The following is a 115343-nucleotide window of genomic DNA, read 5'->3' as shown; positions in this document are numbered from 1 at the left end:
ATGCCCTGATTAGCCAGCTCTTTGTAGAACGGCACGTTGGAGTCGCCATTGATGGTGGAGACCACCGCCGTTTTCCCGCCGGCGGCAAACTTTTTGATATTCGACACGATGGTCTGGTAATCGCTGTAGCCAAACGGCGTGTAGACCTCTTCGATGTCTTTATCCTGTACGCCCTTGGCATGCAGGAAGGCGCGCAAAATCTTATTGGTGGTGCGGGGATAAACATAATCTGTTCCCAGCAGGAAGAAGCGTTTGGCACTGCCGCCATCTTCGCTCATCAGGTATTCCACTGCAGGAATGGCCTGCTGGTTAGGCGCTGCCCCGGTATAGAAAACGTTGGGGGACATCTCTTCGCCTTCATATTGCACCGGGTAGAAGAGCAGGCCGTTGAGTTCTTCAAAGACGGGCAGCACGGATTTTCGCGATACTGATGTCCAGCAGCCGAAAACGACGGCCGCTTTATCCTGGGTCAGTAGCTGACGCGCTTTTTCTGCAAACAGCGGCCAGTTTGATGCCGGGTCCACCACCACCGGTTCGAGCTTTTTACCCAGCACGCCGCCTTTTGCATTGATTTCATCAATGGTCATCAGGGCCACATCTTTCAGCGGCGTTTCGGAAATCGCCATGGTGCCGGAAAGCGAGTGCATAATGCCCACTTTAATCGTGTCAGCCGCCTGAGCACTCCATGAGAATCCCATACCTGCGACGGTAGCGGAGAGCGCAAAAGCCTTAAGCAATGAACGTCTTTTCATCAATGTTAAACCCCTGGTTAGATGGATACGTTATTCGATGGGTTGGAGCCTGGCCTGCTGTAACATATGGATTGTGATTTTTCTGACCTCTGCCTTACTGGCGGCAATGTGCCCACTCAGCATCTGCTGGGCTTCACCGGTTTGCTGCAATAAAATGGCCTGTAAAATTTGCGCGTGCTCGCGATACGTCGCCGCGATCCGGTCTTCGCGGGTAAAATCGAGACGTCGGATAATGCGGATCTTCTCGGTCAGTTCGGCGTGGATACGCGCGATTTCACTGTTGCCAGCGGCGGCAACCAGCGTCATATGAAAGGCTTCATCGTGCTGGGACACCTTCTTGCCCTCATCCAGACGGGCGGCCTCACACCAGAACTGATAAAGCTCGCGCAGCCGGGCGGCGCACTGCGCCGAGGGCAGCTCACACAGGCGCTTCACGGCTTCGCACTCCAGCACCGTTCGCAGGTCGTACAGCTCCTCGAAATAGGCGAAATCAAAGGTTTTTACCTGCCATCCGCTGCGAAACCAGACGTCGACATAGCCTTCACGCTCCAGCCAGAACAGCGCCTGGCGCACCGGCGTGCGGCTGACCGCCATACGTTCAGCGATTTCACTTTCGCTGAAGCGGTCACCGGGCATCAGGCGAAATTCAAAAATGTCGTTTTTCAGTGTCTGATAAACGCGTTCCGCCAGCGCTTCCGGGCGACCTTTATGACGAGGGGATCGGGTTGTCATCGGCTCTCCTTATTCCAGCCACAGCAGCGAATCGCCGGGATTGACGGCGCGGCCTGCCTGGCAGTCGACGCGTTTCACCCGACCCGCCGTCGGGGCGACAATCGCCAGCTCCATTTTCATCGCTTCAACAATCACCAGCGTTTGACCGGCGCTGACGTCGTCACCGGGCTGTACCAGGACTTTCCAGATGTTGCCGTTCATATCCGCCTGTACGGACAGGGCACTGTCGTCCTCCACGGCGGCATCCGGTGCAGTATCAGAAGGGGACGCGACCTCCTGTTCCTCCTGCGACCACAGCGTGACCTCCTGGTCGAAAGCCGCTGCCTGGCGTTGGCGGAAATCCGCGATATCTTCAGCGTTATCTGTCAGAAACTGCTGGTGGGCGGCAAAATCAAATTCAGTTTCTTCAATACGAAGCGTGGCGCGACCTTCGCGGAAATCGTCACGCATCTGCGTTAACGCCTCTTCCGTCACCGGATAGAAGCGCACCTGATCGAAGAAGCGCAGCAGCCACGGCTCACCGGCGCTGAACTGCGGGTTTTTCAGGAAGGTGTTCCAGATGGGTAAGGTGCGACCGACCAGTTGGTAGCCGCCGGGCGAATCCATGCCGTAAATGCACATATACATACCGCCGATGCCGACGGTGCCTTCTGCCGTAAATGTACGGGCTGGGCTGTATTTGGAACTCAGCAGGCGATGGCGCGGATCGACAGGCACGGCGCAGGGCGCGCCGAGGTACACATCGCCCAGCCCCAGAATCAGGTAACTGGCGTCAAAAAGCGTTTCACGCACCTGTTCGCGGTGGGGTAATCCATTGATACGTTGAATAAAGTCGACGTTGTTTGGCAGCCAGGGCGCACTGGCCCGCACGGTTTCTTTATAGCGCTCAACGGCCCCGAGCGTGGCGCTGTCTTCAAATGCCATCGGCAGCCAGACGATGCGTGACGGGACTTTCAGTTGGCTCACATCCCCAAGGAGGGCTTCACGTTCCAGTAACTCGGCCATCAACTGCGACTGGCTCAAGACCAGGCTGTCATAGCGAATTTGTAGCGAGCGCACGCCGGGAGAGAGCTCTTCAATACCGGCAACGGGCCGGTCACGTAGCGCTTCCATTAACAAATGCACGCGCAGGCGCAACGCCAGATCGAGGACGTTATCGCCATATTCGATCAGGATGTACTTATCGCCAGCCTGGCGATAGACCGCCTGTGGAGAGGTCTCCGTGGCCGCAACGGCGGCAAGCAGCGTGCCGGAACCAAAGCGGTTTTCGGCCAGTGAGGGCACGGGAAAGGCTGGCGCAGGCTGGGGGCGCAGTGTGGCAATTGCCTGCCTCTGGACGTTTTCCAGCGCGGTGGCTTCTTCAACGCTGATGGGGTGAAAACGAATACTGTCGCCGGGTTTGACCTGACCCACTTTCCACAGCTCGGCTTTCGCTATCGTCACCGGGCAGACAAAGCCGCCAAGGCTTGGGCCGTCATGGGTCAGAATCACCGGAAAGTCGCCGGTAAAGTTGATCGCGCCAATGGCGTACTCACAGTCATGCACGTTAGACGGATGCAGGCCGGCCTCACCACCGTTGGCGCGTGCCCAACTGGGTTTTGGCCCGACCAGGCGTACGCCAAGACGGTTGGAGTTGTAGTGAACCTGCCAGTCGCTGGCAAAGAAGTCATCGATGGCCGCCTGAGTAAAGAAGTCAGGTGCGCCGTGCGGCCCGTACAGCACGCCAATGCGCCATTCGTTGGTATAATCCGGTATCAGCGCCGGGCTGAGTGCCTGAGGTGCGCTGACTGGCGCTGGCGTGGTACAGGCCGCCAGCAATGGCTGGGAAACCGGTAGCATATCGGCGACCCGCAGCGTCCGCCCCGCGTGCCCGCCAAACTGCCCGAGCGAGAAGGTGGCGCGGCTGCCAAGGTATTCCGGCACATCAAAACCGTTACGAATGGCCAGATAACAGCGACAGCCGCGCTGAGCGCGTCCCAGCGTGAGCGTTTGTCCTGCCCTGACCGTAACAGGCTGCCAGTTAGCGACGGGTTCACCGTCCAGCGTGGCGGCACAGTCAGCACCGGCTAGGGCAATCGTCGCCGCGCAATGGAAACGCAGCGTCGGGCCTTGTAAGGTAAATTCCAGCCCGGCAGCGGCCTCGTGATTGCCGACGATGCGGTTGGCCAGGCGAAAAGCATAGTCATCCATCGGGCCTGACGGCGGCACACCGATATCCCAGTAGCCAAGGCGGCCTGGTACATCCTGCACGGAGCTAAAGGTGCCGGGCTGCAGGACTTCAACCACAGCTGCCGACGGCGTGAAATTATCCAGAAAACGTGTCCAGACCTTGCCAGTGCGAAACGCGTCGGTGGCGACAATCTGTCGCAGGTAGTCAAGATTGGTGGCGATGCCGTGCAACTGGGTGGCATCCAGTGCGGCTTGCAGTTTGGCCAGCGCGGCGTCACGGGTTTCGGCGTGTACGATCAGTTTGGCAATCATCGGATCGTAGTAGCTTGAAACCTCGCTACCGGTGCCGATCCCGCTATCGACGCGCACATCGTCGGGAAAGCTGACCTGGGTTAACACGCCAGGGCTGGGCTGAAAGTTTTTGAGCGGATCTTCGGCGTATAACCGAACTTCAATCGAGGCACCCTGAGGTGCCTGCTGCAGGCGTGGCCAGTCGATCGCGTCATCGGCCGCGACGCGCAACATGCACTCCACCAGGTCAAGACCGGTGACGCATTCGGTGACCGGATGCTCAACCTGCAGGCGAGTGTTCACTTCCAGGAAATAGAAGGCGTCCTGTTGTGCATCGTAAATGTACTCGACGGTTCCCGCGCTGCGGTAATTGACCACCTCGCCCAGCCGCACCGCTGAGGCCAGCAGCGCATCACGGGTTGCGGCGGGTAAACAGGGCGCGGGCGTTTCTTCTACCACTTTTTGGTTGCGACGTTGCAGTGAGCAGTCGCGCTCACCCAGGGCGACCACGGTACCCTTGCCATCACCGAAGATCTGCACTTCAACGTGACGGGCATGATCGATGCAGCGTTCAAGAAATACGCCTGCATCGCTGAAGAACTGTTCGCCAAGCCGACGGACGCTTTCCCAGGCCTGACGCAGCGCATCGGCGTCGGCACAGCGTGTCAGCCCAATCCCACCGCCACCGGCAGTGCTTTTTAACATCACCGGATAACCGATGTTATCTGCGGCGGCCAGGGCGTCATCCAGTGAGTCGAGCAGCGCCGTACCCGGCGTCATAGGCACTCCGGCGCGCGCTGCCAGCTCACGCGCGCGATGTTTTAGGCCAAACTCACCAATTTGCTGCGCGGTCGGTCCAACAAACACGATACCGGCCTGCTCACAGGCGGCCGCAAACGGCAGACTTTCAGAGAGAAAGCCGTAACCCGGCCAGACAGCCTGCGCCCCGCTTTCCTGCGCGGCGGCCAGAATCTTATCAATGCGCAGATAGCTGTCGCTGGCTTTGTCACCGCCCAGACCGATGGCGATATCGGCATCTTTAACATGTTGCGCGTTGCGGTCGGCATCGGAAAAGACCGCGACGCTTGTGATGCCCAGACGTTTCAGGGTACGGATAGCGCGGCAGGCAATTTCGCCACGGTTGGCAATCAGGACGGTGCTGAACATGATTTATTGACTCTCCAGAGAGGCGAGCCAGTGACGCCAGCCGCCGAATTCGGTGATCTCCAGCGCGTGTGTGAGCGCGGAACCTTCACAAATAAAGCCTTTCACCACGCGACCATCGGCGAGCGTCAGGCTGCCAATGCCTAATGGCGCTGGGATCTCGGCCACGAACTCGCCAAAGCGCGCCAGTGGGATATCCCACAACTCGACGGTGATGGCTGCGCCTTGTTCCGCTCGCATCAGACCGGGTTTTTTGATAGGGCCATCCAACAGGGCAAACAGGCGATACTGCGTAGCGGTCTGCGTCTCTTCTACCCAGACTGCCTGGCGTTGCGTGAGCTGAAAGTTAAGTGGCATGCCGGTCAGGTGCGCGCCCACCACCGCAATGCGAACGTGGTCGCTGGAAAGGGGAAGTGGTGCAGGCGCAGCAGGTTGGGCTCTGCCTGTCGCCCCCAGCGGCAGGGCGATAGCCTGCTGCCAGCGCAGGCCAAACTGCGCCAGGGCGCGGTCATGCCAGGCGGGAGCAATGAGGGTAATACCTGCTGGCAGGTCATCGTTTCTGAAAGGGGCGGGCAGTGACAGCGCCGCGAGATCGGCCAGATTAGTGAAGTTGGTGTACGTCCCAAAATGCGAGTTATAAAGCACCGGCTCTTGCTGCATCTCCTCCAGGGTGTAAATCGTGGGGGAGGTGGGCACAACCAGCGCATCAAACTGCGCCAGAACCTGCTGGATATGGCGGGTCAAATCGGCGCGCAGGTATTCGGCCTGATAGGCGTCGACCGCGCTGTATTTCAGGCCATTGGAGACAATGCCGTGCACCACAGGGTCCATCTTCTCGGGCCGGGCAAGCATCTCACCCACGGCGGCGGTACGCTCGGCCACCCAGGGGCCATGGTAAAGCTGTTCAGCAAGTCGGCTGAAAGGCGTGAAATCAATGGGATGCAGCGTTGCGCCGCTCTCCTGTAGTGCGGCCAGCGCCGCATCCCATGCCGCTTCGGCAGCCGCATCATCAAAAAACGGCGGTGAAGCAGGAATGGCGAAATCAGGATGGGTTTTCATGCCGGCGGGGGCCGTGCGTGGGCTAACGCGGGAGTAAGCGTCCTGCGCATCGTATCCACCTGCCAGGCTGGCCACGGTAAAGGCTTCTTCTACCCTCAGTGCAAACACCGAGATCGTGTCATTCAGGCGGCAGGCAGGGACGACGCCGCGAGCGGACAGCCAGCCTTTGGTGGGTTTCAGGCCGACAATGTTGTTGAATCCTGCCGGTACCCGGCCTGAACCCGCGGTATCGGTACCCAGTGAGAATGCCACCAGGCCCCGTGCCAGCACCGAGGCAGAGCCGGAACTCGAACCGCCACTGACAAAATCCGGGTCAAAGGTATTACATACCGCGCCGTAGGGTGAACGTGTGCCGACCAGGCCGGTAGCAAACTGGTCGAGGTTGGTTTTTCCCATCACCACCGCGCCCGCCGCTTTGAGTCGCGCCACCACAAATGCATCATCAACAGCGGTATAGCTGAAAGCAGGGCAGGCGGCGGTTGTCGGCCAGCCAGCCACGTCAATGTTGTCTTTCACTGCAAAGGGCACACCAAACAGTGGGAGCGAGTCCGGGTCCTGCTGGTAGCGCGCCAGGAGCGGCTCAGTTTGTGCTATTAACTGGGACGGCGTGGCAAGGTAGATCCAGGCATTATCTTTCGGGTCCAGCTCAGAAAGGTGGGCCGCCAGCAGCGTGTGGATCTGCTCAGGGTGCTGCTGAGCGCGTTGCTGCCACTCTTTTAGGGTTAAGCCAAATGTCGAAGCCATGCAATGAATTCCAACAGGTATACAAGATGGGATTCAACAAAGCAAAGCCTGTGCCAGAATTTTAATTATATGAATCAATAAGATAATTCAGCCATCCATAAGTATATGTGATGATAAAATGCACAGTTGTCGCGCAGGCATTGTGACATCGTGGTGCGTTGAACGTCTGCTAAGGTAAATTTTGTGAAGAACATGGCAAGAGTGGCTTCCCCTGGTTAGCATGAATAACGTCTGGCACGTAGCCAGCGCCCAGCAACAGAGGAGATTTACGTGGAGAAGTGGCGTAACTGGATGATAGGGATCTGCCTGGTCAGCACGGCAGGCAGCGCATGGGCTGATTCGCTTGATCAACAACGGCAACGATATCAACAGATTAAGCAGGCGTGGGACAGCAATCAAATGGCGACAGTCGAACAGCTGTTACCGACGCTGCAGGATTATCCGCTTTACCCGTATTTAGAATATCGTCTGCTGGCGCAGGATCTCGATCAGGAAACCAGCCTGGCGGTACAGAATTTCATTCAAAAGTATCCCACGTTACCGCCCGCCCGCTCGCTGAAAACGCGTTTTGTTAACGTACTGGCACATCGTCAGGACTGGCAAGGCGTGCTCAACTTCAGCCCCGATGAACCCACGCCGGTTCAGGCGCGCTGTAACTGGTACTATGCCAAATGGTCAACCGGTCAGCAGCAGGTCGCCTTTGACGGTGCAAAAGCGATTTGGCTGCGTGGTACGGCCCTGCCGAATGACTGTGACAAGTTATTTTCTGTCTGGCAGGCCAGCGGTCAGCTTTCTCCCATCACCATTCTTGAACGTATCCGTCTGGCGATGAAAGCGGGCAATGACAGCCTGGTCAGCTACCTGGCGAAAACGCTGCCCGCCGATTATAAGACGATATCGGATGCGTTGCTGGCGCTGCAAAAAGATCCCCAATCCGTTACAACCTTTGCCAACAGCGTCGGTGCGACCGATTTCACACGGCAGGCCACGATTTTTGCGTTCACCCGCGTCGCGCGTGCCGATATGGAAAATGCCCGTAGCATGATTCCGCAACTGGTGCGGGCGCAAAAAATGGGCCCCGAAGATGAGCAGGCGCTGAAAGAAATTGTGGTCTGGCGCATGATGGGGAGCGATTTGACGTCCGAGCAGGCGCGCTGGCGCGATGCGGTGGTGATGGACAGTGAGTCTACCGCGTTAATAGAGCGGCGGGTGCGCCTGGCGCTCACTGAAAACGATCGTCGTGGTCTGAACACCTGGATTGCTCGTCTGCCGGTTGAGGCAAAAGAGAAAGATGAGTGGCAATACTGGCAGGCCGATCTGCTTTATTCAAAAGATCGAAAAGAAGAAGCGGATGAAATACTGCATAAGCTGATGAAGTCACGCGGTTTTTATCCCATGGTCGCCGCGCAACGTTTGGGCGTGGAATATCCACTCCAGGTGGATGCCGCTCCAAAACCGGACAGTGCAACAATCCAGGGGCCGGAGTTGGCACGTGTGCGTGAGCTGATGTACTGGGGGATGGACAACCTGGCACGCAGCGAATGGGCTAACCTGATTGGCAGCAAAACCCATGTGCAGCAGCAGATGCTGGCGCGTTATGCCAGCGAGCAGGACTGGTGGGATCTGAGTGTACAGGCGACGATTACCGCGAAAATGTGGGACAGCCTGAAAGAACGTTTCCCGCTGGCATGGCAGGAGCTGTATAAGCAGAACACCCAGGGGAAAACCATTCCGCAAAGTTATGCCATGGCCATTTCCCGTCAGGAAAGTGCGTGGAACCCCAAAGCGCGTTCACCGGTGGGGGCCAGTGGGCTGATGCAGATTATGCCCGCGACAGCGACGCACACCGTGAAGATGTTCAACATACCCGGCTATGTCAATCCGTCTCAGCTGCTTGATCCGCAAACCAATATCCAGATCGGGACGCAGTATCTGGAGTATGTTTACCAGCAGTTTGATAAGAACCGGATTTTCTCGTCCGCGGCTTACAACGCCGGGCCGGGCCGGGTACGGACGTGGCAGGGCAGTACCGCAGGGAATCTGAGCGCGGTCGCCTTTATCGAAACCATTCCGTTTTCCGAAACCCGGGGTTACGTGAAGAACGTCCTGGCTTATGATGCCTACTACCGGTATTTCATGGGCCAGCCTGACAAGATCCTGTCAGATGCTGAGTGGAATCGCCGCTACTAGCTGTGTTAAGCTTCCGTACTCTTTAGCGAGTACGGAAGCCTTTCATGAATCAACCCTCTGTGCCATCCAACACTGAACCGGCTGCGGACGCTGACTGGCTGCGTTTTGTTGACCTGATGCATCAGGCTTTTGCGGACCATCACGCGCTGCCGCTGTTGCAACTGATGATGACGCCTGATGAGCGAGAGGCTTTTGGTACACGCTTGCGTATCATTGAATCCTTGCTGAATGGCGATATCAGCCAGCGTGAGTTGAAAAATGAACTGGGCGTGGGAATTGCCACGATAACCCGTGGTTCAAACAGCCTGAAAGAAGCCCCTCCAGAGCTGAAGCGCTGGCTGGAAGCGCAACTTCATCGCCGCTGATTATTGCTGATAGAACGGATGTGTGAGCGGGCAGAGCGCCAGAATCAAGGCCTGGTGGTAGACGCTGGTGCGGCTAAGCAGGCCATTGGTCAAGGTACCGATCGCGCCACCTTTGTGTTTAATGTTTTCGACCCCGGTCAGACGTGCCATTTCTTCGCCCAGTTCGCGACCTTCACGTAATCCGGCCATCACAACCGGCGGCAGGGTAAAACTGGCCGAACGCGACTCGCCACGCTGTTTCTGGTTTTCCACTACCATCCAGGCAAAGGCAGACTCTTCTTCAATACCGGCTTCAATCGCCACCCAGAAGTCGGCTTCCGGGCGAACCTGACGGGCATTCATGACACGCTGACGTGCGCCAGTTCGCGTTTCGTGATTGGTTAATGGCTGTGCGGCAACGCCGCTCTCGACCTCGACCCCTTCAATATGGCAGGATCCCTCGCCGAAAACGTCGTTGAATGCCTGAGCAATTGCACGAATCTTTGCTGGATTAATGGTAGCTGCGACAACATGGTACATAATCAATTGAACCCTCAGGTAATAAAGGCGATTTTGGTCGCAGTATAACGGAAACTAAGCATGCTACAGGTCTATCTTGTTCGTCACGGTGAAACGGTATGGAATGCAGAGCGTCGCATTCAAGGGCACTCCGACAGTCCGCTGACGGAAAAAGGTGAGCAACAAGCCCGTCAGGTCGGTGAACGTATCAAAAATGCAGGTATCACACATATCATTTCCAGCGATTTAGGGCGCACCCGGCGCACCGCTGAAATCATTGCTGATGCCTGTGGATGTGACATTACCTTCGACCCGCGTTTGCGGGAGCTGAATATGGGCGTACTGGAAAAGCGTCTGCTTGACGAACTGAGCGCGGAAGAAGAGCGCTGGCGCGCTTCGCTGGTTAACGGAACCGAGGGTGGCCGTATTCCTCAGGGCGAGTCAATGACGGAGCTGGCGCAACGTATGCAGGCTGCTCTGGATGCCTGTCTTGCGCTGCCAGCAGGTAGCCGTCCATTATTGGTCAGCCACGGTATGGCGCTGGGGGTTCTGGTCAGCACGATTCTGGGGCTGCCGGCTTATGCCGAGCGTCGTCTTCGCCTGCGCAACTGTTCGATCTCACGCGTCGATCATCAGCAGAGCGCGTGGCTGGCGCAGGGTTGGGTCGTGGAGACCGCGGGTGATATCACCCACCTCGACGCGCCTGCGATGGACGAGCTTCAGCGTTAATCGATTATGCCGTCATGATGACGGCATAACCGCAAGCGTTTAACGGCGAATCGGAATCAGATATTCACAGTGAATCTCTGTTGGCGGCTCGCTGCGCTTTTTGCCGCCATGGGTAATAAAGCGTTCAATATCCTGCCCCATACGGCGCGTCAGGCCCAGCGTTGGCATACAGGTTCCGTACAGCAACAGAATAAATTCCTGCAGTTCCACGCGCGGGCCGTTGTAGTTGAACTGAACGTAATCCCCCGCTTCAAGAATCACCTTCTGCCCTGAATACATCGTGGTTGCGCTGTCGGCAGGAACGGCCGTGGTGTACAGAATCTCCTGCTCATCATCCTTTTCATGACTGGCACGGACCTGGTGCAACCCATAAAGCACGGGCGGAACCGTATCCGTTTCCAGCAGAAACTGTTTCCAGAAATGAACACGCATCTCATCACGGTAGCTGGAGATTTGTTCCAGGGTACAGGTATAACTCTGTGTCTGTCCCACCAGCACGGTTTCCGGAAGCGTCACGAACTGCGATTCTGGCTGCTGTTCATTCCCTAACCGAATCGGGGGGCGGATACCAAAGGAGTTCCATTCTGACGAACGGCGATACCATGCAGGTGTTTGATTAAACTGCTTTTTAAAGGCTCGCGTAAAGGTCTGTTGTGAATCAAAACGATACTGCAGAGCAATATCGAGAATCGGGCGGCTGGTCAGGCGAAGTGCTACCGCTGCTTTGGAAAGACGTCGTGCCCGGATGTATGCGCCAATGGCGTGTCCGGTAACGTCTTTAAACATCCGTTGTAGATGCCATTTAGAATAACCCGCTTTAATGGAAACATTATCCAGTGAAAGTGGTTGATCCAAATGGCTCTCCAGCCAGGCAAGCAAATCGCGAATGATACCGGCTTGGTCCATAAAACATCCTCATACTCTGGTGGCGCAGCTAAATGAAGTCGACGAATAATAGCACTTATTGCTTAAAAGACATGTTCGGTTTTGACAGGGATTGTTGTGCTATCTACGCGGGAATTTCTACCCTTTTTACGTTGGTGATTGCATCAATTAACAGTACATTACATGCTCATCTATTACATTTGCAATGGTAACTCAATGACAACACTTCGTCTTGTAATCCTCACCTTCGCAGGTTTACTGTTTTCCGGTCCGCTGCTGGCTGAAGAGATTGGCTCCGTCAACACCGTGTTTAAGATATTTGGACCTGATCATAAAATTGTGGTGGAGGCGTTTGACGATCCTGACGTAAAAAATGTCACTTGCTACATTAGCCGGGCTAAAACAGGCGGCATTAAGGGCGGGCTGGGATTAGCGGAGGATACATCTGACGCGGCCATTTCGTGCCAGCAAATTGGGCCGATTGAACTGAGTGAAAAAATTGCCAAAGGTAAAGCAGAAGGGGACGTGGTGTTCCGCCAGCGGACGTCGCTGATCTTTAAGAAACTGCAGGTTGTGCGTTTCTTTGACAGCAAGCGTAACGCATTAGTCTATCTGGCGTACTCAGACAAAGTGGTGGATGGCTCACCCAAAAATGCGTTGAGCGCCGTACCGATTATGCCGTGGCATTAAGGCCAGGACATAAAAAACGCCCGTGAGGGCGTTTAAAAAAAGACAGATTAATCCTGCAGGTCGCCGCAGAAACGATAGCCTTCACCATGAATGGTGGCGATGATTTCCGGGGTATCTGGCGTGGATTCAAAATGTTTGCGGATACGACGGATCGTCACGTCAACGGTACGATCGTGTGGCTTGAGGTCGCGTCCGGTCATCTTCTTCAGCAAATCAGCACGTGTCTGAATCTTGCCCGGATTTTCGCAGAAGTGCAGCATGGCACGGAACTCACTGCGCGGCAGTTTGTACTGCTCACCGTTGGGATTGATCAGCGATCGGCTGTTGATGTCCAGCTCCCAGCCGTTGAACTTGTAGCTTTCAACCTGGCGGCGCTCTTCATTAGGCAAAGGCAAATTCATGGTGCGCAACAGCAGGTTACGGGCACGAATAGTTAATTCACGTGGGTTGAACGGTTTGGTGATGTAGTCATCTGCACCAATTTCCAGCCCAAGGATCTTATCGACTTCATTATCGCGTCCGGTCAGGAACATCAATGCCACATTAGCTTGCTCACGCAGTTCACGCGCCAGTAACAGGCCATTTTTGCCTGGCAGGTTGATGTCCATGATAACCAGATTGACATCATTGTCGGTCAACACCTGATGCATTTCTGCACCGTCGGTGGCTTCATATACGACATAACCTTCCGCCTCAAAAATACTTTTGAGGGTATTACGCGTGACCAGTTCGTCTTCAACGATGAGAATGTGCGGGGTCTGCATGTTTAGCTACCTAATTTTGCCAACTAAATTGAAAACAGGGCGTACAGCGGTTAGGTGCTCTCCAGTGCGGAGAACGGCAAGCTTTGCTGAACCGTTGTACGAAAGTAAATTTTGATAAGCTTTTATCAAGGTCAACAACAGTGTTAGCTCAGCCAGCCGGGATAAAGATTCCATGCCCTGCGGAATAAATAATTTGAAACATATACTAACTGTATTAACAGCAACCTAACAGCAATAACAACAACTGGTAAGCATAAAAACAACGCTTCGTTGACTTATATCAAATGCAATTGTAGCACGTTAACATTTCTGTGAAAAACATCTCAAAAAATAGCGTGCTGGCTGACATAAAGCATCATCTTTGTGCCGGTGAGACGGGGTTGTCACAAAATATGATGTTAGGAACTTACTATTACAGTGGACTGAAATGAAAGGCTTTTATTTGGACTATTCTGATAATGTGCACTTTATGATAAAAACACACTCTCCGGCCTTTTTTAACGTGTTTTAACATGTATTTCAGGGTTTTAACCTGACTGCCTATATCCCTTAATAATAAGGGGCCATGTTACACTACTGGCGTACACATTAACTGATGGAACAATCATGCTTTTTCCTCTTATCCTCGTTTCACCTGCCCGGGCCGAAAATATCGGTGCGGCTGCCCGCGCCATGAAAACCATGGGATTCAGCGAATTGCGGATTGTTGCCAGCGATGCATGGCAGGACCCGGCAGCACGGCGCGTTGCACATGGTGCGGGAGACATTCTGGATAGGGTAAAAACCTTTGAGACACTGACCGACGCGCTGGCGGATATCGATTTTTCCGTCGCCACCACTGCGCGAAGCCGGGCCCGGTTCCGCTATTATGCGACGCCACAACAGGTTGAGGCCCAGTTGCTTGAGAAACGGCAGTGGGTGAACAGCATGGCGTTGGTGTTTGGCCGCGAAGACAGCGGCCTGACCAACGAAGAGCTTGAACAGGTCGACCTGCTTACCGGTATTCCGATGGCAAATGACTATCCCTCACTGAACCTGGGGCAGGCGGTCATGGTTTACTGCTACCAGCTGTCGGCGCTCAACCAGGTGGCCGCGCCGGTGGCACCGTCTGCCGATGCACAACAGCTCCATGCGCTGCGCCAGCGGTTTGAACAGCTGCTGTTGCAGTTAGAGGTCAGTGACGACAGCAAAATGTCAGACTGGATTAACCAGCGCATTGGCCTGCTGGAGCAGCGCGACAGTGCCATGCTGCATCGTTTACTGCATGACGTGGAAAAAAAGCTGGCAGATAAATCCTCGGGTTAAACCTGACTATCTAGTGACAGATGTTAATGAAGCGCGGTATGCCAAACGATTCGCCAGGTTTTTTTTGTTTAACAGGATGCTAAACATTGTGGTTTATATTTGCGCAAAGGATAAAACCGTTGACTTGATGTGCGCTTTGCTTTACTTCTTGACGCAGACGGACAATCAATGACAGACAGAAAAAAATAAATCTGAATGCGTAATCACAGCCTGAACACCACAATTATTACCACCACCATTACCATTACCATCGGTAAAGGGGCGGGCTGACGCATCCAGGAAAAACAGAAAAGAAGCCCGCACCTCACGAGTGCGGGTTTTTTTTTGACTCAAAATCAGGAGAGTTGACATCATGCGAGTGCTGAAATTCGGTGGGACCTCGGTTGCGAATGCAGAACGTTTTCTGCGCGTGGCCGATATTCTGGAAAGTAATGCGCAACAAGGACAGGTTGCCACCGTGCTTTCTGCGCCTGCTAAGATCACCAACCATCTGGTCGCGATGATTGAAAAAACCATCAGCGGCCAGGATGCGCTGCCGAATATCAGTGATGCTACGCGCATCTTTGCTGAACTGTTGCAGGGCCTGGCCGAGGCCCAACCCGGTTTTGACTATGACGGCCTCAAAAGCCGCGTGGACAGCGAGTTTGCCCAACTCAAGCAGGTGCTGCACGGTATCAGCCTGTTGGGACAGTGCCCGGACAGCGTCAATGCCGCCATTATTTGTCGTGGTGAGAAGCTCTCTATCGCCATTATGGAAAAGCTGCTTGAGGCGCGAGGCTATGGCGTCAGCGTTATCGATCCGGTCGAGAAACTCTTAGCCATTGGCCACTATCTTGAGTCGACTGTCGATATCGCCGAATCAACCCGCCGCATTGAAGCCAGTAAAATTCCCGCAGAAAATATGATCCTGATGGCCGGTTTTACCGCCGGGAATGAGCGGGGTGAGCTGGTCGTGCTGGGACGTAACGGTTCTGACTACTCGGCGGCGGTGCTGGCTGCCTGCCTGCGCGCCGATTGCTGTGAGATCTGGACCGATGTGGACGGGGTTTATACTTGCGATCCGCGCCAGGTGCCGGATGCTCGTCTGCTTAAATCCATGTCTTATCAGGAAGCCATGGAGCTGTCCTATTTCGGGGCTAAAGTCCTGCATCCACGCACTATCGCGCCTATCGCACAGTTTCAAATCCCTTGCCTGATCAAAAACACCGCTAACCCGCAAGCCCCCGGCACGCTGATTAGCGGTCATGGCGAACAGGACGACTTCCCGGTTAAGGGCATCACTAACCTGAATAATATGGCGATGTTTAACGTCTCCGGCCCGGGAATGAAAGGTATGGTCGGCATGGCGGCCCGCGTGTTCGCCACCATGTCGCGCACCGGCATTTCGGTGGTGTTAATCACGCAGTCGTCCTCTGAATACAGCATCAGCTTCTGCGTGCCGCAGAGCGAGCAGGCGCGTGCGCGCCGCGTGCTGGAAGAGGAATTCTACCTTGAGTTGAAAGATGGCCTACTGGATGCGCTGGACGTTATCGAAAACCTGGCGGTTATCTCGGTCGTGGGTGACGGGATGCGCACCCTGCGCGGAATTTCAGCGAAGTTCTTCTCTGCGCTGGCGCGCGCCAACATTAATATTATCGCCATTGCTCAGGGATCGTCTGAACGCTCCATTTCGGTCGTGGTCAATAATGATGACGTCACCACGGGCGTGCGCGTCGTGCACCAGATGTTGTTTGCCACCGACCAGGTGATTGAAGTCTTTGTGGTAGGCGTCGGCGGTGTCGGCGGTGCATTGCTGGATCAGTTGCATCGTCAACAGGCGTGGCTCAAGCAAAAGCATATTGATCTGCGTGTTTGCGGCATCGCCAATTCCCGTGCGCTGTTAACCAACGTCCACGGTATCGATCTCAGCAACTGGAAAGGCGAAATGGCACAGGCCAAAGAGCCGTTTAATCTGGGGCGCTTAATCCGCCTGGTCAAAGAGTACCATCTACTGAATCCGGTGATTGTGGATTGTACATCGAGTCAGGCGGTTGCCGACCAGTACGCGGACTTTCTGGCCGAAGGTTTTCACGTGGTCACGCCAAATAAAAAGGCCAATACTTCGTCGTGGGAATACTATCAGAAGATGCGTGTTGCCGCGGCTGGCTCGCGTCGTAAGTTCCTGTATGACACGAACGTCGGCGCGGGATTACCGGTGATCGAGAACCTGCAGAACCTGCTGAATGCAGGCGATGAGTTGATTAAGTTCTCCGGTATTCTGTCGGGTTCACTGTCTTATATTTTTGGTAAGCTGGACGAAGGTGTATCGTTGTCAGAAGCGACCCGCATGGCACGCGAGATGGGCTTTACTGAGCCCGATCCACGTGACGATCTTTCTGGTACGGACGTAGCGCGTAAGCTACTGATTCTGGCACGTGAATCCGGCCATTCGCTGGAGATGAGCGATGTTGATATCGAACCGCTGCTGCCCGCGCACCTGAACGCGATTGCCGATGTTGAACAGTTTATGCAGCAGTTACCCGACGCCGATGCGGCGATTGCAGCCAGAGTGGAACAGGCGCGTGCTGAAGGGAAAGTGTTACGTCTGGTTGGCGTGATCGAAGAGGGCGGAGCCTGCAAAGTGAAGATCGATGCGGTTGACGGTAACGATCCGCTTTTCAAAGTCAAAAATGGCGAAAACGCGCTGGCTTTTTACAGCCGCTATTATCAGCCGATTCCGTTAGTATTACGCGGATACGGTGCAGGAAATGATGTGACAGCCGCAGGCGTTTTCGCCGATCTGCTGCGCACACTGTCATGGAAGTTGGGAGTGTAATGATGGTAAAAATTTATGCGCCAGCCTCAATCGGTAACGTCAGCGTGGGGTTTGACGTGTTGGGCGCGACGGTATCGCCAGCCGATGGTTCGTTGCTGGGGGATTGCGTGTCCGTTGAGGCCGCTGACAGCTTTAGCCTGATCAATTCGGGCCGGTTTGTCAGTAAACTGCCCAGCGACCCCAAAGAGAATATCGTTTATCAGTGCTGGCAGCGCTTCTGTGAAGCGATTGGCAAAACGGTGCCGGTGACGATGACGCTGGAAAAAAATATGCCGATTGGCTCGGGCCTTGGCTCCAGCGCCTGCTCTGTAGTGGCAGGACTGATGGCAATGAACGAGTTTTGCGGTAAACCCCTGGATGATACCCGGCTTCTGGACCTGATGGGCGAACTGGAAGGGCGCGTCTCCGGTGGCGTCCATTACGATAATGTTGCGCCCTGTTTCCTTGGCGGCATTCAGCTGATTCTGCAAGAAAACGGTATTATCAGTCAGCCAGTACCGGGATTTGACGACTGGCTGTGGGTGATGGCCTATCCGGGCATTAAAGTCTCGACCGCTGAAGCGCGGGCGATTTTACCGGCGCAGTATGCTAAACAGGACTGCATCAAACACGGTCGTCTGCTGGCAGGTTTTGTTCACGCCTGTCATACGCGCCAACCTGCGCTGGCCGCTAAACTGATGCAGGATGTCATTGCTGAGCCTTATCGTACTCAACTGTTACCGGGCTTTGCCCAGGCTCGCCAGGCCGCTCTGGACATTGGGGCGCTGGCCTGCGGGATTTCGGGCTCAGGCCCCACGCTATTCGCCATTTGCAACCAAATGGAAACGGCACAGCAGGTGGCCGACTGGCTGAGCCAGCACTATCTGCAGAACGATGAAGGCTTCGTCCATATCTGCCGTCTTGATACGGCTGGCGCACGTAAACTGGGATAACGCATGAAACTCTACAATCTTAAGGATCACAACGAGCAGGTCAGCTTCGCCCAGGCGGTGAAACAGGGTCTGGGTTCACAGCAAGGGCTGTTTTTCCCGCTCGAACTGCCGGAATTTGAACTGACCGACATCGATGCCATGCTGGAAATGGATTTTGTTACGCGCAGTAGTAAAATCCTGTCGGCCTATATTGGTGATGAAATCCCGGCGCAGCATCTGACCGAACGTCTTAAAACCGCCTTTACCTTCCCGGCCCCGCTGAAAGAAGTGAGCGACGATATCGCCTGTCTTGAGCTGTTTCACGGTCCGACGCTGGCGTTCAAAGACTTTGGCGGTCGTTTTATGGCGCAAATGCTGGCCTACGTCAGCGGTTCAGATGAGCAGATCACCATTCTGACAGCGACCTCCGGGGATACCGGTGCCGCCGTGGCCCACGCGTTTTACGGTATGGAGAACGTGCGTGTCGTTATTCTCTATCCGCAGGGAAAAATTAGCCCGTTACAGGAAAAATTGTTCTGTACCCTTGGCGGCAACATCGAAACCATCGCCATTGAGGGTGATTTTGATGCCTGTCAGTCGCTGGTTAAGCAGGCGTTTGACGATCAGGAACTAAAGAAGGCCATCGGCCTGAACTCCGCCAACTCAATTAATATCAGCCGCCTGCTGGCGCAGATTTGTTACTATTTCGAAGCGGTTGCCCAACTGCCGCAGGAGAAACGTAATCAACTGGTCGTGTCAGTGCCAAGCGGAAACTTTGGTGATTTAACGGCCGGTCTGCTGGCGAAGTCACTGGGCCTGCCGATTAAGCGTTTTATCGCCGCGACCAATGCCAACGACACCGTGCCACGTTTCCTTGGCAACGGCGAATGGCAGCCTAACGCCACCGTCGCTACGCTGTCGAATGCGATGGACGTCAGCCAGCCAAACAACTGGCCGCGTGTGGAAGAGTTGTTCCGCCGCAAAACCTGGCGTTTGGGCGATCTGGCTTACGGCGCGGTAACGGACGATGTGACGCGGGAAGCCATGCGCGAACTGGCTAAACTGGGTTACGTATCTGAGCCACATGCGGCAATTGCCTGGCGTTTGTTACGTGATCAACTGCAGGACGGGGAGTTTGGTTTATTCCTTGGCACGGCGCATCCGGCTAAGTTCCTGGAGAGCGTGGAAAGCATCCTGGATCAGAAACTGGCCTTGCCTGCAGAACTGGCTGAGCGTGCGGATTTGCCCTTGCTGTCGCACAAGATGAACGCGGACTTTGCTCAACTGCGGGCATTTTTGCTTAAGTAGTGTTCAGGTCATCACGCAGAGGGGGCACTCACCCCCTCTGCGTCTTGAAAGACCGATACGTCGGCAGTTTTACTGTTCGGCGCGTTTGAACACCAGTTCGTTCTCACGGCTTTCATCAGCGGCAAACGCATAGCCATCAACGTCAAACCGCGTTAACTGTTCTGGCTTCGTCAGGCGGTGCTGAATGATATAGCGACTCATCAATCCCCGGGCCTTTTTCGCGTAGAAACTGATCACTTTGAACTTGCCGTTTTTCTCGTCCAGAAAGACCGGTTTAATCAGGCGCGCCTGTAGCTTCTTCGGCTTAATCGCTTTGAAGTATTCATCGGAAGCCAGATTAATCAACACGTCATCCCCCTGGCTTGCCAGCGCGTCGTTAAGTTTTTCCGTTAACAGATCGCCCCAGAAACTGTAGAGATCCTGACCTGCCGGGTTAGCCAGTTTGATGCCCATCTCCAGCCGATAAGGCTGCATTAAATCCAGCGGACGCAGCAGGCCATACAGGCCAGACAGCATGCGCAGATGATCCTGAGCAAAGTCGAAGTCTTTTTCACTAAAGGTTTCGGCCTGCAAACCGGTATAGACGTCGCCTTTAAACGCCAGAATGGCCTGACGGGCATTCTCCAGGCTGAAATCGGGCTGCCAGCTGTTAAAACGCTCAGCATTTAAATGCGCCAGCTTGTCGCTAATACTCATCAATGACGCGACCTGCGCAGGCGACAGCTTGCGCGCAATTTTAATCAGCTGTTGTGACTTTTCTAACAGCGCGGGCTGGGTAAAGCGCTGTGTCGCCAGGGGGCTTTCATAATCCAGCGTCTTGGCGGGAGAGATCACCATCAACATCGTCGCGTCCTCAATGAGTCCCTTTTTTTAAGGGGTTAGCCTGTAATTGTCGCCCGCAGTGTAGCAAAAAAGCCGCAAGGATCGGCAAATCACTCCTATTTGTTCGCGCTATCGTAAACGGCATTCCCTGACCTTGCACCACCGTTACCGCGTGATATTATCCCTACAGCCTTTTATCACCCTGACAGTTAACTAAGAGAAAAAACATGACGGACAAACTGACCTCCCTGCGTCAACTGACCACCGTAGTGGCCGACACCGGTGATATCGCAGCGATGAAGCTGTATCAGCCCCAGGACGCGACCACCAACCCTTCTCTGATTCTCAACGCTGCTCAAATCCCTGAATACCGCAAACTGATTGATGAAGCGATCGCCTGGGCGCGCCAGCAGAGCAGCGACAAAGAACAGCAGCTGCAGCTGGTATCCGACAAGCTGGCCGTTAACATTGGTCTGGAAATCCTTAAGCTGGTGCCGGGCCGTGTTTCCACCGAAGTGGATGCTCGCCTTTCTTATGACACCGACGCCAGCATCGCGAAAGCACGCAGCCTGATCAAATTGTATAACGACGCCGGTATCAGCAACGATCGTATCCTGATCAAGCTGGCGTCAACCTGGCAGGGCATTCGCGCGGCAGAACAGCTGGAAAAAGAAGGCATCAACTGTAACCTGACTCTGCTGTTCTCTTTCGCTCAGGCGCGTGCCTGTGCTGAAGCGGGCGTGTATCTGATTTCACCCTTTGTGGGCCGTATCCTCGACTGGTACAAAGCGAACACGGACAAGAAAGAGTACGCGCCACACGAAGATCCAGGCGTGGTTTCCGTGTCTGAAATCTATGACTACTACAAGCAGCATGGTTATGAAACCGTGGTGATGGGCGCAAGCTTCCGTAACGTCGGCGAAATCATTGAACTGGCTGGCTGTGACCGTTTGACCATTTCCCCTGCGCTGCTGAAAGAGCTGGCGGAAAGTGAAGGGACCCTGGAGCGTAAGCTGAGCTATAGCGGCGAAGTCAAAGCGCGTCCGGCCAGGATGACCGAATCTGAGTTCCTGTGGCAGCACAACCAGGACCCAATGGCCGTCAGCAAGCTGGCCGAAGGCATTCGTAATTTTGCCATCGACCAGGGCAAACTCGAGAAGATGCTGGCAGAAATGCTGTAATCTTTTCTACCGTGGCGGCACTGTCGCCACGGTTTTCCCTTTCCGCCACCGTTTGTTATTCTTCTTAGTACGTCCTTTCTCATCCACCGCCCTGCGGTAAATCACAGCGAATATCATCATGAACACATTACGTATCGGATTGATCTCGGTTTCCGATCGCGCCGCGAACGGGATTTATCAGGATCAGGGGATTCCTGCCCTGGAAGCCTGGCTCAACAGCGCGATCGGCACCCCTTTTGAAGTGGAAACGCGCCTGGTCCCTGATGAACAGCCCATGATCGAACAGGCGATTTGTGAACTGGTCGATGAACGCTTTTGCCATCTGGTCTTGACCACCGGCGGGACCGGCCCGGCGCGACGAGATGTCACGCCCGATGCCACGCTCGCCGTGGCCGATCGTGAGATGCCGGGTTTTGGTGAGCAGATGCGGCAAATCAGCCTGCAGTTTGTGCCTACCGCCATTCTGTCGCGTCAGGTGGGGGTGATCCGTAAGCAGTCACTTATTCTTAATCTGCCAGGCCAGCCGAAGTCGATCAAGGAAACCCTGGAAGGGCTTAAAGACGCGCAGGGCAAGGTGAAGGTGCCGGGTATCTTTGCCGCCGTACCTTATTGTTTACAGTTGCTTGAAGGTCCCTATGTTGAAACGAACGCCGATGTGGTAGCAGCTTTTCGCCCCAAAAGCGCGATACGTGAGATAAATAACTAAATATTCTGCTTTTCAGGAATAAGCTACAGGCTCGCTGGTGTGGTGATCAATTGACGGTATAGTAAGCGCAGCTTTACAACTGCTTTCACTTTCTCTGGACGCTTATGACCACACTTGAGACACCGCGCCTGAAACCCCAGGATTATAAAACGCTGGCCCTCGCGGCGCTGGGTGGCGCGCTGGAATTTTACGACTTCATCATCTTCGTTTTTTTTGCCGCCGTGATTGGCGAGATCTTCTTCCCCAGCGACATTCCTGAATGGCTCCGCCAGCTACAGACGTTTGCCATTTTCGCTGCGGGTTATCTGGCACGTCCGCTGGGCGGGATTATCATGGCCCACTTTGGCGACAAAGTCGGGCGCAAAAAAATGTTTAGCCTGAGCATTTTGTTAATGGCGCTGCCAACGCTTGCCATGGGCGCGCTGCCAGGCTGGGACACGATTGGCCTGGCTGCACCTTTGTTGATGTTGCTGATGCGCATGTTGCAGGGCGCGGCCATTGGCGGCGAAGTCCCTGGAGCATGGGTTTTTGTGGCGGAGCATGTGCCTTACAAACGGATTGGCATCGCCTGCGGTACGCTGACCGCCGGACTCACTATCGGCATCCTGTTGGGCTCGGTGGTGGCGACCTTAATGAATACCTCTATGACCCAGCAGGCCATTCATGATGGTGGCTGGCGCATTCCGTTCTTCCTGGGCGGATTGTTTGGCCTCGGCGCAATGTATTTACGCCGCTGGCTGCATGAAACCCCGGTTTTTGTCGAAATGCAGCAGCGTAAAACCCTGGCACAGGAGCTACCGCTGAAAACCGTGGTGATGAAGCATCAAAAATCGGTGGTGATTTCGATTCTGCTGACCTGGATGCTGTCGGCCTGCATCGTGGTGGTGATTTTAATGGCGCCGGTCTGGCTGCAGAAACAGCATGGTATGGCCCCCGCACTCACCTTAAAGGCGAACAGCCTGGCGATTATCATGTTGTGTGTGGGCTGCATCGTTGCCGGGCTGCTGGTGGACCGTTTCGGGGCCAGCCGGACGCTAAGCATCGGAAGCCTGCTGCTGGCGCTGTGTAGCTGGATGTTCTATTCCCTGGCTCCCCAGTATCCCGACTATCTGTTTCCGCTATATGGGCTGGTGGGTTTTAGCGTTGGCGTGGTCGGGATTGTGCCCTTTATCATGGTTCGCGCGTTCCCGGCAGAGGTCCGTTTCACCGGATTATCCTTCTCTTACAACCTTTCTTATGCGGTATTTGGCGGCCTGACGCCGATTTGCGTGACGCTGCTGACCGCTGTCTCCCCTATGGCGCCTGGCTGGTATGTCATGGCGCTTGCGCTGGTGGGATTGCTGACCGGTCTCTGGCTCAGACAAGATATCAGTCATGAGCCGGACCTGTACGACGGGATAAAACAGGCATAAATCACACGCGGAGCCTGGCTTCGCGTGTTGCTTTAACCTGGCGGCGTGCGCGCCAGTCGGCAGAAGGGCACGCTTGCGCCCTGTGCCCTGTAGCGTGGCAAACAACAGCCCATGCCACATCCCATTAACTCTCCGGGGCAGGGTAGCCATTGTTGTTGTCAGCGTTACTCAGCGCAATTCTCCTCGATAATCGGGTGGGCGGCTTAACGCAGAATGAGCGCGGCGAGCCGCATAATCTTCAGCGTAATCATCACCGTCTTTGATCCTGGTCTGACAGGTACTGAAAATTTTTTTTCATTTAACCCTTGATGCGCTTCTAAGCGACCCCATTTACTTGTCATCGAGCGTTGTGAACGTTGTAAAAAAAAGCATGTGAGGATGGGTTGAATGTAAGCAACCCGCCCACATAAAAGGTTCACAACCCAAACTGGCAACGAATTTAAGTGGGAGATGTTTAGATGGGTAAGATTATTGGTATTGACCTGGGTACAACCAACTCTTGTGTTGCGGTCATGGACGGCACGAAAGCGCGCGTGCTTGAAAACGCGGAAGGCGATCGCACCACGCCTTCGATCATCGCTTACACCCAGGACGGGGAAACTCTTGTCGGACAACCGGCTAAACGTCAGGCTGTCACCAACCCGCAGAATACCCTGTTTGCGATCAAGCGCCTGATTGGCCGTCGCTTCCAGGACGAAGAAGTACAGCGTGATATCAAAATCATGCCATACAAAATTGTGGGTGCCGATAACGGCGACGCATGGCTGGAAGTCAAAGGCCAGAAAATGGCACCACCGCAGATTTCTGCGGAAGTCCTGAAAAAGATGAAGAAAACGGCTGAAGATTTTCTGGGTGAGCCCGTTACTGAAGCGGTTATCACTGTTCCAGCCTACTTTAACGATGCGCAGCGTCAGGCGACCAAAGACGCCGGCCGTATCGCAGGTCTGGAAGTAAAACGTATCATCAACGAACCTACCGCCGCGGCGCTGGCCTACGGTCTGGATAAAGGCCAGGGCAACCGCACTATCGCGGTGTATGACCTGGGTGGTGGTACGTTTGATATCTCTATCATCGAAATCGATGAAGTTGATGGCGAAAAAACCTTTGAAGTTCTGGCGACCAACGGTGATACCCACCTGGGTGGTGAAGACTTCGACAGCCGTCTGATTAACTACCTGGTTGCGGAATTCAAGAAAGATCAGGGCATTGACCTGCACAACGATCCGCTGGCGATGCAGCGTCTGAAAGAAGCCGCAGAGAAGGCCAAGATCGAGCTGTCTTCTGCGCAGCAGACTGACGTTAACCTGCCGTACATCACGGCGGATGCAACCGGTCCTAAGCACCTGAACATTAAAGTAACGCGTTCGAAACTGGAATCACTGGTTGAAGATCTGGTTGCACGCTCTATCGAGCCGCTGAAAGTCGCTCTGCAGGATGCCGGTCTGTCCGTTTCTGACATCAACGACGTCATCCTGGTGGGTGGTCAGACGCGTATGCCACTGGTTCAGGCAAAAGTAACGGAATTCTTTGGTAAAGAACCACGTAAAGACGTTAACCCGGACGAAGCGGTTGCCGTGGGTGCTGCGGTACAGGGCGGTGTGTTAGGTGGTGATGTTAAAGACGTTCTGCTGCTGGACGTAACCCCGCTGTCGCTGGGTATCGAAACCATGGGCGGCGTGATGACCTCGCTGATCAGCAAGAACACCACCATCCCGACCAAGCACAGCCAGGTGTTCTCAACGGCAGAAGACAACCAGTCTGCGGTAACGATTCACGTGCTGCAGGGTGAGCGTAAGCGTGCCAATGACAACAAGTCACTGGGCCAGTTTAACCTGGACGGCATCCAGCCTGCGCCACGCGGTATGCCGCAGGTTGAAGTAACCTTTGACATCGATGCGGATGGTATCCTGCACGTATCGGCGAAAGACAAAAACAGCGGTAAAGAGCAGAAGATCACCATTAAAGCCTCTTCAGGTCTGAATGAAGATGAAATTGCGAAAATGGTACGTGATGCGGAAGCTAACGCTGAATCTGACCGTAAGTTCGAAGAGCTGGTGCAGACCCGTAACCAGGGCGACCAGATTGCTCACAGCACACGTAAGCAACTGGACGAAGTGGGCGATAAACTGTCAGCCGACGACAAAGCGCCTATCGAAGCTGCACTGAGTGCGCTGGAAACTGCGCTGAAAGGCGAAGATAAAGCAGAAATCGACGCGAAAATGCAGGCGCTGATGGAAGTCTCCAGCAAACTGATGGAAGCAGCACAGCAGTCTCAGGCGGGTGCAGCGGAAGCCGGCGAAGCGTCAGCGAAAAAAGATGACGACGTTGTCGATGCTGAATTCGAAGAAGTGAAAGACAATAAGAAATAATTGCCCCTGACCGGGCGCGACGGTTGCCCTGACAGCCGTTGAAACCAGCACGGGCGTAGGAGTTTTCTCCACGCCCGTGCGATCATGTTAAGGGCTAAATAAATGGCGAAGAGTGATTACTACGAGATTTTAGGCGTCGCCAAATCTGCAGACGAGCGTGAAATCAAAAAGGCTTACAAACGCCTGGCGATGAAACATCACCCGGACCGCAATCCCGGTGATAAAGAATCGGAAACCAAATTTAAAGAAGCGAAAGAAGCCTACGAAATTCTGACCGACCCGCAGAAGCGTGCGGCCTACGATCAGTACGGTCATGCTGCCTTTGAACAAGGTGGTATGGGCGGTGGCGGATACGGCGGTGGCGGCTTTGGCGGCGGCGGTGCAGATTTCAGCGATATCTTTGGCGACGTTTTCGGTGACATCTTTGGTGGTGGCCGCCGTCAGCGTGCATCCCGTGGTGCAGATTTGCGCTACAACATGGAGCTGACGCTGGAAGAAGCGGTTCGCGGCGTGACCAAAGAGATCCGTATTCCGACGCTGGAAGAGTGCGACGTGTGCCATGGCAGCGGCGCAAAAGCGGGCACCAAACCGCAAACCTGTTCAACCTGTCATGGTGCAGGTCAGGTACAGATGCGTCAGGGCTTCTTCACCGTCCAGCAGGCTTGTCCGACCTGTCACGGTCGCGGCTCGGTGATTAAAGATCCCTGCAATGCCTGTCACGGCCACGGTCGCGTAGAGAAATCGAAAACCCTGTCGGTGAAAATTCCTGCTGGTGTGGATACGGGTGACCGTATTCGTCTGAGCGGTGAAGGCGAAGCCGGTGAGCAGGGCGCGCCAGCGGGCGATCTCTACGTTCAGGTGTCGGTGAAAAAACACCCGATCTTTGAGCGTGAAGAGAATAACCTGTACTGCGAAGTACCGATTAACTTTGCGATGGCTGCCCTGGGCGGTGAGATTGAAGTGCCCACGCTGGATGGTCGGGTGAAGCTGAAAGTGCCAGCAGAAACCCAAACCGGCAAGCTGTTCCGCATGCGTGGACGCGGTGTGAAATCGGTGCGCGGCGGTGCGGTAGGCGATCTGCTGTGTCGTGTGGTGGTGGAAACCCCTGTCAGCCTCAACGACAAGCAAAAAGCGTTACTGCGTGAGCTGGAAGAGAGCTTTGGTGGACCCAGCGGCGAACATAACAGCCCGCGCTCCAAAAGCTTCTTCGACGGCGTGAAGAAATTCTTCGACGACTTAACCCGTTAATTCAGCGGTCTGGCGTGATAAAAAACGGAGAGGAGACTCTCCGTTTTTTTATGCGCTCTGCAAAGCTGACACGGTTTCTCGCGCACTTTATGCTGCCCCTTTCACCGATATCGTCCTCTTTTCGGCCTGCTCTGGCTCACCCTTTGATGTAACAAAACGTCGGACTTAATGTAAAAGCGGATAAATAAGCTTTTTCTCGGGTTCAGTGAATCGTTACACTGCTCGGCATTGTGTTTTCCGCTCAGGAGGAGTGTGTTTTGTCAAAACCTCGTCGTATCAAGCATTTACTGAAAAGTTTTATTGAGAGTGATGCCAGTAACGGCATGGTGCTCATTCTGGCTGCGGTCGTCGCTATGATCCTCGCCAATGGCGCTTCCACCGCTCAGGGCTACCAGGCTTTGTTGGACACACCGGTACAGATTCGCTTCGGCGAACTGGATATCAGTAAAAATCTGCTTCTGTGGATAAACGATGCGCTCATGGCGCTCTTTTTCCTGCTGATTGGTCTGGAAGTGAAGCGCGAATTGATCTCTGGTGAACTCGCCAGCCGCGATCGGGCCATCTTTCCGGTTATCGCCGCAGTCGGTGGCATGGCAGCACCTGCCATTGTGTTTTTGCTGTTTAACCATGGTGATGAGATAGCCCGAAATGGCTGGGCGATTCCTACTGCTACTGATATCGCGTTTGCGCTCGGCGTGCTTGCCCTGCTTGGCAGTCGTGTTCCCCCCGCCCTGAAGGTGTTCCTGATGGCGCTGGCGATTATCGACGACCTGGGTGCCATCGTCATCATCGCGCTGTTTTACACCAGCGACCTGTCTGTGATGTCCCTGAGCGTGGCGGCAGGCGCTATCGTGGTGCTGGCCGTGCTGAACCGCTGTAACGTGCGGAACATCGCGGTATACATGCTGATTGGGATGGTGTTGTGGACCGCAGTTCTGAAGTCTGGCGTGCATGCCACGCTGGCGGGCGTCATTGTGGGCTTCTTCGTGCCGTTGGAAGAGAAAAACGGTCATTCGCCAGCGGAACACCTTGCGCACGGTTTAATGCCGTGGGTGAACTGGTTGATTCTGCCGCTGTTTGCCTTTGCTAACGCTGGCATTTCGCTGACGGGCATCACCTTTGGTGACGTGCTGTCGCCGGAGCCGCTGGGTATCATCCTGGGCCTGTTAATCGGTAAGCCACTGGGGATTACGCTGTTTTGCTGGCTGGCGGTGAAGCTGAGGCTGGCAGCCTTGCCTGGCGGTACGACTATTCGCGATATCATGGCGATTGGCGTGCTGTGCGGCATTGGCTTTACCATGTCGATATTTATCAGTTCGCTAGCCTTTGATGCTGCCCACGAGCAGTTAGTGACGTTCTCTAAGCTGGGTATCCTTAGCGGTTCACTACTCTCCGCCGTGCTGGGCTACACCTTATTGCGCATCAAGCTGCGATAAAAAAGCCATTGCTGCAACACATTCATCCGGTGTTGCAGCAATGCTGGTTCCTGTCTCAACATCTCAACATCTCAACATCTCAACATCTCAACATCTCAACATCTCAACATCTCAATATGGCCTGTGATCCACGATGACATTGCGCATTGACTGGCTGTTATCGCGTTGCTCTGCGGCCGGTCTGAACTCGCAAGCACGCCGTGATTGACCTTCTCTGTTAACCCTGGGCCAGATAACCCGACAGAGGGCTCGTGAGAGAGGCTGTCCGGGGCGCTACGGGCCTGAACCTGGGGCAGCATGGTTCGGCAGGTTGAGAGCAGTGCAGAGGTGGTGGGTTGTCTGGCAGGGCAGGAAGATAAAGTCAGGAAGAGACAGTCGCCTGGCGGCGCTAAACAGCAGGCATAAAAAAACCGGCGTAGCGCCGGTTCTTTCAACAAAGCGATGAACAAATGGCGATTAAGCCAGTTTGTTGATCTGTGCAGTCAGGTTTGCTTTATAACGTGCAGCTTTGTTTTTGTGGATCAGACCTTTAGCAGCCTGACGGTCCACGATTGGTTGCATTTCATTAAATGCGTTCTGCGCAGCAGCTTTGTCGCCTGAAGCGATCGCCGCGTATACTTTCTTAACGAAGGTACGCATCATAGAGCGACGGCTTGCATTATGCTTGCGACGTTTCTCAGATGTTACGGCACGTTTCTTAGCTGATTTGATATTAGCCAAGGTCCAACTCCCAAATATGTTCGATAGAGACAAATCAAAGGCCGAGGACTATGCCTTTTGGACCTTCTGTTGTCAATGGATTTGTGCAAATAAGCGTCGTTACTCGTGATAACCTGTACGACACTCGGTTACGTATTTGATGGCGCAAGATTCTACCAGCTTCCGCTCCCTGAATACAGTATTTCGCAACAAAATTCTCTCAACGGCTCTGCATGTCAGTAAATACGGCCTGTTACGCATGAAAGGCGTGTTCACGGGTTAACCTTGACGGCTTTCGAGGGTATAATCCGCCGATTTCCACAGGTTTGAGTCAGCCATGAAGTTTATCCGCGGTATTCATAATCTTAATGCGCAGCATCACGGCTGCGTTTTGACCATCGGTAATTTCGATGGTGTGCACCGCGGTCATCAGGCGCTGATGGGGCGGTTGCTGGAAGAAGGACGGAAACGTAATTTGCCGGTGATGGTGATGGTGTTTGAACCGCAGCCGCTAGAACTCTTTGCGGGCGAAAGCGCACCCGCCAGGCTCACCCGCTTGCGGGAAAAGCTAAAATACCTGGCAGAAATTGGCGTGGATTACGTGCTCTGTGTGCGTTTTGACCATCGCTTTGCCGCGTTATCGGCGCAGAGTTTTATCAGCGAACTGCTGGTGAACAAACTGGGCGTCAACTATCTGGCTGTCGGGGATGATTTCCGCTTTGGCGCTGGTCGCCAGGGGGATTTCCTGCTATTACAGAAAGCCGGTGCCCAGTATGGTTTTGATGTGGTCAGCACAGAAACGTTTTGTGATGGCGGTAAGCGCATCAGCAGCACAGCGGTGCGTCAGGCACTGGCTGAGGACAACTTAGCGCTGGCGCAGTCGCTATTGGGCCATCCTTTCAGTATCTCAGGGCGCGTCGTGCACGGTGATGCACTGGGACGGACACTGGGGTTCCCTACGGCCAATATCCCGTTACGGCGCTGCGTATCGCCGGTCAAAGGCGTTTATGCGGTTGAAGTCGAGGGCCTGGGGCCAACGCCGCTGCCCGGCGTGGCCAATATTGGTACGCGCCCAACGGTAAAAGGTTTACGCCAACAGCTTGAAGTTCACCTGTTGGACATCAATATGGATCTCTATGGTCGCCACATTGATGTGGTGTTGAAGCAGAAAATACGAAACGAGCAGCGCTTTGCTTCACTGGATGCGTTGAAAGAGCAAATAGCGAAAGATACGGTAACGGCCCGACAATTTTTTGGTCTGTAACCTGAGCGAAAAACGGAATCGAGAATCTGATGAGTGACTATAAATCAACCCTGAATTTGCCGGAAACGGGGTTCCCCATGCGTGGCGATCTGGCCAAGCGCGAACCGGGAATGCTGCAACGTTGGTATGATGACAATCTGTACGGCATCATCCGCGAAGCCAAGAAAGGGAAAAAAACCTTTATCCTGCATGATGGCCCTCCTTATGCGAACGGCAGCATTCATATTGGTCACTCCGTTAACAAGATTCTGAAAGACATTATTGTGAAGTCTAAAGGCATGGCAGGTTACGACTCGCCTTATGTGCCGGGCTGGGACTGTCACGGTTTGCCTATCGAGCATAAAGTTGAGCAGATGATCGGCAAGCCGGGCGAAAAAGTCAGCGCCGCCGAATTCCGCGCCGCCTGCCGTCAGTATGCCGCCGAACAGGTTGAGGGGCAAAAAGCCGACTTTATTCGCCTGGGCGTGCTGGGTGACTGGGATCGTCCTTACCTCACCATGGACTTCACCACCGAAGCCAATATCATTCGTGCGCTGGGTAAAATTATCGGCAATGGCCATCTGCATAAAGGCGCGAAGCCGGTGCACTGGTGCATGGATTGCCGTTCTGCGCTGGCCGAAGCCGAAGTGGAATACTACGACAAAACCTCGCCGTCCATCGACGTGATGTTCAATGCCCTTGATGCCGATGCGGTGCGTGCAGCCTTTGGCGTCACCGCCTCAGAAGGCCCGGTTTCGCTGGTGATCTGGACCACAACGCCATGGACCATGCCGGCTAACCGCGGCATTTCACTGCACCCTGAGTTCGAATACCAGCTACTGCAGATTGATGGCCGCAGCCTGATCCTGGCAAAAGATCTGGTTGAGAGCGTGATGAAACGCGCAGGCATCAGCGACTGGACCGTGCTGGGTGAGTGCCAGGGCGCGGCACTGGAATTGCAACTGTTCCAGCATCCGTTGCTTGAGCAGATTCAGTCCAAAGTCGTCTTAGGCGAACACGTCACGCTGGATGCCGGTACGGGTGCCGTTCACACTGCCCCCGGTCATGGCCCGGATGACTACGTGATTGGTCAGAAATATGGTCTGGAGACGGCGAATCCGGTCGGCCCCGATGGCGCCTACCTGCCAGGGACTTATCCCGGTCTTGACGGCATCAACGTCTTTAAAGCCAACGACATGATCGTTGAACTGCTGAAAGAGAAGGGTGCCCTGCTGCATGTTGAAAAACTGCTGCACAGCTACCCGCACTGCTGGCGTCATAAAACCCCGATTATTTTCCGTGCCACGCCGCAGTGGTTTATCAGCATGGATCAGAAAGACCTGCGTGCTCAGTCACTGCAGGAGATCAAAGGCGTTCAGTGGATTCCGGACTGGGGCCAGGCGCGTATTGAATCCATGGTTGCCAACCGCCCTGACTGGTGTATTTCCCGTCAGCGTACCTGGGGCGTGCCCATGGCGCTGTTCGTGCATAAAGAGACCGAAGCGCTGCATCCTGAAACCCTGGCGCTGATGGAAAAAGTGGCCCAGCGTGTTGAGCAAGAGGGCATTCAGGCCTGGTGGGATCTCGATCCGCGCGATCTGATGGGCAACGATGCCGATCACTACGTTAAAGTGCCGGACACCCTGGACGTCTGGTTTGATTCCGGTTCAACCAGCTATTCGGTTGTCGATGCCCGTCCGGAGTTTGGCGGCAATACACCGGATATGTATCTGGAAGGTTCGGATCAGCATCGTGGCTGGTTTATGTCTTCGCTGATGATTTCCACGGCGATGAAAGGCAAAGCGCCTTATCGTCAGGTGCTGACGCACGGTTTCACCGTCGATGGTCAGGGCCGCAAGATGTCGAAATCCATTGGCAACACCGTTGCACCGCAGGATGTGATGGACAAACTGGGTGCAGACATTTTACGCCTGTGGGTCGCCTCTACCGATTACTCGGGTGAGATGGCGGTATCGGACGAAATCCTGAAACGTTCTGCGGATGCCTACCGTCGCATCCGTAATACGGCGCGCTTCCTGTTAGCCAACCTGAGCGGCTTTAATCCGCTAACCGATCTGGTTAAGCCAGAAGAGATGGTGGTGGTTGATCGCTGGGCAGTCGGACGTGCGCAGGCTGCGCAGGCTGATATCGTTGCCTCCTACGAGAACTACGATTTCCACGAGGTGATTCAGCGCCTGATGCAGTTCTGCTCTGTGGAAATGGGGTCGTTCTACCTCGATATCATCAAAGACCGTCAGTACACCGCGAAAGGCGACAGCCTGGCGCGTCGCAGCTGCCAGTCGGCACTGTGGCACATTGTTGAGGCGCTGGTGCGCTGGATGGCACCGATCATGTCTTTCACGGCCGACGAAATCTGGGGCTATCTGCCAGGCGATCGGGCGAAGTACGTGTTCACAGAAGAGTGGTATACCGGCCTGTTTGGTCTGCCAGAAAACGAAGCGCTGAACGATGCGTACTGGGCAGAACTGCTTAAAGTACGTGGTGAAGTGAACAAGGTGATCGAGCAGGCGCGTAGCGACAAACGTATCGGCGGCGCGCTGGAAGCGTCCGTGACGCTGTATGCCGATGCGGACCTGGCGACGAAACTGCAGGCGTTAGGTAACGAACTGCGTTTTGTGCTGCTGACCTCTGGCGCACAGGTTGCTGATTACGCCCAGGCAGGCGGTGACGCGCAGCAGAGCGAACTGTTAAAAGGTCTGAAAATCGGCCTGAATAAAGCAGAAGGCGAGAAATGCCCTCGCTGCTGGCACTACACTACTGACGTCGGTCAGAATCCCGAGCACGCTGCGGTGTGCGGTCGCTGTTACACCAACGTAGCCGGAAACGGCGAAGAGCGTAAGTTTGCCTGATGAGTAAACCTGTTTTCTCCACCGGATTGCGCTGGCTGTGGCTGGTGCTGTTAGTTATCGTTGTTGATTTCGTCAGCAAGCAGTGGGTAATGAACAACATGATGCTGCATGAAACGCAGCCGCTAATGCCGTTCCTTAACCTGTTCTATGCGCACAACTACGGCGCAGCGTTCAGTTTCCTTGCTGATAAAGGCGGCTGGCAGCGCTGGTTCTTTGCCGGTATTGCGCTGGCAATTGTGATCTCGTTGCTGGTGATGATGTACCGCAACAGCGCCAGTCAGAAGATAGCCAATATCGCCTATGCATTGATCATTGGCGGCGCAGTGGGCAATCTGTTTGATCGTTCGTATCATGGCTTCGTGGTGGATTTTATCGATTTCTATGTCGGTAACTGGCACTTTGCTACATTTAATATCGCTGACTGCGGCATCTGTATCGGTGCCGCGTTAGTGGTGCTGGAGGGCTTTTTCAACCCTTCCAGCAAGCAGGTTAAAAAAGGGTAAAGCATGACTGAGTCTGTACAGGGCGACAGCGCGGTGTTGTTGCATTTCGTCATGAAGCTGGAAGACGGCTCTGTGGCAGAATCCACCCGCGCCAACGGTAAACCTGCGCTGTTTCGGCTCGGCGACGGTAGCCTGTCTGGCCCGCTGGAGCAGGCACTGTTGGGATTAAAAGCGGGTGAAAAACATCATTTCACGCTGGCGCCAGAAGATGCCTTTGGCAGCGTCAGTCCCGATCTTATCCAGTACTTTTCCCGTCGTGACTTTATCGATACGGGCGAGCCGGAGATCGGTGCCATCATGCTGTTTACCGGAATGGGCGGTAGTGAAATGCCAGGTGTGATTCGGGAGATTTCCGGTGATTCAATCACTGTGGATTTCAATCATCCGCTGGCAGGCCACCGCGTTCAGTTTGATATTGAGGTGCTGGATATCGATCCGGCACTGGAGGCGAACAATGCAAATTCTGCTGGCTAATCCACGTGGTTTTTGTGCGGGTGTCGATCGTGCCATCAGCATTGTTGAAAACGCACTCACCCTGTTTGGTGCGCCGGTTTATGTGCGTCATGAAGTGGTACATAACCGCTACGTGGTGGACAGCCTGCGTCAGCGCGGGGCCATTTTTATTGAGCAGATCGCGGAAGTGCCCGATGGCGCTATCCTGATCTTCTCTGCCCACGGCGTGTCTCAGGCGGTGCGCAATGAGGCGAAGGGGCGTGAGCTCACCGTCTTCGATGCCACCTGTCCCTTAGTTACTAAAGTTCATATGGAAGTCGCCCGTGCCAGCCGTCGGGGTGAAGAGTCGGTGTTGATTGGTCACGCAGGCCATCCGGAAGTGGAAGGCACCATGGGGCAGTACAATAACCCCAAGGGCGGGATGTATCTGGTGGAGTCGCCGGACGACGTCTGGAAACTGGACGTTAAAGATGACAACCGCCTGTCCTTTATGACCCAAACCACGTTGTCGGTGGATGATACGTCAGACGTGATTGATGCGCTGCGCGCCCGTTTCCCGAAAATCGTGGGGCCACGCAAAGACGATATTTGCTATGCCACCACCAACCGTCAGGAAGCCGTAAGGGCAATGTCGCAACAGGCCGATGTGGTGCTGGTGGTCGGATCGAAAAACTCGTCCAACTCCAATCGACTGGCCGAGCTGGCACAGCGCATGGGTAAAGCTGCCTATCTGATTGATGATGCGGCGGACATTCAGCCTGAGTGGGTAGTCTCTGTAGGTTGTGTTGGCGTTACGGCCGGTGCGTCAGCGCCCGATATTCTGGTTCAGAACGTGATTGCTCGCCTGCAGGAACTGGGCGGTGGCGAAGCGAGAGTGCTGGAAGGGCGGGAAGAAAACATTGTGTTTGAAGTCCCCAAAGAGTTGCGGGTTGACGTCCGCAATGTGCAATAACCGCACACTCGCAGTTATTAAAAGGCCGACTCTGTTCGGCCTTTTTGCTTTTCAGACCAGGCCTGCTGCAGCTGAAATTGCTTTTACTGATAATCCGCCTTGCCTGGCATAAAAATTCTTATTATCCCTGATAAAGAGTGGCGCAGTTGTTATCTCATCGTTAACCTGATTGCGCTTGCATGCATAGTTTTGTTTTAGGAATGAATAAATATGAAGAATATCCGCATTGCCATCGTGGGCGCACCGGGGCGCATGGGGCGCAATCTCATCCAAGCGGTTGCGCAGATGGAAGGCGTTGAACTGGGCGCTGCATTAGCCCGTCCCGGATCGTCGTTGATCGGCAGCGACGCAGGCGAACTGGCCGGTACCGGCAACGCGGGTGTTATCCTGGGCGATGACTTACGCGCCGTGATCGATGATTTTGACGTCTTGATCGATTTTACCCGCCCCGAAGGAACGCTGGAGTACATGGCCATCTGTCGTGAGCACCGTAAGGCCATGATCATTGGTACCACAGGATTTGACGAAGCAGGCAAGGCAGCGATTCGTGATGCTGCGGCAGAGATTGGCATTGTGTTTGCCGCCAACTTCAGCATTGGCGTTAACCTGGTACTCAAGCTGCTGGAGAAAGCGGCCAAAGTCATGGGCGATTATGCGGATATTGAGATTATCGAAGCCCACCATCGCCACAAAGTCGATGCGCCTTCAGGGACCGCCCTGGCGATGGGCGAGGCGATTGCAGAGGCAATGGACTGGAAACTGGATGAACATGCCGTTTACAGCCGAGAAGGCCATACCGGCGAGCGTCATGCGAACACTATTGGTTTTGCCACCGTGCGAGCAGGCGACATTGTCGGGGAACATACGGCAATGTTTGCCGATGACGGTGAGCGCGTTGAGATAACCCACAAGGCTTCCAGCCGCATGACCTTTGCAAAGGGCGCGATAAAAGCAGCGTTATGGGTGAGTGAGAAGAAAACAGGGCTTTATGACATGCGCGACGTGCTGGATTTATCGAGTTTGTAATGGGTTTACCTGTGTGATGTGGTGATTTCAATCGCTAATGAATTGATTGAAAAGGGCAATTTTTTAATTGCCCTTAATTTTATTTAAAATAAGGACTTTGCCTAATTTTTTCAGCGAGTGGCTTAAAATAAAGGTTATTACGTCCCTGTTTTTGTCATAAACCTGTTAATTTTGACCATTTGGTCAAAATTAATCATGTGCACTATCAGAATAAACGTTGATTGCGATTGGCAAACGATTATTCGGCTGTGTTTACCCCTGTTTTTGCCGCTTATCCTCTGCATTTTCGTTCTGAGCCCGAAAAGATGTTAAAAATGTTGCTTCAGGGTGGACAAGTATCAGGACGATCATTAGAATGCGCGCAATTTGCCAAAAATTGACCACTCAGGCAGTTTTTGCATTGATTCAGATCACTATTATGAATTAATATGCAGATATTGTGACTGTTTATTCCCTGGAGGATGTTTTGATTAAGTCAGCGCTCTTGGTTCTGGAAGACGGAACCCAATTCCACGGTCGGGCCATCGGGGCTACAGGGTCGGCAGTGGGGGAAGTCGTTTTCAATACGTCAATGACCGGTTATCAAGAAATCCTCACTGATCCCTCCTATTCTCGCCAAATCGTTACTCTTACTTATCCCCATATCGGCAATGTTGGTGCAAACGCCGCCGACGAAGAATCCAGTCAAATTCATGCGCAGGGCCTGGTGATTCGTGACCTGCCGCTGATTGCCAGTAACTATCGCAGCGAAGAGAGCTTATCGGCTTATCTGCAGCGCAATAACATCGTCGCGATTGCCGATATTGATACCCGCAAGCTGACGCGTCTGCTGCGGGAAAAAGGGGCGCAGAACGGCTGTATCATCGCGGGCGACAACCTGGATGCCGCACTGGCCTTACAAAAAGCGCAGGCTTTCCCCGGCCTGAAAGGTATGGATCTGGCGAAAGAAGTGACAACGGCGGAAACCTACGCCTGGCAGCAGGGGAGCTGGACACTGGAAGGGGATTTACCGGAACAGACACCGGCGGAAGCCCTGCCCTACCATGTCGTGGCTTACGATTACGGTGCGAAGCGCAATATCCTGCGTATGCTGGTAGACCGTGGCTGCCGCCTGACGGTTGTGCCGGCCAAAACACCAGCCGAAACGGTACTGGCGATGAATCCGGATGGCATCTTCCTGTCTAACGGCCCAGGCGATCCTGAGCCCTGTGATTATGCGATTGAAGCCATTCAGGCCTTTCTGAAAACGGATATTCCGGTATTCGGTATTTGCCTTGGCCATCAGTTGCTGGCTCTGGCCAGCGGTGCGAAAACCGTCAAGATGAAGCTGGGCCACCATGGTGGTAACCACCCGGTGAAAGATCTGGATAACAACCGCGTAATGATTACCGCGCAGAACCACGGTTTTGCCGTTGATGAAACCGATCTGCCCGCGAACCTGCGTGTTACCCATATCTCCCTGTTTGATAAGACCGTGCAGGGCATTCACCGCACCGATAAGCCAGCGTTTAGCTTCCAGGGTCACCCGGAAGCCAGCCCGGGACCGGGTGATGCCGCACCGCTGTTTGACCACTTTATTGAGTTGATTAACGCATTCCGTTCGAAAGCAAAGTAATCAGGAGCTAATCATGCCAAAACGTACAGACATAAAATCCATCCTGATTCTTGGTGCCGGTCCGATTGTGATCGGTCAGGCCTGCGAATTCGACTATTCCGGTGCCCAGGCTTGTAAAGCCCTGCGTGAAGAGGGTTACCGGGTTATTCTGGTAAACTCAAACCCGGCAACCATTATGACCGACCCGGAAATGGCCGATGCGACCTACATCGAGCCGATTCACTGGGAAGTGGTGCGTAAAATCATTGAAAAAGAGCGCCCGGATGCGGTGCTGCCCACCATGGGCGGCCAGACAGCGCTGAACTGTGCGCTGGAACTGGAACGTCAGGGCGTACTGGAAGAGTTCGGCGTCACCATGATAGGTGCGACCGCCGATGCCATTGATAAAGCAGAAGACCGTCGTCGCTTCGATGTGGCGATGAAAAGCATTGGCCTGGATACGGCGCGCTCCGGTATTGCGCACACCATGGATGAAGCGCTGGCGGTGGCTGCAGACGTCGGCTTTCCCTGCATTATCCGTCCGTCTTTCACCATGGGTGGCACCGGCGGCGGTATCGCCTATAACCGCGAAGAGTTTGAAGAGATCTGCGAACGCGGCCTCGACCTTTCTCCTACCAACGAGTTGTTAATTGACGAATCGCTGATTGGCTGGAAAGAGTACGAGATGGAAGTGGTTCGTGACAAAAACGACAACTGCATTATCGTCTGCTCCATTGAAAACTTTGACGCCATGGGCATTCACACCGGTGATTCCATTACGGTTGCGCCAGCACAGACGCTGACCGATAAGGAATACCAGATTATGCGTAACGCCTCGCTGGCGGTACTGCGTGAGATTGGTGTCGAAACCGGCGGTTCCAACGTACAGTTTGCGGTGAACCCAAAAAATGGTCGCCTGATCGTTATCGAGATGAACCCCCGTGTGTCGCGCTCCTCGGCACTGGCCTCTAAAGCGACCGGCTTCCCGATTGCGAAAGTGGCAGCGAAACTGGCGGTTGGCTATACGCTGGATGAACTGATGAACGACATTACCGGTGGACGCACGCCGGCCTCGTTTGAGCCTTCAATCGATTACGTCGTCACGAAGATCCCTCGCTTCAACTTTGAAAAATTTGCCGGTGCGAATGACCGCCTGACCACGCAGATGAAATCCGTGGGTGAAGTCATGGCGATCGGTCGTACCTTCCAGGAGTCGATGCAGAAAGCGCTGCGCGGCCTGGAAGTCGGGGCGAATGGCTTCGACCCGAAAGTTCACCTGGACGACGCAGAGGCGTTAACCCGTATCCGCCGTGAGCTGAAAGATGCCGGTTCGGATCGTATCTGGTATATCGCCGATGCCTTCCGCGCGGGGATGTCGGTAGACGGCGTATTTAACCTCACCAACATTGACCGCTGGTTCCTGGTGCAGATTGAAGAGCTGGTGCGCCTGGAAGAGCAGGTTGCGCGTGAAGGCATGAACGGCCTCAACGTGGATTTCCTGCGTGCACTGAAGCGTAAAGGTTTTGCGGATGCGCGTCTGGCTTCGCTGGCGGGCGTAGCGGAAGGTGAAATTCGTAAATTGCGTCAGCAACATAATCTGCACCCGGTTTATAAGCGTGTCGATACCTGTGCGGCAGAATTCTCTACCGATACGGCTTACATGTACTCCACCTATGAAGAAGAGTGCGAAGCGAATCCTAATCAGGATCGTGACAAAATCATGGTGCTGGGTGGCGGACCAAACCGTATTGGCCAGGGCATTGAGTTTGACTATTGCTGCGTTCATGCGGCGCTGGCGCTGCGTGAAGATGGTTTTGAAACCATCATGGTGAACTGTAACCCGGAAACCGTCTCGACGGATTATGACACCTCTGACCGTCTCTACTTTGAGCCGGTTACGCTTGAGGACGTGCTGGAAATCGTACGCATCGAAAAACCGAAAGGGGTGATCGTGCAGTACGGCGGTCAGACGCCGCTGAAACTGGCTCGCGCACTGGAAGCGGCAGGCGTACCGGTGATCGGTACCAGCCCGGACGCTATCGACCGGGCAGAAGATCGCGAACGCTTCCAGCAGGCCGTTGACCGTCTGAACCTGAAGCAGCCGGCTAACGCCACTGTTGCCACGCTGGAGCAGGCCGTGGAGAAAGCCGCCGGCATTGGTTATCCGCTGGTGGTGCGTCCTTCCTACGTGCTGGGCGGACGTGCAATGGAAATCGTCTATGACGAAATCGATCTGAAACGTTACTTCCAGACGGCGGTGTCGGTTTCCAACGATGCACCCGTCTTGCTGGATCGTTTCCTTGATGACGCCGTAGAAGTTGATGTCGATGCCATTTGCGACGGCGAACGCGTACTGATTGGCGGCATCATGGAGCATATCGAGCAGGCAGGCGTCCACTCGGGTGACTCCGCGTGTTCTCTGCCAGCCTATACGCTGAGCGAAGAGATTCAAAACGTGATGCGTCAGCAGGTCGAAAAACTGGCGTTTGAGCTGAGCGTGCGCGGTTTGATGAACGTGCAGTTCGCGGTAAAAGACAACGAAGTCTACCTGATCGAAGTGAACCCACGTGCCGCGCGTACCGTGCCTTTCGTGTCAAAAGCGACAGGCGTCCCGCTGGCGAAGGTTGCCGCGCGCGTGATGGCAGGCAAAACGCTGGCAGAGCAGGGCGTAACCAAAGAGGTGATCCCACCTTATTACTCTGTTAAAGAAGTCGTGCTGCCCTTTAACAAGTTCCAGGGTGTTGACCCGATTCTCGGTCCGGAAATGCGTTCAACCGGTGAAGTCATGGGCGTGGGCCGGACCTTCGCTGAAGCCTTTGCCAAAGCGATGCTGGGCGCGCAGAGCAACATGAAGAAAACCGGACGTGCCCTGTTGTCCGTGCGTGAGGGCGATAAGAAACGTATCGTCGATTTGGCCGCGAAGCTGCAGAAGTTTGGCTTCGAGCTGGATGCTACCCACGGTACGGCTGTGGTGCTGGGCGAGGCGGGCATTAATCCTCGTCTGGTTAACAAGGTTCATGAAGGTCGTCCACATATTCAGGACCGCCTGAAGAACGGCGAATATGCCTACATCGTGAATACCACAGCAGGTCGCCAGGCGATTGAAGACTCCAAGCTGATTCGCCGCAGCGCGCTGCAATATAAAGTGCATTACGACACCACGTTGAACGGGGGTTTTGCAACGGCAATGGCACTTAATGCGGACCCAACGGAAAAAGTGATTTCAGTCCAGGAGATGCACGCACAAATCCTTGCGCAGAAATAGCGCAGGCTGATCGCGCGTCATCGCCCCTGTGGGGGATCGTCTGTCAGTAGGCTGACAGACCGTCCTGCCTGCAGGGGCTTTTTTGTGTTTAATCCCAGGAAGCCTGTCGGGACAACATCGGCCAGCAGGCCGTTGCATTGCGCGCAAAGAGCGGCGTCAGCGACTGTTTTACAGATGGCGGAAATACGGTTCCTGCTATCGGCGGTCAGTGGCAAGCGAAGACTTCATCAAGGCAGGCATTATTGCTGGGGCTGGGTTTTATCAGACCGCTGTTCATAGCCGATCAGACCAACTCTGTTAAACCCTATTTAAATTCAGCGCAATACAGGCTGTTAATCATGATGGCTGGTGCTGAATAACACGCTGTTCTGTATTTGGTTTTACCTGTTCTTTTCAAAATTATGACAAATTACGAATAAAAAGATGTTTAATCCTGCTTTGCGAAACGTGGCGTACTAAATAGGGATATGTTGTCATTTAAATACTTGTTAATAATATCAACTCATTCCCTGTTCATTCCTCTTTCTCTGCCTTCTCCTGGCCATTTGACTGTTATTAAACAGATTTTAAACGAACCTGCATTGCTGTCGATCACGCCTGATAATCAACTGTTCAGTTGTTCCGCTTAACTTTAAGATGCCCTGTGTTTTGCAAGGTTTTACGTTTTCAGAGAACAACCTCGTTTTTCTGAAGTTTAAAGACTTAATTAAGAGCTCGTGTTTAATATGTTTATTCCCAAATTTTTCAGGTGGGGACAGTGCTCTTTTGACGATTATCAAATAGCCTGTAATAGTTTTGGTTACAACTGCGAGTCAGCGCCGGGATTTATTGCATTTAAAATGCGACATGAGCAGTCCTTTGAGTTTTATGCTTATAAACGTAAAGGCAAAATAGTGGGGAGCGTTTGCGTCGAAAATGGCTGGCTTGCCAACGACGGCAGACACCGGCAACGTTCTCTTCCCGCACTGCTTACACCGTCAACATCCGTCTATGTGCCTTTTTGCAACGAGGTTCCGCAAAAGGTGCTTTTACCTTTCCGTTGTAAGTCGCTGCATCACTTGCAGAGTCAGCGGTTTCTTAATACGTCTTATGGCCTGTTGAGTAAAAGCCATGCTGCTTTTACCAAGAACCCTGCTGCCGACTTTTCCCGGAAAACCGTCTCCACGCGGGAACGTGAGTTACGAAAGTTTCTTAATGACGGGGGCAGTTTTCTCAACGTCAGCCAGCTTGATGGCGAACACATTTTTGACGTATTTGAGACCCTTTACCAGGCGAGACGAAATCAGGCTATCGCTGACAGGGAAATCAATAAAGCGTTCTTCCGGGAATTTCAGCCTTGTTTCAAAGGCTACATCATGTTCCTGAATAATGAACCTGTTGCGCTGCAGCTGTTGTTATCTGTATCCAGCTGCGCCGGGATGTTCGTTGATTTTATTAATATCGGCTACCGGATGGACAGCAACGCAGGCGCTGTGGGTACGATGTTGATGTGGAAGAACCTGACGTCTGTGTATCAGGACGCTGCCGATACGCAGCTCCCGCTCTATTACTCCTATGGATCGATGTCCGGGGACTATAAAAACCGGTGGTGCCATTCGGTCAATAATGGTCGTGTCATTATCTGATTGCTCAGATCGGCAAGGCCGCATTGTTGCCCGTCTGAGTCAGTCGATGATATTGGGAATGCGACTGCGCGAGGCGAAACGCCCTTTATTCATGCCCGCGCCATCGGGCGTTGCCCGCCAAACAGGCCTTTTTCGCATTATTCTGCACACTTTCCCCTGCCAGCGCGGTGGCAGCGGAAACGTGCCTGCTACATCTGTCAGGGGATAATCTTCGCCGTTCTGAACTGAGTAAAGAGACGGATAAACATCTCATCGGTCGCACGAAAACCCGTAAACCCCGCCCGCCGCAGTTTGCTGCCATCACCAAACATGTCGTAATCCCAGCTAAACACAAAGTCTGCGAACTGACCGTTACTCAACTTCATGATATCAGGCTCGACCAACAGCGTTTTTTCAGCCAGAGCCTGCCAGGTCTTGCGGTAATCGCTAAAGAGTTGCTGAAACGACAGCTGGACCGGCGGGGCCATCTCCAGTTCAAACCAGCCCGCAATGACCGGCCAGAGTTCACTCCACCGCCAGATGTCACCGTTGTTAACATTGAATGCCTGATTTCTGGCTGCAGGGGCGGTCGAGGCCCATAGCGTGGCGGCAGAAAGTAAGCCGTCATCCGTATGATCGACAATGCTATGCCAGGCTGTTTGTGACCCGGGAAAGCGTAGGGGCAGGCTCTGCGCTTTGCACAGTGAGGCATATATCGCGATACTCAGCGCAAGATTCATGGTATTGCCGGGTAATGCGCTGCCAACCACGCCGGGGCGAAGCGCATGCCAGTTCCAGGTTTTATTGCGCTGAAAGTCGCTTAGCCAGGCCTGTTGCGCCGTATTGAATTCCGCGCCGGGAATGGCAGCATCATTTTCTCTGGCGGGCGTTTTAAAGGGGCCAAGGTGAGCGCCGTAAATTTTGTAGCCCTGCATCAGGCTCACCGTTTCCAGCGGGGCAACTTTCTCAACCTGGGTGACCAGATTACGCAGCAGGGTCACGTTGGGTTCAACCATCTCCTGCCAGTTGGCGGCATTAAGCCAGGCGCTATAGAAAATATGTGTCACGTTACTCAGTGGCGTAAGGGCACGCGCGCTGTCTTTCTCATCCAGCAGATCGACTTTTATAAACGGGACCGCGCCGTGCCGATCGGTGCCTGAACGTGACAGTCCGATAACCTGCCACGCATTCTGCAACAACGTTTTGACCAACTGGCTGCCGACAATACCGCTTGCGCCAGCCACCAGTGCAACTTTAGATTGAGGCTTCTGTGACATTTTCTTTCCTCCGGTTAGGTTGCAGACAGCGTGATATAAATTTCTTTTCGCCGATATCCCCGCAAGCTGATGTCACTTATAAGAGAAATGCGTAAATGAATAACAAGCTCAATGCCATTCGCACCTTTTTACGTGTAGCCGAGGCCGGTTCCTTCTCTGCCGCCGCGCGCCAGTTGGGTATCAAGCAGTCAGCGGTCAGTCAGCAGATCGTCGCACTTGAGGCCGGGCTGGGCGTCGTCTTGCTGCACCGAACGACGCGCGTGATGGTACTGACGGCGCAAGGGGAATATTACCGTGGCCAGATGCGGCCGATACTTGAGGCGATGCAGGCAGTCGAGAGCCAGTTGTCTTCTGCCACGCAGCAGTGGCAAGGCAAGGTAAACATCCAGTTGCCCGGCGGGTTAGGGCGGCTTTTTCTTCCCCACCTGCTCGCGCTGCAAAAGGCGAATCCGGGGTTGAATCTGACGCTGTCGCTCGACGATCGGATATCTGACCTGGCCAGAGAAGGCGTGGATATTGCCTTCCGACTGACCCATGACGCACCGGATGTGTTTCCGGCACGGAAGATCGCCCGAATTGAAACGCCGCTTTTCGCGTCACCGCGTTTTCCGCCAATCGCTTCGCTGGATGCGCTGGCGCTTCACCCGCATGTTCGCTTTAGCAGCATCGACGAGTCTGCGCCATTACGGCTTGTCAGAGATGATGAAACCGTGGAGCTGGCGGTGAATACGGTCTTCAGGGCCAACAGCAGTGAGGGATTATTGCAGGCATTGCAGGCGGACATCGGTGTCGGTGGTATGCAGCTACCGCTTGCAATGGAGGCACTGAAATCCGGCTCGCTTGTCAGGATTTTACCCGCTTATCGCCATCCTGACCGCTTTCTGTATGCCGTTTTTCCGGATGCACGCTTTATTCCTGTCAGGGTAAGAGGCATCGCCACGTTAATCGAAAAGGTGCTGGCCGACCTGCCCGGGGTAAACTGAACGCCTCTGTGCGGACGGCATGAAGCGGCGGGAGATAAGAGCGGCCTGAGGGGGAAATCGCACAGGATAAACCCGGTATGCGTGGCGTCCTGTTAGCTTGACGTTAATATGCTTAAGTTAATTTGATTTAATTTTTAGCCAATCATGCCTAATCCGCTGATTCGCACAAATCTATAATATAAAAAACTACCAGGCTGACATTCACCGTTGTAATATCCGGCTCGCTCATTAATAGAGCCTAAACAGGATATTAATAACAATGAAAGCGCGTTTTTTTTCACTGAGTGCAGTGGCTGCACTGTTGGCCCTGGTGTCTTTTTCCAGCCAGGCTGAAATCACTCTTCTTAAACAAGACCCACAAGCAGGCGATCCCCTTAGCCGTCTCGATTTTAAATTCGGTGGCAGCATTCGTCCCCAGTTCAACCATCAAACCGGCGGGAAGGATCAGTCCTACAAGCGTAACGGCTTTGACGGTGGTTCCCGTTTCCGCTTTAGCGCGGATTACTACCTGTTCGACGATATCAGCTGGACCAGCTACTACGAGCTGGGCGTTAACATTCCGGCCGTATTCAACTGGGATAATCACTACGCTGAAGGGGCGCATGAAACCACGCGTCGCCAGCTCTATACGGGCCTGAAAAGTAAAACCTGGGGCCAGTTGACCTTCGGTCAGCAGAACAGCGTGTATTACGACGTTGTGGGTGCCAAGACGGATATCTGGGATTACGACATGCTGGCCCAGGCACCGGGTAACGGCATTAACGGTGATTACGACGGTTCATACCGTTCTCGCAAGCAACTGAAATACAAAAACAGTTATGGTGCATTTGATGTTTATGCCTCTTACCTGTTTAGCGATAACGAATATTTGCCGGGCAACGGACTGCGCTATAAGCGTCAGGGCGGCGGCTCGCTGGGTGTGAATTACAACATCACGAACAATCTGGCCTGGGGCACCGCGTGGAACTACACCCGCGCCACCATGCGTAATCCTGTCACCGGCGACAATAAAGATTACGACCAGAACATCTTTGGTACCGCATTAAGCTGGACGCCAGGCAACTGGACCCTGTCAGCAGGGGGCGGCTGGTACCAGAATTTCCTGACGACCAGACAGCGCGATGTGAATAACTATTTTGCTGATGATGCCTGGGGCATTGAATATTATGCCGGTTATAAAATTCCGGTTGCGCAGTATGGCGTCAAAGCCGTTCAGCCTTATGTCATGGGTGACCGCTTAGAATATGTGAATGGCCGCAATTATCAGCGCATTGATAACGGTCTGGGCGTAACCCTGTTCCTGGACTACGGTTTCCGTGTTGATTACGAACATGTCTTCACGTCGAGCACGGACAATCAGGGCGATATGAATCTGGTTCGTTTCCGCTACGATTTCTGATGACCTGCCACGGCTCCCACGGGAGCCGTTTTATTCTCTCTGTTTATCGCGACATGGCACCATTATCTGGCGACTTTTGGGGCGCGTGGCCCGTCTTACGGAGTAAAACCCTGCACAAAGTCTGAAATACGGTGGCAATGCCGCTTTATGCAATAACCCCCTTTCGCCTATCGACGAAGGTTTAACCTTTACGTATCATGGCGCCTGTTTTTTTCAGCGAGCCTTTTAACATGATTAGTCTTATCGCGGCATTAGCAGCAGATCGCATTATTGGAATGGAAAACGCCATGCCGTGGGACCTGCCTGCAGATCTGGCGTGGTTTAAGCGTAACACCCTGAAAAAACCTGTGATTATGGGCCGACTGACCTTTGAATCGATTGGTCGTCCATTGCCTGGCAGGCTGAATATTGTGGTCAGCAGCAAGCCGGGTAAAGCGGAAGGCGTCACCTGGGTGACATCGCTGGATGATGCGATCAACGCGGCGGGTGACGCTGAAGAGATCATGGTAATTGGCGGTGGTCGTATCTATGCGCAAATGCTGGCGCGTGCCGACCGTCTTTATCTGACGCACATTGATGCGGAAGTCGAAGGTGATACGCAATTCCCGGATTACGAACCGGATGAGTGGCACTCGACGTTCAGTGAGTTTCATGATGCGGATGCGCAGAACTCCCACAGTTACTGCTTCGAGATTCTTGAACGCCGCCGTTAATGAATACGCAGTAAAAAAAAACGCCTTGTCATAACAAGGCGTTTTTTTACTGCGGGTTAGCGGGCTGACTGCTGCGGAGCAAGGTCGTCCGGTAAGGATAACTGGCGGTTCGATGGCTGAACGTAATAGCGTTGCGTTTCCCAGTGCAGGAGCGTCAGGTTACCGCCCCAGCAGCAACCGGTATCCAGACCGATAATACCTGCCGGCGTGCCTTTACCCTCAAGTGACGCCCAGTGACCAAAGACAATCGTGTGATCGCGTGCGACCGGGCCTTCAATCATAAACCAGGGCTTTAAAGGCGGCGGCGCGGATTCCGGCTCATCCTTACAGATCATATCCAACTGACCATTGGGAAAGCAGAAGCGCATCCGGGTCAGGGCGTTGGTGGAGAAACGCAGGCGTGCCAGACCGGTCAGGGAGTCGTTCCAGTTGTTAGGCATGTCACCATACATCGCATCAAGAAACAGCGGATAGCTGTCGCTGGACAGCACGGCTTCCACTTCGCGTGCACAGCGTTGCGCTGTATCCAAATCCCACTGCGGGGTAATCCCGGCATGGCCCATCACCAGCTTTTTCTCTTCGTCCACCTGAAGCAGCGGCTGACGGCGCAGCCAGTTGATCAGCTCATCAGCATCTTCCGCTTCCAGCAGCGGCGTCAGGCGATCTTTTGGCTTATTACGGCTGATACCGGCATAGACAGCCAGCAGATGCAGATCGTGATTACCCAGCACCAGACGAACACTGTCACCCAGTGACTTGACGTAGCGCAGAACGTCCAGCGAGCCAGGGCCCCGCGCGACCAGATCACCCGTCAGCCATAATGTATCCTGACTGGGATCATAGTTAACCTGGTTTAGCAGAGCACGTAATTCATCGTAACAACCGTGAACGTCGCCAATCAGGTAAGTATTCATAGAGGATTATCCAACTAAAACAGTCGCCCGAGACACGGGCGAGAGACATCAAAATCAATGAATATGGGTTTGAATCGCGAGGCGGAATACCGGAATTTCAACGTGGAATTCGTCGCCTTGCTCATCGACCATCACATAGTGACCTTGCATGGTGCCCATTGGGGTTTCAAGAACAGCACCACTGGTGTACTGATATTCATTTCCCGGCGCAATATGCGGCTGTTCGCCGATCACGCCTTCACCCTGAACTTCTGTTTCACGGCCGTTACCGTTCGTAATTAGCCAGTAACGCCTGAGCAGTTGCACAGAAGACCGGCCTACGTTGCGAATCGTGACGGTATAAGCAAAGACATAGCGCTCTTCGTCCGGTGAGGACTGAGAGGCAACATACAGACTTTGTACGTGTAGCGATACGCGGGCCGGTTCACTCATGGGTTACTCCTGGGTTTTATCCAGATGGTCTGCCAGCCAGTTTGCTAACTGGCAATACTGTGCAACCGAAACATTCTCGGCACGTAAGCCGGTATCGATCGCCAGCGCGTCCAGCGCGCCTGCTTCCACCATATGGCTCAGGCTGTTGCGCAGTGTTTTACGGCGTTTACCGAATGCTTCAGTGGTTATACGGCTCAGAATACGCACGTCTTTAACCGGATGAGGCGGTGCCATATAAGGCACTAACCGCACGACCGCCGAGTCCACTTTCGGTGGTGGGGTAAAGGAGTGCGGCGGAACTTCCAGCACCGGAATGATCTGACAATAGTACTGAGCCATGACGCTCAGACGACCATAGGCTTTACTGCCAGGACCGGCAACCAGACGATTAACCACCTCTTTCTGCAGCATAAAGTGCATATCTTTAATCGAACCAGTATAGCTGAACAGATGGAACATCAGCGGGGTCGAGATATTGTAGGGCAGGTTACCAAAGACACGCAGCGGCTGGGCTTTCTCTTTGGCCAGCGCGGCGAAATCAAACGTCATGGCATCCTGCTGAAAAATCGTCAGCTTGGGGCCCAAAAACGGGTGGGTTTGCAGGCGTGCAGCAAGATCGCGATCTAACTCCACCACAGTTAAACTGTCGAGGCGTTCGCCTACCGGTTCAGTGAGTGCACCAAGGCCGGGGCCGATTTCCACTATCGCCTGATCGCGTTGTGGGTGAATGGCGGAGACGATACTGTCGATAATATATTGATCGTTCAGGAAGTTCTGCCCGAAACGTTTACGGGCGTAGTGCCCCTGATGGACGCGATTATTCATTACTGCTCTTGATCATAGTGATGGCGAGGTTAAGCGCCGTGATAAAGCTGCCCGCGTCAGCCTGACCCAGGCCGGCTAATTCAAGCGCGGTGCCGTGGTCAACTGAGGTGCGGATAAACGGCAGGCCGAGGGTAATATTGACCGCCCGACCAAATCCCTGAAACTTGAGTACCGGTAAACCCTGATCGTGGTACATCGCCAGCACTGCATCGGCATGTTGCAGATATTTCGGCTGGAACAGGGTATCCGCAGGCAGCGGACCGGTCAGTTGTATGCCTTGCTGACGAAGTTCATTCAATGCCGGGATGATCGTATCTATCTCTTCCCGCCCCATGTGGCCGCCTTCTCCCGCATGAGGATTCAGTCCGCAGACAAAAATATGCGGCTGGGCAATGGCAAACTTATTTCTGAGATCCTGATGCAGGATCGTGATCACTTCATGCAGACAATCACGGGTAACGGCGGCGGCAACATCTTTTAACGGCAGATGGGTGGTGGCCAGAGCCACACGGAGCTGCTCAGTCGCCAACATCATCACCACGCGCTGAGCACCTGCACGATCGGCAAAAAATTCGGTATGGCCGGTAAACGGAATGCCCGCGTCGTTAATCACGCCTTTGTGCACGGGGCCGGTAATTAAGGCCGAAAACTCCCCGGATAAGCACCCGTCACAGGCGCGGGCCAGGGTTTCCAGCACGTAGTTGCTGTTGGCGACGCATAGCGTGCCTGGCGTGACCGGCTGCGGTAGCTCAACGGGAAGGACGGTAAGCGTGCCGGCCTGTTGCGGTTCGGCTGTGCGGGCGGGATCGTAAACGCGCAACGTCAACGGCAACCCCAGCTGTGCGGCACGTTGCAGCAACAGATGAGGGGACGCACAGACAACCAGTTCAACGGGCCAGGCCTGCTGGGCCAGTTGAACGGCAAGATCGGGACCAATCCCGGCGGGTTCGCCGGGCGTGATCACCACACGAAAATCACTGCGCATTGTTATCCAGGATTTTCACGTAAGCCCCGGCGCGCTGTTCCTGCATCCAGGTCTGCGCTTCTTCCGCAAACTTACGGTTAAACAGCATGCGATAGGCGCGCTCTTTCTGGGCCGCATCGGTTTTATCAACCTGGCGAGTATCCAGCAGTTGAATCAGGTGCCAACCAAAAGAGGAGTGAACCGGCTGGCTGGTTTCGCCTTTTTTCAGACGTAGCAACGCATCGCGGAAAGCCGGATCGTACGCTTCTGGTGAGGTCCAGCCCAGATCGCCACCCTGATTCGCGGAACCTGGATCGTCAGAGAATTGCTTGGCTGCCGCGGCAAAGGTGGTTTTACCACTGCGAATATCGGCAGCAATCTGCTCCAGCCTGGCGCGAGCCTGATCGTCGGTCATGATCGGAGAAGGCTTCAACAGAATGTGACGCGCATGTACTTCGGTCACAGAGACGTTTTTGCTCTCGCCGCGCAGGTCGTTCACTTTCAAAATATGGAAACCTACACCTGAGCGGATAGGGCCAACAATATCGCCTTTCTTCGCCGTGGTCAGCGCCTGAGCAAACAGGGTAGGCAGCTCTTCGATTTTCGCCCAGCCCATATTACCGCCTTTCAGCGCCTGAGAGTCGGCGGAGTAGGTTACGGCCAGCTTGCCAAAGTCCGCACCACCTTTCAGTTCAGTCATCAGCTGTTTTGCCAGCTTTTCCTGATCGTCAACCTGCTGCTGCGTCGGGTTTTCCGGCAGTGGCAGCAGAATGTGACTGATGTTCATTTCCGTGCCCTGGGTGTTCTGCGCGCCAACCTGCTGCGCCAGCGTATCCACTTCCTGCGGCAGGATCGTGACCCGACGGCGTACTTCATTATTCCGCACTTCCGAGATCAGCATCTCTTTACGAATCTGAGCCCGATAGGTGTTGTAGTTCATTCCATCATAAGCCAGGCGGCTACGCAGTTGATCAACGCTCATGCGGTTTTGCGCGGCAATATTCTGGATAGCCTGATCCAGTTGCTGATCGCTGATTTGCAAACCGGCTTTATCGCCCAACTGCATAATAATCGCGTCCATGATCTCACGTTCGAGGATCTGATGGCGCAACGTTTTGTCATCGGGCAACTGCTGACCTGCTTGCTTCGCCTGAGATTTAACGGTGCTCATCATGCTGTCCACATCACTCTCCAGGACCACACCGTTATTCACTACAGCTGCAACTTTATCAACCACTTGTGGTGCTGCGAACACGGTGTTGGCACTTATCGCCACACCAAGAATCAGCATTCTCCAGTTCTTCATACTTTATCCATTATTGGTTCCGCACTGCGGGATTGCCTGTCAAACATCACAACATCAGAATGCATGCTGATAAGGGATGATTCCCTGAGCCAGCATCTGGCCGGTGCCCAGCCCATAATTTGAACTCAGGCCACGTAACTCAATGTTGAATGAGATTTGGTTGTCATACTTACTGTCGTTGTTTTGCCAACCGTTGATTTTGCGTTCATAGCCCAGACGAACCGCGTAACAACAAGAGCTGTACTGCAGGCCAACCAACTGTGATGCAGGACGATTATTACGCGTATCATAGTAATACGCGCCAACCACCGACCAGGCGTCATGGATCGGCCAGCTCGCCGTCGTACCAACCTGCGAAATCCCGTTTTTATAAATCGGGTTATTCACCAGTGAGCTGTCATTAAGCGCAGAAGCAACATACTCCGGGCTACTGTAACGGTAGCTCAACTGCACCATACGGTCAGCGTCACGACGGTATTCCAGCACGGTATTACCCTGCGCGACGTTATTCAGGCGGGTATCGTATTGCAGCCCGCCACGCACGCCCCAACGATCGCTTATCTTCCAGTAGCTGTCACCTGCCCACAGGAGACTGCCGGTATCATCTTCTTTGTTGACCTGGTTAACGCCCGTACGAGAAGGCGTAAACGAATAGATTTGACCCACAGAAACGTTAAAACGTTCAACCAGATCGGTATCATAAATTCGTGTCGTCACACCGGTTGCAACCTGGTTGGCCGATGCGATGCGATCCAGACCGCTGTATGAGCGATCGCGGAACAGGCCGGTATAGTCGGTTTGCAACAGGGTGGAGTCGTAAGGATAGATATCACTCTGGTCACGATACGGGATATAGAGGTACTGAACCCGGGGTTCCAGCGTCTGGGTATAACCCTGCGCCCAGTCCATATCACGGTCAAACACCATGCGACCGTCGACCTTAAACTGGGGCAAGGTGCGGTTGACGGAGTCTTTCAGCACACCACTCGTGGTGCTGCTCGGTGCAAAGTTAGTGTTGTAGTAATCAACATCTTTTTGCTGGTAGTGCGTCGCCAGAAACTTGGCTTCGGTATCCAGGCTGGCCCAGCCGTTTGATAACGGCAGATTGATGGTGGGCTCAACATGTAAACGTGTGGTTTCAGGGAAACTACTGTTTACGTTGGTGAACTTCACAGCCTGAGCATAAATGTGGGTGTCAAACGGGCCGACATCGTTCTGATACCAGTTCACATCCAGTTGCGGGAAGGCGCGATAGACGTTGCTGTTGCTGGTATTACCAAAAATCTGGAAGTCTTTGGTCGACAGGGTCGCGTCCCAGTTGGTATCCGCGTAGCCCACGCTAAATTTCTGCGAGGCGTAACCGTCAGTCGAGCTGTAATAAGGTGAGGTCAGATCGTTGAAATAATACTGATCGCTGACTTTGGTGTAGTCAGCGCTAAAACGCCAGTGCTGGTCATAAACACCTGAATGGCGCCAGTAAAATAACCAGCGGTCGGAACTGTCGTCTTGGGCGATGCCGCGCGCGGCTTTATCGTTGTCGTACTGCTTATCCGATGCCAGATAGTCGAACTCAACGATGCCTGCACCCGCCTGGGTCAGGTAGCGGAATTCATTCTGCAATTGCAGCCCGCGCTTACTCATGTAATGCGGCGTAATGGTGGCATCCGCCTGCGGCGCGATGTTCCAGTAATAAGGCAGAATGAATTCAAAACCGTTGCTGCTGCCGTATTTGGCGTTGGGGATCAGGAAGCCTGAACGGCGGCGGTCGCCCAGCGGCAGCTGCATATAAGGACTGTAGAATACGGGAACCGAACCGAGCTTAAAGCGCGCATTCCAGATTTCAGCAACCTCTTCCTGACGATCCTGAATAATCTCAGAACCGGCAACGCTCCAGCTGTTACTGCCAGGCAGACAGGAGGTGAAGGTGCCGTTTTCCATAATGGTGTAACGGTTTTCTCCGCGCAGCTTCATTTGATCGCCAGTGCCTCGCCCCTGGCGGTCTACCATCTGATAATCGCCGTTCCAGACGTTCGTATCTTTGGTATTAAGATTTGACCAGGCTTTCGGACCTTTCAGGATGACCTGATTGTCATCGTAGTGCACATTACCTAGCGCATCCACAGTACGGACGGGAACCGTCTGCCCTTCGGGCTGGCGTTGATGAAGCTGGACTTCGTCTGCCAGCATGCGGCTGTTGCCTTGCTTAACATCCACATCACCTGTGAATACCGCATCGTCAGGGTAGTTGCCTTTCAGTGAATCCGAGTGAATAGTAACGGGCAGCTGATTAGGATCGCCGTTAACCAGGGGACGATTGTAACTGGGTACGCCCAACATACACTGCGACATTAAATCGTCGGCGAAGGCTTGCTGGCTAATGGCTGCGCCGATCATGGTGGCCAGCAGAGTAGGTATATGTTTTTTCATACGCGGTATCGAAAATTCCATGAAAACTGGCATCATGCCGACAATCGGGTCAGAGACTAACGCACTGCCTGGCGTTGTGCCAGTGTTAATCCTTTTCTGTCCGCGCTGCCGTTAGGCGCTGAGATAAATGACAGGTATGATAATGCAATTTTCAGCCGTAAGCATGGCGAATTGAGGAGTTTATGCGCTACTGGGGAAAAGTTATAGGTTTAGTGCTTGGATTGCTGTCCGGCGCAGGCTTTTGGGGAATTGTAATTGGTCTGATCGTTGGGCATGGATTTGATAAGGTTCGCGGTGCGCAGAGCAAGGCTTACTTCTCAAATAATCAGACCCGGCAGTCACTGTTTTTCAGTACGACTTTTCAGGTCATGGGGCACTTAACCAAGTCCAAAGGGCGCGTAACCGAAGCGGATATCCAGATTGCCTCGCTGTTTATGGATCGCATGCAGTTGCACGGAGAGGCCCGAACGGCTGCTCAGCGTGCTTTTCGTGAAGGCAAACAGGGCGAGTATCCGTTACGTAATAAATTGCGTGAATTACGCAGCGCCTGCTTCGGCCGTTTTGATCTGATTAGGATGTTTCTGGAAATTCAGATTCAGGCGGCCTTTGCCGATGGCTCACTGCATCCCAATGAACGTCAGGTGCTGTATGTGATTGGTGAAGAACTGGGGATTTCACGCAGCCAGTTCGACCAGTTTCTGCGCATGATGGAAGGGGGCCAGCAGTTCGGTGGCGGCCGCAGCTACTCGCAACAGGGTGGCTTTCAACAGGCGCAACGTGGCCCGACGCTCTCGGATGCCTGCAATGTGTTGGGCGTGAAAACGACGGATGATGCCACCACCATTAAACGCGCCTATCGCAAGCTGATGAGTGAACATCACCCGGATAAGCTGGTGGCGAAAGGCCTGCCGCCAGAAATGATGGAAATGGCCAAACAGAAAGCGCAGGACATTCAGTCAGCTTACGATCTGATTCGCAAAGAAAAAGGGTTTAAGTAAGCGGTTGATGCGCGCCCGGGCGAATGGCCAGGGCGCGCGAATACCCGGCATGGCGCGCGGGTTAAAAATCGGCAGGCTGCCTGAAGGTCATGGCATTACCAAACGCTGGGTGCGTAATGGTTAATGATTCGGCATGCAGCAGAAGGCGCTCTGCCATGGCTTTTGCTTCCGGATGGGCATAAAAACCGTCCCCCAGAATCGGATGGCCCAGCGCCAGCATATGCACGCGCAGCTGGTGCGACCGCCCGGTAATCGGCTTCAGTACAACGCGGGCGCTGTTATCTTCGCGATATTCAATCACCTGATAGTCGGTTTGTGCCGACTTGCCGGTCTCGAAACACACTTTTTGTTTCGGGCGATTTGGCCAGTCGCAAATCAGCGGTAAATCCACCACGCCTTTCTCGTGGGCCGGATGGCCCCAGATCCGGGCCACATAGGTCTTCGCGGGTTCGCGCTCGCGAAACTGGCGTTTAAGCTCGCGTTCGGCGGCTTTCGTCAGGGCAACCACTATCACGCCACTGGTCGCCATATCCAGCCGGTGCACGGACTCAGCCTCGGGATAATCGCGTTGAATCCGCGTCATCACGCTGTCTTTGTGCTCTTCAAGCCGGCCGGGTACCGAAAGCAGGCCGCTGGGCTTATTCACCACCATGATGTGGGCATCCTGATACAGGATGTGCAGCCAGGGCTCCTGCGGCGGATTATAGGGTTCCATAGGTTATTCCAAAAAAGAGGGCCTTGCGGCCCTGAACTTATTGATGCGTAACCACAATCAGACGCAGCGCGTCCAGTCGCCAGTTGGCCTCATCCAGACTCTCCAGCACCTGCTGGCGATTGCTTTCTAACGCCTCGACTTCATCGTCACGGATGTTGGGGTTCACGGCTCTCAGGGCTTCAAGACGGGATAACTCGGCCCCCAGCTTTTCGCCGGCCTCACGCCGTGCCGCGTCAATGACGGCGCGCGCTTCACTGACGACTTCTTTTTCGGCCAGCGTAAGAATCGCGTGAACATCCTGCTGTACGGCATTCACCAGCTTACTGCCAGTATGGCGGTTAACCGCATTCAACTGACGGTTGAAACTCTCGAACTCCACTTTACCGGCCAGATTCGTACCGTTGCGATCTAACAGCAGACGCACGGGCGTTGGCGGCAGAAAACGGGTGAGTTGCAGATGTTTCGGCGCCTGCGCTTCCACCACATAGATCATTTCGACCAACAGCGTTCCCACGGGTAAGGCCTTATTCTTCAGCAATGACAGCGCACAGCTCCCGGTGTCACCTGACAGGATCAGATCCAACCCATTACGGATTAACGGATGTTCCCAGGTGATAAACTGCGTATCTTCACGCGAAAGGGCCTGATCGCGATTGAAGGTAATCGTGCAGCCATCTTCTGGCAGGCCCGGGAAATCCGGCACCAGCATATGATCCGATGGCGTCAGCACTATCAGGTTATCGCTGCGGTCTTCCTGATTGATTCCCACGATGTCGAACAGGTTGAGGGCAAAGTTAACCAGCTCGGTATCATTGTCCTGCTCGGCGATGGTATTCGCCAGCGCCTGAGCGGCGTCGCCACCGTTAGAGTTCAGTTCCAGCAGGCGATCGCGACCCTGTTCCAACTGGGATTTCAGCGCGTCATGCTGCTTGCGGCATTCAATGATGAAATCATCAAAACCGTCGCTGTTTTCCGGCGCAGCCAGATAGTTGATCAGCTCTGCGTGAACGCTGTCATAGATTGCTCTGCCGGTCGGACAGGTGTGCTCAAACGCATCCAGCCCTTCGTGATACCAGCGCAGCAGCACGGCCTGCGCCGTTTTCTCCAGCCACGGCACCAGAATCTGGATATCGTGTGCCTGACCAATACGGTCCAGACGACCAATACGCTGTTCCAGCAGATCCGGGTTAAACGGCAGATCGAACATGACCAGACGGCTGGCGAACTGGAAGTTACGGCCTTCGGAGCCAATTTCGGAACACAGCAGCACTTGCGCACCGTTCTCGTCTGAAGCAAACCAGGCGGCGGCCCGATCGCGTTCAATAATCGACAAGCCTTCGTGGAACACCGCAGCGCGAATCCCTTCCCGTTCACGCAAGACCTGTTCCAACTGCAGCGCCGTCGCGGCCTGAGCGCAGATCACCAGCACCTTCTCTTTACGGTTACTGGTGAGATAACCCATAAGCCATTCAACGCGTGGATCGAAGTTCCACCAGGTGCCGGTATCGCCTTCGAATTCCTGATAGATCTGCTCCGGGTAGAGCAGGTCGCGCGCACGCGCCTCTGCGCTTTTGCGCGTTCCCATAATACCGGACACTTTAATGGCGGTTTGATACTGCGCAGGCAGCGGCAGACGGATCTGGTGCAGCTCACGTTTAGGGAAGCCTTTCACACCGTTACGCGTATTACGGAACAGAACGCGGCTGGTGCCGTGGCGATCCATCAGCATAGAAATGAGTTCTTTGCGCGCGTCCTGCTTGCCTTCACGGTCGCTGTTTGCCACCTGCAGCAGCGGTTCAATGTCCTGCTCGCCGACCAGCTCATTGATCATATTCATCTCGCTTTGTGAGATGGCATGATCGGCCAGCAGCGAGGTGACCGCGTCCGCAATCGGACGGAAGTGCTGCTGCTCTTCAACGAAGGCGGCAAAATCATGAAAACGATTAGGATCGAGCAGGCGCAGACGCGCAAAGTGGCTCTCCATGCCCAACTGTTCTGGCGTTGCCGTCAGTAACAGGACGCCCGGCGTTTTTTCGGCCAGTTTTTCGATAACCTGATATTCACGGCTGGGTTCGCCTTCGGACCAGGCCAGGTGATGAGCTTCATCGACCACCATTAAATCCCAGTCAGCCTCCGCCAGCTTATCCAGACGCTGCTTATTACGACGGAAAAAGTCCAGCGAGCAGATGATCAACTGCTCGGTGTCAAAGGCATTATCACTGTCATGCTGTGCTTCGGCATAGCGATCGTCATCGAACAGGGCAAAGCGCAGGTTGAAGCGGCGCAGCATTTCTACCAGCCATTGATGTTGCAGGGTTTCCGGCACCACAATAAGCACGCGCTCAGCCCGGCCCGCTAACAGCTGCTGCTGGATAATCATGCCGGCTTCAATGGTTTTACCTAAGCCCACTTCATCCGCCAGCAGAACGCGCGGCGCATGGCGACGACCCACATCGTGAGCAATGTGCAACTGATGTGGAATCAGGTTGGTGCGCATGCCGCGCAGGCCGCTGACAGGCAGACGATACTGCTCACTTTGGTATTTACGTGCACGAAAACGCAGGGCGAAGCGATCCATACGATCAAGCTGGCCTGCGAATAACCGGTCCTGAGGCTTACTGAACACCAGTTTGCTGTCGAGCATCACTTCGCGCAGCATAACGTCGGTTTCCTGGGTATCAAGGCGCGTGCCGATATAGGTTATCAGGTCATTGTCATTGCGGACTTCATCGACCTGCATCTGCCAGCCTTCGTGGCTGGTAACGGTATCACCCGGATTAAAAATCACGCGAGTGACCGGCGAGTCGTTGCGAGCGTAGAGGCGATTTTCCCCTGTGGCCGGAAAAATCAACGTGATCATGCGAGTATCAATCGCCACCACGGTGCCTAATCCCAGTTCACTTTCTGTATCACTGATCCAACGCTGACCTAATGTAAAAACCATATAATTTTTGCTCGAATTTTTAACGTTTTTGAAGGTGTTCCCCATTCTCAGGCAATAGCATGTCAACCAGGCAAAAGGGCCTGGTACGTCATGTCAGAGCAGTGAGTTTTGAGGAAGGGCATTATGGTACTGGATGGCAGGGCATTCGTCACCTGTCAAAAAAGCCCTAACTGCCCGGTAATGAGTGTAGCAAAGTCACCCTCGACGAAGGGCAGAATGCCTTCGGCTACGGGTTGCAGCTGTTTTGTGACGTAATGATCGTAGTCCAGCGGCGTGGTTCGGGCCTCCACTGGCTCAGGGCCGCTGGTGGCAATCACATAGCGAATGCGGCCGCCGGTCTGGTATTGCAGCGGCCTGCCCAGTTTACGGTTTTGTTCATCAGCCAGGCGGGCGGCGCGAACGTGCGGCGGCACGTTTCGTTCATACTCGTTCAGCGGGCGGCGCAGGCGCTTTTTGTAAATCAGCTGATCGTCCAGCTCGCCCGCCAGTAATTGCGCCACGGTGGTACGGACATACTCCTCCCACGGCTGGCGATGAAATATCCGGCTGTAAAGCGCCTGCTGAAACTGCTGCGCCAGCGGCGTCCAGTCGGTACGCACCGATTCCAGCCCTTTAAACACCATACGTTCACCTTCGGCCTCCCGAATTAAGCCGGCATAACGTTTCTTACTGCCCTGTTCGGCACCGCGAATGGTGGGCATCAGGAAGCGGCAAAAGTGATTTTCATACTCCAGCTCCAGTGCGCTGGTCAGGCCGTATTGCTGTTGCAGATGCGTGCGCCACCAGTGATTAACCTTCAGCGCCAGCGAGCGGCCAATGGCTTCTGCATCGGCTTCACTGTGGGCGGATTTGAGCCAGACAAAAGTTGAGTCGGTATCGCCATAAATCACATCATAGCCTTCGGCTTCAATGAGCTCGCGGGTTTGCTGCATGATGGCGTGACCGCGCAGGGTGATGGAGGAAGCCAGCCGTGGGTCAAAAAAGCGACAGGCGCTGGTGCCCAGCACGCCGTAAAACGCATTCATGATGATTTTCAGCGCTTGCGACAGCGGTTTATTACCCTGCTGTTTTGCGGTTTCACGTCCCTGCCAAATCTGTTCAACGATAGCCGGCAGGCAGTGCGTTGTGCGGGAGAAACGTGCCTCGCGGAAACCGGTGACGGAGTCAGCGTCAGCAGGGTGCGCCAGGCCGTCAATCAGGCCGACGGGATCGATCAGGAAAGTGCGGATAATCGACGGGTACAGGCTTTTATAATCCAGCACCAGCACCGAATCATACAGGCCGGGACGGGAATCCATTACGTAACCACCGGGGCTGGCCTCTGGTGCAACATCGCCAGGATTAGGCGCAACAAAACCGACCCGATGCATGCGGGGGATATACAGATGACTGAAGGCGGCGACGGAGCCGCCGTGGCGATCGACTGCCAGCCCGTTGACGGCTGCGCGCTCCAGCAAAAACGGCATAATCTCGGTTTTGTGGAAGATGCGCGTCACCAGCTCACAGTCTTTCAGGTTATAGCGCGCCAGCGCCGGTTTATCGTTGGCAAAACGCCAGTTGATCTCTTCCATGCGCTGCCACGGATTATCAATGGCTTTGCCTTCACCAAGCAGCTGCTGCGAGACGGCCTCCAGACTAAAGGAGGGAAAGTCCCAGAAGGCGGATTTCAGCGCATCAATGCCATCGATAATCAGGCGTCCGCTGGCCTGGGCAAAAAAAACGCCGGGTTTAAAACCGTGCTCTCGCCACTCCAGCACGGCCTGCTGTCGGCCAAGACGCAACGGAATGCCGTAGCGGTCGGCGTGTTTTTGCAGCACACGCAGGTCAAACTGCACCACGTTCCAGCCGATGATCACATCTGGGTCGTTGTCGGCAAACCAGCGATTAAGCGCGTCCAGCAACTGCGGGCGGCTTTCAAGGTAGATGAGTTCGAAATCCAGTGCGCTGGCATCACCGTTAGGCGGCCCCAGCATGTAAACCTGGCGCTGACCGCAGCCCTCCAGGCCGATGCAGTAAAGCTCCCCGTGCTGAGTGGTTTCGATATCCAGCGATACCCACTTTAGTGGCGGGCGGTAATCAGGATGAGGTTTAAGACGAGCGTTAACCACCGAATCGCCCTGAATATCTCCATCGAACCACACGGGCGCGGTAATAAACCGTTCCATCAGATAGCGCTCGGGGGGACGGATATCGGATTCATAGAGAGGAATACCGTTTTCACGCAGTTTTTTTTCAATCCACTGCAACTGACGGTGCTGGCGGCAGTAAAGGCCAAATACCGGACGGCGGCGAAAATCTTTTAACTGCAAAGGTTGGATGCGCAGCTGACGCTCGTCCTGCAACAGCGATTCCGCCTGGGCCTGATATTCAACGGGAATAAAGGCCACCGATTCCTGCGCGGGCAGCACGACGCGCTGAGCACCTGAATCGGTGGCCAGCCAGAGCGTAATTTCAGTGCCTTGCGGCGTATCGCGCCAGTGACGGCTGAGCAGAAACCCTGCGCGGGGCTTATTCACGTATTCTCCAGGCAGACAGCGAGTCGGAAGTGTAGGTTAAAAAGTATAACATGGATATTTATACAGTGTCTGCCGGTGCGTTTTGTCAATATTGACCTACAATTCTTGCCTTGACGCTGTGATGTCTGCTCTGGACAATCCAGCCTTCTGCTTTTTCTGAGGATTGATATGGAAGCCTGGGTTGAACACCTGATTACACAGTCGCTGGAGTGGGCGCTGTTTGCCGTGGCGCTGGTGACATTTCTGGAGTCATTAGCGTTCGTGGGGCTGTTACTCCCCGGAACCGTGATGATGGCAAGCCTGGGCGCGCTGGTCGGTAGTGGGCAGATAGGATTGTATCCGGCCTGGGCGGCGGGCTTCGTCGGCTGCCTGTTGGGCGACTGGGTATCTTATGGCATTGGCTGGAAGTTTCAGGGGCCGCTCCATCGCTGGAAATACCTGCAAAAGTACAAAGGGTTACTGGATAAGACCGAACATGCGCTGTATCAGCACAGCATGTTTACCATTCTGGTCGGGCGCTTTGTGGGACCAACCCGACCGTTAATCCCGCTGGTGGCGGGCATGCTGGAACTGCCGGTGCGTAAGTTTCTGCCCCCCAACCTGATCGGCTGCATTTTATGGCCACCGCTCTATTTATTGCCGGGTATTCTGGCAGGCGTCGCGATTGATGTACCGAAAGAAGCCAGGGGCGGTCATTTCATCTGGCTGTTATTGGGCGTTGCTATTCTGGTGTGGCTGGGATGCTGGCTGTGCTGGCGCTGGTGGCGCAGCGGTAAAACCCGCGACTGGGCGACGGCGTATTTGCCGCCGCAACGCCTGCGCTGGCTGGCACCGCTGAGCTTTGTCGTCGCCGTTGCAGCCTTTGTCGGCATCCAGTTTCACCCGATGATGCCGATTTTCCGCCACCTTTTGTGGCAGGTCTTTATTGGCTAACGAAGCGGGATGCCGAGCACATCGGCTTCCCGTATTTCGCCTGATAACAGTCTGTCCGTCGCGCCATCCCAGTAAACCCGTCCGTCCACCACGACAACACTGCGTGGTGCAATCTGCTGCGCATCTTCAAGGCTGTGCGACACCATCAGCAACGTAATCGCGCGGGTTTCGCAGACGGTACGCACCAGATGAAGCATCTCACCGCGCAGGGCCGGGTCAAGCGCCGAAAAAGGTTCATCCAGCAGCAGCAGCGGGCGATCGCGGAGTAAACAGCGCGCCAGCGCAACGCGCTGGCGTTGTCCACCCGAGAGCTGACCCGGCAGGCGCGTCAGCATATCGCTTAACCCCACCTGGTGGGCGATAGCCGCGACCTGCTGACGTTGCACTGAATTAAGCTTCAATCCTGGATGTAAGCCCAGCCCCAGATTTTGTTCAACGTTAAGATGTGGAAACAGGTTGTTTTCCTGAAACAGCATCGACACCGGTCGCTGAGCGGGTACGCTGTGGGTGTGATCGACACCGTCAATCGTCAGGCTGCCCTGGCTAACAGGCAGAAAGCCGGCTATCAGATTTAACAGCGTGCTTTTACCCGCGCCGCTGGGACCGAGAATAGCCAGCCGTTCGCCGCGAATGGCGTTCAGAGAAAAACGCATCGGCAAATGCTGATACAGGTAAGTCAGATTATTCAGTGTCAGCATGGCGACCCGGTAATTTTTCCATCAGAGTGAACAGAGACAGGCAGAGTAACAGCAGTATCAGCGCAGTCACGGCCCCATCTGCGCCGCGATAGGAACCTATCTGCTGATAAAGGTAGAACGGCAGCGTGCGGAAATCCGCGTTGCCAAACAGCGCGACAATGCCGAAGTCACCAATTGACAGGATGCAGGCAAATGCCAGCGCCTGCGTCAGTGGACGCTTTAGCGCTCGCCGTTCAATCAGCCACAGACGGTTCCAGCCGCTGATGCCCAGTGCGCCGCACAGGCGGGTGTAACGTTCAGCGATATCTCGCATGGGGTTTTCCAGCACTTTCAGCGCGTAGGGAATGGCGATTAACGCATTGGCAAAAATGATCACGCCATCCGGGGCGTCGGGCAAACCGACCGTCGCGTTCAGCAGCAGGAAAAAGCCGGTTGCCAGCACAATACCGGGCATCGCCAGAATCAACATACCGCTGCTGTCCATGGCTTGTGCGGCGACATTACGCTGCCGCAGGCGCAGCTCCCGGCTGCTCCACAGCAACATCGTGGTCAGCGCCACACATAACAGCCCGGCACCGAGCGCGATCCGCAACGAGGTCAGGGTGGCTTGCCACAGCGCCGGTTGCTGTAACGCGCCCTGAATCCCGCCCTCCAGACCATTCACAATCACCGCCAGCAGCGGAGGCAGCAGCAGCAGCAGCGCGAAAACAATCATCACGGCGTCACTGACGCGTGACAGCGTGGAGTCCTGAGGATCGCGCCAGCCCTGCAGCTGTGGACTGCCAGCCGGAATGGCTTTACTGAAGCGTTGGCTGAGGATCACCAGCATCAGGCAACAGCAGAGCTGAATAAGCGCCAGCAACGCAGCCCGGCCAGGATCGTAGTCATAACTTAACGCCTGGAAGATGGCCAGTTCGACAGTGGTTGCCTGGGGGCCACCGCCCAACGAGAGTACGGTGGCAAAACTGGCAAAGCAGAGCATGAAGATCAGTGCGCCCGTGGGCAGCAGCTGGCGGCGCAGCCAGGGCCACTCAAGCAGCCGGAACTGATGCCAGCCACGTATGTTCAACTGGGCAGCCAGCTGCCGCTGTTCGGCAGGAATGCTTTCCAGTGACTGAAGCATCAGGCGCGTAGCCAACGGCAGATTAAAAAATACGTGCGCCAGTAAAATGCCCTGCAGCCCGTAAGGTGAGAAGTGATAGTCCACACCAAGCCATGCGCAAAGCTGTGCCAGCCAGCCCACCCGACCATAAACGGTGAGCAGGCCAAACACCGCGACCAGGACGGGCAGTACCAGGGTCATAGCGCACAGGCGCAGCAACCACTGGCGGCCAGGAAAGCGGCGTCGATAAAGGGCTCGGGATAGCGGAATGGCCGGAAGCAGAGAGAGCAGGGCAGAGAGCAGGGCCTGACCCAATGAAAAGACCATCACATGGTGCAGATAATCATCCTGCAGTACCTTCAGCCAGTCGGTCGCCGGTGCCGCCATCCACAATGACGCAAATGCCAACAGCGCCACGCTGCAAAGCAGTAGCGTGGCGAGGGAACCCGGAATCAGCCAGCACGGAATTAACGGCTGACGGCGCGTTGCCATTGGCTAACCCATTGCGAACGGTGGCTGGCGACCTCTTCGGGCGAGAACTGTAATGCGGTTTTTGGCACGCTGAGTGAGGCAAAGCCAGCAGGCAGGTCGGTTTTGATCACGGGATACATCCAGTTGCCGGTCGGAATGGTGTTCTGGAAAGCTGGCGTCACCATAAATTGCATAAACTGCTGTGCCAGTTTTGGCTGTTTACTGTTGGCCAGTCTGGCCGCCACTTCTACCTGCAGATAATGGCCTTCGGCAAACGGCGCAGCGGCATAGTTATCTTTTTTCTCTTCGATGATGTGGTAAGCCGGCGATGTGGTATAGCTCAGCACCAGATCGCTTTCGCCTTTCAGGAACAGACCATAGGCTTCACTCCAGCCCTTGGTAACCGTGACGGTTTTTTTCGCCAGCTTTTGCCAGGCTTCAGGGGCCTTATCGCCATAGACTTTTTGCATCCAGAGTAACAAGCCAAGGCCCGGCGTGCTGGTGCGCGGATCTTCATAAATCACGCGCCACTTCTCCGGGCTTTCCACCAGTTCTTTCAGGCTTGTAGGGGGGTTCTTCAGGGTGTTTTTGTTGTAGACGAACGCAAAGTAACCGTAATCGAAGGGCACAAAAGTGGTGTCTTTCCAGCCGTCCGGCAACTGCAGTTTGCTGGTATCCACGTCGCTTTTGGCGAAAAGGCCGGTTTGTGCCGCCGCCTGCACGAGATTGTTGTCCAGGCCTAATACCACATCGGCCTTGCTGTTTTTGCCTTCCATGCGCACGCGGTTCAGCAGAGATACCCCGTCTTCCAGGGCAACAAATTTCAGTTCGCAATCGCACTGGGCTTCAAACGCTTTTTTTACGGCCGGGCCGGGGCCCCAGTCAGCGGAAAAGGAGTCGTAGGTGTAAACCGTCAGGACAGGTTTGGCGGCGAATACCGGGGTAGAAAGTAACAGCAGCACGGGCAGGACGTTTTTTAACACTTTGCGCTCCTAATGGCGGCAGGGTTGAGTCGCAAAGGATCTGAGCAAAGTAGCCTCTCAAATCCCTACGTCGGTATTAACCGATTCAGGTTCGACGGGTATTTCTCAGCGCTCTGACACTGTGGAAAGAGGCACCCCGTTGAGAACGTGACATTCTAGTCATTTAACGGTCAGGGGGGAAGGCTCACAGCGTGGGCGGGGCAAACCAGGCGGATTTAAAATCAAACCAGCCCAGCGTATTCATTCGGACGCCGCGCATGCTTCGCTGGCCCTCCAGCAGTAGCCAGTGGTGAAACAACGGATGGAGCCAGTTATTCTCAACCAGGTGTTTACCCCATTCGGCAAGGGGAAGCGTTTTTTCCCGCCAGCGCGCGGCATCCTGCTGCCAGTTAACCGGCAGGCAGTGCTGCATCAACGGCGTTTCGTATAACAACGCAAACAGTGAATACTCAAGTGGCAGAGTAAAATTGACGCTGCCCAGCCAGATATCGCTTTCACCCTCGCCCTGATGCCAGCTCTCGTAACTGACCTCTCGGGTTTCCAAAGCAACGCCATGTTCTGCCAGCAGTGGACGTAGGGCATCCGTAATGCTGACATGCTCAATATGCTGATTATACCAGGTCAGCGTCAGCGTCGTGAGACCGGCAGGTTTTTCCACCGGGGTCAGATCGCGGCGATGGTGCCAGCGGGGCAGCAGGCCGTAAGCCGGGAACCAGTAGCGCTGATAACCCATGCCCGCCTTATTGAGGAGTGCAATCGGATTAAGCAGGTAGCTTACCCAGCGCCGGATGTCCCGATCGGCGGCTTTTTCTGAACGCTGATCGAACAGTAAATAGTAGCAACCCTCTTCAAGGCGGCTCTCTTCCTGTTTCTCATCGGCATTTTCGCCCTGCAGACGAACGCCGGCATACACCAGCTCGTCGCTGATCTCGGGCAGGACCCAAACCGACACGTCATCGATCAACGCGCGATAGCCAAAATAATCATCAAACGCTTCGATCTTCAGCTGGCTTTGCTGATTGCGTATCACCCGATAGGGGCCGGTTCCCACAGGCTGGCGGGCAAAATCGCGGATTTCAGGCCATTCACGCGGCAGAATCATGGCGCTGACGCTGCCCAGTAGCCAGGGCAGCCAGCTGTCGGGCTGGTCTAAATAAATATCCAGCGTCCAGGGGGCAGGAGAATCGATCCGGTGGATATGGGAAAACAGAGGATGCTGGCGCTGACGTTCAAGACTGGCGATAACGTCGGCCATCTCCAGTTCCCGGCCATGGTGAAAACGGATGGCCGGCCGTATATAGAAGCGCCAGTGACGATCCGAGGTCTGCTGCCAGTGATGGGCGATATCGGCTTCGATTTCCCCCTTTTCCTCATTTATACGGGTCAGGCCGCTAAAGATCTGGCGGGCAATATGGGTTTCGGAACGGCGCAGTGGCGATCCGGGCAACAGATTGAGCAGAGGACGGTAGTAAAGGACGCGCAAAATATGTTTGCCCTGGCGAAAACTGCGCCCCAGGTGCGCGCTAATCATCTGCCTGACCTGGTTTTTATCCCCCACCAGTTGGACTAACTGATCGATACGATCCTGCTCCAGCAGGTCTTCGGCTCGCTGCTGCTGCAGTGCCAGCCCGGTATAGCAGAAGGTGAGCAGGGAGCGTTTTCCCCGTCCGGCTTCGGCCTGCCAGGTCAGCCAGCCAGCCTCCTGCATTCTGTTTAGCAGGTTTCGCATATGGCGACGCGAACAGTGCAGCAAATCAGCCAGCTCGCCCAGGGTTGTTTCCTGCGATTGCCCCTGGCAACTTTGCCACAGACGAATGAACTGCTGCTTCAGACGTGATGAAGACATAAAAGAGGAACTCCCTGAGAAACGTGCTCTGTTTTTCTTACCTCATTTTAGAGGCAAGCTTTCCTGTAATGGAAGAGCGGGAGGCATTCAGTCATGAATGGCGCTCTGACATGGACTGGCAGCGATGTCTGTCCCTTCTGAGTCGTGTGTTACCATTTCGCCAGCAGCGTTTATTCTGCTGGCTTTTTTCGCTTAGGGTAACGGTTCTTTGCCGGAGACGGGCGTCAGCACCTTATTCATATTGATGCCCGTCACCTGAAAACCGGCGGTGTCGTAAAGCTGACGTGCAGAGGGGTTATCTGCCGCGACGCGCAGCCTGATTTGCGTGAAACCCTGCTCAATGAGCCGCTTTTCTAGCGCCGCCATGGACGCCCGGCCGAGGCCTTGTCTGCGGAAGGCCGGGAACAGGTAAAAGTCATTGATAAAGACGGATCTAAACGCCAGGTCCGGTTTGTACCACAGGTAACCGACAGGTTGTGCGTTATCCTTACTGGTGTCAGTGATAGACAAAATAACGTGCCCGGTCGTTTTTTCGCCGTCAGGGAAGCTGGACAGGATAGTCTGACGAGCCTGTCGCAGCGCATCCTCTTGTGAAATGCGGTCATTGCTGACTATCTCTGCGGCATAGTCAGCAATGAAATAATCTGTAAACGCAGCGAATTCGTCAGCGGTTAGCGGCCTGAAAGTAATCATGTCTCGTTCTCGTCGTGAAGGTGGCAGTCATAAAACAGTGTACTGGCGATGAAACGCGAGGCAATTTTGTTGATGATTACCTACTAAAAACCTTATCCGGGCAGCCTGAGCCGCGCCACCAGGTACGAAAGGTTTCGCAGGCAGAAGGCCATAAGAAAGCGGCAACACGCGCGGTATAACCTGACATGCAGTAGGCTATGAGCATCATCCGTTTGTTATTTTACGTTGAGTATAATCAGGCAAAATGAAGGGCTGACGCCCATCAGTCATGCAACCTGTTTATCACTTTCATCCTGTAAGGGACCTGGCATGAAATCGTTGTTCTCGCTCTTCAAGCGCTTTAATCCTGTCTTTTTTGCCTTTATGGTAACCGCATTTATCCTCGGTATTGCCGGTGCTTTGCAGGCACCCACGCTAAGCCTGTTTTTATCACGGGAAGTGCAGGTGCCGCCGCTGTGGGTAGGACTGTTTTTTACCATCAATGCCATTGCAGGCATTGTGGTGAGCATGATGATCGCAAAGCGCTCCGACAGCGTCGGCGATCGACGTAATATCATCTTACTGTGCTGCATCCTTGCCCTGGCAAACGCCATACTGTTCGCGTTTACCCGCCATTATCTGACGCTGATAACCTTAGGTGTGCTGCTCTCATCGCTGGCGAATGTCGCCATGCCACAGCTCTTTGCGCTGGCGCGAGAATATGCCGACAGTGCTTCGCGCGAAGTGGTGATGTTCAGCTCCATTATGCGTGCGCAGGTGTCGCTGGCATGGGTGATTGGGCCACCTTTGTCGTTTGCGCTGGCGCTGAATTTTGGTTTCGTGACGCTGTTCAGCGTGGCGGCCGGGCTGTTTTTTATCTGTTTTCTGCTAGTCTGGTTCACGGTGCCCTCGGTGCCGCGCACCGCTTCCCTGATGCAGTCGGGCGGTATTCCTCTGAGCGGCTGGCGTATTCGTGACGTGCGCGTCCTGTTTGCTGCATCGACCCTGATGTGGACCTGCAACACCATGTACATCATCGACATGCCGCTGTGGATCAGCAATGATTTGGGCTTGCCCGAAAACCTTGCCGGTCTTTTAATGGGCACGGCCGCCGGGCTGGAAATCCCGGTCATGATCCTGGCGGGCTTCTATGCCAAACGCTGGGGCAAACGCAATATGATGGTGGCAGCGGTTGCCTCAGCCGTGGTGTTTTACAGCGGACTGATTCTGTTTCACAGCCATCTGGCATTGCTGATCCTGCAGGTGTTTAACGCCCTGTTTATCGGCGTAGTCGCGGGCATTGGGATGTTGTGGTTTCAGGATCTGATGCCCGGACGGGCTGGGGCGGCCACAACCCTGTTTACCAACAGCATTTCGACCGGCATTATCCTGGCGGGGTTATTTCAGGGCATGCTGGTTGAACATTTTGGTCACGGCAGCGTGTACTGGGTAATTGCCGCGATTGCTGTGCTGACGCTGGTGATGATACGCAAAGTTAAAGACGTTTAATACGCGCGTTCCCCCGGAATAACAGTGCCGGGGGAACGGTACTTTAAAGAACAATCCGCTTAATATCGCCTATGATAAAGGTATAGGCGACTAAGCCAATAACCGCCGTGATGCCGATATACACTAACGCATAAAAAAAGCTGCTCGTCATTGAAATAATAATGCCAATAATCAGGGGTGCCAAAATCGAGGCCATATTGGCGCAAAAATTAAATATACCGCCAGTGAGACCTGCCATTGAAGCAGGAGCAATATCCGCGATAATTGTCCAGCCCAATCCGACCATGCCTTGACCAAAAAAGGCAATGGACATAATAATGATCACGGCGCTATCTGAACTCATCCAGTTAGCAGCAATGATCATGCCGGAAATAATTAAGCCGCTAATGACTGGGAGTTTTCGGCTCAGATTAATAGAGCCCGTTTTACTTAATAATTTATCAGACAGCCAACCGCCAAAGAAAACGCCTACTGCGGCAGCCATAAACGGCCACACTGAGAAAAAACCCACCTGAAGCCATTCAAGTTGCCGTTCTTTCGCTAAATAGGTGGGGAACCATGTCAGGAAAAAGACCAGTGTCGTATTTCCAGCGAATTGTCCGAGGCTGGCACCGATGATTTGCCGACAGCATATTAAACGTTTAGCATCGGGCCAGTTAAAAGGCGTGTTTTTGATTTTTTCGATAGGTTCATTGTTGAGAATATATTCAATTTCTTCCTTGTTGGCTTTTTTTGATACTTCAGGTTCATGATAAAAACGCCACCAAATAAACGTGAAAATAATACCGGCCCCGCCGGTGATCAAAAAAAGGCTGCGCCAGCTATGATGCTCCAGAATGATATAGAGTAAGGGCGAAAATGCCGCCAGGCCAATATATTCCCCGACAGAATAGGTTGCGGTGGCGCGAGCACGTTCATGACGAGGAAACCATTTTGCTACTACGCGGCTATTGACCGGAAAACACGGAGCTTCGCTTAGCCCCAGTCCCAGCCTCAGTAAGATCAATGATTTGAGTCCAAAAGTAAAGGTTTGCAGTAGGGTGAAAATCGACCAAAACATAATAGAAAGCGCATAGGTCAGTTTGTTACCAAAGCGATCTAAAAACATCCCACCGGGGATTTGTGCCAACGTATACGTCCAGGCGAAAGCAGAAAAGGCAACGCCCATCATAGCAGGATCGATGTCAAGTTCACTGGTGATTTTTGGCGCAACGATGCCCAGGATTGTGCGATCAAGATAGTTAATCATTGTACCAATGGATATTAATAGCAGAATAACCATTCTGACTTTCGTGGGTTTCTTTTTCTGCATGTACCTGCCAGTCTGTTCCTCTTGGTATGACTTTTTCATGGTGTATTCCTGAAGTTTAAACTATTTTTTGATGTTTTTTTTACATTAAAAAATAGTCTGACATTGCTAATCTTTTTTGCTTGTTTATAGCATTTTTTTAGTGCCATTAATTTTGACCTGAGTACATAATTAGTTCTTTTGACGATGATAAAGTAGGGATAGATGATTTACTTTTTATTTAAAGGCAAATGCCATGAACCTGAAGCAACTTTATTATTTTAAACGCCTGTCAGAAACTGAGCATTACACAGAAGCAGCATCCAGCCTTTTTATCACCCAGCCATCGTTGAGTCATGCTATCGCAGAGTTAGAAAAGGAGTTAGGCGTATCACTCTTTTCCCGTCAGGGCAGAAATGTGAGGATTAGCGAAAGTGGTAAATGCTTTTTACCCTATGTTGAGACGGCACTTTCAGCATTGGAAAATGGCAAGGAGGTGCTAAAAAATAATCAATTTCTGTGCCGGGAAAATATCCGGATTGCGTTTATCTATACTATGGGGGAATATGTTGTTCCGCAAATTATCAACAAGTATTCCCAACACTTGTGTCATAACGATGTGACATTCTCTTTTAAACAGGGAACGTCAGTTGTGTTGTTGCAGTCACTAAAAGCGGATAGGGTTGATATGGTCATTTGTTCTCGCATTGGCGACGATCCTGATATTGAATTTATCCCGGTGATTGAACAAGAATTAGTGGTGGTGGCGGCGAAAGATCATCCGTTAGCGCGTTTATACGACAGTGAAGTTGATTTAGCGGAGACCATTCGTTATCCCTATGTCTATTTTTCAGAAAGTAGTGGGCTACGTCCATTTATTGACGGAATCTTTCAACAGCAAAAGCTGTCACCGGACATTGCCTGCTATGTGGAAGAGGATTTGGCAATGGCCGGATTGGTCAGTATCGGTTATGGTATCGCCATCATGCCAAGGATTGCGGCACTCGCGTACTACAATATTCATATCCTGACGATCAAAAATTCGCTCCCACCCCGTTATATTTGTCTGGCGACGATTAAAACCAAAAAGCTTTCACCCGCTGTGCTTAGGCTAAAAAACTTTATTATCGCGAACAGCCAGGTCGCCCAGAAACATGCCCAAAGCACGGCTTTGGGCATGTCAGCATCTAGGAAAGCGTCTCCATCATCTCCCGCAACTGTGTAACAGCGATTTGCCCTGGTGCTGAGGACTGGCCCAGGGTGCCAAAAGTCATTGCTGAACCGAACAGGCGTCCGGTTACCCGACTGACACCGCCCATTTTTCCCATCGACATAGTGATAAGCGGCCGCGTTGCGTAGCACTCTTTCATTAACAGGGTGGCAGACAGCAGCGTCAGCACATCCTGTGGTGTCTGAGGCATTACGGCGATCTTCGGCAGGTCTGCACCTAAATCCTGCATGCGGCGCAGCCGGTAAATGATCTCTTCCTTCGCCGGTGTTTGGTGGAAATCATGATTACTCATAATGACCTTAACACCGACGTTATGGGCCTCGCTTACCAGCGAACGGATGCGTGACTCATCATTAAACAACTCAATATCAATTACATCAGCCAGTCCGCTTAAGGCGGCCGCACGGTTGAGCGCGAAGTATTCGTCATCACTGATTTCCGCCTCGCCGCCTTCTTTTTTACTGCGGAAGGTGAAGATCAGCGGTGTTTCTCCCAGTTGCTGACGAATGTCGGCCAGCGCCAGTAAGACTTCACTCACGTCTTTCCCATCGATGAAGTGGTCGACGCGCCATTCAATAATGTCTGCCTTTGCTGTGGCCAGTAACTGCGCTCCGGCCTGAAGGTCAGCGCGAGTACGGCCTGTCAAGGGCACACATAGCAGCGTTTGTCCCTGTTGGAATATGATGTTTTTAACCCTAACCGTTTGAGTCATAGTCATTCCTGTTTTAACTGTTCAACGGGTTGCTGAGGCAGTTTGGCTGCGTTTTTCCGCACAATGAAATTGAAGCTGGCGGGAACCGATATAAAGCGCAAGGATAAAACCTGCCACCGCAATAATCAGATCAAACCACATGATGCTGGCGATACTGATTCGTGAAAGATGTGCTGTAAATAAAGGGATGGTAAAACTGGCCAGACTGCCGGCGGTGTAAAAGACCCCTGTCGCAAAGCCTTTCGCATGGGGAAAACTCATCGCCATGATCGTTGCCCCCAGTTGCATAACGCCGCCTGCGGCCGCAAACCCAAAGACGAACGCAAAACCAGTAACCATTTGTGGCGTCGGATAGAGGCAGACGATCAGCACTGAGAGGGCCGACAAGAAAGTGTAAATGATCATCGCAATGGCTGAGCTCAACACTTTTTTCACCATGACCGCCGTGACGAATACGCAGGTCAGCGATCCTGCCGTGTAGATACTGAGTAATTTCACCGATGCGGTATAGGACATACCAGCGACAAACTGCCCATACTGTGCCAACCATTGGCTCACCAGATAAAAGGTCGCCATACTGATATAGCCGTATAAGGTGAACACAACCATATCCAGCTGATAAAGACGACTACGCGGTGGGGTTGCCACCGTGGCTGATCCTTCCGCGACGTTCTGTACCCGATGATCGGGAAACGGCATCTTGATCAGGTAGATTCCGCTCATCATCATTAAGGCTGCTGCCAGCACGAATGACCAACCAAACCACAAATCCGCCCAGATAAGCAGGCTAATGATAAACGGCAATAAAAATTGCCCGGCGGAGACAAACGCTTTAATCAGCACGTTAGCGCGGCTGGCCGAGTCCGGGAAAGCCTCCATCAGCGTCGGATAGGTGGCTGAATCAAGGAAACTGTTTGCCATACCTGCCAGCACGCCAAAGATATAAGCCGTATAAATATCTCGGGTAAACAGAATACCGATGAAAAACGCCACGTAACTCATGATGCCCAAATAGACAAAAGGCTTGCGGCCAAAACGATCCGACAGAAAACCGGTAATGATGGTAATCAGTTTGCCAATGCCCAGTGAGGAAATCACAATCGATACGCCCGCCGCATCGGTGTTCCATTGCACCTGCAGGTTAGCCATATTGAGAGTGATGACCAGCACGCCCATGCCATGAATGAGATAATTGAGATACAGCCCAGCGGCGGTGGGAATATATTTGTTTTTCATCTCTGTCATCCTCAAAAAAGGATTTTTTTGAGGTGATCAACAGGCATCGGTTTTCCTGTCCAGATTTCAAACGCGCTTGCGCCTTGCCACAGCATCATGCCGAGACCATTAATAATACGGCAGCCTTTTTTCTCTGCGATCTCAAGCAGATGTGTTTTACGTGGGATATATACAACATCCGAGACAATGAGCTCAGGACGCAGGAAGCTGTCGTCGGGGAGCAACATCTGACCTTCAAACGGTTTCATGCCCACGCCGGTCGCATTGGTGAGAATAACGCTGTCGTTAATTTCAGCGCGTAAACGGTCATGGTCGTCGAGATCAAAAAGCTGAATCTCACAGTCAGTATGGGCACGAATTTTCGCCACGGTTTCCTGCGCATTGGCAAAGAACTTATCGCGTTGGTTAAATACCGAGATCGCCTTTACCCCATCCAGCGCGGCCTGAACGCAAATGGCCGTTGCCGCACCGCCAGCGCCCAGAACAGTCATTTTTTTGCCCAGGATATCTATGCGCTCTTCAGCGAGGGCGCGCATGTAACCTGTACCATCAGTGATGTGCCCGGTTAGCACGCCATTATCATTCACGACGGTGTTCACCGCGCCAACAAGCTGCGCAGCGGGAGACAGCTTATCCAGATAACGACAAACCTCCGTTTTATTGGGCATGGAAACATTGCATCCGCGCAGCTTCAGTGCACGAAAACCTTGCACCACCTCCTTCAGTTCCTCAGTGCCGACCTCAAAAGCCAGGTAAGCATAGTCCAGCCCAAGATGCGCGAAGGCTTCGTTGTGCATGGTTGGCGACATACTGTGGCGAATAGGGGTGGCTATTAGCCCAATCAGCTCGGTATGCCCGGTAATACGTTCTGCCATGATAGTGTCCTCAGTAAGTTAAAAGTGGAATGCTTGTCGCTTCGCGGTTACCCAGTGCGCCAATCTCTTCGAGGGCATCCAGTACGTTGCGTCCTTCGCGTACACCATCAATAATTCGCCGCGCTTTCAGGCTGTCGCCGATGTTCATTATTTTGATCTGGTTGGCGGTGGCCCAGTGCTCTATGGCCTCGAAACCGGTGCGGTTAGGACGCATCCCCAGACAGATAAAGCCGTAGTCAAAGGTGATGTCGAAGGTGCGGTGAGGGTTTTTAACGCGGAAGCGATCGGGTTGGACTTCAACGAGTTGCGTGTCCATATGTTGTTCTACCTGATGTTGTTCAAGCAGAGCTAACATGGCTCTCTTTGTGATGATGTCGAGGTCGCGTCCTGGTGAATGCTGCATTTCAATCAGTACAGCTTCAGCGCCTCGGCTGGCAAAATACTCAACAACATCGAGTCCAACGGCACCGCCGCCGACCACGGCGATACGCTTGCCTTGCAGATCGCTAAAGCTATTCAGGTGTTGAATCATGCCAGTAATCGTGAACACCCCGCTGCCGGGGCGGTCGATCGTCTCATGTAACCCTGCAATTGGCGGCAGCAGGGGGACAGAGCCCGTGGCATTCACAATTAAGTCGGGACGCAGCACTTCGAGGGAGTCGGGCTGAATGTGTTGCCCCAGCTGCAATTGCAAATTCTCCAGCCGGGCCATACGGTTGTTCAGGAATTGCGGAAAATCGGCAATACGTTTTTTTTCGGGCAACCGTGCAATCTCGACAGCCAGGCCCCCGATATGGTCTTTGGCTTCAAGCAGCCATGTCTTGCATCCCACCTCGGCGGCCGTGCAGGCGGCTTCGATACCTGCGGTCCCAGCCCCGATGACGACGACACGCGTTGGACGATTTACCCGCCGCTTTTTATAAGCATCGCCATGGATAATATCGGGGTTAATTGAGCAGCGAAGGGGAAGCGAGCGGGCAATGCGATGGTCGGCGCACCCGATGTTGCAGGAGATGCACTTACGCATCATCTCTTCATGCCCACTCTGTACCTTTTGCACCCAGTCTGGTTCGGCAATCAGCCCGCGACCAATGGCAATGAGGTCGGCGTCACCCTGGGCAAGAATGTCTTCAGCAAGCTGAGGCGTGCGAATATTGCCAGCGACAACGGTGGGTTTATTAAATTTGTCGCGCACGGCACGTGACAGATAGCGTTTCCAGCCATCCTCTTGAGACATTTGGTCTATTTGTAAAAACAGGTTGTCATTCTGCGCCGCCGACACATTGATGATGTCGACTTTTTCCTGACAGTATTCAAGGATGCGCAGCGAATCCGCGAGCGTGTTACCGCCCTGTAAAAAATCATCCGCGCTGATACGCAGACTGATGGGAAACGTCGGTCCAACGCAGGCCCGAACTTTGTCGACAATCAGGGTTAAAAAGCGTGACCGGTTCTCGATACTTCCGCCAAATTCGTCATTGCGCTGATTGAACAGTGGCGATAAAAACTGACTAATTAAATAAGAGTGCCCGGCATGAATCTCTACGCAGTCAAAATTGGCGCGTCTGACGCGTTCTGCAGCGTCACCAAATTTGTCAACCGCCCGATATATTTCCTCATGCGTCATCGGACGTGGAATAGTCCCCTTCTTTTTTGACGGTACCGCGGAGGCTGAAATGGGCATCTCCCCATTGAGGCGATAGGTATAAGCTGATGCACCTGCATGATTTAACTGGATGGCGACACAGGCTCCGTGTTTATGCAACGTCTCGGTGAGTTTGTATAAACCGGGAATATACTGGTCATTATCGATGCGTAGTTGTGTGGTGCCGTTCGACGCGAATGGGAAATCCACGCAAATATTCTCAATCGTAATGAGCCCGGTGCCACCCTTTGCTCTAAGTGAATAGTAATCAAGCTGTTCCTGAGAGACTTCGCCATTCAGACTGGCCAGATTGGTGCCCATTGGCGGCATGATGATACGGTTTTTTAATGTCATCCCGTTGATTGTTAACGGGGTAAACAGGTGAGGGTAAGCGTGCATACATTGTCTCCACAAAAGATCTGACAGGCAGGCTGAGACGATCCCGATGTGCTTTGCGTTGAATTTTCTCTGCGGCGATGATAGCGAGGGGGAATTTACGGAAATAATGGTTTTTTTTTCAGAAGCTATAGGCAGGTTCTATGGGATTAACTATCAAATAACAAAAGAAGGGCATTGATGTTAATTAAAATAGCAAACGATTTACTTCTTGTGATAACAGAGAGGAAAAAGTGAGGAGAAGATGATGCGAGTCAAAATATAAACGTCATCGGTGAATAAATAACGCGCTTTCTGCAAGAAAATAAATTGCGATTAATTGTTTTAGCGCAGTTTTCGTTAAAAAAAAGCCCGGACTGCAGAGCAGAGCGGGCTGATTAAGAGGTGTACCAGTTAACGCATAAAGGCCGGCTGGTTGTTTTCGTAAGCCGAGATCGCGCTTTCGTGCTGCAGCGTCAGGCCGATACTGTCCAGCCCGTTCAGCATGCAATGGCGACGGAAGTCATCAATCTTAAAGCTGTAAGACTGGTCGCCAGCTTTCACGACCTGGGATTCCAGGTCCACTTCAAACCTGATCCCCGGATTGGCTTTCACCAGCGTGAATAACGCTTCCACCTGCTCGTCGCTCAATGTCACCGGCAGCAGCTGGTTGTTGAAGCTGTTACCATAAAAAATATCGGCAAAGCTGGGGGCAATCACGACTTTGAAACCGTAATCGGTCAGCGCCCAGGGGGCATGTTCACGAGATGAACCGCAACCAAAGTTCTCGCGCGTAAGCAGAATCGAGGCACCTTTATACTCAGGAAAGTTGAGTACGAAGTCCGGATTGGGCTCTAAACCGTGATCGTCCAGAAATCGCCAGTCATTGAACAGATGGGCACCGAAGCCCACGCGGGTCACTTTCTGCAGAAACTGCTTCGGAATGATGGCATCGGTGTCGACGTTAGCGGCATCCAAAGGAACCACCAGACCAGTATGTTGAGTGAATTTTTCTGCCATGATGGTTTCCTTATGTCAGGCTGCGAATGTCGGCAAAATGGCCATTAATGGCGGCAGCGGCGGCCATTGCCGGGCTGACTAAATGCGTGCGTCCGCCACGGCCCTGGCGACCTTCGAAGTTACGGTTACTGGTGGATGCACAGCGCTCGCCGGGGTTCAGGCGGTCATTGTTCATTGCCAGACACATGGAGCAGCCAGGCAGGCGCCACTCAAAACCGGCCTCAATAAAAATTTTATCCAGTCCTTCTGCTTCAGCCTGAGCCTTAACCGGGCCAGAGCCGGGTACCACAAGTGCCTGCACACCTGGCGCGACTTTACGCCCTTTGGCAATCGCGGCGGCGGCGCGCAGATCTTCAATGCGCGAGTTAGTGCAGGAGCCAATAAAGACTTTATCAATGCTGACGTCGGTCAGTTTGATGCCGGGTTGCAGGTTCATGTAAGCCAGTGCTTTTTCAGCGGAGGCTCGCTCTACCGGATCGGCAAATGACGCGGGATCAGGGATGTTGGCATCAACCGCGATCACCTGGCCGGGGTTGGTTCCCCATGTCACCTGCGGTGCAATCTCTTCCGCATGCAGCGTAACGACGCGATCAAATTTAGCCTCGGGATCGCTCTTCAGCGTGCGCCAGTATGCAACGGCCTGCTCCCACTTTTCGCCTTCAGGGGAGAACTGGCGGCCTTTCAGATAACTGAATGTCGTGTCATCCGGCGCAACCAGACCGGCTTTCGCACCCATTTCAATGGCCATATTACACAGTGTCATGCGGCCTTCCATGCTCAGCGCTTCAATCGCGGAACCACAGAATTCAACCACGTGACCGGTACCGCCGGCGCTGCCAGTTTTACCAATAATCGCCAGCACAATATCTTTTGCCGTAATGCCCGGCGCGATGGTGCCTGTCACCTCAATCTTCATGGTTTTGGCACGGCCCTGCTTCAGGGTTTGCGTGGCAAAAACATGTTCCACCTCGGACGTACCGATACCGAATGCCAGTGAACCAAAGGCACCGTGGGTCGCTGTGTGCGAGTCGCCGCAGACAATCGTCATGCCGGGTAATGTCATGCCTTGCTCTGGGCCAATAACATGCACGATGCCCTGGAACGGGTGATCCAGGTCATACAGCTGCACGCCAAATTCGGCACAGTTCTTCATCAGTTCCTGCATCTGGATGCGCGCCATCTCACCCGAAGCATTGATGTCCTTGGTCTGGGTGGACACGTTGTGATCCATGGTGGCAAACGTCTTCGACGGCTGACGAACTTTACGCCCGTGTGCTCGCAAGCCATCAAAGGCCTGTGGTGAGGTCACCTCATGAATCAGGTGGCGGTCAATATAGAGCAAGGGTGTTTCATTCGGCGCTTCGTGAACGACATGTGCATCAAATAACTTCTGGTATAAGGTTTTCATTTTATTATTTTTCCTCGGCGATAAAGCGGGCAATGATGCTGCCCATCTCATCTGTGCTGATCGCATGGCCGTCACCCGCTAAATCTTTAGTGCGATAGCCTTCCGCTAAGGCCCGGCTAATGGCGCGCTCGATGCAGGCAGCGGCGTCATCGGCATTCAGGCTGTAGCGCAGCAGTAGCGACAGAGACAGGATCTGGGCAATGGGATTCGCAATGTTCTGACCTGCGATATCGGGCGCTGAGCCGCCAGCCGGTTCATACAGGCCAAAACCGTCTTCGCTCAGGCTGGCTGAAGGCAACATGCCCATCGAGCCGGTGATCATCGCGCACTCGTCTGACAAAATGTCGCCAAACAGGTTAGAACACAGCAGCACGTCGAACTGAGAGGGATCTTTAATTAACTGCATGGTGGCGTTATCAATGTACATGTGGCTCAGCTGTACATCTGGGTAATCTTTTGCGATTTCGTTCACGATTTCGCGCCACATCACGGACGTTTGCAGTACGTTAGCTTTATCGACCGAGGTGACTTTGTTGCGACGCTTACGAGCCGATTCAAAAGCCTGGCGCGCAATGCGTTCGATTTCAAAGCGATGATAAACTTCAGTATCAAAAGCCCGCTCGTGTGGGCCGCTGCCTTCGCGTCCTTTCGGCTGACCAAAATAAATTCCACCGGTCAGCTCACGTACGCAGAGAATATCGAAACCGCGGGCAGCGATATCGCTGCGCAGTGGGCAAAAGGCTTCCAGACCACTGTACAGCGCCGCAGGACGCAGGTTGCTGAACAGCTTAAAGTGTTTGCGTAACGGCAGCAGCGCGCCGCGCTCAGGCTGAGAGGCTGGCGGTAAGTGCTCCCACTTAGGGCCGCCTACCGATCCAAACAGAATCGCGTTAGCCTGCTCACAACCTGCAACGGTAGCCGGTGGCAAAGGTTCGCCATGACGATCGATGGCGATACCGCCGACATCGTATTCACTGGTGGTAATTCGCAAATTAAAACGCTGACGAACTGCATCCAATACTTTGATAGCCTGGGCCATCACTTCCGGGCCAATTCCGTCGCCCGCCAGTACTGCGATATGTAAAGAGTTTGACATGATTACACCGTTTCCTTCTGATCTTTAGACTTGCGCTGTAACTCTTTCTCGACCTGTTTGGCTCGCCAGATGTTGTTTAGTGCGTTCACCATCGCTTTTGCAGAAGATTCGACAATATCTGTCGCCAGACCGACGCCGTGGAACTTACGATTGTTGTAGCTCACCACGATATCAACCTGACCCAGCGCATTCTCGCCATGACCTTTTGCCGTCAGCTTGTAATTAACCAGTTCTGCATTGAACTGGGTAATACGGTTAATCGCCTGATAAACCGCATCAACCGGACCGTTACCGGTCGCCGCTTCTGATTTCGTTTGTTCGCCGCAGCCCAGATTCACCGACGCGGTGGCCGTAATGCTGGAGCCTGACTGCACATTGAAATCATTCAGTTGGAAAAATTCAGGCTCTTCGTTTTGTTTATTAATGAAAGCCAGCGCTTCCAGATCGTAATCAAATACCTGACCTTTCTTGTCCGCCAGTTTCAGGAAAGCGTCATACAGGGAATCCAGGTTGTATTCGCTTTCTGTGTAGCCCATCTCTTCCATACGATGTTTTACCGCTGCGCGGCCGGAGCGGGATGTCAGATTAAGCTGAATTTTGTGCAGGCCGATGGACTCAGGTGTCAGGATTTCATAGTTTTCACGATTTTTGATGACACCGTCCTGATGAATACCGGAAGAGTGGGCAAAGGCGTTAGAACCGACCACCGCTTTGTTGGCCGGAATCGGCATATTGCAGATCTGGCTAATCATCTGGCTGGTACGGTAAATTTCCTGATGATGAATATTGGTATGAACATTCATGATCTGCTGGCGGGTTTTGATCGCCATGATCACTTCTTCCAGCGCACAGTTACCGGCGCGTTCACCTAATCCGTTCAACGTGCCTTCGACCTGACGGGCTCCAGCCTGAACCGCAGCGATCGCATTGCCCGTTGCCATGCCCAAATCATCATGCGTATGGACAGACAGGATCGCTTTATCAATGTTTGGCACGCGTTGAATCAACTGGCTAATGATGTTGGCGTATTCGTTCGGCAAGGTGTAGCCGACGGTGTCCGGGATGTTAATGGTGGTCGCACCGGCGTTAATCGCGGCTTCAACCATACGGCACAGGTCGTCAATTGGAGTACGGCCACCATCTTCACAGGAAAACTCGACATCATCCGTATAGTTACGGGCGCGCTTCACCATACGGACGGCGCGTTCGATCACTTCAGGCAGGGTACTGCGCAGCTTCGTGGCAATATGCATCGGTGACGTCGCGATAAAGGTATGGATACGGAACGCTTCAGCGACGCGCAACGACTCGTAAGCGGCATCAATATCCTGTTCAACACAGCGAGCCAGACCGCAAACCCGGCTGTTTTTGATGGTGCGCGCAATGGTTTGCACGGATTCAAAATCACCTGGTGAAGACACAGGGAAACCGACTTCCATCACATCAACGCCCATACGTTCCAGCGCTAATGCAATTTGCAGTTTTTCTTTCACACTCAGGCTGGCCTGTAATGCCTGTTCACCATCGCGCAGAGTGGTATCGAAAATAATAACTTGCTGGCTCATCGTGTTCATCCTTTTGCGTTTCTTGCCTTGCAACGAGCATAAAAAAACCCGCGACAGGCGCGGGTTTTTAACTTTTAGCAGGTTCGAATCAGTGTTTGATTTCGCCCACAAGTCTACCGCGCACATAAGTTGCGTTTAGTAGTAGACCTGATAGACGAAAAGAACGTGACATGTTTCAAACCTCGTGAATTTTTTGCTGCATCTATTGGTACTGGAATCACCCATGGATGTCAACCATAAGCAAAGGGTTATTTTTTGCAGCGGCAAAGAAAAATGTTCTGCCATTTTCGGCCCTCGCAGAGTATTAAACGAGAGAGACACTTCGCGTCACGCTTATTGCCGCTGACGTTAGCCTGCTGGTCGATGGTTATGTGCTAATTCAATGAATTATAATGATAAATTAAAGGCGTTATATCATTTTATCCACGAAGGTGTGATGAAAGGCAGCATAATCCATCGCGCCTGAAGACTTTATAAGAGCGTTACGCCGTAAAAAGGCGCGGCTGAAAGACGGCTGGCTGAACCGGTCTGTCATCTGTTTTTTTTATTTCTTAGATACGACTGCAAAAAATACCATTACCAGCATTTTCCTCTGCTATTAACTGGCGTATTTAGTTTAATAATCGTAAGCCAAAGTTGGCGAGCAGAGGCTTTGTATCCTGCCTCCTTTAATAAAAGGCGTTTGGCGTTTGCCAGCCCGTTTTTCTGCGGTTATGGTAATCGACCTACTCTTAGAAAAAATAACCCAGCAGAATTCTCTGTATCTGGACAGCAGAAATGAGTTCTGCTGTCTTAGCAAAAACATAAGGTTTTGATCTTAATTGGCGAAAACAGGGCTGGATGCATGTGGCTAGCGGGAAAGCAGTCGTCAGTAGATTCAGTTCCTCAAGCCGGGAGGCAGAAAATGGAGATGTTGTCAGGAGCCGAAATGGTCGTCCGGTCGTTAATCGATCAGGGCGTTAAGCAGGTATTCGGCTATCCGGGTGGCGCAGTGCTGGATATTTATGATGCGCTGCAAACCGTAGGTGGGATAGATCACGTTCTGGTTCGTCACGAGCAGGGCGCGGTGCATATGGCAGATGGTCTGGCGCGCGCAACCGGCGAAGTGGGCGTGGTGCTGGTAACGTCGGGGCCGGGCGCAACCAATGCGATTACCGGCATAGCGACGGCCTATATGGATTCTATTCCGTTGGTCATTCTGTCAGGTCAGGTTCCTTCGTCTCTGATTGGCTATGATGCCTTCCAGGAATGTGACATGGTCGGTATTTCTCGTCCGGTGGTGAAACACAGTTTCCTGGTGAAAAATACCGAAGAGATCCCGATGGTGCTGAAAAAAGCCTTCTGGCTGGCCTCTACGGGTCGTCCTGGGCCGGTGGTCATCGATCTGCCAAAAGATATTCTTAATCCTGCGAATAAGCTGCCTTACCATTATCCGCAGGACGTGAGCATGCGCTCTTATAACCCCACGATTCAGGGGCACAAAGGCCAGATTAAACGCGCCTTGCAAACCTTGCTGGCGGCGCATAAGCCCGTTATCTATGCCGGCGGCGGTGCCATCACGTCCTCTTGCGAAGCGGAACTGCTGCAGTTGGCCGAACGTCTGAATATTCCGGTCACCACCTCACTGATGGGGCTGGGCGCGTTTCCTGGCAGTCATCGTCAGTGTGTCGGCATGCTGGGCATGCATGGAACCTACGAAGCGAACATGACCATGCATAACGCCGATTTGATCTTCGGGGTTGGCGTACGTTTTGATGACCGCACCACCAACAATCTGGCTAAATATTGTCCCAATGCCACCGTGATGCATATTGATATCGACCCGACCTCCATTTCAAAAACGGTGGCGGCAGATATCCCAATTGTCGGAGATGCCAAACAGACCTTACAGCAAATGCTGGAACTGTTGGATCAGAGTGAGGCAAAGCAGCCATTCGACAGCCTGCGTGACTGGTGGCAGTCGATTGAAACCTGGCGCAGTCGCCAGTGCCTGGCGTTCGATCGCACCAGTGACAAAATCAAACCACAGGCGGTTATCGAAACCATTTGTCGCCTGACGAACGGGGATGCCTACGTCACTTCGGACGTGGGACAGCATCAGATGTTCGCCGCCCTTTATTACACCTTCGATAAACCGCGTCGCTGGATTAACTCCGGTGGCCTCGGCACCATGGGCTTTGGCCTGCCTGCCGCGCTGGGCGTTAAAATGGCCCTGCCTGACGAGACGGTTATCTGTGTAACCGGTGATGGCAGTATTCAGATGAATATTCAGGAGCTCTCGACCGCGCTGCAGTACGATTTGCCGGTGTTGGTGCTGAATCTGAACAACCGTTTCCTGGGCATGGTGAAACAGTGGCAGGACATGATTTATTCCGGTCGCCATTCTCAGTCTTATATGGAATCGCTGCCTGATTTTGTTCGCCTGGCTGAAGCCTATGGTCACGTGGGTATTGCCATTGATCATCCTGCAGAGCTGGAAGAAAAGCTGGCGCTGGCGCTGGAAACCCTGGCCACAGGGCGGCTGGTCTTTGTAGACGTCAACGTTGACGGCAGTGAGCATGTTTACCCGATGCAGATTCGCGGTGGCAGCATGGACGAGATGTGGTTGAGCAAAACGGAGAGGACTTAATTATGCGTCGCATTTTATCAGTTTTGCTGGAAAACGAATCCGGCGCATTGTCTCGCGTAGTGGGCCTGTTTTCACAACGCGGCTATAACATTGAGAGCCTGACCGTCGCACCGACGGATGATCCCACGCTGTCACGCATGACCATTCAGACCGTCGGCGACCAGAAAGTGCTGGAGCAGATCGAGAAGCAGCTCCACAAACTGGTCGACGTACTGCGCGTGACCGAGTTAGGGCAGGGCGCGTATGTTGAACGTGAAATTATGCTGGTGAAAATTCAGGCGACGGGTTATGGCCGCGAAGAGGTGAAGCGTAGCGCTGAAATCTTCCGTGGGCAGATTATTGACGTCACGCCATCGCTTTACACGGTTCAGCTGGCAGGTACCAGCGACAAGCTGGATGCCTTTTTAAGCACCGTTCGTGAAGTCGCTGAAATTGTCGAAGTGGCTCGCTCAGGAATCGTGGGCGTGTCTCGTGGTGAGCGCATTATGCGTTAATCACGCTCCGTTACCATCAGCAATGTTTGTAACCCGGCGAAATGCCGGGTTTTTTCTTTTTAATGCGCAAGATTGACGACCATCAGAAAAGCGGTTGCTACGCGCACTTTTCTGCTGTTAGATGTGCTAAAAAGGATGTCCATAGCTTATCTGCGGGTTAACAATCAGCTTAAGCCTGTTTAATGGTGGGGTTACAGTGAAACTGGATGAAATTGCGCGTCTGGCGGGTGTATCGCGCACCACGGCCAGTTACGTTATAAATGGGAAAGCACGGCAGTATCGTGTCAGCGACAAAACCGTTGAGAAAGTCATGGCGGTGGTGCGCGAGCATAATTACCATCCCAATGCGGTAGCGGCAGGGCTGCGCGCCGGACGCACGCGATCGATTGGATTGGTCATCCCCGATTTAGAAAATACCAGTTACACGCGCATTGCTAACTACCTTGAACGTCAGGCTCGCCAGCGTGGCTACCAGTTGCTGATCGCCTGTTCTGAAGATCAGCCTGATAACGAGATGCGCTGTATCGAGCATCTGCTGCAACGCCAGGTCGATGCGATTATCGTATCGACGTCGCTTCCACCCGAGCATCCTTTTTATCAACGCTGGATCAATAACCCATTACCGATCATCGCGCTGGACCGTGCGCTGGATCGTGAGCACTTCACCAGCGTTGTCGGCGCCGACCAGGATGATGCCTTTGCGCTGGCGGCTGAATTGCGTCAGCTCAAAATTAGTAACGTGCTGTTTATGGGCGCGTTACCTGAACTCTCCGTCAGTTTCCTGCGTGAATTGGGCTTCAGAGAGGCCTGGAAAGATGATGAGCGCCCGATTGATTACATTTACTGTAATAGTTTTGAACGCACGGCTTCTGCTGCGTTGTTTGAAACTTATCTGGAGAATCACCCCATGCCAGATGCGCTTTTCACGACCTCTTTTGGTCTGCTGCAGGGCGTCATGGATGTCACGCTGAAACGTAACGGGCGCTTGCCAGCCGATCTCGCCATTGCCACCTTTGGCGATCACGAGCTGTTGGACTTTCTTGAGTGTCCGGTATTGTCTGTTGGCCAACGTCATCGTGACGTCGCCGAACGGGTGCTGGAATTAGTTTTAGCCTCTTTGGATGAACCCAGAAAACCCAAACCCGGTTTAACCCGAATTCGTCGTAATTTATTGCGTCGTGGACAATTAAGCAGAATTTCTAATTAAATTAAGGGCAGCAATAAGTCTGCCCTGTCTATTACATGCTGTTTTTAAACTCTTTCTTCTTAAAGTAAAAAAGCGTAAGCGTTATTCATTCATGCTCACAAATTAAGTTAACGGACTATTCTTGTTTACTTACAACTTAGCGCCTGTTTTAAACGCTGTTTGTCGCTATGTAGCTGTGCATCCCTTAAGAAATCCCCTAAAATGCGTCCCCTGTCTCAAAACGGCTCAACGCTATTCAACCTGAATAAACGTGTAATTTTAAGCCACTCTTTTTTGCGTCAGATTTTTTTATTCAGTTATTCATTAGTTTAATTTTGATTAATCATCTTTTGGCGTTTTGAAACCCTCTCAGTGTTAATTCCCGCCTTGGTAAATAGTCATATTCAACTGCCGCTCCGGCTTGACAATGATTTCCTACGATCCTTAAACTCGTTTTGTGGTAAAAAGTGGGATAAAGTGGTGCAAATGGGTAATTGAGGGGTGAGGCTGGCATGTTCCGTGGAGCAACGTTAGTCAATCTCGACAGCAAAGGACGCCTGGCGGTACCAACGCGCTATCGCAATTTGCTGAGCGAGGAATCACAGGGGCAGATGGTTTGTACCATCGACCTCCACCAGCCATGCCTGTTGCTCTACACCTTGCCCGCATGGGAAATCATTGAGAAGAAGCTGGCGAGTCTTTCCAGCATGAATCCTCTGGAGCGCCGGGTACAGCGCTTGCTGCTGGGACATGCCAGTGAATGTCAGATGGACAATGCAGGCCGCTTGTTGTTGGCGAATACGCTTCGTCAGCATGCAAATTTAAGCAAAGAAGTGATGCTGGTTGGGCAGTTCAATAAGTTTGAACTGTGGGATGAACAGACCTGGTATCAACAAGTCAGGGAAGATATTGACGCAGAACAGTCAGCTCAGGAGCCTTTATCTGAGCGGTTGCAGGATTTATCGCTATAGCTATGCAGGAAAATTACAAACACACCACCGTGCTGTTGGATGAGGCGGTTAATGGCCTCAACATCAAGGAAGACGGTATCTACATCGACGGCACCTTCGGTCGTGGCGGCCACTCGCGCTTAATTCTGGCGCAGCTTGGCGCTGGTGGAAAGCTCATCGCCATTGACCGTGACCCGCAAGCTATCGCCGCAGCGGCTGAGATAAAGGATCCACGTTTTTCGATTGTTCATGGTCCCTTTTCCGCACTGGCAGAGTACATGGCCGAGCGGGAACTGGTTGGCCGTATCGACGGCATATTGCTGGACCTGGGGGTTTCATCCCCCCAACTGGATGATGCCGAACGAGGCTTTTCATTCATGCGTGACGGACCACTGGATATGCGTATGGACCCCACGCGAGGTCACTCTGCCGCCGAATGGTTATTGCAGGCAGACGAAGCGGATATTGCGTTTGTGCTGAAAACTTACGGCGAAGAGCGTTTTGCGAAACGCATTGCCCGCGCCATCGTCGAGCGTAATCGTGAAGAACCGATGACGCGCACGAAAGAGCTGGCTGCGGTAATTGCCGCTGCCACACCGATAAAAGATAAGTTTAAACATCCGGCTACGCGCAGCTTCCAGGCGATCAGGATCTGGATTAACAGCGAACTGGAAGAGATTGATATCGCGTTGAAAGGTGCGGTTGAGGTACTTGCCCCACAAGGGCGTTTATCCGTTATCAGCTTCCATTCGCTGGAAGACCGACTGGTAAAACGTTTTATGCGCGATCAGAGTCGGGGTCCGCAGGTGCCACATGGACTCCCTATGACCGAACAGCAGCTCAATGCGCTGGGCGGCCGTCAGTTAAAGCTACTGGGAAAAATGGTACCGGGCGACGTTGAGGTGAAAGAGAACCCTCGTGCACGCAGTTCCGTTTTACGCATCGCTGAGAGAACTGACGCATGATCGGCAACGAACGGCACAGCTTACCCGGCGTTATCGCCGGGGACATTTTGCGCAAAGGCAAAATTCCCCTGCTGTTGCTGATAGCCGTACTGGTTTCTGCCGTATTGGTGGTGACCACTACGCACAAAACGCGCCTGTTAACCGCCCAGCGAGAGCAACTGGTGCTGGAGCGTGATGCGCTGGACATTGAATGGCGCAATTTAATTCTGGAAGAGAACGCCCTTGGCGATCACAGCCGCGTTGAGCGGATCGCCACCGAAAAGCTGCAGATGCAGCACGTTGATCCTTCGCAGGAAAACATCGTGGTGCAAAAATAAGGATCTGTTACTGCTAATGAACGGCGTAAAAAGAACGCTGAAGTTAAAAAAACCGGAAGATAAAGCCAGCTTTGTAAGCTGGCGTTTTGCGTTGTTATGCGGTTGCATTTTGCTGGCGTTAGGTGGGCTGTTGTCTCGGGTTGCGTGGCTGCAGGTGATCAACCCAGACAAGCTGGTTAAAGAAGGCGATTTACGCTCATTACGCGTTCAGGCGGTGCCGACCGCGCGCGGCATGATCAGCGATCGTGGCGGACGCCCGCTGGCGGTCAGCGTGCCGGTAAATGCGATCTGGGCCGATCCTAAAGAGCTACATGATGCTGGCGGGGTCACGCTTGACAGCCGCTGGAAAGCCTTATCCGATGCCCTTTCTATCCCCATTGATCAACTGGCCGCACGCGTGAATGCGAATCCCAAAGGGCGCTTTATTTACCTGGCGCGTCAGGTCAATCCCGCCATCGGTGAATACGTTAAAAAACTCAAGCTGCCAGGCATTCATTTGCGTGAAGAGTCTCGACGCTACTATCCGGCTGGTCAGGTGACGTCACATCTCATCGGCTTTACCAATATCGACGGCCAGGGCATTGAAGGCATCGAAAAGAGCTTCGATAAATGGCTGACCGGTGAACCAGGCGAGCGAACCGTGCGTAAAGATCGCTACGGACGTGTGATTGAAGATATCTCTTCGGTTGACAGCCGTGCCGCGCACAACCTGACGCTGAGCATCGACGAACGCCTGCAGGCGCTGGTCTACCGCGAACTCAACAACGCAGTGGCCTTTAACAAAGCGGAATCGGGCACGGCGGTGCTGGTGGACGTGAACACCGGCGAAGTACTGGCAATGGCCAACAGCCCGGCCTACAACCCGAATAACCTGAGCAACACGGCAAAAGACCTGATGCGTAACCGCGCCATCACCGATATTTTCGAGCCTGGCTCAACGGTGAAGCCGATGGTGGTGATGACGGCCCTGCAACGCGGTGTGGTGAAAGAGAACAGCGTACTGAATACCGTTCCCTATCGCGTCAACGGCCATGAAATCAAAGATGTGGCGCGCTACAGCGAACTGACTTTGACAGGTGTTTTACAGAAATCGAGTAACGTCGGTGTTTCACGACTGGCGTTAGCGATGCCCTCCTCAGCGCTTGTAGATACTTACGCGCGCTTTGGACTGGGTAAACCGACCAATTTGGGGCTGGTCGGGGAAAGTAGTGGCTTATACCCTAAAAAACAACGGTGGTCTGACATAGAGAGGGCCACCTTCTCTTTCGGCTACGGGCTAATGGTAACGCCGTTACAGTTAGCGCGAGTCTACGCAACGATTGGCAGCTTCGGCATTGCACGTCCGCTGTCGATAACCAAAGTTGATCCGCCGGTTGGTGGTGAGCGCGTGTTTCCTGAAGCCTTGGTGAAAACCGTGGTGCACATGATGGAAAGCGTGGCGTTACCGGGCGGAGGCGGCGTGAAAGCCGCCATCAAAGGCTATCGCGTGGCGATCAAAACCGGTACCGCGAAAAAGGTCGGGCCGGATGGTCGTTACGTGAATAAATACATTGCCTATACCGCAGGCGTTGCGCCTGCCAGTCGCCCTCGTTTTGCACTGGTGGTGGTCATTAACGATCCCCAGGCCGGTAAATATTATGGTGGTGCGGTTTCTGCACCGGTGTTCGGTGCCATCATGGGCGGCGTTCTGCGTACCATGAATATCGAACCGGATGCCCTGCCGACCAATGACAAAAACGAGTTGGTGACAAACAGAAGTGAGGAATCAAGTGACAGATCGTAACCTGCGCGACTTACTCGGACCGTGGGTGCCTGACGCACCTGCGCGCCCGTTGCGTGACATGACTCTGGACAGCCGCAGTGCGGCGGCGGGCGATCTGTTTGTGGCCATTGCCGGCCATCAGGTTGATGGTCGACGGTTTATTCCTCAGGCGATTGCGCAAGGCGTGGCTGCCGTTATCGCGGAAGCAGAAGGGGAAGCGACCGACGGCGAAATTCGTGAGATGCACGGCGTGCCGGTCATTTATCTGGCGCAGCTGCATCAACGTCTTTCTGCTCTGGCAGGCCGTTTTTACCAGCAGCCTGGCGAAAAGCAAAAGCTGATTGGCGTAACCGGTACCAATGGTAAAACGACCACCACGCAGTTACTGGCGCAGTGGGCCAGCCTGCTGGGCGAAACCAGTGCCGTGATGGGCACGGTAGGCAATGGGCTGGTCGGGCAACTGGTGCCAGCGGAAAATACCACGGGTTCAGCCGTAGACGTGCAGCACAACCTGGATGAACTGGTCCGGAAAGGCGCATCGCTGACGGCAATGGAAATTTCGTCACACGGGCTGGTGCAGCATCGTGTTTCAGCACTGCCCTTTGCCGCTGCGGTGTTTACCAACCTCAGCCGTGACCATCTCGATTACCACGGTGATATGCAGCAGTATGCGTCGGCAAAATGGTTGTTATTTTCCGAGCATCAGGTCGGGGTGGCCGTGCTTAATGCTGACGATGACGTCGGTCGCCGCTGGCTGGCAAATCTGCCTGACGCCGTGGCAGTCACGATGGAAAATAACCTGCAGCCCGGTAATCATGGCCGCTGGCTTCGTGCGACCGACGTGAACTATCACGATAATGGTGCCCACATTCGCTTCGACTCAAGCTGGGGCGAGGGCGAGATAAACAGCCGCCTGATGGGGGCCTTCAACGTCAGTAACTTACTGTTGGCTCTGGCAACGCTGCTGGCGCTGGGTTATGCGCTGGATGATCTACTGCGGGTTGCGGCAAGACTGCAGCCGGTGAACGGGCGAATGGAAGTCTTCAGCGCCCCGGGTAAGCCTACTGTCGTGGTGGATTATGCCCACACGCCGGATGCCTTAGAGAAAGCATTGGAAGCCGCGCGTCTGCATTGCAAAGGCAAACTGTGGTGCCTGTTCGGATGTGGCGGCGATCGCGACAAAGGTAAGCGCCCACTAATGGGAGCAATTGCTGAGCAGTTTGCCGACGTGGTGGTGGTGACGGATGATAATCCGCGCAGTGAAGATCCTCAGGCGATTGTGCAGGACATTCTGAGTGGGCTGCTCGATCCTGGTCGTGCCCGTGTCGTTTCCGGACGCGCGCAGGCCGTGACCAGCACCATCATGCAGGCTCATCCCGATGACATCGTATTGGTGGCCGGGAAAGGCCATGAAGACTATCAAATTGTTGGCAATCAACGTCTGGATTACTCCGATCGTGCGACGGTCGCCACATTGCTAGGAGGCGTAGCATGATTCCGGTTTCATTGAGCACGTTAGCACAGATCACCAGCGGCACCCTGCACGGCGACGACCTGACATTAAATGATGTCACTACGGATACCCGCAAGGTCACCGCAGGTAGCCTGTTTGTGGCCATCGTGGGCGAGCGTTTTGATGCCCATGACTTTGCAGAAGATGCCATTGCCAAGGGGGCCAAAGCCTTGCTGGTAAGTAAGCGTTTACCTGTATCTGTGCCTCAGGTCGTGGTTAAGGATACGCGTCTGGCGTTTGGCAAGCTGGGCGCATGGGTGCGTCAACAGGCCAGCGCTCGGGTCGTTGCCCTGACCGGCTCTTCCGGTAAGACCTCGGTGAAAGAGATGACGGCTGCGATTTTACGTCAATGCGGTGAAACGCTTCATACCGCAGGCAACCTGAACAACGATTTTGGCGTGCCGATGACCTTATTGCGCCTCACGCCTGAACATCAGTTCGCGGTCATTGAGCTGGGTGCAAATCATCAGGGCGAAATCGCCTACACCACCGATCTGGTCCGTCCGGAAAGCGCGCTGGTCAATAACCTTGCCGCGGCTCATCTTGAAGGGTTTGGTTCGCTGGCTGGCGTGGCAAAAGCCAAAGGTGAAATTTTTAACGGTTTGCCCGCGAAGGGAACGGCGATTTTAAACGCTGACAGCAATGACTGGCCGCACTGGCAGGAGAACCTGCACGGTAAAACGGTATGGCGTTTCTCCCCCCAGGATGCTGACTGCGATTTTCACGCGCGCGACATTCGCATCAGTCAGGATGGCACGCACTTTGTTATGCACACGCCGCATGGCGAAGCAGACATTACCTTACCGGTGCCGGGACGGCATAATATTGCGAATGCGCTCGCCGCTGCCGCGCTCGCGCTGTCGGTGGATGCCCCGCTCAGCGCAGTACAGAGTGGCCTGAAAAACCTTCAGTCCGTGCCCGGTCGCCTGTTCCCCATTCGCCTCTCCGCGCAGCAACTGCTGCTCGATGACAGCTACAACGCAAACGTCGGCTCAATGATCGCAGCAGCCCAGGTGCTGTCTGAGATGCCGGGTTACCGCGTCATGGCGGTGGGCGATATGGCTGAATTAGGCGACGAAAGCGAACAGTGCCATCGTGAAGTGGGCCTGGCCGCCAAAGCCGCAGGCATTGATAGTGTGTTAAGCACCGGTCAGATAAGCCATTTAATTAGCGAAAACAGTGGCGTTGGCGAACATTTCAGCGATAAAACCGCGCTGACTGAACGTTTACGCCAGTTACTGTCCGAACACAAAGAAATGACCGTATTGATTAAGGGTTCACGTAGTGCCGCCATGGAGCAGGTAGTACAGAGCTTACAGGAGAAAGGAACATGTTAGTTTGGCTGGCCGAACATCTGGTCGCATTTTATTCCGGCTTCAACGTCTTTTCGTATCTGACGTTTCGCGCCATTGTCAGCCTGCTGACCGCGTTATTTATCTCCCTGTGGATGGGGCCACGCCTGATTGCGTGGCTGCAGAAACTGCAAATCGGTCAGGTGGTGCGTAACGACGGCCCGGAGTCGCACTTTAGCAAGCGTGGGACGCCGACCATGGGCGGCATCATGATTCTGACTTCGATCACCCTGTCGGTATTGATGTGGGCTTACCCATCCAACCCCTATGTCTGGTGTGTGCTGGTGGTGCTGGTGGGCTTTGGCGTGATTGGCTTTGTCGATGATTACCGCAAAGTAGTACGCAAAGATACGAAAGGGTTGATCGCGCGCTGGAAATACTTCTGGATGTCGGTGATTTCCCTGGGCGTTGCCTTTGCGCTTTATCTGGCCGGTAAAGATACGCCAGCCACAGAGCTGGTTGTGCCTTTCTTCAAAGACGTGATGCCACAGCTGGGTCTGTTTTACATCGTGCTGGCTTACTTTGTCATTGTGGGTACCGGTAATGCCGTCAACCTGACCGACGGTCTGGATGGTCTGGCCATTATGCCAACCGTCTTTGTGGCGGCAGGTTTTGCACTGGTCGCCTGGGCAACAGGTAACGTGAAATTCGCTGAGTATCTGCATATTCCTTATTTACGGCATGCCGGTGAACTGGTGATCGTCTGTACCGCCATCGTGGGGGCAGGATTAGGGTTCCTCTGGTTCAATACCTATCCGGCCCAGGTTTTCATGGGCGATGTCGGATCGCTGGCGCTGGGCGGCGCATTAGGGACCATCGCCGTGCTGCTGCGTCAGGAATTTTTATTAGTGATCATGGGCGGCGTGTTTGTTGTTGAAACGCTGTCGGTGATTCTGCAGGTGGGGTCATTCAAGCTACGCGGGCAACGTATTTTCCGTATGGCACCAATTCACCATCACTACGAACTGAAAGGCTGGCCAGAGCCGCGCGTCATTGTGCGCTTCTGGATTATTTCGCTCATGCTGGTGCTGATTGGCCTGGCGACGCTGAAGGTACGGTAATCATGGCTGACTATCGCGGGAGAAAAGTCGTCATCATCGGATTAGGCCTGACCGGGCTGTCCTGTGTTGATTTCTTTGTAGCGCAGGGCGTAACGCCACGCGTGATGGATACCCGTATGTCCCCGCCAGGGCTGGATAAGTTGCCTGAGCAGGTAGAGCGTTACGTGGGCGGTATCAACAGTGACTGGCTGTTAGCGGCAGACCTTATCATTGCCAGCCCCGGTATTGCGCTGGCGCATCCGGCGCTGTGTGAAGCTGCGGACGCGGGCATCGAAATCGTCGGTGACATTGAGCTGTTTTGTCGTGAAGCACAGGCACCGATTGTGGCGATTACCGGCTCGAACGGAAAAAGTACGGTCACCACCCTGGTCGGCGAAATGGCGAAGGCGGCAGGCTGGCAGGTAGGCGTGGGTGGCAATATTGGTTTGCCCGCGCTCAGCCTGCTGAAAGCGCCTGCGCAGCTGTATGTGCTGGAGCTCTCCAGCTTTCAGTTGGAAACCACGCACAGCCTGAAAGCCGCCGCCGCCACCATTCTTAACGTGACGGAAGATCATATGGATCGCTATCCGTTAGGTATGCAGCAGTATCGGGCAGCCAAACTGCGTATTTATGAGAACGCCCAGGTTTGTGTGGTGAACGCTGATGATGGCATGACGATGCCGGTGCGCGGCGCTGACGCGCGCTGTGTGAGTTTTGGCATCGATATCGGGGATTATCATCTCAATAAGCAGCAGGGCAGTATCTGGCTCCGGGCCAAAGGGGAGAAGGTGCTAAACACCGATGAAATGACGCTGGTGGGGCAACATAATTACACCAATGCGCTGGCGGCATTAGCGTTGGCAGATGCGGTGGGGTTACCACGATCCACCAGCCTGTCTGCGCTTGCAGCCTATTCCGGCCTGCCACACCGTTTTCAACTGGTTCATGAGAGTCGCGGCGTACGCTGGATTAATGATTCAAAAGCGACCAACGTCGGCAGTACAGAAGCCGCATTAAAAGGCTTGCAGGTTAACGGCACGCTCTGGCTGCTGCTTGGTGGGGATGGCAAATCAGCAGACTTCTCGCCGTTGGCGTCTTATGTTCAGGGCGATCGTATCCGGTTGTTCTGCTTTGGTCGCGATGGTGATGCGCTGGCCGCGCTGCGGCCCGACGTCGCGGTACGCACTGAAACGCTGCAGCAGGCTATGGAACAGATTGCCAGGCAGGTCCAGCCGGGCGATATGGTACTGCTTTCGCCAGCCTGTGCCAGCCTCGATCAGTTTCGCAGTTTTGAGCAGCGCGGTGACGTCTTCGCGCAACTGGCCAGGGAGCTAAGCTGATGCGTATTCCTGGTTCGGGCATTGCGAGTTACCTGTCCAGTCGGTTGAGTAACTGGGTAATGGGGTCGCGCGAAAGCGATGATACCTCGCTGGTGCTCTATGACCGTACGTTGCTCTGGTTAACGCTGGGGTTAGCCGCCATCGGCTTTGTGATGGTGACCTCGGCATCGATGCCGGTAGGTCAGCGTCTGAATGACGATCCGTTCTATTTTGCCAAGCGTGATGCGTTTTATATCGCCCTGGCATTCGGTATGGCGCTGGTTACCCTGCGTGTCCCGATGGATTTCTGGCAGCGTTACAGCAACGTGATGCTGATGGTGTCTGTCGCCATGCTGTTGATTGTTTTAGTCGTGGGTAGCTCGGTCAATGGTGCTTCACGCTGGATTGCGTTAGGCCCGCTACGTATCCAGCCAGCCGAATTATCTAAACTCACGCTCTTCTGCTATCTCGCCAGTTACCTGGTGCGTAAAGTCGAAGAGGTGCGAAATAACTTCTGGGGCTTCTGTAAGCCGATGGGCGTGATGGTCGTGCTGGCTGTACTGCTGCTGGCTCAACCGGACCTCGGGACGGTGGTGGTGCTGTTTGTTACCACGCTGGCGATGCTGTTTCTGGCGGGGGCCAAGCTGTGGCAGTTTCTGGCCATCATCGGCTCCGGCATCTTTGCCGTGGTGCTGTTGATTATCGCCGAGCCATACCGTATGCGCCGCGTCACGTCATTCTGGGACCCATGGGAAGATCCTTTCGGCAGCGGCTACCAGCTTACACAATCGCTGATGGCATTTGGCCGCGGTGAATTCTGGGGCCAGGGGCTGGGGAATTCGGTTCAGAAACTGGAATATCTGCCCGAAGCGCATACCGACTTTATTTTCTCCATTATCGGAGAAGAACTGGGTTACATCGGTGTGGTTTTAGCGCTGTTAATGGTATTCTTCGTCGCTTTTCGCGCAATGTCGATCGGTCGACGCGCGCTTGAACTTGACCAACGTTTTTCGGGCTTCTTAGCCTGTTCAATCGGCGTATGGTTTAGCTTTCAGGCACTGGTCAACGTGGGCGCCGCGGCGGGTATGTTACCGACCAAAGGGCTGACGTTACCGTTAATTAGTTACGGTGGTTCGAGTCTCATCATTATGTCTACAGCCATCGTATTTTTGTTACGTATTGATTATGAAACGCGTCTGGCTAAAGCGCAGGCGTTTACCCGAGGTGGTCGATGAGTGGTAAACGATTGATGGTCATGGCAGGTGGCACCGGTGGACATGTGTTCCCGGGGCTGGCCGTGGCCCATCATCTGAAAGCGCAGGGCTGGGAAGTTCGCTGGTTAGGCACCGCAGATCGTATGGAAGCCGACCTGGTACCCAAGCACGGTATCGACATCGACTTTATCCGTATCAGCGGATTACGCGGCAAGGGCATCAAAGCCCTGTTGCTAGCGCCGGTGCGTATTTTTAACGCCTGGCGTCAGGCTCGCAAGATTATTAAAGCCTGGAAGCCGGACGTCGTGCTGGGCATGGGGGGCTATGTATCGGGCCCGGGTGGCCTGGCTGCCTGGAGTTGTGGTGTCCCTGTCGTGCTGCATGAGCAAAACGGTATTGCCGGACTCACCAACAAGTGGCTGGCAAAAATTGCCACCAAAGTTATGCAGGCATTTCCCGGTGCGTTTCCCCACGCAGAGGTGGTAGGAAACCCGGTGCGTACGGACGTGCTGGCCCTGCCATCACCGACTCAGCGCCTGGCCGGGCGCAGTGGTGCCATCCGTATTCTGGTGGTGGGCGGCAGTCAGGGCGCGCGCGTTCTTAACCAGACGGTGCCCTTGGTTGCGGCAAAACTGGGTGAGCAGATCACCGTCTGGCATCAGACCGGTAAAGGTGCATTGCAGGACGTAGAGCATGCCTATCAGCAGGCAGGTCAGCAGCACAAGGTGACCGAATTTATTGATGATATGGCGGCGGCGTATGCCTGGGCTGATGTAGTGATTTGTCGCTCAGGTGCACTGACGGTGAGTGAAATCGCTGCCGCGGGATTACCGGCCATCTTCGTGCCGTTTCAGCACAAAGATCGTCAGCAGTACTGGAATGCCTTGCCGCTTGAGGGCGCAGGTGCAGCCAAAATTTTTGAGCAGCCGCAGTTTACAGCGGAGGCGGTAGCGGAAACGTTGCGTCACTGGGATCGCCCGACATTACTCGCGATGGCTGAAAAAGCCCATGAGGTGGCGGTACCCGATGCGACCGAACGGGTCGCGCAGGCAGTGGCTCACGCCGCACATTAACGCATCAGGTCAGCCTGGCTGACCCGTGCTCAAACTGAGCACAAACTGAATGAGTAGGTAGGTAATAAAGCGTAATGAATACACAACAACTGGCGAAACTGCGTTCAATCGTGCCCGAGATGCGTCGCGTCCGGCACATTCACTTTGTCGGCATCGGCGGTGCTGGCATGGGCGGTATTGCCGAAGTGTTAGCAAATGAAGGCTACCATATCAGCGGTTCTGATCTGGCGCCGAATCCGGTAACACAAAATCTGATCAAACTGGGCGCAACGATTTACTTTAACCATCGCCCGGAAAACGTAACGGATGCCAGCGTAGTCGTGGTGTCCAGCGCCGTTGCGCAGGACAATCCTGAACTGGTGGCGGCACGCGAGCAACGTATCCCGGTGATTCGTCGCGCGGAGATGCTGGCAGAACTGATGCGCTTTCGTCACGGTATTGCGATTGCCGGCACGCACGGCAAAACCACGACAACAGCCATGGTGTCGAGCATTTACGCAGAAGGTGGCCTGGACCCGACTTTCGTTAACGGGGGGCTGGTTAAAGCGGCAGGCACGCATGCGCGTTTAGGCAGCAGCCGCTATCTGATCGCCGAAGCGGATGAGAGCGATGCGTCATTCCTCCATCTGCAGCCAATGGTCGCTGTCGTCACCAATATCGAAGCGGATCATATGGACACCTATCAGGGAGATTTTGAAAACCTGAAGCAGACGTTCATTAATTTCCTGCACAATTTGCCGTTCTACGGCCGCGCAGTCATGTGCGTCGATGATGCCGTGATTCGTGACCTGCTTCCTCGCGTAGGCCGCCAGATTACGACCTATGGCTTCAGTGACGATGCTGACTTCCGCATCGAAGACTTTGAACAGCGTGGTGCACAGGTGCACTTTAGCCTGATTCGTCAGGACAAGGCGCCGTTACAGATCACCCTGAACGCGCCGGGTCGGCACAATGCATTAAACGCAGCAGCGGCCGTAGCCGTTGCCAGCGAAGAAGGGATTGAAGACAGCGCCATTCTGGCGGCGCTGGAAAGCTTTCAGGGAACCGGCCGTCGTTTCGACCAGTTGGGCGAGTTTTCTACCGAACCGGTCAACGGTCAGCCTGGCACCGCCATGCTGGTGGATGATTATGGTCATCATCCCACGGAAGTGGACGCTACCATCAAAGCGGCGCGCGCGGGTTGGCCTGATAAAAAACTGGCGATGGTGTTTCAGCCGCACCGTTACACGCGAACCCGTGACCTGTTTGATGATTTTGCCAACGTGCTGTCTCAGGTTGACGTTTTGCTGATGCTGGATGTGTACGCGGCAGGTGAAACGCCCATTCCTGGCGCGGACAGCCGTGCACTGTGCCGTGCCATTCGTAACCGTGGCAAGGTCGATCCTATTCTGGTGCCGGAGCATGATTCGCTCGTTGAAATGCTGGCACCTTTGCTGTCAGGTAACGATCTGATTCTGGTTCAGGGTGCAGGAAACGTAGGTAAAGTGGCGCGTAAACTGGCCGACTGCAAATTGCAGCCAGAGCGCAAAGTGGAGGGCCGTCATGCCTAAAGTTGCCGTTTTAATGGGCGGCACGTCAGCCGAGCGCGACGTGTCCCTGATGTCCGGCGGTGCCGTGCTGGCCGGCTTACGCGAAGCAGGTATTGACGCACAGGGTATTGATACCCGCGACGTTTCAGTGCTGGATTTAACTGCACAAGGTTTTGAAAGGGTGTTTATCGCCCTGCACGGTCGTGGCGGTGAAGACGGCACGCTTCAGGCGGTGCTGGAGTTCCTGCAGTTGCCCTATACCGGCAGCGGCGTGATGGCCTCGGCCGTGACCATGGACAAACTGCGCACCAAGCTGCTGTGGCAGGGCAGGGGACTGCCGGCAGGTAAATTTGTCTGGATCACGCGTGAACAGATGCAGGCCGGTCTGGATACGGCCACCAAGACGGCGATTAGCGCGCTAGGTTTACCGCTGTTCGTTAAACCGAGCAGCGAAGGGTCCAGTGTTGGGATCAGCCGCGTGAATCAGCAGAGCGATCTGACCGCAGCACTGGAAGAAGCATTTCGCCACGACGATAACGTGCTGGTTGAGGCGTTTCTGAGCGGTGAGGAATATACCGTTGGCATTCTGGGCGAGCAGATTCTGCCAGCCATAAAAATAAAGACCGCCAGCGAGTTCTATGACTATGAAGCTAAATACATTTCTGACGATACTCAGTACTTCTGTCCAGCCGGACTGAGTGCAGAGCGTGAGGCAGAATTACAACAGCTGGTTTGGTCTGCCTGGCGTGCACTGGGGTGCAGTGGCTGGGGACGCGTTGATGTCATGACCGATGGTGAAGGACACTTCCAGCTGTTGGAAGCGAACACGTCACCCGGTATGACCAGCCACAGCTTAGTGCCGATGGCAGCAAAGCAGGCTGGCCTGACGTTTTCTCAGTTAGTCGTACGCATTCTGGAACTGGCCGACTGATATGTCACAGGCGGCGATGAACGTACGTAACCGTGAGGCGCAGGAGCGGGCACGCAACGGTCGCAGTAACGGTGCCCGGCTCTTCGGCATCGTGTTTCTGCTGATGGTGATGGGCGTAATGATTGCGGGTGGCTTAGTGGTGCTGAAGTGGATGAACGATGCCTCTCGGTTGCCGCTGTCAAAGCTGGTGGTGACGGGACAACTGCATTACACCACTCACGACGATATTCGCCAGGCGATTTTGTCGTTAGGTTCACCCGGTACCTTTATGTCGCAGGATGTGAACATCATCCAGCAGCAGATAGAACGATTGCCATGGATAAAGCAGGTCAGCGTGCGTAAGCAGTGGCCGGATGAACTGAAAATCCATCTGGTGGAATATACGCCGGTGGCGCGCTGGAACGACTCTCACATGGTTGACAGCGACGGCGTGTCATTCAGCGTACCGGCTAACCATATGGGTAAAGAAACGCTGCCGATGTTATACGGTCCAGAAGGCAGTGAAAAAGAGGTGCTGGCGGGTTATCACAGTATGGATGACGTGCTGAAAGCCAGGAAGTTTACCCTGAAGGTGGCGTCGATGACGGCGCGGCGTTCATGGCAGTTAGTGACCAGCGATGATGTACGTATTGAGCTGGGTCGTACCGATACCATGAAGCGTCTGAATCGTTTTATTGAGCTCTATCCGGTGCTGCTGCAGCAAGGTCAGAATGAACACAAGCGCATCAACTCGGTTGATTTACGCTATGACTCTGGCGCTTCTGTTGGCTGGACACCGATAGTGATGGAGCCACAGGACAGTAATCAGCAACAAAACCAGGCACAGGCTAAACAACAATGATCAAGGCAACGGACAGAAAACTGGTAGTTGGACTCGAAATCGGCACTGCGAAGGTCGCCGCCCTGGTTGGGGAAATTCTGCCTGATGGTATGGTCAATATTATTGGGGTCGGCAGTTGCCCGTCCCGCGGTATGGATAAAGGCGGCGTAAACGATCTTGAGTCGGTGGTGAAATGCGTACAGCGCGCCATCGATCAGGCTGAGTTGATGGCGGATTGTCAGATCTCCTCCGTTTACCTTGCATTATCGGGCAAACATATCAGTTGTCAGAACGAAATCGGGATGGTTCCGATTTCCGAAGAGGAAGTGACTCAGGATGATGTAGAGAACGTGGTGCATACGGCCAAGTCAGTGCGCGTTCGTGACGAGCATCGCATTCTGCACGTTATTCCTCAGGAATATGCCATCGACTATCAGGAAGGCATTAAAAATCCGGTTGGTCTGTCAGGTGTGCGCATGCAGGCAAAGGTGCATTTGATCACCTGTCACAACGACATGGCAAAAAATATTGTCAAAGCCGTTGAACGTTGTGGCCTCAAAGTTGACCAACTGATTTTTGCCGGTCTGGCATCCAGCTTTGCGGTCCTGACCGAAGACGAACGCGAACTGGGCGTTTGTGTGGTGGATATTGGTGGCGGCACAATGGATATCGCCGTCTATACGGGCGGCGCATTACGTCATACTAAGGTTATTCCTTATGCTGGCAATGTGGTCACCAGTGATATTGCCTACGCATTTGGTACGCCGCCCACCGATGCGGAAGCCATCAAAGTGCGACACGGCTGTGCACTCGGGTCGATCGTCGGAAAAGACGAAAACGTTGAAGTGCCAAGCGTGGGCGGACGTCCGCCACGTAGCCTGCAACGTCAGACGCTGGCCGAGGTGATCGAGCCACGTTACACAGAGCTTTTAAATCTGGTCAATGACGAGATTTTGCAGTTACAAGAGCAGCTTCGCCAGCAGGGCGTTAAACACCATCTTGCAGCAGGGATTGTGTTAACCGGCGGCGCGGCGCAGATTGAAGGATTGGCCGCCTGTGCGCAGCGCGTATTTCATACGCAGGTGCGCATTGGACAGCCGCTAAACATCACGGGTCTGACGGACTACGCGCAGGAGTCTTACTATTCCACTGCGGTGGGGCTGTTGCACTACGGTAAAGAGTCACACCTGAACGGTGACGCAGAGGCTGAAAAGCGCGTTTCCGTGGGTAACTGGTTTAAACGTATTAATAGTTGGTTAAAAAAAGAGTTTTAATTTTTGTAAAAGGGGATCATGCTGTTTTCTTTAGTGATCTCCAGGCGACAGGCACATAACGGAGAGAAATCATGTTTGAACCTATGGAATTAACCAATGACGCGGTGATTAAAGTCATCGGCGTCGGCGGTGGCGGTGGCAACGCCGTAGAGCACATGGTACGCGAGCGTATCGAAGGTGTGGAATTCTTCGCTGTGAATACCGACGCTCAGGCGTTGCGTAAGACAGCGGTCGGCCAGACCATCCAGATTGGTAATAACATTACCAAGGGGCTGGGAGCGGGTGCTAACCCGGAAGTAGGCCGTAACTCTGCAGAAGAAGATCGCGAAGCACTGCGTTCTGCGCTGGAAGGGGCAGACATGGTGTTCATCGCAGCAGGTATGGGTGGCGGTACTGGTACCGGCGCAGCGCCTGTTGTGGCTGAAGTGGCCAAAGATTTAGGTATTTTGACCGTCGCGGTTGTGACCAAGCCTTTTAATTTTGAAGGTAAGAAGCGCATGGCGTTTGCTGAGCAGGGTATCGCTGAGCTGTCCAAGCACGTGGATTCACTGATTACCATTCCTAACGACAAGCTGTTAAAAGTCCTTGGACGTGGTATTTCCCTGCTCGATGCTTTTGGCGCGGCTAACGACGTGCTGAAAGGCGCCGTACAGGGTATCGCCGAGCTGATTACTCGTCCTGGCCTGATGAACGTGGACTTCGCTGACGTGCGTACCGTAATGTCAGAAATGGGTTACGCAATGATGGGTTCTGGCGTGGCCTGTGGTGAAGACCGTGCAGAAGAAGCCGCTGAGATGGCGATCTCCAGCCCACTGCTGGAAGATATCGATCTCTCTGGTGCGCGCGGCGTGCTGGTCAACATTACTGCGGGCTTTGACCTGCGTCTGGATGAGTTTGAAACCGTGGGTAACACTATCCGCGCCTTCGCCTCAGACAACGCAACCGTCGTGATTGGTACCTCGCTGGACCCAGAAATGAATGACGAACTGCGCGTCACTGTGGTGGCAACCGGTATTGGCATGGATAAGCGTCCAGAGATCACCCTGGTCACTAACAAACCAGCCAGTCAGCCTGTGATGGATCATCGTTACCAGCAGCACGGTATGTCTCCGCTGCCGCAGGAGCAAAAACCTGCCGCTAAAGTGGTGAACGATCAGAGTGCACAGTCTAACAAAGAGCCAGATTACCTTGATATTCCGGCATTTTTGCGTAAGCAGGCCGACTAGGAATAACCCTATAATTGGGATTTCCCGCTCTTTGTGCTAAAGTGTTCGCCCGCTGGTAACGTATACTGGCGGTCGGAAAGCGATATTGCGAGATAATAACGATGATCAAACAAAGGACATTAAAACGTATTGTTCAGGCGACAGGTGTCGGTTTACATACCGGCAAGAAAGTCAGTCTGACCCTGCGCCCTGCGCCGGCTAATACCGGGGTCATCTATCGTCGCACTGACTTGAATCCACCGGTTGATTTTCCGGCTGATGCAAAATACGTGCGCGACACCATGCTGAGCACCTGCCTGGTGAACGATGAAGGCGTGCGTATTTCGACAGTTGAACACTTAAATGCCGCACTGGCAGGTCTTGGCATCGATAACATCATTGTCGAAGTTGATGCGCCAGAAATCCCGATTATGGACGGCAGTGCAGCGCCTTTCATCTATCTGCTGATGGATGCAGGTATCGAGCAGCTCAGCAGCGCCAAGAAATTTGTGCGTGTTAAGCAGACTGTGCGTGTTGAAGACGGTGACAAATGGGCAGAGATCAAACCTTATAACGGTTTCTCGCTTGATTTCACTATCGATTTCAAACACCCGGCTATCGATTCCAGCTCTCAGCGCTACCAGATGAAATTCTCTGCCGAAGCGTTTGTTCGTCAGATTAGCCGTGCACGTACTTTTGGCTTCATGCGTGAAATCGAATATCTGCAGTCTAAAGGCCTGTGCCTGGGCGGTAGTTTAGATTGTGCGATTGGCCTTGATGATTTCCGCGTGCTTAATGAAGAAGGCCTGCGTTTTGAAGACGAGTTCGTGCGTCACAAAATGCTGGATGCTATCGGCGATCTGTTTATGTGTGGCCACAATATTATTGGCGCGTTCACCGCGTTCAAATCAGGCCATGCGCTGAACAACAAACTGCTGCAGGCCGTTTTGGCTAAGCAGGAAGCCTGGGAATGGGCAACCTTCGAAGACGAAGCTGAATTGCCACTGGCGTTCAAAGCACCAAATTTGGTTCTGGCTTAAATCCGTTCAGAACGTAAAACGGCTGGCTATGCTGACACTCTCTCCGGTCAGTGGCACCAGCCGTTTTTTATTGCCTCGCTGTTAATCTCCGCCTGTTGCGATAGCATTCCCACGTCAAAGCAAACAATTGCTGAATTGCTGCACAATCGCGCGCGATTTCTCCCGTTGTTGCGCTAATCCCAGGTGTCGCCGCGCCACATTAGTGTTACTATCTCTGGCGCTTTTACAGGCTGCATGCTGCTGAAAACCGCGGTGAATAATTAAAATGTTATGCGCAATGGAACAATTGTGATCGGAATCCTTCTACGCTGGCGACAATTAGGTAGACGCTATTTCTGGCCTCATTTCCTTCTCGGAATGGTGGCGGCCAGTCTTGGCTTGCCAGCGTGTGCGCAAACGGCTGAACTTAATACCGCATCAGAATCTTCCGCCAGTAGCCTGTTTATCGGCAATGCCGTTCGTTTTGACCATTTGATTCGTCTTCAGGAAGCCTCGCGACGTCCCAGTTTCTCGGTTGACTACTGGCACCAGCACGCCATCCGCACGGTTATCCGCCATCTCTCTTTCACGTTAACGCCGCAGGCGCAGGCGGAAGAGCAGGTGCATCCGCTGGCCGCACAAAAGCTGGCGTTGATTGATTCACTTCATGCATTATTAACCTCCCAGGCGGCACAACCCAGCATCCCGGTTCGTGTCTCCTCGCAACCCCTTCCTGCCGCTCCGACACAGACGCGTTCTGACGGACATGGCAAAGTGCACGGTATCCGTGCCGGACCCGCTTTATTGTTCTGCTAATCTCTTTGTTTTTAATCCCATTTAGATTTCGCAGTCCGGACTCTCCGGCTGAATTGAGAATATATTTATTATGTTAATCAAAATGTTGACCAAGGTTTTTGGTAGCAGCAACGATCGTACTTTGCGCCGCATGCGTAAAAACGTTGATATCATCAACAAGATGGAGCCCGAGTTCGAGGTGCTCTCCGATGACGAGCTGAAAGCCAAAACGGTACTCTTCCGTGAGCGCCTGAAAAAAGGTGAATCACTGGAAAGCCTTATCCCCGAAGCCTTTGCAACCGTGCGTGAAGCCAGTAAACGTGTGTTTGGCATGCGTCACTTTGACGTGCAGCTGATTGGCGGCATGGTGCTGAATAACCGCTGTATCGCAGAGATGCGTACCGGTGAAGGTAAAACCCTGACGGCAACCCTGCCAGCCTATTTGAATGCCTTAACCGGCCAGGGCGTACACGTTGTCACCGTCAACGACTATCTGGCCCAGCGTGATGCGGAAAATAACCGTCCGTTGTTTGAGTTTCTTGGCCTGAGCGTCGGGATCAACATGTCTGGCCTGCCTTCTGTCGCCAAACGCGAAGCCTATGCAGCAGACATCACCTACGGTACCAACAACGAGTACGGCTTTGACTATCTGCGTGACAACATGGCGTTCAGTCCAGAAGAGCGCGTACAGCGTAAGCTGCACTATGCGCTGGTGGATGAAGTTGACTCCATCCTGATTGATGAAGCGCGTACGCCGCTGATCATTTCTGGTCCGGCCGAAGACAGCTCAGAACTTTACACCAAAGTGAATAAAATCATTCCTCATTTGATTCGCCAGGAAAAGGAAGATTCAGACAACTTCCAGGGCGAAGGCGACTATTGGGTCGATGAGAAGGCGCGTCAGGCGCACATGAGCGAGCGCGGACTGGTAAAAGTAGAAGAACTGCTGGTAAGTCAGGGCATTATGGTGGAAGGGGAATCACTTTATTCACCGACCAATATTATGCTGATGCACCATGTTACTGCGGCACTTCGCGCCCATGCGCTGTTCACGCGCGATGTCGACTACATTGTAAAAGATGATGAAGTCGTCATTGTCGACGAACATACAGGTCGTACGATGCAGGGTCGTCGCTGGTCTGACGGTCTGCATCAGGCGATTGAAGCCAAAGAAGGCGTTGAGATTCAGAACGAAAACCAGACCCTGGCTTCTATCACCTTCCAGAACTACTTCCGCCTTTATGACAAGCTGGCGGGGATGACCGGTACAGCTGATACCGAAGCGTTTGAGTTCAGCTCCATCTACAAACTCGATACCATTGTTGTGCCGACCAACCGTCCTATGGTGCGTAAAGATCTTGCCGATCTGGTTTATATGACCGAGAAAGAGAAGATCGATGCCATCATTGAAGACATCCGCGAGCGTACGGCCAACGGACAGCCTGTGTTGGTCGGTACGATTTCGATTGAAAAATCAGAAGTGGTATCAAACGAACTGACGCGCGCCGGCATTAAACACAATGTCTTGAATGCGAAGTTCCATGCCCGTGAAGCGGATATCGTGGCGCAGGCCGGTCAACCGGGTGCTGTCACTATCGCCACTAACATGGCGGGCCGTGGTACGGATATCATGCTGGGCGGTAGCTGGCACGCAGAAGTTGCCGAGCTTGAAAACCCATCAGATGCGCAAATCGAAGAGATTAAAGCCGCCTGGCAGATTCGCCATGATGCGGTGCTGGCTTCGGGCGGTCTGCATATCGTGGGTACTGAACGTCACGAATCGCGTCGTATTGATAACCAGCTACGTGGTCGTGCGGGTCGTCAGGGTGACGCCGGTTCTTCACGCTTCTACCTGTCCATGGAAGATGCGCTGATGCGTATCTTTGCCTCGGATCGTGTTTCCAACATGATGCGCAAACTGGGAATGAAACCTGGCGAGGCCATTGAGCATCCGTGGGTGACCAAAGCCATTGCCAACGCGCAGCGTAAAGTGGAAAGCCGTAACTTCGATATTCGTAAGCAACTGCTGGAATATGATGACGTGGCCAACGATCAGCGTCGTGCTATCTATAGCCAGCGTAATGAACTCCTTGATGTGTCTGATGTGTCAGAAACCATCAACAGTATTCGCGAAGACGTCTATAAATCCATTATCGACAGCTATATTCCGCCTCAGTCGCTGGAAGAAATGTGGGATGTGCCGGGCCTTGAAGAGCGCCTGCGTAACGATTTCGATCTGGATCTGCCGATTAGCGAATGGCTGGACAAAGAACCGGATCTGCATGAAGAGACGCTGCGTGAACGTATCATGACGCACGCCGCCGAGAGTTATGCGGAAAAAGAAGAGATCGTCGGCGCGGAAATGATGCGCAACTTTGAGAAAGGCGTCATGCTGCAAACGCTGGACTCGTTGTGGAAAGAGCACCTGGCCGCAATGGATTATCTGCGTCAGGGCATCCACTTACGTGGATATGCACAAAAAGATCCTAAGCAGGAATATAAGCGTGAATCGTTCGCCATGTTTGCCGCGATGCTGGAAACGCTTAAGTACGAAGTGATCAGTACCCTGAGCAAAGTACAGGTTCGTATGCCGGAAGAAGTCGAAGCGATGGAGCAACAACGTCGTGAAGAGGCCGAGCGCCTGGCACAACAACAGCAGTTGAGCCATGCCAGCGAAGAAATCCTGGCGGCGGAGTCCGTTGCGCAGCAGGGCGGCGAGCGTAAAGTGGGCCGTAACGATCCTTGCCCGTGCGGTTCAGGTAAAAAATACAAACAGTGTCACGGTCGTCTGGCCTGATCACGTTGTTGACTAGTCCTGGCATAGGTTGACACTTTTTTATCTTTTAAAACGCCTGATGTACCTCATCAGGCGTTTTGTATTTTAATGACAGATGAGGACGCTGGCTGTTATAGATCCTGACTGACTCACTGACCATCCTGCCTGCCTGCACCACGTCTGCCGGACGCGTAATCAGTAATTCATTTTTCAGTATGCCGTTAACCCTTTCTGCCAGCGTATTCTGATAGCAGTCGTAGCCGTCCGTCATTGAACAGACAAGACCGTGTTTTTTATGCACTGACTGATACATTGCCGAACAGTACTGAAGTCCGCGATCTGAGTGGTGGATCAGGCGGCCCTTTCCCTGCCGCTCCCTCAGTGCCATTTGCAGCGCCTTAATAACGTGTTCCGTATGCAGACTTTCATGAACATGATACCCCACGATTTTTCGTGAGAAAGCGTCCGTTACCAGACTGATGTAGGCCATACCTGTCCTTACCGGAAGCCAGGTGATGTCGGCAACCCATACCTGCTCCGGACCGGAGATAACCGTCTGCTCCGGCCCCGCTTTCAGCAGATTCGGATGCCTGTAAAAATGATGACGGCTGTTCGTTGTTTTATGATAAGCCCTTGCCGGATGAACCAGTAACCGGGCTTCCCGCAGCACAGCGAACAGACTGTCCCGCCCGATATGCAATGCGGCATCTTCCCGCTCGTTAAGAATATGCTGCAGTTTCCGGGTACCCAGTCGGGGCTGCTGTAACCTGATAAGTCTGACTTCCTCAGTAATGCGATGTGCCTTTTCAGACCTGCGCATTTCACGCCGGCATCCCTGATACCAGGCCTGACGGCTTATCTTTAAATACCGGCAGACCCTGACGACAGTCAGCTTCAGGGATTGTGTCTGTGCTTTCGCGATAAGGACGCTAACTGCTTCTTTGTGAGTGTGGCACCGAATTCGGTGTTCATCACCTTCACGACAGCTTCAAAAAACTGCGCTTTAACTTCGGATTCAGCCAGTTGCTGCTCAAGTTCTTTGATTCGTTGTTCAGGTGTGAGGGGGAGAGATTTTGTCATGTTTCCTCCACGGGTGGTGCGCTGCCGGGATGACTGCCAGTCCAGATGACCGTATTTACGTAACCACATGAGCACGGTGGAACATCCCTGGATGCCGTAGCGTTCCTGAGCCTGGCGGTAAGTCATCTCGCCTTTTTCAACCTGCTCCACGACTGCCAGCTTAAAGGACAGAGAGTAATCCCGCTGAGTGCGTTTAACATACTGTTTCATCACATTCTCCTCAAAACCAGTGGAAAATGTGTCAACGCTATTCAGGACGGGACATGTGGAACTAAAAAGGAGCCAATGGCTCCTTTTTTTGCCTTTCAGTTTGCTATTCGAACGCCTGAGCGGTTAACAACCTGCTTAACATGTTTTAGAATCAGCCCTCTTTCACTCACTCTCCGGGATATTTTCATGAAGCACCTGCAGGTTGCGGTCGGCATCATTCGCAATGCCAGTAAACAGATTTTTCTTGCCCAGCGTGCGGCGTCCTCGTATATGGCCAATAAGTGGGAATTCCCCGGCGGGAAAATTGAAGCAGGTGAGAGCGCCGAGCAAGGATTAGTGCGCGAACTGTTAGAAGAAACCGGTATTGAAGTGACGCAGGCGCGCGCTATTGGCACGAAAGATCATACCTACGACGATCTGCGCGTAACGCTGCATTTTTTCCTGGTGGAAGGCTGGAAAGGTGAGCCCTGGGGCAAAGAGGGACAACCGCAACGTTGGGTCGAACAACATGCGCTGGTCGCCGAAGAGTTTCCGGCAGCGAATCATGAGCTGATAGCTCGTCTGGTGGCGGACGAACTGTAATACGGTGGGGCAATCACGCCCCACGGTTTCACTCAGCGGTCTTCTTCGCTCCAGTTATCACTGTCATTCAAATCATCGCTGCTGGGAATGCGCTTTTCTTCTGCTGCCCACTCGCCCAGATCGATTAACTGACAGCGTTTACTACAAAATGGCCGCCACGGGCTGAGTTCATCCCAGATCACTGTTTTACCGCACTGCGGGCATTCCACCGTCATTATCTCTTCCTGCATTTTCACCTTTAACAACAGGCCAGTTGGAAGTTAAGGCGCGCTGGCACTTCGCCATGCTCGCTGTCCAATGGCATAAAACGTATCGCAAAACGGCTTTTATGGCCCGAAACCTGGGGATACAGAGCATCCTCCATTTCCAGCTGCAGTCGCAATAAATCCGCGCCTTCAGCATTATCCTGATAAAACCCATTCAAACTGGTTTGTAAACGGTAGGTTCCCGACTGGCGAATCAAATCAAGCAGCATCGCCAGGGTACTGTGCAACGGGATAAGGGTTTCCATCCAGCGTGTCACCTGCGCGTCGCGCGTCGCCCGGGGCAAATGCAGCCAGATATGCAGGCCGGGTAAATCAAAGCTACAGCATCCGCCGGGAATGCTGAGTCGTTGGCGAACCAGGGCGATAAGACGATCTTCTCGCAATGGCTGTCCCATACGAGGCGCGCTGTTAAGCAGAACAGATTGCGCTTTCAGCTTGTCACGTAATGCATCCACCACGGACATATCTACGCCGGGCACATCGGCCCATGCACGCAGTTTCGCTTGCTGGCGTTCAAGCTCTTTCAGCAATTCGGTGCGCATATCGCCACGCTCGAAGATATCCAGCAGTTCTCCAATCAGGCGGAAAAAAGTCAGTGCCGTAGCGGTGTTTTCCAACGGCATAATGTCATGCAACTGGTCGATCAAAAATTCCACGCGCAGCCAGGTACGCATTTTTTCATTCAGTGGATGTTCAAACAGAACGACTGTACTCATGGGTTAATCCTGTTTCGCTGCCGCAAGCTTCAGATAAAGCTGATGGAGTTGGGCAACCTGGGGCAGCGCATTTTCAGGTGCGCCACTGTTATCAATAATATCGTCCGCACAGGCGAGACGCTGTTGACGCGTGGCCTGTGCCGCAAGAATACGTTTAGCCTGATCGGGAGAGACATTGTCGCGCTGCAGCGTGCGTTTAAGCTGCGTCTCTTCATCGGTATCGACGACCAGCACGCGATCGGCCTGCCGCTGCAGCTGATTTTCAACCAGCAAAGGCACCACCCACAAAACATAGGGCGAAACGGCCTGCGCTTTAAGCTGCTGGGTGCGTGCATTGATCAGAGGGTGAAGCAGCGCGTCTAACCAGCGTTTTTCATCGGGCGTGGCAAAAATGATCTCTCTTAAACGTGAGCGATGTAGTGCGCCCTGTTCGTTCACAATAGCGTCGCCATAGCGAGCGATAATAGCCTGAAGAGCGGGCGTGCCTGGCTCGACGACTTCACGAGCAATGACATCCGCATCAATGATATCGACACCTGACGCAGCAAAATACTCGGCAATGGTACTTTTGCCGCTGCCAATTCCGCCAGTCAGCGCCACAGTGTAGGGGGAATCTCTCACACAAACTCTCTTAGTCGCTCAGTATCACGCCGGTCACGCGTCATCACAGGATAAATATGCGCGCTGGGTCACAACAAAAATACGCAGTTGAATTTAATGGATTGTAGCGTAAATAAAGTGAAATTCGCAGTCTTGTTGCGGCTGGAATGGCGCGTATCATGAGATCGCGGGAACCGTGATGGCTTCATGCACGACAGTTTATAACCTCTTACCAGGACAGGATGTATGCGCATTGAAGAAGATTTGAAACTGGGATTTAAAGATGTATTGATTCGCCCCAAGCGCTCAACGCTGAAAAGCCGTTCTCAGGTTGAGCTGGATCGCAGCTTTACCTTTAAGCATTCCGGTCTTAGCTGGAGCGGTGTGCCGGTTATCGCCGCCAATATGGATACCGTTGGCACCTTTCTGATGGCGGAGGCGCTGGCCGGTTTTAATATTCTGACGGCTGTGCATAAGCATTACAGCGTAGAGGAATGGCGGACATTCGTGCAACGCGTACCGAGTGCAGTGCTGAAGTATGTGATGGTTTCTACCGGGACCTCGGATGCCGATCTCAATAAACTGATCGCGATTATGGCGATCTCCGACGAGTTGCAGTTCATCTGCATCGACGTCGCCAATGGCTATTCTGAACACTTTGTCGATTTCCTGAAGCGCGCCCGGGAAACCTTCCCTGGTAAAACGATCTGTGCAGGGAACGTCGTGACCGGCGAGATGGTGGAAGAGTTAATCCTGTCTGGTGCAGACATCGTTAAGGTCGGCATTGGGCCCGGCTCGGTGTGCACCACGCGCGTCAAAACCGGCGTAGGCTATCCACAGCTCTCTGCGGTCATTGAGTGCGCCGATGCGGCCCATGGCCTGAGCGGGCAAATTGTCAGCGACGGGGGGTGTAGCGTACCGGGCGATATCGCGAAAGCCTTTGGCGGCGGAGCAGATTTCGTCATGCTGGGGGGTATGCTGGCCGCGCATGATGAGTGTGAGGGCCGGATCGTCGAAGAAAATGGCGAGCGTTTCATGCTGTTTTACGGCATGAGTTCAGAGTCGGCAATGAAACGTCATGCCGGTAGCGTCGCAGAATACCGTGCGGCAGAGGGAAAAACGGTGAAGCTGCCGTTACGCGGGCCGGTGGAGGAAACCCTTCGTGACATTCTCGGCGGTCTCCGTTCTGCCTGTACGTATGTTGGCGCTGAGCGTCTGAAAGAGTTAACCAAACGCACGACCTTTATCCGGGTAGCCGAGCAGGAGAACCGAACCTTTACCCGTTAAGGCAACCTGTTGTGCATGCAGTAAGGGTGAGGCTGCGCCTTTACTGCATCGCTTCTCCTAATCCAAACACGGGTAAGTACATGGCAATCACCAATGTGCCCACAATGCCGCCAATTACTACCATCATGATGGGTTCCAGCGAGGCTGCAAGATTATCAGCACGCGTCAGCGTCTGTCCTTCATGCCATTCAGCCAGACGTACCAGCATCACATCCAGTGCGCCTGCTTCTTCACCTACGCGAATCAACTGACTGCAGAGCGGGCTAAATAAGGGATGATTATTCAGCGCCTGGTGCAGAGGATTGCCCTGAGCAATATGATGCTGAAGTGCCTCGATAGCTTCCCGCCACAGCAGCGAGGAGAGCGTGACCTTCGCCGCCTCAAGCCCTTGCAGCAGCGTCAGTCCTGCCTGCTGCGTCAACTGCAAAACACTGTAGATTTGTGTCAGTTGACTTCCCCGCCATAGTCCGGCGATCACGGGAATGCGCAGCAAAGCTCGCTGCTCGCGACGCTGCCAGTTTTCAGCGTGCCGACGCCACTGTTGCCCTCCCATGGCCAGCAGAATAACCAACCCGGTTAACGGTAATCCCCATGCCTGCAATATCTCAGAGAGCGTAATAACAGCAGCGGTGAAAGCAGGTAAGGGGGCGTCAAAGGAGGCATACACCGAAACAAACTCCGGCAAGACAAACAGCAGCATGCCGCAGGTGACAGCCAGCGCGACAGCCAGGATAAACAGCGGATAACGCAGCGCTTTAATCACCTTGTCCCGTAAATGTTGCTGGCGTGTTTGCTGCTGTGCCAGTTGTTCGCAGCAGATGTCCAACTGGCCGGTCAGCTCACCGACCTCCATCAGGGCGGGATAAAGTGGCGGAAATATTTGCGGCCACTGACGCAAGGCGTGGGAAAAGGGCTCGCCTGCTAACACGTGATGTTGCAAAGCCAGCATCAGGGCACGCCAGGCTGCCTGAGGATGCCCTTCAGCAAGGAGGCTCAGGCTCTGTGACAGAGGAAGGCCCGCCTTAAGCAGCGTGGCGAGCTGGCGAATCAAATCGATTTTATGCTGCCACTTCCAGTCACTTCGGCGTATCACTTTTTCCCGTTTCCAGCTCACGGGCAGTAAATGACGTTGCGCCAGATCAGAAAACAGCCTGTCGCAGTCAGGTGCAAGGTGGTGGCCTGTTTGCAACCTTCCGCTGCTGTCTACCGCATGCCAGCGATACAAACAGAGGCTAGTCATTATCCAGTCCGATCACGCGCTGCATCTCTTCCAGCGAGGTTTCACCGCGGCTGACGGCTTCCAGACCGGATGTCATCAGGGTGCGCATGCCCTGCTGTTTGGCCAGGTCCAGTAAGCCCTCGACCGGCATTTCGGCGGCGATGGCGTTTTGTAACTTTGCCGTAACGGGCAGTAATTCAAATAAGGCCAGCCGACCAAAATAACCCGAAAAGCAGTGATCGCAACCCGGTGCTCGCCAGGTTTGTAAGGTACCAGGCCAGAGTGACGCAGGAAAGTGGGCCACCGCCTGCGCCGGTTCGCGGCAGCGAGGGCACAAGCGTCTTACCAGCCGTTGTGCAACGATCAGGCGGAGTGCCGAACCCAGCAGATAGCCCGGAATGCCCATTTGACGTAAGCGAGTCAACGTTTCCGCCGTCGAGTTGGTGTGCAGGGTCGAGAGAACCAGATGACCGGTTTGCGCTGCCTTAACGGCAATTTCCGCCGTCTCACCATCACGTATTTCACCCACCATGATGACGTCAGGATCCTGGCGAAGCAGAGCGCGTAACACGCGGTTGAAATCAAGGCCATACTTTGGATTAATCTGGGTCTGGTTGATACCCGGAAGCGGGATCTCAACAGGATCTTCCACGCTGCAAAGGTTCTTATCCGGCTGGTTGATGGCGCTCAGCCCGCTATAAAGCGTAAAGGTTTTGCCGCTACCGGTTGGGCCTGTTACCAGAATCAACCCTTGCGGCTGCATCAGTGATGAGGTCAGCAGGCGTAGCTGCGCGGCAGGCAGTCCCAGCTTATCCAGTGACAACGCGGCGCCTTCACTCTGCAGCAGGCGTACCACGGCTTTTTCGCCGCCCTGAATGGGCAAGGTTGAGAGCCGAAAAGAGGCCGACCTGCCGTCAATATCACAACTAAATTGCCCATCCTGAGGCAGGCGCCGTTCGGCAATATCCAGACCGGCCAGAATTTTCAGCCGCGCCAGCAGTGCAGCCGGTTGCGTATCACACTGCGGGGGCAGGGGATGCAGGACCCCGTCAATGCGCAGGCGAATACGCAAGCCGTTCTGGTAAGGTTCGATATGAATATCCGACGCACGACGCAGTGTAGCCTGGCGCAAAAGCTGACTGGCGGCATCAATCGTCGATTCCCCTGGCGCTTTTTCTTTTGCCATTAGCGGTTTATTCGTCGATTCAAACTGTTCCAGTCGGGCCTGTGGCCAGCATTCCACTTCGGTTTTACACGGGCTGGCAAACTGTAAGGCTTCAAGCAGGCCCGCCGGAATGCTTTCGGCAACGGCAAGGCGTAAGTGGGTCGTATTGTGATCGAGGACAATCGCTCGGTAGCGCTGGCAGATCAGCCTAATCGCATCATCA

96 protein-coding genes, 1 riboswitch and 1 other annotated feature (3 of these 98 cut by a window edge) are annotated in these 115343 nt (G+C 53.8%); of the genes, 55 read left to right on the top strand and 41 right to left on the bottom strand.

Going from position 1 to position 115343, the window contains the following annotated elements:
• The 4 genes in view from urtA to atzF are tightly spaced (at most 30 nt apart) and all read right to left on the bottom strand, a layout consistent with a single transcriptional unit that may run on beyond the window.
• Positions 1 to 752, bottom strand: the 5' portion of a protein-coding gene (gene urtA, locus QNH99_RS18420; RefSeq protein ID WP_410517025.1) for an urea ABC transporter substrate-binding protein. The gene continues 517 nt to the left of window position 1, outside the view; the window shows 752 of its 1269 coding nt (coding positions 1–752); the start codon lies at positions 750 to 752; the stop codon falls past the left edge of the window.
• A gap of 30 nt (positions 753 to 782) precedes the next feature.
• Positions 783 to 1484 carry a GntR family transcriptional regulator gene (locus QNH99_RS18415; protein ID WP_063878338.1) on the bottom strand — a complete coding sequence of 234 codons (702 nt, stop codon included), beginning with the start codon at positions 1482 to 1484 and terminating at the stop codon, positions 783 to 785.
• 9 nt (positions 1485 to 1493) lie between these two features.
• Positions 1494 to 5111 carry an urea carboxylase gene (uca, locus tag QNH99_RS18410; protein ID WP_410517024.1) on the bottom strand — a complete coding sequence of 1206 codons (3618 nt, stop codon included), beginning with the start codon at positions 5109 to 5111 and terminating at the stop codon, positions 1494 to 1496.
• A gap of 3 nt (positions 5112 to 5114) precedes the next feature.
• Positions 5115 to 6911, bottom strand: a complete 1797-nt coding sequence (atzF, locus tag QNH99_RS18405; protein ID WP_410517023.1) for an allophanate hydrolase — start codon at positions 6909 to 6911, stop codon at positions 5115 to 5117.
• Positions 6912 to 7181: 270 nt separating this feature from the next.
• On the opposite strand from atzF, the gene sltY reads away from it, so the two are divergent.
• Both sltY and trpR read left to right on the top strand, forming a co-directional pair.
• A complete protein-coding gene (gene sltY, locus QNH99_RS18400; protein WP_410517022.1) occupies positions 7182 to 9101 on the top strand; it encodes a murein transglycosylase in 1920 nt (639 codons plus the stop codon).
• A 44-nt stretch (positions 9102 to 9145) separates the two neighbouring features.
• Positions 9146 to 9466, top strand: coding sequence for a trp operon repressor (trpR, locus tag QNH99_RS18395; protein ID WP_096010950.1), 321 nt, complete (start codon positions 9146 to 9148; stop codon positions 9464 to 9466).
• Here trpR and yjjX read toward each other — a convergent pair whose 3' ends face one another.
• On the bottom strand, positions 9467 to 9985 hold the full coding sequence (gene yjjX / locus QNH99_RS18390; RefSeq protein WP_096010951.1) for an inosine/xanthosine triphosphatase: 519 nt from the start codon (positions 9983 to 9985) through the stop codon (positions 9467 to 9469).
• A gap of 60 nt (positions 9986 to 10045) precedes the next feature.
• Between yjjX and gpmB the strand changes: the two genes are divergently transcribed.
• Positions 10046 to 10693 (top strand): 2,3-diphosphoglycerate-dependent phosphoglycerate mutase GpmB, encoded by a 648-nt coding sequence (gene gpmB, locus QNH99_RS18385; RefSeq protein WP_063878344.1) that lies wholly within the window; start codon positions 10046 to 10048, stop codon positions 10691 to 10693.
• A 39-nt stretch (positions 10694 to 10732) separates the two neighbouring features.
• On the opposite strand, the gene robA is transcribed toward gpmB, so the two are convergent.
• Positions 10733 to 11599, bottom strand: coding sequence for an MDR efflux pump AcrAB transcriptional activator RobA (gene robA / locus QNH99_RS18380; protein ID WP_109716572.1), 867 nt, complete (start codon positions 11597 to 11599; stop codon positions 10733 to 10735).
• 195 nt (positions 11600 to 11794) lie between these two features.
• Here robA and creA point away from each other — a divergent pair, with 195 nt between their 5' ends.
• A complete protein-coding gene (gene creA, locus QNH99_RS18375; protein ID WP_063878346.1) occupies positions 11795 to 12268 on the top strand; it encodes a protein CreA in 474 nt (157 codons plus the stop codon).
• A gap of 47 nt (positions 12269 to 12315) precedes the next feature.
• Here creA and arcA read toward each other — a convergent pair whose 3' ends face one another.
• On the bottom strand, positions 12316 to 13032 hold the full coding sequence (gene arcA / locus QNH99_RS18370; protein ID WP_013024548.1) for a two-component system response regulator ArcA: 717 nt from the start codon (positions 13030 to 13032) through the stop codon (positions 12316 to 12318).
• 606 nt (positions 13033 to 13638) lie between these two features.
• Between arcA and QNH99_RS18365 the strand changes: the two genes are divergently transcribed.
• From QNH99_RS18365 to thrC, 5 genes are all read left to right on the top strand, one after another.
• Positions 13639 to 14337: a tRNA/rRNA methyltransferase gene (locus QNH99_RS18365; RefSeq protein ID WP_096010952.1), complete on the top strand. Its 699-nt coding sequence runs from the start codon at positions 13639 to 13641 to the stop codon at positions 14335 to 14337.
• Positions 14338 to 14532: 195 nt separating this feature from the next.
• Positions 14533 to 14607, top strand: a complete 75-nt coding sequence (gene thrL, locus QNH99_RS18360) for a thr operon leader peptide (protein WP_109707012.1) — start codon at positions 14533 to 14535, stop codon at positions 14605 to 14607.
• Positions 14540 to 14664 (top strand) — a sequence feature (Thr leader region). (Overlaps the previous gene by 68 nt.)
• 25 nt (positions 14665 to 14689) lie before the next feature.
• Positions 14690 to 17152, top strand: a complete 2463-nt coding sequence (thrA, locus tag QNH99_RS18355) for a bifunctional aspartate kinase/homoserine dehydrogenase I (RefSeq protein WP_410517021.1) — start codon at positions 14690 to 14692, stop codon at positions 17150 to 17152.
• A gap of 2 nt (positions 17153 to 17154) precedes the next feature.
• The gene (thrB, locus tag QNH99_RS18350; RefSeq protein WP_096010990.1) at positions 17155 to 18084 is read left to right on the top strand and encodes a homoserine kinase; all 930 of its coding nucleotides are present in this window, start codon (positions 17155 to 17157) and stop codon (positions 18082 to 18084) included.
• 3 nt (positions 18085 to 18087) lie between these two features.
• Entirely contained in the window at positions 18088 to 19371 is a 1284-nt protein-coding gene (thrC, locus tag QNH99_RS18345; protein WP_063878350.1) for a threonine synthase, read from the top strand.
• 69 nt (positions 19372 to 19440) lie between these two features.
• On the opposite strand, the gene yaaA is transcribed toward thrC, so the two are convergent.
• Positions 19441 to 20214, bottom strand: a complete 774-nt coding sequence (yaaA, locus tag QNH99_RS18340; RefSeq protein WP_096010954.1) for a peroxide stress protein YaaA — start codon at positions 20212 to 20214, stop codon at positions 19441 to 19443.
• Positions 20215 to 20420: 206 nt separating this feature from the next.
• On the opposite strand from yaaA, the gene tal reads away from it, so the two are divergent.
• The 6 genes from tal to nhaA all read left to right on the top strand — a co-directional run bounded on the left by tal (position 20421) and on the right by nhaA (position 28545).
• Positions 20421 to 21374, top strand: a complete 954-nt coding sequence (tal, locus tag QNH99_RS18335; protein ID WP_063878352.1) for a transaldolase — start codon at positions 20421 to 20423, stop codon at positions 21372 to 21374.
• 118 nt (positions 21375 to 21492) lie between these two features.
• The gene (mog, locus tag QNH99_RS18330; RefSeq protein WP_063878353.1) at positions 21493 to 22080 is read left to right on the top strand and encodes a molybdopterin adenylyltransferase; all 588 of its coding nucleotides are present in this window, start codon (positions 21493 to 21495) and stop codon (positions 22078 to 22080) included.
• Positions 22081 to 22184: 104 nt separating this feature from the next.
• Positions 22185 to 23492 carry an MFS transporter gene (locus QNH99_RS18325; protein ID WP_410517020.1) on the top strand — a complete coding sequence of 436 codons (1308 nt, stop codon included), beginning with the start codon at positions 22185 to 22187 and terminating at the stop codon, positions 23490 to 23492.
• A gap of 458 nt (positions 23493 to 23950) precedes the next feature.
• Complete coding sequence (gene dnaK / locus QNH99_RS18320) at positions 23951 to 25861, top strand: molecular chaperone DnaK (RefSeq protein WP_063878355.1); 1911 nt, start codon at positions 23951 to 23953, stop codon at positions 25859 to 25861.
• A 102-nt stretch (positions 25862 to 25963) separates the two neighbouring features.
• Positions 25964 to 27109: a molecular chaperone DnaJ gene (dnaJ, locus tag QNH99_RS18315; protein WP_063878356.1), complete on the top strand. Its 1146-nt coding sequence runs from the start codon at positions 25964 to 25966 to the stop codon at positions 27107 to 27109.
• Between the two features lie 257 nt (positions 27110 to 27366).
• Positions 27367 to 28545 carry a Na+/H+ antiporter NhaA gene (gene nhaA, locus QNH99_RS18310; protein WP_410517019.1) on the top strand — a complete coding sequence of 393 codons (1179 nt, stop codon included), beginning with the start codon at positions 27367 to 27369 and terminating at the stop codon, positions 28543 to 28545.
• A 456-nt stretch (positions 28546 to 29001) separates the two neighbouring features.
• Here nhaA and rpsT read toward each other — a convergent pair whose 3' ends face one another.
• Positions 29002 to 29265, bottom strand: a complete 264-nt coding sequence (gene rpsT / locus QNH99_RS18305; RefSeq protein ID WP_006117633.1) for a 30S ribosomal protein S20 — start codon at positions 29263 to 29265, stop codon at positions 29002 to 29004.
• Positions 29266 to 29581: 316 nt separating this feature from the next.
• On the opposite strand from rpsT, the gene ribF reads away from it, so the two are divergent.
• The 10 genes from ribF (at position 29582) to QNH99_RS18255 (ending at position 42775) form a co-directional block, all read left to right on the top strand.
• Positions 29582 to 30508, top strand: a complete 927-nt coding sequence (gene ribF / locus QNH99_RS18300; RefSeq protein WP_063878358.1) for a bifunctional riboflavin kinase/FAD synthetase — start codon at positions 29582 to 29584, stop codon at positions 30506 to 30508.
• 29 nt (positions 30509 to 30537) lie between these two features.
• Positions 30538 to 33357: an isoleucine--tRNA ligase gene (ileS, locus tag QNH99_RS18295; RefSeq protein WP_410517018.1), complete on the top strand. Its 2820-nt coding sequence runs from the start codon at positions 30538 to 30540 to the stop codon at positions 33355 to 33357.
• Complete coding sequence (gene lspA, locus QNH99_RS18290; RefSeq protein ID WP_063878360.1) at positions 33357 to 33860, top strand: signal peptidase II; 504 nt, start codon at positions 33357 to 33359, stop codon at positions 33858 to 33860. The genes ileS and lspA overlap by 1 nt, the downstream gene beginning before the upstream one ends.
• A gap of 3 nt (positions 33861 to 33863) precedes the next feature.
• Positions 33864 to 34334 carry an FKBP-type peptidyl-prolyl cis-trans isomerase gene (gene fkpB / locus QNH99_RS18285; RefSeq protein ID WP_096010957.1) on the top strand — a complete coding sequence of 157 codons (471 nt, stop codon included), beginning with the start codon at positions 33864 to 33866 and terminating at the stop codon, positions 34332 to 34334.
• Entirely contained in the window at positions 34315 to 35265 is a 951-nt protein-coding gene (gene ispH, locus QNH99_RS18280; protein WP_063878362.1) for a 4-hydroxy-3-methylbut-2-enyl diphosphate reductase, read from the top strand. The genes fkpB and ispH overlap by 20 nt, the downstream gene beginning before the upstream one ends.
• 210 nt (positions 35266 to 35475) lie before the next feature.
• Entirely contained in the window at positions 35476 to 36291 is an 816-nt protein-coding gene (gene dapB / locus QNH99_RS18275) for a 4-hydroxy-tetrahydrodipicolinate reductase (RefSeq protein WP_109716564.1), read from the top strand.
• Between the two features lie 466 nt (positions 36292 to 36757).
• Positions 36758 to 37906 (top strand): glutamine-hydrolyzing carbamoyl-phosphate synthase small subunit, encoded by a 1149-nt coding sequence (gene carA / locus QNH99_RS18270; RefSeq protein ID WP_410517017.1) that lies wholly within the window; start codon positions 36758 to 36760, stop codon positions 37904 to 37906.
• Positions 37907 to 37919: 13 nt separating this feature from the next.
• Positions 37920 to 41150, top strand: a complete 3231-nt coding sequence (gene carB / locus QNH99_RS18265; RefSeq protein ID WP_096010959.1) for a carbamoyl-phosphate synthase large subunit — start codon at positions 37920 to 37922, stop codon at positions 41148 to 41150.
• A 137-nt stretch (positions 41151 to 41287) separates the two neighbouring features.
• Positions 41288 to 41509: a hypothetical protein gene (locus tag QNH99_RS18260; protein WP_109716561.1), complete on the top strand. Its 222-nt coding sequence runs from the start codon at positions 41288 to 41290 to the stop codon at positions 41507 to 41509.
• 366 nt (positions 41510 to 41875) lie between these two features.
• Entirely contained in the window at positions 41876 to 42775 is a 900-nt protein-coding gene (locus tag QNH99_RS18255; protein ID WP_063878367.1) for a transcriptional regulator, read from the top strand.
• Between the two features lie 197 nt (positions 42776 to 42972).
• Here QNH99_RS18255 and QNH99_RS18250 read toward each other — a convergent pair whose 3' ends face one another.
• Complete coding sequence (locus QNH99_RS18250; protein WP_410517016.1) at positions 42973 to 44031, bottom strand: SDR family oxidoreductase; 1059 nt, start codon at positions 44029 to 44031, stop codon at positions 42973 to 42975.
• Positions 44032 to 44126: 95 nt separating this feature from the next.
• Here QNH99_RS18250 and QNH99_RS18245 point away from each other — a divergent pair, with 95 nt between their 5' ends.
• The 3 genes from QNH99_RS18245 (at position 44127) to folA (ending at position 47126) form a co-directional block, all read left to right on the top strand.
• Positions 44127 to 45014 carry a LysR family transcriptional regulator gene (locus QNH99_RS18245; RefSeq protein WP_410517015.1) on the top strand — a complete coding sequence of 296 codons (888 nt, stop codon included), beginning with the start codon at positions 44127 to 44129 and terminating at the stop codon, positions 45012 to 45014.
• Positions 45015 to 45273: 259 nt separating this feature from the next.
• A complete protein-coding gene (locus QNH99_RS18240) occupies positions 45274 to 46413 on the top strand; it encodes a porin (protein WP_063878370.1) in 1140 nt (379 codons plus the stop codon).
• A gap of 230 nt (positions 46414 to 46643) precedes the next feature.
• A complete protein-coding gene (folA, locus tag QNH99_RS18235; protein WP_063881105.1) occupies positions 46644 to 47126 on the top strand; it encodes a type 3 dihydrofolate reductase in 483 nt (160 codons plus the stop codon).
• Between the two features lie 56 nt (positions 47127 to 47182).
• On the opposite strand, the gene apaH is transcribed toward folA, so the two are convergent.
• From apaH to lptD, 6 genes are read right to left on the bottom strand one after another with little or no spacing between them, the layout of a single operon-like run.
• Complete coding sequence (gene apaH / locus QNH99_RS18230) at positions 47183 to 48040, bottom strand: bis(5'-nucleosyl)-tetraphosphatase (symmetrical) ApaH (RefSeq protein WP_410517014.1); 858 nt, start codon at positions 48038 to 48040, stop codon at positions 47183 to 47185.
• Between the two features lie 54 nt (positions 48041 to 48094).
• The gene (apaG, locus tag QNH99_RS18225) at positions 48095 to 48472 is read right to left on the bottom strand and encodes a Co2+/Mg2+ efflux protein ApaG (protein WP_063878372.1); all 378 of its coding nucleotides are present in this window, start codon (positions 48470 to 48472) and stop codon (positions 48095 to 48097) included.
• Between the two features lie 3 nt (positions 48473 to 48475).
• Entirely contained in the window at positions 48476 to 49297 is an 822-nt protein-coding gene (rsmA, locus tag QNH99_RS18220) for a 16S rRNA (adenine(1518)-N(6)/adenine(1519)-N(6))-dimethyltransferase RsmA (RefSeq protein ID WP_410517013.1), read from the bottom strand.
• Positions 49290 to 50282, bottom strand: coding sequence for a 4-hydroxythreonine-4-phosphate dehydrogenase PdxA (gene pdxA / locus QNH99_RS18215; protein ID WP_172898092.1), 993 nt, complete (start codon positions 50280 to 50282; stop codon positions 49290 to 49292). Before pdxA ends, rsmA begins: the two co-directional genes overlap by 8 nt.
• Positions 50272 to 51567, bottom strand: coding sequence for a peptidylprolyl isomerase SurA (gene surA, locus QNH99_RS18210; protein WP_063878375.1), 1296 nt, complete (start codon positions 51565 to 51567; stop codon positions 50272 to 50274). Before surA ends, pdxA begins: the two co-directional genes overlap by 11 nt.
• 54 nt (positions 51568 to 51621) lie before the next feature.
• Positions 51622 to 53994: an LPS assembly protein LptD gene (gene lptD, locus QNH99_RS18205; RefSeq protein ID WP_410517012.1), complete on the bottom strand. Its 2373-nt coding sequence runs from the start codon at positions 53992 to 53994 to the stop codon at positions 51622 to 51624.
• 182 nt (positions 53995 to 54176) lie between these two features.
• Here lptD and djlA point away from each other — a divergent pair, with 182 nt between their 5' ends.
• Positions 54177 to 54992 (top strand): co-chaperone DjlA, encoded by an 816-nt coding sequence (djlA, locus tag QNH99_RS18200; RefSeq protein WP_063878376.1) that lies wholly within the window; start codon positions 54177 to 54179, stop codon positions 54990 to 54992.
• Between the two features lie 61 nt (positions 54993 to 55053).
• On the opposite strand, the gene rluA is transcribed toward djlA, so the two are convergent.
• The 3 genes from rluA to polB all read right to left on the bottom strand — a co-directional run bounded on the left by rluA (position 55054) and on the right by polB (position 61167).
• Positions 55054 to 55707: a bifunctional tRNA pseudouridine(32) synthase/23S rRNA pseudouridine(746) synthase RluA gene (gene rluA / locus QNH99_RS18195; protein ID WP_063878377.1), complete on the bottom strand. Its 654-nt coding sequence runs from the start codon at positions 55705 to 55707 to the stop codon at positions 55054 to 55056.
• A gap of 37 nt (positions 55708 to 55744) precedes the next feature.
• Positions 55745 to 58651: an RNA polymerase-associated protein RapA gene (gene rapA / locus QNH99_RS18190; protein ID WP_410517011.1), complete on the bottom strand. Its 2907-nt coding sequence runs from the start codon at positions 58649 to 58651 to the stop codon at positions 55745 to 55747.
• A 155-nt stretch (positions 58652 to 58806) separates the two neighbouring features.
• A complete protein-coding gene (gene polB, locus QNH99_RS18185; RefSeq protein WP_410517010.1) occupies positions 58807 to 61167 on the bottom strand; it encodes a DNA polymerase II in 2361 nt (786 codons plus the stop codon).
• 168 nt (positions 61168 to 61335) lie between these two features.
• Here polB and QNH99_RS18180 point away from each other — a divergent pair, with 168 nt between their 5' ends.
• Positions 61336 to 62100: a DedA family protein gene (locus tag QNH99_RS18180; protein WP_063878379.1), complete on the top strand. Its 765-nt coding sequence runs from the start codon at positions 61336 to 61338 to the stop codon at positions 62098 to 62100.
• Here QNH99_RS18180 and thiQ read toward each other — a convergent pair.
• From thiQ to QNH99_RS18155, 5 genes are all read right to left on the bottom strand, one after another.
• On the bottom strand, positions 62097 to 62798 hold the full coding sequence (gene thiQ / locus QNH99_RS18175; RefSeq protein WP_410517009.1) for a thiamine ABC transporter ATP-binding protein ThiQ: 702 nt from the start codon (positions 62796 to 62798) through the stop codon (positions 62097 to 62099). The genes QNH99_RS18180 and thiQ overlap by 4 nt on opposite strands.
• Positions 62782 to 64392, bottom strand: coding sequence for a thiamine/thiamine pyrophosphate ABC transporter permease ThiP (gene thiP / locus QNH99_RS18170; RefSeq protein WP_410517008.1), 1611 nt, complete (start codon positions 64390 to 64392; stop codon positions 62782 to 62784). Before thiP ends, thiQ begins: the two co-directional genes overlap by 17 nt.
• Positions 64368 to 65354 (bottom strand): thiamine ABC transporter substrate binding subunit, encoded by a 987-nt coding sequence (gene thiB, locus QNH99_RS18165; RefSeq protein WP_063878382.1) that lies wholly within the window; start codon positions 65352 to 65354, stop codon positions 64368 to 64370. The genes thiP and thiB overlap by 25 nt, the downstream gene beginning before the upstream one ends.
• 44 nt (positions 65355 to 65398) lie before the next feature.
• Positions 65399 to 65503: riboswitch (TPP riboswitch) on the bottom strand.
• Between the two features lie 35 nt (positions 65504 to 65538).
• Positions 65539 to 67200, bottom strand: coding sequence for an HTH-type transcriptional regulator SgrR (gene sgrR / locus QNH99_RS18160; protein WP_410517007.1), 1662 nt, complete (start codon positions 67198 to 67200; stop codon positions 65539 to 65541).
• 192 nt (positions 67201 to 67392) lie between these two features.
• Entirely contained in the window at positions 67393 to 67893 is a 501-nt protein-coding gene (locus QNH99_RS18155) for a GNAT family N-acetyltransferase (protein ID WP_109716551.1), read from the bottom strand.
• 309 nt (positions 67894 to 68202) lie between these two features.
• Here QNH99_RS18155 and QNH99_RS18150 point away from each other — a divergent pair, with 309 nt between their 5' ends.
• Positions 68203 to 69381: an MFS transporter gene (locus QNH99_RS18150; protein WP_109716550.1), complete on the top strand. Its 1179-nt coding sequence runs from the start codon at positions 68203 to 68205 to the stop codon at positions 69379 to 69381.
• 43 nt (positions 69382 to 69424) lie between these two features.
• On the opposite strand, the gene QNH99_RS18145 is transcribed toward QNH99_RS18150, so the two are convergent.
• Positions 69425 to 70732 (bottom strand): MFS transporter, encoded by a 1308-nt coding sequence (locus QNH99_RS18145; RefSeq protein WP_410517006.1) that lies wholly within the window; start codon positions 70730 to 70732, stop codon positions 69425 to 69427.
• A gap of 193 nt (positions 70733 to 70925) precedes the next feature.
• Here QNH99_RS18145 and QNH99_RS18140 point away from each other — a divergent pair, with 193 nt between their 5' ends.
• On the top strand, positions 70926 to 71894 hold the full coding sequence (locus QNH99_RS18140; RefSeq protein WP_063878386.1) for a LysR family transcriptional regulator: 969 nt from the start codon (positions 70926 to 70928) through the stop codon (positions 71892 to 71894).
• Here QNH99_RS18140 and aroD read toward each other — a convergent pair.
• From aroD to leuL, 9 genes are all read right to left on the bottom strand, one after another.
• Positions 71857 to 72612, bottom strand: coding sequence for a type I 3-dehydroquinate dehydratase (aroD, locus tag QNH99_RS18135; RefSeq protein WP_063878387.1), 756 nt, complete (start codon positions 72610 to 72612; stop codon positions 71857 to 71859). The genes QNH99_RS18140 and aroD overlap by 38 nt on opposite strands.
• Before the next feature lie 21 nt (positions 72613 to 72633).
• The gene (locus QNH99_RS18130) at positions 72634 to 73848 is read right to left on the bottom strand and encodes an MFS transporter (protein WP_283356046.1); all 1215 of its coding nucleotides are present in this window, start codon (positions 73846 to 73848) and stop codon (positions 72634 to 72636) included.
• Between the two features lie 11 nt (positions 73849 to 73859).
• On the bottom strand, positions 73860 to 74723 hold the full coding sequence (locus tag QNH99_RS18125) for a shikimate dehydrogenase (protein ID WP_096010978.1): 864 nt from the start codon (positions 74721 to 74723) through the stop codon (positions 73860 to 73862).
• A gap of 10 nt (positions 74724 to 74733) precedes the next feature.
• The gene (locus tag QNH99_RS18120; RefSeq protein WP_109716545.1) at positions 74734 to 76767 is read right to left on the bottom strand and encodes an NAD(P)/FAD-dependent oxidoreductase; all 2034 of its coding nucleotides are present in this window, start codon (positions 76765 to 76767) and stop codon (positions 74734 to 74736) included.
• Between the two features lie 390 nt (positions 76768 to 77157).
• A complete protein-coding gene (gene leuD / locus QNH99_RS18115; protein ID WP_063878391.1) occupies positions 77158 to 77763 on the bottom strand; it encodes a 3-isopropylmalate dehydratase small subunit in 606 nt (201 codons plus the stop codon).
• 10 nt (positions 77764 to 77773) lie between these two features.
• Positions 77774 to 79171: a 3-isopropylmalate dehydratase large subunit gene (gene leuC, locus QNH99_RS18110; protein ID WP_283356045.1), complete on the bottom strand. Its 1398-nt coding sequence runs from the start codon at positions 79169 to 79171 to the stop codon at positions 77774 to 77776.
• 4 nt (positions 79172 to 79175) lie between these two features.
• Positions 79176 to 80267 carry a 3-isopropylmalate dehydrogenase gene (gene leuB / locus QNH99_RS18105; protein ID WP_410517005.1) on the bottom strand — a complete coding sequence of 364 codons (1092 nt, stop codon included), beginning with the start codon at positions 80265 to 80267 and terminating at the stop codon, positions 79176 to 79178.
• 2 nt (positions 80268 to 80269) lie between these two features.
• Entirely contained in the window at positions 80270 to 81832 is a 1563-nt protein-coding gene (leuA, locus tag QNH99_RS18100; RefSeq protein ID WP_063878394.1) for a 2-isopropylmalate synthase, read from the bottom strand.
• Between the two features lie 88 nt (positions 81833 to 81920).
• Positions 81921 to 82004 (bottom strand): leu operon leader peptide, encoded by an 84-nt coding sequence (leuL, locus tag QNH99_RS18095; protein WP_109716544.1) that lies wholly within the window; start codon positions 82002 to 82004, stop codon positions 81921 to 81923.
• A gap of 732 nt (positions 82005 to 82736) precedes the next feature.
• Between leuL and ilvI the strand changes: the two genes are divergently transcribed.
• From ilvI to secA, 21 genes are all read left to right on the top strand, one after another.
• The gene (ilvI, locus tag QNH99_RS18090) at positions 82737 to 84461 is read left to right on the top strand and encodes an acetolactate synthase 3 large subunit (RefSeq protein ID WP_063878395.1); all 1725 of its coding nucleotides are present in this window, start codon (positions 82737 to 82739) and stop codon (positions 84459 to 84461) included.
• A 2-nt stretch (positions 84462 to 84463) separates the two neighbouring features.
• On the top strand, positions 84464 to 84955 hold the full coding sequence (gene ilvN, locus QNH99_RS18085; protein ID WP_006117664.1) for an acetolactate synthase small subunit: 492 nt from the start codon (positions 84464 to 84466) through the stop codon (positions 84953 to 84955).
• Between the two features lie 196 nt (positions 84956 to 85151).
• Positions 85152 to 86162 carry a catabolite repressor/activator gene (gene cra / locus QNH99_RS18080; RefSeq protein ID WP_283356044.1) on the top strand — a complete coding sequence of 337 codons (1011 nt, stop codon included), beginning with the start codon at positions 85152 to 85154 and terminating at the stop codon, positions 86160 to 86162.
• A gap of 491 nt (positions 86163 to 86653) precedes the next feature.
• Entirely contained in the window at positions 86654 to 87112 is a 459-nt protein-coding gene (gene mraZ / locus QNH99_RS18075) for a division/cell wall cluster transcriptional repressor MraZ (RefSeq protein WP_063878397.1), read from the top strand.
• A gap of 2 nt (positions 87113 to 87114) precedes the next feature.
• The gene (rsmH, locus tag QNH99_RS18070; protein ID WP_218994980.1) at positions 87115 to 88056 is read left to right on the top strand and encodes a 16S rRNA (cytosine(1402)-N(4))-methyltransferase RsmH; all 942 of its coding nucleotides are present in this window, start codon (positions 87115 to 87117) and stop codon (positions 88054 to 88056) included.
• Positions 88053 to 88373, top strand: coding sequence for a cell division protein FtsL (ftsL, locus tag QNH99_RS18065; RefSeq protein ID WP_013024606.1), 321 nt, complete (start codon positions 88053 to 88055; stop codon positions 88371 to 88373). The genes rsmH and ftsL overlap by 4 nt, the downstream gene beginning before the upstream one ends.
• A 16-nt stretch (positions 88374 to 88389) precedes the next feature.
• Positions 88390 to 90156 carry a peptidoglycan glycosyltransferase FtsI gene (locus QNH99_RS18060; RefSeq protein WP_063878399.1) on the top strand — a complete coding sequence of 589 codons (1767 nt, stop codon included), beginning with the start codon at positions 88390 to 88392 and terminating at the stop codon, positions 90154 to 90156.
• Entirely contained in the window at positions 90143 to 91630 is a 1488-nt protein-coding gene (gene murE / locus QNH99_RS18055; protein WP_096010984.1) for a UDP-N-acetylmuramoyl-L-alanyl-D-glutamate--2,6-diaminopimelate ligase, read from the top strand. The genes QNH99_RS18060 and murE overlap by 14 nt, the downstream gene beginning before the upstream one ends.
• Positions 91627 to 92985, top strand: a complete 1359-nt coding sequence (murF, locus tag QNH99_RS18050) for a UDP-N-acetylmuramoyl-tripeptide--D-alanyl-D-alanine ligase (RefSeq protein ID WP_283356043.1) — start codon at positions 91627 to 91629, stop codon at positions 92983 to 92985. Before murE ends, murF begins: the two co-directional genes overlap by 4 nt.
• Positions 92979 to 94061, top strand: coding sequence for a phospho-N-acetylmuramoyl-pentapeptide-transferase (mraY, locus tag QNH99_RS18045; RefSeq protein ID WP_013024610.1), 1083 nt, complete (start codon positions 92979 to 92981; stop codon positions 94059 to 94061). The genes murF and mraY overlap by 7 nt, the downstream gene beginning before the upstream one ends.
• A gap of 2 nt (positions 94062 to 94063) precedes the next feature.
• A complete protein-coding gene (gene murD / locus QNH99_RS18040; RefSeq protein WP_256853048.1) occupies positions 94064 to 95380 on the top strand; it encodes a UDP-N-acetylmuramoyl-L-alanine--D-glutamate ligase in 1317 nt (438 codons plus the stop codon).
• On the top strand, positions 95380 to 96594 hold the full coding sequence (ftsW, locus tag QNH99_RS18035; protein ID WP_063878403.1) for a cell division protein FtsW: 1215 nt from the start codon (positions 95380 to 95382) through the stop codon (positions 96592 to 96594). The genes murD and ftsW overlap by 1 nt, the downstream gene beginning before the upstream one ends.
• The gene (gene murG / locus QNH99_RS18030) at positions 96591 to 97646 is read left to right on the top strand and encodes an undecaprenyldiphospho-muramoylpentapeptide beta-N-acetylglucosaminyltransferase (RefSeq protein ID WP_109716540.1); all 1056 of its coding nucleotides are present in this window, start codon (positions 96591 to 96593) and stop codon (positions 97644 to 97646) included. The genes ftsW and murG overlap by 4 nt, the downstream gene beginning before the upstream one ends.
• A 74-nt stretch (positions 97647 to 97720) precedes the next feature.
• Positions 97721 to 99196, top strand: coding sequence for a UDP-N-acetylmuramate--L-alanine ligase (gene murC / locus QNH99_RS18025; protein ID WP_109716539.1), 1476 nt, complete (start codon positions 97721 to 97723; stop codon positions 99194 to 99196).
• Positions 99189 to 100106: a D-alanine--D-alanine ligase gene (locus QNH99_RS18020; protein ID WP_410517004.1), complete on the top strand. Its 918-nt coding sequence runs from the start codon at positions 99189 to 99191 to the stop codon at positions 100104 to 100106. Before murC ends, QNH99_RS18020 begins: the two co-directional genes overlap by 8 nt.
• Position 100107: 1 nt before the next feature.
• Positions 100108 to 100947 carry a cell division protein FtsQ gene (gene ftsQ, locus QNH99_RS18015; RefSeq protein WP_063878407.1) on the top strand — a complete coding sequence of 280 codons (840 nt, stop codon included), beginning with the start codon at positions 100108 to 100110 and terminating at the stop codon, positions 100945 to 100947.
• Entirely contained in the window at positions 100944 to 102200 is a 1257-nt protein-coding gene (ftsA, locus tag QNH99_RS18010; RefSeq protein ID WP_063878408.1) for a cell division protein FtsA, read from the top strand. The genes ftsQ and ftsA overlap by 4 nt, the downstream gene beginning before the upstream one ends.
• A 71-nt stretch (positions 102201 to 102271) precedes the next feature.
• Positions 102272 to 103426: a cell division protein FtsZ gene (gene ftsZ, locus QNH99_RS18005; RefSeq protein WP_013024618.1), complete on the top strand. Its 1155-nt coding sequence runs from the start codon at positions 102272 to 102274 to the stop codon at positions 103424 to 103426.
• A 101-nt stretch (positions 103427 to 103527) separates the two neighbouring features.
• Positions 103528 to 104445 (top strand): UDP-3-O-acyl-N-acetylglucosamine deacetylase, encoded by a 918-nt coding sequence (gene lpxC, locus QNH99_RS18000; RefSeq protein ID WP_063878409.1) that lies wholly within the window; start codon positions 103528 to 103530, stop codon positions 104443 to 104445.
• Between the two features lie 288 nt (positions 104446 to 104733).
• Positions 104734 to 105240, top strand: coding sequence for a secA translation cis-regulator SecM (gene secM, locus QNH99_RS17995; RefSeq protein ID WP_241567497.1), 507 nt, complete (start codon positions 104734 to 104736; stop codon positions 105238 to 105240).
• A gap of 70 nt (positions 105241 to 105310) precedes the next feature.
• Positions 105311 to 108016, top strand: a complete 2706-nt coding sequence (secA, locus tag QNH99_RS17990) for a preprotein translocase subunit SecA (RefSeq protein WP_063878411.1) — start codon at positions 105311 to 105313, stop codon at positions 108014 to 108016.
• Between the two features lie 46 nt (positions 108017 to 108062).
• On the opposite strand, the gene QNH99_RS17985 is transcribed toward secA, so the two are convergent.
• A protein-coding gene (locus QNH99_RS17985; protein ID WP_410517003.1) for an IS3 family transposase occupies positions 108063 to 109285 on the bottom strand; the annotation gives its coding sequence in 2 pieces (ribosomal slippage) (positions 108063 to 108938 and positions 108941 to 109285; 1221 coding nt in all).
• Between the two features lie 186 nt (positions 109286 to 109471).
• Here QNH99_RS17985 and mutT point away from each other — a divergent pair.
• Positions 109472 to 109867 (top strand): 8-oxo-dGTP diphosphatase MutT, encoded by a 396-nt coding sequence (gene mutT / locus QNH99_RS17980; RefSeq protein ID WP_063878412.1) that lies wholly within the window; start codon positions 109472 to 109474, stop codon positions 109865 to 109867.
• 32 nt (positions 109868 to 109899) lie between these two features.
• Here the strand turns inward: mutT and yacG are convergent, their stop codons facing one another.
• Genes yacG through coaE form a run of 3 tightly spaced genes read right to left on the bottom strand, consistent with a single transcriptional unit; the run spans position 109900 to position 111470 of the window.
• Positions 109900 to 110097 carry a DNA gyrase inhibitor YacG gene (yacG, locus tag QNH99_RS17975; RefSeq protein WP_063878413.1) on the bottom strand — a complete coding sequence of 66 codons (198 nt, stop codon included), beginning with the start codon at positions 110095 to 110097 and terminating at the stop codon, positions 109900 to 109902.
• Positions 110098 to 110105: 8 nt separating this feature from the next.
• A complete protein-coding gene (gene zapD / locus QNH99_RS17970) occupies positions 110106 to 110849 on the bottom strand; it encodes a cell division protein ZapD (protein ID WP_410517002.1) in 744 nt (247 codons plus the stop codon).
• A 3-nt stretch (positions 110850 to 110852) separates the two neighbouring features.
• The gene (gene coaE, locus QNH99_RS17965; protein WP_109718227.1) at positions 110853 to 111470 is read right to left on the bottom strand and encodes a dephospho-CoA kinase; all 618 of its coding nucleotides are present in this window, start codon (positions 111468 to 111470) and stop codon (positions 110853 to 110855) included.
• A 225-nt stretch (positions 111471 to 111695) separates the two neighbouring features.
• On the opposite strand from coaE, the gene QNH99_RS17960 reads away from it, so the two are divergent.
• Positions 111696 to 112736 carry a GMP reductase gene (locus QNH99_RS17960; protein ID WP_063878416.1) on the top strand — a complete coding sequence of 347 codons (1041 nt, stop codon included), beginning with the start codon at positions 111696 to 111698 and terminating at the stop codon, positions 112734 to 112736.
• A gap of 40 nt (positions 112737 to 112776) precedes the next feature.
• On the opposite strand, the gene hofC is transcribed toward QNH99_RS17960, so the two are convergent.
• Positions 112777 to 113976: a protein transport protein HofC gene (gene hofC, locus QNH99_RS17955; RefSeq protein ID WP_410517001.1), complete on the bottom strand. Its 1200-nt coding sequence runs from the start codon at positions 113974 to 113976 to the stop codon at positions 112777 to 112779.
• Positions 113969 to 115343, bottom strand: partial view of a type II secretion system protein GspE gene (gene gspE / locus QNH99_RS17950; protein WP_283349662.1) — the 3' portion only. Its footprint extends 11 nt past the window's final position; only the last 1375 of its 1386 coding nucleotides appear in the window; its start codon lies off the right edge, out of view — the gene reads right to left on this strand; it ends in the stop codon at positions 113969 to 113971. The genes hofC and gspE overlap by 8 nt, the downstream gene beginning before the upstream one ends.
• Positions 115341 to 115343 carry the 3' portion of a prepilin peptidase-dependent pilin gene (gene ppdD, locus QNH99_RS17945; protein ID WP_063878419.1) on the bottom strand. Its footprint extends 453 nt past the window's final position, so the window shows 3 of its 456 coding nt (coding positions 454–456); the start codon falls outside the window, past its right edge — the gene reads right to left on this strand; it ends in the stop codon at positions 115341 to 115343. Before ppdD ends, gspE begins: the two co-directional genes overlap by 14 nt.

Source organism: Pantoea allii (assembly GCF_046529425.1).
Lineage (GTDB): Bacteria > Pseudomonadota > Gammaproteobacteria > Enterobacterales > Enterobacteriaceae > Pantoea > Pantoea allii.
The sequence above is the reverse complement of the archived record's forward strand: the minus strand, read 5'-3'. Positions and strand labels throughout refer to the sequence as shown.

Excerpts from the sequence above, each read along its gene's own strand:
- QNH99_RS18415 (WP_063878338.1), bottom strand. The coding sequence starts at position 1,484 with ATGACAACCCGATCCCCTCGTCATAAAGGTCGCCCGGAAGCGCTGGCG.
- uca (WP_410517024.1), bottom strand. The coding sequence starts at position 5,111 with ATGTTCAGCACCGTCCTGATTGCCAACCGTGGCGAAATTGCCTGCCGC.
- atzF (WP_410517023.1), bottom strand. The coding sequence starts at position 6,911 with ATGGCTTCGACATTTGGCTTAACCCTAAAAGAGTGGCAGCAACGCGCT.
- trpR (WP_096010950.1), top strand. The coding sequence starts at position 9,146 with ATGAATCAACCCTCTGTGCCATCCAACACTGAACCGGCTGCGGACGCT.
- yjjX (WP_096010951.1), bottom strand. The coding sequence starts at position 9,985 with ATGTACCATGTTGTCGCAGCTACCATTAATCCAGCAAAGATTCGTGCA.
- gpmB (WP_063878344.1), top strand. The coding sequence starts at position 10,046 with ATGCTACAGGTCTATCTTGTTCGTCACGGTGAAACGGTATGGAATGCA.
- robA (WP_109716572.1), bottom strand. The coding sequence starts at position 11,599 with ATGGACCAAGCCGGTATCATTCGCGATTTGCTTGCCTGGCTGGAGAGC.
- creA (WP_063878346.1), top strand. The coding sequence starts at position 11,795 with ATGACAACACTTCGTCTTGTAATCCTCACCTTCGCAGGTTTACTGTTT.
- arcA (WP_013024548.1), bottom strand. The coding sequence starts at position 13,032 with ATGCAGACCCCGCACATTCTCATCGTTGAAGACGAACTGGTCACGCGT.
- QNH99_RS18365 (WP_096010952.1), top strand. The coding sequence starts at position 13,639 with ATGCTTTTTCCTCTTATCCTCGTTTCACCTGCCCGGGCCGAAAATATC.
- thrA (WP_410517021.1), top strand. The coding sequence starts at position 14,690 with ATGCGAGTGCTGAAATTCGGTGGGACCTCGGTTGCGAATGCAGAACGT.
- thrB (WP_096010990.1), top strand. The coding sequence starts at position 17,155 with ATGGTAAAAATTTATGCGCCAGCCTCAATCGGTAACGTCAGCGTGGGG.
- thrC (WP_063878350.1), top strand. The coding sequence starts at position 18,088 with ATGAAACTCTACAATCTTAAGGATCACAACGAGCAGGTCAGCTTCGCC.
- yaaA (WP_096010954.1), bottom strand. The coding sequence starts at position 20,214 with ATGTTGATGGTGATCTCTCCCGCCAAGACGCTGGATTATGAAAGCCCC.
- tal (WP_063878352.1), top strand. The coding sequence starts at position 20,421 with ATGACGGACAAACTGACCTCCCTGCGTCAACTGACCACCGTAGTGGCC.
- mog (WP_063878353.1), top strand. The coding sequence starts at position 21,493 with ATGAACACATTACGTATCGGATTGATCTCGGTTTCCGATCGCGCCGCG.
- QNH99_RS18325 (WP_410517020.1), top strand. The coding sequence starts at position 22,185 with ATGACCACACTTGAGACACCGCGCCTGAAACCCCAGGATTATAAAACG.
- dnaK (WP_063878355.1), top strand. The coding sequence starts at position 23,951 with ATGGGTAAGATTATTGGTATTGACCTGGGTACAACCAACTCTTGTGTT.
- dnaJ (WP_063878356.1), top strand. The coding sequence starts at position 25,964 with ATGGCGAAGAGTGATTACTACGAGATTTTAGGCGTCGCCAAATCTGCA.
- ribF (WP_063878358.1), top strand. The coding sequence starts at position 29,582 with ATGAAGTTTATCCGCGGTATTCATAATCTTAATGCGCAGCATCACGGC.
- ileS (WP_410517018.1), top strand. The coding sequence starts at position 30,538 with ATGAGTGACTATAAATCAACCCTGAATTTGCCGGAAACGGGGTTCCCC.
- lspA (WP_063878360.1), top strand. The coding sequence starts at position 33,357 with ATGAGTAAACCTGTTTTCTCCACCGGATTGCGCTGGCTGTGGCTGGTG.
- fkpB (WP_096010957.1), top strand. The coding sequence starts at position 33,864 with ATGACTGAGTCTGTACAGGGCGACAGCGCGGTGTTGTTGCATTTCGTC.
- ispH (WP_063878362.1), top strand. The coding sequence starts at position 34,315 with ATGCAAATTCTGCTGGCTAATCCACGTGGTTTTTGTGCGGGTGTCGAT.
- dapB (WP_109716564.1), top strand. The coding sequence starts at position 35,476 with ATGAAGAATATCCGCATTGCCATCGTGGGCGCACCGGGGCGCATGGGG.
- carB (WP_096010959.1), top strand. The coding sequence starts at position 37,920 with ATGCCAAAACGTACAGACATAAAATCCATCCTGATTCTTGGTGCCGGT.
- QNH99_RS18255 (WP_063878367.1), top strand. The coding sequence starts at position 41,876 with ATGTTTATTCCCAAATTTTTCAGGTGGGGACAGTGCTCTTTTGACGAT.
- QNH99_RS18250 (WP_410517016.1), bottom strand. The coding sequence starts at position 44,031 with ATGTCACAGAAGCCTCAATCTAAAGTTGCACTGGTGGCTGGCGCAAGC.
- QNH99_RS18245 (WP_410517015.1), top strand. The coding sequence starts at position 44,127 with ATGAATAACAAGCTCAATGCCATTCGCACCTTTTTACGTGTAGCCGAG.
- QNH99_RS18240 (WP_063878370.1), top strand. The coding sequence starts at position 45,274 with ATGAAAGCGCGTTTTTTTTCACTGAGTGCAGTGGCTGCACTGTTGGCC.
- folA (WP_063881105.1), top strand. The coding sequence starts at position 46,644 with ATGATTAGTCTTATCGCGGCATTAGCAGCAGATCGCATTATTGGAATG.
- apaH (WP_410517014.1), bottom strand. The coding sequence starts at position 48,040 with ATGAATACTTACCTGATTGGCGACGTTCACGGTTGTTACGATGAATTA.
- apaG (WP_063878372.1), bottom strand. The coding sequence starts at position 48,472 with ATGAGTGAACCGGCCCGCGTATCGCTACACGTACAAAGTCTGTATGTT.
- rsmA (WP_410517013.1), bottom strand. The coding sequence starts at position 49,297 with ATGAATAATCGCGTCCATCAGGGGCACTACGCCCGTAAACGTTTCGGG.
- pdxA (WP_172898092.1), bottom strand. The coding sequence starts at position 50,282 with ATGCGCAGTGATTTTCGTGTGGTGATCACGCCCGGCGAACCCGCCGGG.
- surA (WP_063878375.1), bottom strand. The coding sequence starts at position 51,567 with ATGAAGAACTGGAGAATGCTGATTCTTGGTGTGGCGATAAGTGCCAAC.
- lptD (WP_410517012.1), bottom strand. The coding sequence starts at position 53,994 with ATGAAAAAACATATACCTACTCTGCTGGCCACCATGATCGGCGCAGCC.
- djlA (WP_063878376.1), top strand. The coding sequence starts at position 54,177 with ATGCGCTACTGGGGAAAAGTTATAGGTTTAGTGCTTGGATTGCTGTCC.
- rluA (WP_063878377.1), bottom strand. The coding sequence starts at position 55,707 with ATGGAACCCTATAATCCGCCGCAGGAGCCCTGGCTGCACATCCTGTAT.
- rapA (WP_410517011.1), bottom strand. The coding sequence starts at position 58,651 with ATGGTTTTTACATTAGGTCAGCGTTGGATCAGTGATACAGAAAGTGAA.
- QNH99_RS18180 (WP_063878379.1), top strand. The coding sequence starts at position 61,336 with ATGGAAGCCTGGGTTGAACACCTGATTACACAGTCGCTGGAGTGGGCG.
- thiQ (WP_410517009.1), bottom strand. The coding sequence starts at position 62,798 with ATGCTGACACTGAATAATCTGACTTACCTGTATCAGCATTTGCCGATG.
- thiP (WP_410517008.1), bottom strand. The coding sequence starts at position 64,392 with ATGGCAACGCGCCGTCAGCCGTTAATTCCGTGCTGGCTGATTCCGGGT.
- sgrR (WP_410517007.1), bottom strand. The coding sequence starts at position 67,200 with ATGTCTTCATCACGTCTGAAGCAGCAGTTCATTCGTCTGTGGCAAAGT.
- QNH99_RS18155 (WP_109716551.1), bottom strand. The coding sequence starts at position 67,893 with ATGATTACTTTCAGGCCGCTAACCGCTGACGAATTCGCTGCGTTTACA.
- QNH99_RS18150 (WP_109716550.1), top strand. The coding sequence starts at position 68,203 with ATGAAATCGTTGTTCTCGCTCTTCAAGCGCTTTAATCCTGTCTTTTTT.
- QNH99_RS18145 (WP_410517006.1), bottom strand. The coding sequence starts at position 70,732 with ATGAAAAAGTCATACCAAGAGGAACAGACTGGCAGGTACATGCAGAAA.
- QNH99_RS18140 (WP_063878386.1), top strand. The coding sequence starts at position 70,926 with ATGAACCTGAAGCAACTTTATTATTTTAAACGCCTGTCAGAAACTGAG.
- aroD (WP_063878387.1), bottom strand. The coding sequence starts at position 72,612 with ATGACTCAAACGGTTAGGGTTAAAAACATCATATTCCAACAGGGACAA.
- QNH99_RS18130 (WP_283356046.1), bottom strand. The coding sequence starts at position 73,848 with ATGAAAAACAAATATATTCCCACCGCCGCTGGGCTGTATCTCAATTAT.
- QNH99_RS18125 (WP_096010978.1), bottom strand. The coding sequence starts at position 74,723 with ATGGCAGAACGTATTACCGGGCATACCGAGCTGATTGGGCTAATAGCC.
- QNH99_RS18120 (WP_109716545.1), bottom strand. The coding sequence starts at position 76,767 with ATGCACGCTTACCCTCACCTGTTTACCCCGTTAACAATCAACGGGATG.
- leuD (WP_063878391.1), bottom strand. The coding sequence starts at position 77,763 with ATGGCAGAAAAATTCACTCAACATACTGGTCTGGTGGTTCCTTTGGAT.
- leuC (WP_283356045.1), bottom strand. The coding sequence starts at position 79,171 with ATGAAAACCTTATACCAGAAGTTATTTGATGCACATGTCGTTCACGAA.
- leuB (WP_410517005.1), bottom strand. The coding sequence starts at position 80,267 with ATGTCAAACTCTTTACATATCGCAGTACTGGCGGGCGACGGAATTGGC.
- leuA (WP_063878394.1), bottom strand. The coding sequence starts at position 81,832 with ATGAGCCAGCAAGTTATTATTTTCGATACCACTCTGCGCGATGGTGAA.
- leuL (WP_109716544.1), bottom strand. The coding sequence starts at position 82,004 with ATGTCACGTTCTTTTCGTCTATCAGGTCTACTACTAAACGCAACTTAT.
- ilvI (WP_063878395.1), top strand. The coding sequence starts at position 82,737 with ATGGAGATGTTGTCAGGAGCCGAAATGGTCGTCCGGTCGTTAATCGAT.
- ilvN (WP_006117664.1), top strand. The coding sequence starts at position 84,464 with ATGCGTCGCATTTTATCAGTTTTGCTGGAAAACGAATCCGGCGCATTG.
- mraZ (WP_063878397.1), top strand. The coding sequence starts at position 86,654 with ATGTTCCGTGGAGCAACGTTAGTCAATCTCGACAGCAAAGGACGCCTG.
- rsmH (WP_218994980.1), top strand. The coding sequence starts at position 87,115 with ATGCAGGAAAATTACAAACACACCACCGTGCTGTTGGATGAGGCGGTT.
- ftsL (WP_013024606.1), top strand. The coding sequence starts at position 88,053 with ATGATCGGCAACGAACGGCACAGCTTACCCGGCGTTATCGCCGGGGAC.
- QNH99_RS18060 (WP_063878399.1), top strand. The coding sequence starts at position 88,390 with ATGAACGGCGTAAAAAGAACGCTGAAGTTAAAAAAACCGGAAGATAAA.
- murF (WP_283356043.1), top strand. The coding sequence starts at position 91,627 with ATGATTCCGGTTTCATTGAGCACGTTAGCACAGATCACCAGCGGCACC.
- mraY (WP_013024610.1), top strand. The coding sequence starts at position 92,979 with ATGTTAGTTTGGCTGGCCGAACATCTGGTCGCATTTTATTCCGGCTTC.
- murD (WP_256853048.1), top strand. The coding sequence starts at position 94,064 with ATGGCTGACTATCGCGGGAGAAAAGTCGTCATCATCGGATTAGGCCTG.
- ftsW (WP_063878403.1), top strand. The coding sequence starts at position 95,380 with ATGCGTATTCCTGGTTCGGGCATTGCGAGTTACCTGTCCAGTCGGTTG.
- murG (WP_109716540.1), top strand. The coding sequence starts at position 96,591 with ATGAGTGGTAAACGATTGATGGTCATGGCAGGTGGCACCGGTGGACAT.
- murC (WP_109716539.1), top strand. The coding sequence starts at position 97,721 with ATGAATACACAACAACTGGCGAAACTGCGTTCAATCGTGCCCGAGATG.
- QNH99_RS18020 (WP_410517004.1), top strand. The coding sequence starts at position 99,189 with ATGCCTAAAGTTGCCGTTTTAATGGGCGGCACGTCAGCCGAGCGCGAC.
- ftsQ (WP_063878407.1), top strand. The coding sequence starts at position 100,108 with ATGTCACAGGCGGCGATGAACGTACGTAACCGTGAGGCGCAGGAGCGG.
- ftsA (WP_063878408.1), top strand. The coding sequence starts at position 100,944 with ATGATCAAGGCAACGGACAGAAAACTGGTAGTTGGACTCGAAATCGGC.
- ftsZ (WP_013024618.1), top strand. The coding sequence starts at position 102,272 with ATGTTTGAACCTATGGAATTAACCAATGACGCGGTGATTAAAGTCATC.
- lpxC (WP_063878409.1), top strand. The coding sequence starts at position 103,528 with ATGATCAAACAAAGGACATTAAAACGTATTGTTCAGGCGACAGGTGTC.
- secA (WP_063878411.1), top strand. The coding sequence starts at position 105,311 with ATGTTAATCAAAATGTTGACCAAGGTTTTTGGTAGCAGCAACGATCGT.
- mutT (WP_063878412.1), top strand. The coding sequence starts at position 109,472 with ATGAAGCACCTGCAGGTTGCGGTCGGCATCATTCGCAATGCCAGTAAA.
- yacG (WP_063878413.1), bottom strand. The coding sequence starts at position 110,097 with ATGCAGGAAGAGATAATGACGGTGGAATGCCCGCAGTGCGGTAAAACA.
- zapD (WP_410517002.1), bottom strand. The coding sequence starts at position 110,849 with ATGAGTACAGTCGTTCTGTTTGAACATCCACTGAATGAAAAAATGCGT.
- QNH99_RS17960 (WP_063878416.1), top strand. The coding sequence starts at position 111,696 with ATGCGCATTGAAGAAGATTTGAAACTGGGATTTAAAGATGTATTGATT.
- hofC (WP_410517001.1), bottom strand. The coding sequence starts at position 113,976 with ATGACTAGCCTCTGTTTGTATCGCTGGCATGCGGTAGACAGCAGCGGA.